The sequence below is a fragment of the Marinomonas spartinae genome (assembly GCF_016461715.1).
GTDB lineage: Bacteria > Pseudomonadota > Gammaproteobacteria > Pseudomonadales > Marinomonadaceae > Marinomonas > Marinomonas spartinae_A.
Genome location: NZ_JAEMUI010000011.1, coordinates 1 through 115343, shown reverse-complemented (window position 1 = coordinate 115343; position 115343 = coordinate 1). Strand labels below are relative to the sequence as shown.

Genomic DNA, 115343 nt, shown 5'->3' with positions numbered 1-115343 from the left:
TGATTAGTTCGGGTCAGGTATTTTGGAATGTGGTGTTTTTTCGTTGTGTGATTGGTGCAATGGTTTTAGGCGGATATGCCTATTTTTCAGGCTTGATTCGTGCCGAGTTTTTCCAGCCCAGGGTACTGTTATTGATTGTGTTAGGCGGTATTACCTTAGTAGGAAACTGGGTATTGCTATTTGCTTCGTTCAATTATATTCCGTTTTCTATTGCGACCGTTGCCTACCATATGCAACCTTTGTTTTTGGTGTTAGCGGGCACATTAATCACCCGAGAGAAGCCGCCAATCTCCCTACTTGTTTGGCTAGCCTTAGCATTTGTCGGCTTGGTGTTAATCGTAGAACTTAATCCTCATGAGATACATGAGCTTTTTATCGGTGACTTAAATCGAACCGATTCTTCTGCGTTATTCGGTTTATTACTCGCCTTGGGTGCTGCATTACTTTATACCGCGACGACACTCATTACAAAAAAAGTCAGTCAAGTGCCTTCCACTTTTGTGGCATTGGTACAGGTGATCGTTGGTATTCTCATGCTCTTGCCTTTTGCTGACTTCGACAACTTACCAACGCAAACTAGTCAATGGTTAGATTTATTGATTCTTGGGGCGATACTAACAGGGTTTATGTACATCATCATGTACGACAGCTTTCAAAAATTGCCGACTAGCCTGATTGCTTTGCTGTCGTTTATTTATCCGATTACGGCATTGTTTGTCGACCATTTTGCGTTTTCGACACATATCAGTGTAATGCAAATACTGGGGGTCATTATGATTTTGATTGCTGTCAGTGCTGTAAAGTTTCATTGGAGGTTGCCGTTGAGCGTCTCTAAGAAAAGTATGAGGGAGAAGAAGTTATGAGACAGATAAAGGAAGTATTCGAAGATCAAGCCGACGTGATCGCCTATATCATTCGTGAGGCGAATCGACCTGTTGCTAAACGTTTTGCAATAAACCAAGACAATTGCCCAAAGCATCCCTCTTTTTGCGAGGGCAGTTGGGTCGAGCAGGATTTTAAACGAGGTGAGCGCTATTTTGTCTGCATTGACAATCAACAGCCAGTTGCTTGTGTGGCGTATGACATTCCCACTCAGACCAATCGCGTTCGTAAAGCCTACTTGAACCGATTGTCAGTGTTACCTGAGTGGCAACACAAAGGCATCGGGGCGCAACTTGTCGAGCGCATTATCGAGCAGGCGAGAGCTGATGAGCTTGAATTGATCAGCATTGGCGTGATTGGCAAACACTCAGAGTTACAAGATTGGTATGAACAGTTTGGCTTTGTAAAAGGCGAAACTAAACAGTTCGATCACCTGCCTTTTTCTGTTACTTATATGGCATGTTATCTTGCTTCATTGCTAGATAAATAGGGAGCTTTGCACTATGGCAAAAATCATACTAAGTGGACATATAGAAGCACCCAATGACGATTTAGACTTGGTACTGGCTGAACTACAAAATCATATTGCTCTAACGAAGCAAGAGGCGGGTTGCATTACTTTTACCGTGACAAGAGCGTCTGAAAACTCACCGCGTTTTGATGTGTACGAGGAATTCACTGACAGAGCGGCGTTCGATGAACATCAAACGCGTGTCAAGGCTTCCCGTTGGGGGGAAGTGACCAAAAATGTAGAAAGATTTTATACCGTTACGGGTGGTTAAAAACCGTTTTTTGTCCAATCAAAATCCATTTGACGCGCGGTTTTTTCGGCGAGCTCAAGGCTATGAAACTGACTGACTAAGTGTAAACTCATGTCTATGCCTGCCGAAATCCCTGCCGAGGTAATGATATGGTCTTCTTCTACCCAGCGAACCCCTTCAATCACATTCAATTTGGGAAACTGCGCTTTTAAATCGGCGATGTCTTCCCAGTGTGTTGTCACTTTTTGCGTTGTTATCACGTGGGCTTTGGCGAGTAAAAATGCACCTGTGCAGACTGAGGCAATGAAATCAGCCTTGTGCGCTTGTTGATAAATCCAGTTAGTGACTCTAGGTTTATGGATCTCTTGGGTATGATCGCCACCGACAACGATGAGAACATCAATTGCTGGATGATTATGAAAGCCATAGTGTGGAATCACCTTATAACCCGCTCTGGCGACGACCATTTCGCCAGATTCACCAATTAAAAAAGCATTAAATGGTTCATCGTTTGGGCAAACACGTGACGCTGTTGAGAATACTTCAAACGGACCTGAAAAATCGAGCACTTCTGCTTTGTCGTAAAGGTAGATACCGATGTTCATAAGCTGTATTCCACTTTAGGGTAGGTCTCAGAGTAATAACCTTTTTTCGTCTCCACGACAAGCGCGATCAATTCGGATTAATTTAGCTTACCCGAAAATATAAAACCCCCAATAAATAGAATTTATTGGGGGTTTTATGGGTATTTTAATTTTTAATCCGTACCAAACAAATCACGTGTATAGACTTTATCGACTACATCTCGGAGGTCTTCTGTCATGCGATTTGCCATAATGACATTGGAACGGGCTTTGAAGTCCTCAAAGTCGCGGCAGACTTCTGATTTAAAGAAGGTGTCTTCTTCTAGTTCAGGCTCATATAAGATGACTTCGATGCCTTTGGCTTTTAGGCGCTTCATAACCCCTTGAATCGCGGAAGCTCGGAAGTTATCGGAACCTGTTTTCATCACCAGACGATAGATACCTACCACATCAGGATTACGTTTAAGAATCGATTCGGCGATGAAATCCTTGCGCGTTGTGTTGGAGTCGACAATGGCACGAATCAAGTTGTTTGGTACATCGTTGTAGTTTGCCAACAGTTGTTTGGTATCTTTTGGCAGACAGTAACCACCGTAGCCAAAGGATGGGTTGTTGTAATGGCTACCAATGCGTGGGTCTAGTCCGACGCCTTCTATTACTTGTTTGCTATTGAGGCCAAATGATTCACAGTAGGAGTCCAACTCGTTGAAGTAAGCTACGCGCATGGCCAGATAAGTGTTGGAAAAAAGCTTCACGGCTTCGGCTTCAGTTGAATCCGTAAATAAGGTCGGAATGTCTTGTTTAATGGCCCCTTCTTGTAGCAAGCGGGCGAAGAGCTCAGCGCGTTCAGAATGCTCACCGACAATAATACGTGATGGGTTTAAGTTATCGTAAAGAGCACGGCCTTCTCGTAAAAATTCGGGAGAAAACAAAATGTTATCAATATTGTATTTCTCTTTGACACTATTGATGTAGCCTACTGGGATGGTCGATTTAATGATCATCGTGGCGTTTTTATTAATGGCTAACACGTCTTCAATCACACTTTCAACGGAGCTGGTATTGAAATAGTTGGTGACGGGATCATAGTCTGTTGGCGTGGCGATGATGACAAAATCCGCGTCACGGTAAGCAAGGTTTTTATCCATTGTTGCGGTGAAATCGAGTGCTTTTGTAGTGAGAAAATCTTCGATTTCCGTGTCGCTGATAGGGGATTGACCTTGATTCAGCATTTCCACTCGACTAGGAACAATATCGACAGCAATGACTTTGTTGTGCTGAGCCAATAACATGGAAATAGACAGGCCAACATAGCCTGTACCAGCGACCGCAATATGGTATTTTTTAGTGTTCAAGGTATGTCCCTTAGTTTAAATATTCTGTTTGATAGGTGATGGGTACAGTGTTAGACGTTGATGCATTCTCGCCAGGTGTCGCCCACGTTGTTAGTGTTTCCAATATTATAAAAGGCTTGGTACCAATCCACAAATGTTTGCATGCCTTGTTCAATAGTCGTTTTGGGCATAAAACCTGTGGCTTGTGTCAGTTCATCAATATCGGCATAGGTGATGGGGGCATCGCCAGCTTGCATGGGCAATAAATTTTCCTTCGCTTTTTTACCACAAGCCTTTTCTATTGCGCTGATAAAACGCCGCAGTGTAATGGGATTGTGATTCCCTATGTTAAACAATTTGTAGGGAGCTTGTGCCTTAGTCCCTGTGTTTTCCGTGGGTTGCGGGATGGTGTCGACCACGCGAACGATTCCATCAACAATATCATCGATGTAGGTAAAGTCACGTTGCATGTCACCGTGGTTGTAGACATCGATAGGCGTGCCGTTCAAGATGGACTTGACGAACTTGTAGGCGGCCATATCAGGACGCCCCCAAGGGCCATAGACCGTAAAAAAACGCAGTCCTGTGGTCGGAATATTATATAGGTGGCTATAAGAGTGGGCCATTAATTCATTGGACTTTTTGGTTGCTGCGTAAAGACTGATGGGGTAGTCCACTCTGTCCTTGGTGTTAAAAGGTTGTTTGATATTCATGCCATAAACGGAACTTGAGGAGGCATAAACAAGGTGTTTAACCTCGTTATGTCGACACCCCTCTAAGATATTAGCAAACCCCAATAGATTAGAGTCAATATAGGCTTGAGGGTTCTCGATAGAGAAGCGGACACCCGCTTGTGCAGCAAGATTGATGACCACATCGAATTTTTCTTTTGAAAACAGTGTGGACATACTGTCTTTATCTGCGATATCCATACGAATAAAACGTAGAGGGTTTTTCAGTTTTTGGGCAGTTTGAAAATCATTAATGTCTTTTAAGCGTGCTTGCTTTAGTGTTGGATCGTAGTAATCATTAAGGTTATCAATACCAATGACCTCATCTCCTTTTAATAGAAGAGATTTAATTAACCCATGTCCAATGAAGCCTGCGGCTCCCGTCACTAAAGTTTTCACACACACTCTCTTTATTTTGTTAACAAAATACGCTGATAAACATAAAAAAGACAATATAAGGACAAAGAAGATATTACAAAAACTTGGGGCAAAATAGGGTGTAAGCAAGTAGGAAAGAATAGGTATTTTTAGACCACCCCAGAGCGATGAATGGGGTGGCGTTATTGTGTGGACGGAATCTATTTATATATTAGAGAGTATTTTTAGTGTGTTTAAAAAAGCGTTTACTGAATCAATCGAAGCAGATTCATGCATAGTGTGATATCCAGTCGTGGGTATCTGGATGGTCGTACCATCCACCAATCCGTTTGACGCTGAGATAATGCGTCCTAACTCGGTACTGCCGAGTGAGGAAGGTGGTTGTCCTAAGGCGGCGCGTTTAATATTTTCTGCTTCCACATAACGATTTTTGTAGAGATAGCTTATATTGTGCTGTTGGCAAAGGGCTTCCAGTGCTTGCGTGCTGTCTTTGTTAAATGAGGCGTTTGCGTCTTTTTCCCGTAGTACCAAAAGCTGTTCATTAGCCGCTTGGGTATCTGGAAAAGGGCTGGTATCAACCACAAATAAACGGTTAGTTGAGCCACCAAAGCGGCGAAACCATTCTAGGAGATAACGCCAACTTTTGCCGGCTTCTTCTTGAGCGGTAAAAAAGGCGGTGCCTTTAAAGCCGTGGGCAAATAAATGAACCAGTGCTGCGGCAGAGATGACATTATCCAGTTGTCCTTCTAAGCGTTGGTCTTTTATGGTGAGTTGATCTTTAAAGGCAATAGGGGTACCGGCTACTACCCCTTCAAGGCCATCGACTTCAAAAATCAGGTTGTTACGAAACTCACACACGTATGAGTGATTTATGATGCCTTTGCCTCGGTAAACACCTGACCAAGGTTCATAGGCGTAGATTTCTTCATGGTGGAAGCGCTCGGTCACCTTAGTCATTAATTCTTCCGATACAGAATTATTCAGCAAGTCTGTTTTATTGGCAGAAACAAAGGCCGCGTATTGAAATTCATTTGGTCCGGTGCATACCAGACCGTGGCGATCAATATGCGCAGAGAACATGGTACTCATGGGGTCACTGCCTTGGGCCACTAATAATCCCTCATACCAAGTGACTTTGGCCCCCCGTTCTTCCAGCTCTCGTTGTAATACGCGAAAGAACGAGTGCTCAGCACCAACAACGCTTGGCTGTCGAATGAGTAATTTAAGTAAGTCGATAAAATCGTTATCCAGCTCGCTGTTGTTGTTTTGCATCAGGCCATCTCTAGTGGGTAGGGGGAAATATTATCATAGGGCTTTTTCGTGGATTTTATAGCAGAAAATAGCCTTTTTTTAGGTTTTTATCGATGTAAAAGTAGCCATGATAAAATAGAAAAACGCTGTTAGAATGTAACTAGGAAAATTTCGTACAATGTTTTTGCATACTGTCTGCAATTAAGGAATGCGTGTAGACATCATCTTTCTTAATGTATTTTTCGTTTGGCTCCTTAGATAAGGATAATAATCGTGCGTTCGAAGCATTTGATAGTGATTTTGGGTGTTCTGTTTTTGTCAGGTTGTGCCAGTTGGTTTACGTCTCCGACCGATAGCAAACGTGTTACGTCTTTTTATGTAAAAAGTCTTCATGTTAATTTAAAAGAAGGGGATTGGGGTAAGCCAAACAATAAAGCCTTTTCATCAGAAGAGACTTTAAGTAAAGATTTTGCCTACTCAATTCAAAAGAGCTTAGTAGAACATGATGTGTATGCAGTGAAACCTGATAAACACAGTGCGGCATTAGTTATCACGATTGATTACACCCGTCGCTATAAATACGGTGGTGAGGCACTCAGTCGACCATTGGTCTCGCATATTATTCAGGTGTATCAGCATGGGCAATTGATTGCGACCTTAAAGCGTTCTAATTATTCGCCCATTAATGGTTTTTTTAGTGCCATTGTTATTAACTTTATGCAGGCAATGCACTTATGGGATAAGAGTGACGAACACATTGACGCCGATAACATCAGCGCCTCTATGATTGATCAGCTTGTTGATAAATTTGATCTGTAAATCGTCATCAATGACGAATGACTTCCTTGTCAGGTTGCTTACTTTCTAGGGCGTTTTCTAGCGCTCCCTTAGAAACTCTGTGCAATGCGTAATGCGATAGAGGTGCCTTGTGTACGGTTTCTTGAGTGATACTCTTTATAGACATGGAACCAAAGGGCAGGCAGTCCTGGTTTGAAGTAAGCAATAGCCGGGCCCACTGCAATAGTTTGTGCTCGGTTACCATCTGCCGGCACATTGGGTCCTTTATCATCGGTTAGCTGTTTGTAGTAGTAACCACCTAAACCAACGGTCCAAGCATCCATGATTTTCCCAATGCCAAATTCATGACGATATTCAATACCACTGGTGTAGTCTGTGTCTTTGTTTTTAGTATTGAAATCTAATTGGAAGCTAGATGAGAGTTCGATTTTATTGCTGGTGATGTAAGTGACGCCCAAGGCTGGGGAGTATGTCCAATGGTTCATACCGGCATTAATGGCCGCATTTTTATCAAAATGGCCTGTAGGTGCCTGTATTTGCAGTTGTGCATTCACTCCAAAGTTAGGGGCAATGTCCCACTGAATGATAATAGGTGCGACTTGCAAGTCTCCTAGTGTTTGTTGTGAGCCATGTACTTTACCGCCAGGAGGGGTCGTTAGGTCAAGGTTCATATCCAGATAGGGAATAACGGCGCTATAGCCGAAGTCCCCACCTAAAATTTTGTAGTTAGTACGTTTAATGTAGGCTAATGAGATACTCAGAACATCCAATGAAAACTTTGGTAGGGTGCTTTTGCCACTGTTGTTTCGTGTTGAATCGGCTGAGTAAGGTGCAATACGTAAGGAGAAACTTCCGATTGGCGTAACGGGTGGCATAAAGCCCGTCCCAAAATCGAAAACACCAGCCGCAGTGGTGGGTGACCCAAACTCAGTTGCTTGGCTTTGGGCTGCAAAAGAGGCAATCAAAACACTGCTTGCTGCAATCATAAAACGTTTTGTGTGTGTCATTAGTACGTTCCTTAGTTTTAGTTATGTCACTAAACAGTACTACTAACAAACTTTTTTCATTATCCGATATTGGTAAAGTTTTACACTTTTTTTGCTATGTTTTTTCAACTTGGAATGTATGCAACAACCTTATTTCTGTCATGTCTCTATGTTAGATAGGCCCCAGCATTATTGTCATCTGGGTTTAGAAAAGGAAAGGGCGGACAAGTGGATAGAATTATTCGGGATTTATTCATACCGTCGATCATGAGGGTCTTGCTTAAATGCAATGGCTTTGTTTTTGCCTGTTAATTGCTGGATTTGTATTGGCTTGCCTTCCTCATCTAGGGTGACTAAACCAATTCCTGCATGATTGAGTAGTCGTTCTCCACGAGAGGCGTTATCCGGTTTGCGTGGCGATATCCACATGCCTCGACGTTTGGTAAATATATTAAGAGGTGACCAAGGGGCGTAGAGCCATCGATTGAGTCGATCAAACCAATCTAATAAGCGTTTTGGAAATTCATTACGTAGTCCGCTACTGGTGATTTGCCAAATATGAGGACTGCTTTGAAGGCCTTTCACTTCGATGTCATAGACAAAAGAGTAATGGACATCCCCCGATAGAATCACAAAATGATGCGGTGTTTTTGGATGTCGAAATAGGTTCATTAAGGTGTGAGCCGAGCCAGAATGTGCCATCCAGTTCTCGGCGTCCACTATCAAAGGCTTACCTAAAAAAGTAAAGATTCTTTGTACTGTTTCAATTAACTTGACTCCAAAAATAGGGGCAGGTGACACCATAATGACGGCTTTATGATCAATCAACGTTTGTTGTAAATCGGTTAGGGTTTGCCAATCCATGAGCCCTGACGGGCGCTGCGGATGACGCTCAGAGCGCCAGCGGTGGGTGCGAGTGTCTAACACGATTAATGGGGGATAAGTCGGCCATTCGTAATGCCATTGCTCAAATGTTAATAGCTGGTCAATCAAGGCATCGTGCTGTTGGCTACCGATGGATTGTAGGGTCTGATCAAGCTGCGAGAGCATTGCATCATCGAACTGTTCTGGTGCGTTCCCCCATCCTTGGCATAATAAATAGGCCGTGAGTGCATTACCGATAATGCGCTTTGATAAAGGGTGACCATAAGCGCTATGTTCCCATGCGGCGGTCATATTCCAATCATCAGTCACATCATGATCATCAAAAATCATGGCGGTAGGTAAATGGGCTAAAGCTCTTCGGACGTGTTTGAGCGGTTGTTTAAATGCCTCAATGGCCTGTTTTTCCTTCTCATAACGCATACGCTTTGCGTTATCTTGGATGACATTTGGGCAGGTTAAGTCGATATTAGCCCAACAAGCAGGCGACCAGACAAGTAGATACATTGCCAGTACCTCACTGAGTGTAATGAGGTGGTTTTGCGCCGTGCTACTGGTAAAAATAGGTTTTTTGACACCGCCAAAGAACTGTTTATGTAGCTCCTTGGTTTCTTCCCTTTGAGGTAGGATGCGATCTCGCTCATAGTAATGGGGCGCTGAACTATGTAAGCTCTGATGCTTTTCTAATACCGTGTCGTCTATGTCTTCGTCGGCCAACCCTAATTGTTGAATCACTTGATGAATGGCATTTAGCATGGGACCTGCCACATCGTCAGCGTAGATTTGATCCCCTGTTAATAATAACACGGCGGGCCATTCTTTTACGGGCGTTCTCTCTAATAGACTGTCTACCAGAACGAGTCCATCGGTATTACTTTCTTCAGGTGACTCGTCTTGGCGACAATAATGGGGCTTACGACAAGAGCCGTGCAGTAATTGCTTGATGTGTTTCTGGATAATGAATCCTGGTGTCGTGTATCCCGGGTAGCAGAGATCCGTAGCCCAAGATTGGATAGGATGCTCTTGCTTTGAAACGGCGTCTATCAACACGATGTCATAACCAATCCATTCTGCGATTGGTAAGGCTGACTCAGGAACGGCATGAATCAGCTGAAAGTAGAGTTTATCGCCTGATTTGATTTGACGATGATTTACGGTGAGCACAGGCGAGGCGTCTAGTACATCGCAATGAAGCGAAAGCGTAACGTCAACGGGCCGACTTGTTGCTAACCATAGTGTCACTTCGTGTGGATTTGTCTTGCGTAAAATGGGGCCGGCCAACACCAAAGGTAATGTCTGCATAATATGCTTTCTTCCATCGCTTCTTATACTCCAACACTATAGCAATCATCTAAACGATGTTTTTATAAATATAAAGGTATTTCTGTCAGTGTTTGATAAAAATGAGGATGAGACGTATTATCATTATTTTGCATAGACTATGCATGTAAATTTACCTAAGGAAAGTGAGATGGATGCCATTCAAGCGCTGATGACGCGTCGTTCTTATCCACGGGGCAGCCTTATTCAGCCTGCCCCTAATAGAGCAGAAGTAGAGCAAATTTTACAAGCTGCGATGACCGTACCTGACCACGGTAATATTAAACCTTGGCGCTTTGTGGTGATTCAAGGGCAGGGGATGAAGGATCTAGAAGGTGTCCTACGCGCTATGTACGATGGACAAGTCGAGGATGAAGTGTACTTCAATCGATTTATTCAAGAGATTATTAACACTCCTATGATGATTTGCGTCTACAGTGTGCTCAACATGGAACACAAAGTCTCTGTATTAGATCAACAGTTGGCGGGTGGGGCGGCATGTGAGCATATATTGCTAGCAGCGCATGCCATGGGATTTGGTGGCATCTGGCATAGCCAAGAAACAACAGAGGCTCTAAGGGTCATGCTAAAAATGGGCAATGAAGACCATATTCTGGGAGTGATGTCATTAGGAACCCCTAAACGGACGTCTCTTGCTAAGCGGAAGTCCTTTGCCGATTACACCTTTGAATGGGATCAGGAAAGCGGCTTGCAACCATGGCAATAAGTGGAACATCGCCCTGATACTCCTTTATCGGGGCGATGTTTTGTTGCTAACAAAAGGTTATTAGGCGCTCATTTTCTCGTCATGAAGAGAAGACTTCTGCTTAAGCAGTGCATCCACAATTTCTTTAGAGCGAACCGCTAGTACCGATAACAGGGTATCACTTAAACCATGGGACGATTCACAGCAACCTTGTAGAAACACATTAACAGAGCACTGGTCTTTCATCGGCAAGCGATAACTGCGCTCTACTGGGGAGCTTGTCATCAAAGGTTGCATATGATTGAGCATCTGGTGAAATTCGTCATAGCGGTAGCCCGTTGCCAAAATAACCGCATCATAAGCTTGCCAGTTTTGCTGGTGGTTTACTCTATCGTTAAGGCGTAAGGCAATTTTCTGTTCTTTTTCGCCCGTTTCTTGGATGTCATGACAGCGCAGGTATTTGTGCTGCCCTTTCCCCGTCACTTTTTGCAAATAGAGTCTTTCATATATGGCATGAAGTTCTTCCATGTCCACGACAGAGTAATTGGTTGCGCTAAAGTGATTGAGGATGTCTTTGCGTTCTGCTTCCTCGCGGGAGTAGATGTGATCGGTAAACTCTGGATCAAATATTTCATTCACAAAAGGACTGTCATCGGCAGGATGAAGCGCAAAACGGCGATTGATCATATGCACTTCCCCGTCTTCATAGCGGTTGCACAAATCCACAAAAATTTCTGCGGCACTTTGACCTGCTCCCACTACGGCGATTTTAGGGTGTTCTGGAAGATCTTTGGTGGATTCACTCCAGGTTTTATAGCGGGAGGAGTGCAGTACGTTGGCGTGTTCGAGCCCTTGGAACTGCTCCGGTAGTTTGGGCATGCCTCCCATTCCCAAAATCAGATTTCTGGCAATGCGAACGGTTTTCTCACCATGGATATTGGTAGCAATCACTTTGACTTTGGTGATTTCCCCTTCCTCTTCTATTGGCTGAATATCGATGACGCGTTGACCATAATGCACGAGCGAATCAAATTGTTTAGCGACCCAAGCCAAATAATCGTTGAACTCGATACGTGATGGATGTTGGCTACCGAGATTAATAAAGGAATTAAGTCGATTATGGGTATGGAGATAATTCACAAAGGTATAAGGACTCATGGGATTGCGTAATGTCACCAGATCTTTTAAACAAGAGATCTGCATGCGAGTGCCATCAAGCAGCATGCCTCCGTGCCACTCAAACTGCGATTTTTGTTCTAAAAAACAGTATGAGAGTTGATTGTCTTGCGCTTGTTCTTCTAAAGCGATGGCGATGGACAGATTAGCCGGTCCTAGACCGATGCCAAGCACATCATATTCCCTTATTTTGTTTGTCATAGTCACCTCGTTGTTCGTATTGAATATTGGCTTTGTGGTTAGACACTGTTTTGGCGCTTAACTAAAAACAGTCAACAAAGAAGTTTTCCCTTAATTGGCACATTAAAGCAGAGCGTTTATGTGGAAAGTCGAACTCTTTGAGTTTGGCAAAACCATACGCTTGCAAATAACGGATCATCTTCTGATTGTCTGCTCTAGGCTCGCTGACAATCTTGTCGGTTCTGGGGTCCACCAAATATAGGTAATGGCAAACCGATGGCAGCCACGCCGCGACCTTATGGGCGCCTCGGTGGTGCTCTTCTCCCACCAACATATGTATGCCCCGGTCATAATCGCCGGCAGCATAGTAAGGTGCGATGCGATCTTCTTTGGTCCAATAGGCTTCAATGTAGGCAAAGGGTTCATCGTCCAGACAGGCAATTAGCAGCTGATTTTTATGGTTCGCGATTTGCTCTGCTAAGTAGGCTCGATGTTCACTTAGACTGCCTTTTTGATCCCAAAAAGCGGCCACGCGATCATTGTTTTGCCACTTATTAAAGAGTGCTAAATGTTCGTCTAGATTGAGCCCCAATAGGCTGATATGTTGTTGCAGTTCAGGCAGATAGCGACGATAAAGTTCACCCTGTTGAGGGGCTGGTCTCATAGGATGATAACCCGCTTTAGTGAGAACAGGTTTATGGGGAAACAAGGGGCGATCTTGAAGCAGCCAGCGGTGCGGGCGCTGCATGATGGCTTCTCTCCATAGAATATTTTGTCCTGATTCGTTGCGGTAAAGTATATGAGCCAAGTGATCAGATGACAGGTTGCGTAAATCAACGTCGCTTAAATCAATGCTGCTTAAATCAATACAACGCAGCTGTGGAACCTGCTCAAACAGTAAGGTAAATGCGTTAAGCAGCTCACTTTCAGGCAGTTCACAATGCACTAAGACACCTTGGCCATGCAGTTCCTCGTGAACACTGACACCGCCCGATGGCAGTGTCACGTGGTAGTGGCCAGCTTCAAAAGAAACACACTTCCCAACGGGCAGTGTGTGATGAACGTTCTGATTACCAGTCATATGTCACACTCGCAATGACGTTACGGCTGTCACCGTAGTAACAAATATTGGAGTCACAGGTGGCAACGTATTCCTTATTGAAGATATTTTTTGCCATGACTTGAAACTTGTAGTTGTTCCACTGATAGCTGGCCATCGCATCGAATAAGGTGTAAGACGGCACTTTATTGGTTTCCGTATTATCGGCATAAGTATCACCGATATAACGAACCCCAGCTCCCAGTTTTAAGCCCGCCAATTTGCCATCGAAAAAGCGGTAGTTACCCCAAAAGGAGGCCAATTTATTAGCAATTTGTGAGGGCGTTTTGCCAATATACTGAGTGTCAGAATCTTCTGTGACTTCCGAGTCTACGTAACTTAAATTACCCACCAAGGTGATAGCTTGGGTCAGGTTGGCAACCGCTTCAAACTCGATGCCACGGTTACGGACTTCCCCTAGCTGTCTAAAGGTGGCTGTATTACTGGAACCTCTGGTTAGGTTTTCCTTGGTCAGTTGGTAGGCGGCCACACCAAAATAGCCATCAAAGTTTTTGGGTTGATACTTCACACCGACTTCGTAGTTTTTGGCTTTTTCTGCTTTAGCAGGGTGGCCGTTCGCGTCCAATTTCACCACTGGGTTGAAAGACTGGGCAAAGTTGGCATAGGGAACCAGACCATCCGCTAGCTGGTATGAAGCGCCTAGGTTGCTGGTCCATTCATGGTGATCAACATCGGTTTTAGCATCCGTCGTGGTATTGTGGGTTTTGTCACTGGTGTCATCAAAGCGCACGCCAGCGATCACCGTGAATTTATCCGTGATGTTTGCCTTGTCTTGGATATAAAAACCTAACTGCCGATTTTTCGTTTTGGTAGTTTGCAGATCAGCATCGGTGACAGTGGCTAATGTACTTGAGTTTAATAAGACAATGTTATTGCTATAACTTGGGTGATAAATATTAAAATTAGGATTACCCGCAACGGTACCAACACCCGGTACGGCCATCGGCTTGTTGCCATCTGCGGCGATAGGGTCTGAGGCATAGTCTTTATTGTTAATATCAAGGCTTTGATAATCTACACCGGTTAGTAACGTATGTTTTGCGCCGCCAGTGTTAAACTTATAGATAAAGCGGTTATCAATGTTGAAAGCATTAGAATGGCCATCTGCCGTAGAGACTCCTCTAACAATGTCGCTTCTGGCACCAGTGGGATCCAGTAACGGACCAACGCGGGGCACGTCTGCAGAATAGGCCGCAAAGTACATTTGGCGTAGGTTGATATCCATATGGCTAAAACGAGCAGACTGCTTGAATGAAACGTTATCGTTAAAGGCATGCTCTAATTCATAGCCCACGGAGGTTTGCTCGCGTTGGAAGGTTTCCCAGTCAGGGTTTCCTAAGGCGGTATCGTAGCCGATTTTACCATTTGGGTTGCTGGTAAGTGTTCCTTCTTCAGGCAGGAACTGTAAGTAAGGTTTAGAATTGTCTTTTTGGTAGCTGGCTAATACGGTTAATTTGGTTGCATCGCTAATTTGCCACGCTAAAGATGGGGCTAGTAAGGTACGGTCAGCATCGACTTTATCTACTTTCGTATCATTCTTACGCTTTAGTGCCACCATACGAAAAGCTAGCTTATCGTTGATGGCCTTATTGACGTCCAAGTTGATTTCTTTGCGGTCATAAGACCCAACACTGGCGGAGACTGAACCAAAATCTTCGTTCAATTGGGCGCGTTTGCTAATCAGATTGATAACGCCGCCGGGAGGTGTTTGACCATCCAATGAAGACGCTGGGCCTCGTAAAACCTCTATACGTTCTAACATGAAAGGATCGATTTGCCAGCTATAAAAACCAAAGGAATAGAGTCGAGTTCCATCTTGGTATAGGCCATTATTCGCTTGTTTAAAGCCGCGAATAACGAACCAATCCTGCTTATTATCTTCACCGTAGAAATTGGTCTGAATACTAGGAGTGTATTGCAGCGCATCCGATACGCTGATGGTCGCACGATCATCCATTTGCTCCCGAGTAACAACGGAAACCGCACGAGGGATTTTTACGATCTTTTCATCTGTCTTGGTGGCCGTCTGTGCCACTTTACTGACATAAGAAAAATTATTGGTCGTGGAGCTTTGATGTGTATCGCCTTCTACAACGAGCGTGCCGAGATCCTCAGCGTGTCCGACACTTGACGTTAATGCAATGGCAACCGCAAGTGATAGAGGATTTAGACAGAATAATCGACTCATTTATAATATCCTTAAGTTGATGATGTTGATTATGATAATCATTATTATTTATGTTTGCGTATTTTAACCATATTCTTTAATAAATGAAAAGATTTAGTTGATTATCATTCTCAATTTAGTGTTCGATAAATTCGCTTATAGACGCTCTCACTGCTTTGTGATGACGACGCATCCTATCTGTCGTTTGGCTAAGTAATTGTTTTAAATCATTAATAACCGCTTGGTGCTGGACGATACCAAGGTGATCTGTGTCGTAAACACGGTGATCCGCAAGAGAGTTTATCTTGCTCAGCTCTGCGGTTAACCAAGAAGCACGTTTATCGGGCTGCCCCGCCCAGAAAGTATGCATAGGGGTTGTGATAGATGGCAGTTGGTACTCTGCGCATAATGCTCTCATATGCTGCTCTACCGCCCAGCTATATAAGACTTGCCGCGCATTATGCGCATCATGAAGTGAAAACTGATTCTCCGTTAGCCATTCGTCAAATAATGCTGGCCAGTGATTGGGAGGGGACTGGTCAAACTTGAGCAGACAAGAGGCTTGCTGTGTGTCTGATAGTGTCCCTAGTAGCAACTCTAGGTGAGAAATAAGCTTGTGTTTGGCATGGGGGGACTGCCATTGATCATCCGCTATTTCCGTGCCTGGAACATAGCAATCTAATAAGCCTATAAACTCTATGGACTCTCCTTCCTGTTCGAGTCGCATGGCGATTTCTTGGCATAAAGCTCCGCCCAGTGACCAACCGATTAAGCTGTAGGGGCCTTGGGGTTGCCGTGCTCTAATGGTCGCCACGTAAACATCTGCCATATGTGAAAAAGAGTGGTCAAAACGCCCAGGATAAGCAAAGCTCTGAGACTGGATACCATAGACAGTTCGATGTCCTTCCAGAGCAATAGCCAATTTCTGATAACCAACGACTCGTCCAGTAACCGGGTGAATGCAAAAAACAGGTGGCTTCGAGTCCGTATTAAGTCTTTCTATTAAGCTTTGATCAGCCTGCACTGGCACAGGGGATTGCGCCAACTGTTTTATGTGTTGGTGAAGTTGGTGACGCCACTGATTCGCGAATCGCTGAACATCGGACTCATGGTAATGGGTTGTTGCATATTCCCAAGTAGAGGACAGCCTGCCAGAGACAATCTGAGTGTTAATGACTAATGGGGTGAGCATGGTATTTTGCTCAGATTGAGCGGGTCCGCCGCCTTCAAATGGCTGGCACCAATGGGCAAAATCCTGATGAGAATATTGGCCCAAATAGTTGAACGTCAGCAAGGCATTGGGAGACGGTTGGTCAGGTTCTAGATAGCGTGCGCCAAAACTGATGCCGCCATCTTCGCGTATTGTGCTGAGTTGCTGTTCAATGGCTTCGCTGTCTTGATTAGCATGAAGAATCATCGGGTACAAACTGGTCATCCAGCCAACAAGGCGGCTTAAGTCTAACTCACCAAAGACCGACGCCTCTCGACCGTGGCCTTCTAAATAAAGCGGTAACGCCGTTTGGTTATTGGTGAGCGAGGCGACAGGTAAGGCGGCTAACAGGGTACTGATAATGTCTTTCGTTGAGGTGAGTAATGCCGCTGTATCTTGCTCGCTGAGTGTAATGGTGAGGCTGTGTTTGTCGGCATAACGCGCCGGTGGTGTCGTTGGCAGAAGGGCCTGAGATGCGTTGACAACCGTTTGCCAGTAGGCTTGTTTTTGCTGATAGTCGACGGAAGCCCGCCACTCACGAAGTCGGGCGACGGCCATGTCCAAGCTGGCATAATTAGTGGGTAAGACAACGGCTTGATCACTCACGATTTGTTGGTAAGCCGTCCATAAATCGTCGAGCAGAATACGCCAGGAAACCCCATCTACGGCCATATGATGAATGACCACAATAAGCCTTTTGCTCGTATCCGACAGAGTGATAAGCCCCGCTTGCAATAATTTTCCGGACGCTAAATTGAGGCTGGTTTGTAGACGGTGGGCGATGTCAGTAAATTCGGCTTCGTCGGCCGCTTGGGCTTGCCAGAGCAGATTGCTTGAAACAAAGGGCTGGTAGGCTTGTTGGTAGCCCCTTTCCGTCTTAGAAAAAGCCAAACGAAGGCTAGGGTGATGTTCGACTAAGGCATTGAGCGCGAGATTTAGGGCGTTTGTGTCCATTTCCTGTTTCAAGGTGACACAGACATGTTGATTCCAGTGGTTAGGTTGGGCAAAGTCTTGGGCTAAAAAATGGGCCTGTATGGGCATCAAATCAAAGGCATGCTGAGGTAGTGCTCTCTCTTGCGCTTGCTGAACGAGGGTCATTGTCTTGGCCAGATCACATAATACCGGGTTGGCAAAAATGTCTTTTGGCGTCAGGCTAAATCCGCTTAATTTCAGTTTGCTGACCAGTTGCAAGCAGAGGATAGAATCGCCCCCGAGGGCAAAAAAATGGCCGGTTCGACTGACCTTCTTGATGCCCAATAGCTCTTGCCAGAGAGTCGTCAGTAAGGTTTCTTGAGGTGTGATGGGGGCTGCATAGAATGTCTCTGGGGATATGTGGCTGGGAGCAGGCAGTGCTTGGCGGTCTATTTTTCCGGCCGGTGTGAGAGGCAGATGATCCAGCACCATGAGTTGTGCAGGCAGCATGTAATCTGGAACCTGTTGCGCCAGTTTTGCTAGCAGCGCCTGTTGGTCACATTGTGTGGCGTGTCGCCCATGAAGGTAACCAACAAGTTGGTTTTGCCATAGGGCAACCAAACAGGTTTCGACACCGGATAATTGCTGTAAGCGGCTCTCGATTTCGCCTAATTCAATTCTAAAACCACGAATTTTTACTTGCTGGTCGAGGCGTCCTAGGTATTCCATTACCCCATCATCACGCCAACGCACCAAATCCCCCGTGCGATACATTCGTTCCCCGTTAGCAGTAAATGGGTCCGGCAAGAAACGTTCACTGGTTTGTTCTGGTTGATGTAAATAACCGCGGGCTAACCCCGTTTCATCGCCAATATAGAGTTCACCAGCGTTGCCTAATGGTACAGGGTTTAACTGTTCATCCAGGACGTACAAACGGCGGGAGCCAACCGGTTCTCCGATGGGCGCATAGGCCGTGGGAAAGGAATCCCCTGGGTAGGCGCGCCAGATCAAAGGGGTGACCACGGTTTCCGTGGGCCCATAACCATTGATGATCCGCGGTGGGCGAACTAAGGTTTGCAGTCTCCCATAGGTTTCACGGGTAAACGCCTCTCCGCCTAATGTCCAAGAGCGCACGGCCAATGTAGGCTGGGTGGCTTCTATCCAATCCAATAATGGGGCCACATAGCTTGGTGGGAAGCAGGCGATGGTGACGCTTTCTTCTTGCAGCACACGACATGTTTTTTCCGCACTCCATAGGGCTTGATCGCGAATGATTAATTTGGCGCCAAAGGCCAGTGGAACCGTCCAGCGTTCTACTGCGCCATCAAAGCTGATGGAAGCAAAGTGCAGCTCGATATCATCTGGAGTCATCCCATATTGTTTGCCGATGGTTTGTACATGCATGCTTAAGCCATCATGGGCAATGGCAACACCTTTGGGTTTGCCCGTTGAGCCGGAGGTATAAATAATATACGCCAGTTGCTCAGGATAAAGTGTCAGGGTGGGAGCGGTGGTATTTTGTTGACTCAGGTCCAATTCATCAATCGCTAACAACTGGACCGTTTGCTGAGTAATAGCGCGGTTTATTTGGTGCCAACGAGTGGTGAGCGTTTGATGTGAAAGCAGGTACTTGGCACCTGAATCTTCGATCATGTAAGCCAGTCGTTCTGTGGGGTAGTCTGGATCTAGGGGTAAGAAAGCGCCGCCTGCTTTCATAATGGCGATCATGGTGATAATCATATTACCGCCACGCTCAAATAAAACCCCCACGGGTTCATCTTGGCGGATGCCCAGCCCGATTAAATAGTGAGCCAGTTGGTTGGACTGAGATTCCAGCTCGGCGAAGGTGTATTGTGTCCCCGATTGTTTTAGCGCAATCGCATTCGGGCGCACTGCTGCCTGTTTAGCGATCAAGCTTGTAATGGGGGCAAACTGCCATGAACCATTCGGTTGAGCCAGTGCATTGAGACGTTTGATGTCTCCCTCGCTCAGTAGATTGATTCGCGCCAAGGGGAGCGGTAGGTTCTCTTCTAGGGTGTCAGTGAGACGCTCTAGCATCTGGAATAGCTGTGTCATGGCTTGCTGGGCAATACGGTCTTTGGCATAGGTGAGAATGACACGGGTATGGTCAGCGTGTTCACGAATGTCTAAGGCCACATCGAACAAGGCAAAGAGACCCGGCTGGTGGATGGGGTTTATGGTCACCTCTGGTGACAGCTGTGCGTTGGTTTGGGCCACCATTTGATGGTTAAACAGTACCTGAAAGAAAGGGGTTTCCCCTGATGCGCGTTCGGTTAATAAAGACGCGACAATCTGATCGAACGGTACTAATTGATGGTCCTGTGCTTGTAGCACTTTTTGATGGGCAGTTTGAATGCTATCCATCAAGGGGTTGCTTGGGGCGATGGTTTGCTTAATGACCAAGGTGTTGACGAAAAAGCCAATGACATCAGCGACTTCGGCCCGTTGTCGATTCGCTAGAGGGATACCAATGGAGATAGTTTGCTGTTTTGAAGCCTTGGCTAGGGCACTTTGCCACAGCCCTAACCAGAGACTGGACGTGGTGACAGACAACTGGCGCGCTATCTGCTTAAGGGTCTGATGCTGTCGAGAAGAGACTGTCAACTGGAGACTGTCTGCCAAACGGCGTTGATTAGGTGCTACTTCTCCCTGCCAAGCAAACAACTTTTCTGGCTGATGGGTGCCGATCTCTTGACGCCAAAAGTCCAAATGTTCTTGATCTTTTCCTGCCTTTAACAGGGCCGTTTGCCAAATGGCATAATCTGCGTATTGGATATCCAGTGGGGTGAGCGCAATGGTCTGATAAGCCTTGATCAGGTCGCCCATAAAAATGTCTACAGACCAGCCATCGGACACAAGGTGGTGCATCACCAGATGTAATTGGTAGCGCTTTTCTTCGAGGCGGATGCTCTGAGCACGGATGGGTAAGCCGCGATAAAGGTCAAATGGCTTGCTTAAAAAGGCCTCGTTGGCTTGTTGTAAAGTGTGTTCATCTGCGCCTTGTTGATTCCAGCTTTCAATGCTGATGACCGGCTGGTTTTCAATAAATTGAAAGGTTTCTCCGGCTTCATTCTGAACAAATCGCGTTCGCAGAGTATGATGTTTTTCCATCACCTTTAGCAGCGCATTCTGCAGTTGCTTAAGATCCAGTGGCCCTGAAATCTCAAAACAGCCTCCCATATGGTAGGCGCTGTTGCCTGCATCTAACTGATAGATGTCCCACATCCGCTTTTGCGCGGGAGACAACGGGATCAGTTTGGGCCTCTCGCCCGCTACAATGGGCAGTGTTTCAAAGTTTAAGCCCTTGCTATCAAGAAGACGGATAAACTTGATTTGTTCTTGCTCACCAAGTTGTAAAAAGCGTTTCGCTAAGGCTGTTTTGTCATTTTTCGCAGTCATAAGTTATCCAAGTCGTCCATCAATGCCGCCATGACATCGAGTTCGTCCTGCTCCGATTGGTGTTGTGTTTGGTAGTGAGGCTCAAGGCTGTCGGTGAGTGCCTGTAAAGACGTGGCGGCAAAAAAGTCTTTTAAGGTCAGGGTGAGTCCCAGTTCTTGTTGCGTCAAAGCCACCACTTTGGTTGCCAATAGAGAGTGTCCGCCAAGGGCAAAGAAGTTGTCATCGAGCCCTACTTGCTCAACGCCCAGAATGGTTTGCCAGGTTTGGGCGAACCATTTTTCTAGTGCGGATTCTGGAGCGCGATAGCACACTTGATTCCACTCTGGAGAAGGCAATGCTTTACGATCACGTTTGCCGCTTGGGGATAACGGCATCGCATCGAGGCCAATAAAGATGGCAGGCACCATGTAATCGGGTAAATGCTCATAAAGATGACGTTTTACCTCCGCTTCCTGGTCTGTCGTCCAATCTTTGCACACCAAGTAAGCGACTAGTTGGGTATGGCCCTTATCCTGTTGCGAGCCAATTTGATAGTGGTAGGCGATTACGGCGGATTCATCGATTAGCCTATGTTGATTAAGTACCGCTTCTATTTCTTCCAATTCGATACGCAACCCGCGAATTTTGACTTGATGATCCAATCGATCAAGGTACTCCAAGCGACCGTCAGGCATGCGCAAGACTTTATCGCCAGTGCGGTACATGCGAGAACCGGCTGCTCCCCAAGGGTTAGGGACAAAGCGCTCGGCGGTTAAATCAGCTCGGCCAAGGTATTCTCGTGCTAATCCATCGCCAGCCAAATAGAGTTCCCCTGGAATGCCGATTGGAAGGGGATTCCAGCAGTCATCCAGCACATGCAGTTGCGTATTGCTGATCGGATAGCCAATGGGCGTGCGTCTGCCAAGCGGTTGCTGGCATTGCCAATAACTGACATCAATGGCGGCTTCGGTGGGGCCATATAAGTTGTGAAGTTGACAGGTGGGCAGAGTCGTCAGCACTTTATCGACAGACTCCACGGGCAATGCCTCCCCACTGCAAATAATGCGTTTTAGGCTGCGGCAAAGGGCCATGTCTGTTTCGTTGGCAAAGGCGTACAGCATGGATGGCACAAAGTGAATGGTGGTGACGTCTTGCTCAATGATGGTGTGATGCAAGCGCTCTGGCTGACGATGAGACTCAGGTGGGGCAATGGCAAGTCGGGCACCGACCATTAGGGGCCAGAAAAACTCCCAGACCGAGACATCAAAACTAAAAGGGGTTTTCTGTAAAACACAATCTTCTGCTGTCAGTGAGTATTCGCTTTGCATCCACTGTAGACGGTTTTGTAAGGCGGCTTGTGTGTTAACAACGCCTTTTGGTAACCCTGTGGAACCTGAGGTGAAAATGACATATAACGCCAGATCCTGTTGCCAGTGAACACGGGGTGGCGTCAGACTTTCGGACGACGTATCGAGGCTATCGATTGTGACATAACGGCAATGGGATGAGGCAGGCCACTGGCTGAGGGTTGGCTCATCTGTTAGCAGTAAGGAGACCTCGGCCGCGTCGAGAATATAGCTGAGGCGCTCCTTAGGGTAACTAGGATCCAGGGGAACATAGGCTCCCCCTGCGCGAGTAATGGCGTGTAGGCCGATGACTAAGTCAATAGAGCGTGGCAGGCCAAGTCCAACACGGGTTTCTTCTTTGACGCCTTGCTGGCGTAGCCAGTTGGCTAGTTGGGTAACTTGACGATCAAAGTCACGATAGTTGAGTGTTTGGTTACCCATCGACAACGCGGTCGCATCGGGTGTGCGCTGGGCTTGTTGAATAATACTTAACGGTGGGGGTAACAGTTCCCCCCAATCTTTGTCCGTTGCATTGAATTGCTTAATGTATTGGGCCTGTGAGGCATCTACCAAGGTTAGCTCGGCCAGCGTTTTTGGCTGATCATTGGCGACGCTTTCCAGTAGCAGGAACCAATGTTCAATTAAGGATTGAGCAAAGGCTTCATCAAAAATGGGTGAGGCGTAGTTAACAAAGCCTGTCCACTTCTCGTTGCCATCGATGGTATCCGTGAACTGTTGGATATCGAGGCTTAATTCAAGTTGAGCACCGACTACTCCAGGATCAAACAAGCTAATGTCTAAGCCATCGACATGCTGAAGAACGGCTAGATCCATTTGTTGGAAATTAAAGCTGGTCTGATAAAGGGGATGATGCTGTATATTACCCGCGACACCGAGCGCTTCCACAATGGCCTCAAAGGGAACATGCTGACGAGCCAGGGCCTGCTGGAAAAAACCAGTGACTTGCTTGACTAAGTCCGAGAAGGTATCGGTGGCTTTGATATTAGCGGGAATCGTGAGGCTGTTAATAAAGCAGCCTTGCATATCCAGTGTATCGGTATGGTGTCGTCCCGCGACAGGAACCCCCACGCGAATGTCATGCTGGCTTGTGTATTTGTGCATTAGTAAATGCCAAAGACTGAGCATCACGTTAAAGGTGGTTGTCTGATGAGTCGACGCAAGTGAGCGGATGTGTGCGACTTGTTGCTCACTCAATACAAAATGATAGCGTCTGCCATGGACTTGCTGCGGGTCTCTTGGCACTTCGCTGTGCAGGATGAGTGGTTCAATATCGGTTTTCAGTGCCTGCGTCCACCACAGAAGATCTTGTTTAGCTTGCGGTGTTTGCAGCCAATCCCGTTGCCAATAAGCGTAGTCAGCATAATCCAACGTCTTAAGGGAATCGATATTTGACTCAACACCTCTCGCTAGATCCTGATACAGGGTGAACCATTCCTTAATGAGCTGCTGTATGGAGAGGCCATCACTAATAATATGGTGGAGGACCAAAAACAGTTCGTGTTCGTTTGCATTGTGTTCGATAGCATACACTCGCATAAGGGGCGCTTGAGCAAAATCAAACGGTTCGCTTATCCAGTTTTCTCGTTGTGGTTCAAGGTCGGTAAACTCACTGGCTTGATGGTAAGTAATAGGGGCTTGCACCTCTTGGTGGATGGTCTGCATCAGCTCGCCTTCCACCTGAACAAAAGTGGTACGAAAAATTTCATGTTTGTTTACTAAGGACTGCAGCGCGCGAGCTAAACGTGCGCGATCAAGCTGGCCTGTCAGCTTGATGCCCAAAGGCATATGATAAGCAGAACTGTCTGGCATCAGCTCTTGAACAAACCATAAGCGCTTTTGTGCCGCACTGACTGGCATGTGGGATAACCGTGGGACTGCCTTCATAGCAAGGGCTTCGTTATGGGGCTGACACTGTTTGGCCATTTCACTCAATACGGGCGCATCGAACACCGCTTGCAGTGGCAAGTGTATCTGATGATTTTGTTGCAAACGGCCGACCAATTGAGTCGCGAGCAGTGATTGACCACCAAGGGTAAAAAAGTCGTCGTGTCGGCTAATTTTGTCGAGTGTTAGCAGGTGCTGCCATTCGCTGGCGAGTAAGGTTTCTATATCACCTTGGGGGGCAACAAAATCTTGGTGCGATGTCTCTATTTCCGGCTCTGGTAGGCGCTTTTTATCCACTTTACTGGCGGGGGTGAGTGGCAAGGCGTCCAACACCATCAGTTGAGAAGGCACCATATAATCCGGCAGCGCGTGCTTCATTTTCTGTAAAATGGCTTGGCTATCGAGAGAGATATCTTGGCTTTCGATATAGCCAACCAGCCTTTTTCCTGTCGGCCCATCAAAGGCCACAACGGCACTACGGCGACTGCCGCTAAGTTGCTGCAAGCGAGATTCAATTTCCCCTAATTCAATGCGGAACCCACGGATTTTGATTTGGTCGTCCGCTCTTCCTAAATATTCCATGACGCCGTCTTCGCGCCAGCGCACTAAGTCGCCAGTTCGATACATGCGTTCACCATATCGACTAAAGGGGTTGGGCATAAAACGCTCGGCGGTGAGCTCTGGGCGAGCGAGGTAGCCCCGCGCTAACCCTGTTTCGTCACCAATGTAGAGTTCCCCACAGACCCCAGAAGGCACGGGGCGTAAGTCTTTATCCAGCACGAACAGATCGCGGGCGCCGACGGCTGTCCCAATGGGGGCATAGGCACTGTCAAGTGGCGTATCCCTATAAGCTTGCCAGATTAACGGCGTAACAACGGTTTCTGTTGGACCGTAGCCATTAATAATACGTGGCGGTTGTAGAGTGCGTTGCAAAGCAAAATAGGTATCACGAGTAAACGCTTCGCCACCCAATGTCCATGAGCGAACATGGAGTTGGGGTTTTGGGTTAGCCGCTTGTATCCATTCCACTAAAGGGCCTACATAGCTAGGAGGGAAGCAGGCAATGGTGATGTGCTCTCTTTCTAATACCTCGCAGGTTTCTTGGGCACTCCAGAGGGATTGATCACGAATCACTAGAGTGGAACCAAATGCTAAAGGTGTGGCCCAACGCTCAATGGCACCGTCAAAGCTGATGGAGGCAAAATGCAGCTCTCTGTCTGAGGGTTGCATTCCATAGCGCTGTCCTATGGTTTGCACATGCATGCTTAACCCTAATTGGCTGATACAGACGCCTTTTGGTTTGCCTGTCGAGCCAGAGGTATAGATGACATAGGCCAACTGGTCGGGTAAAAGCACGGTGTTTTCACTTAAAGAAGCGGTCAAATCAATGTTATTGAAACTTATAAGAGGCGTTTTTTCACCTATACGCTGTGCTAATGATAAGGAAGATGGATCACTGATTAAGAGTGCAGACTCACTGTCTTCGACCATATAGCGTAAACGGTCTTCTGGATAAGAGGGGTCAAGTGGTAGGAAGGCGGCTCCCGCCTTTAAAATGCCGATCATCGCGACCAACATTTCATTACTCCGTTGGAATAAGGCGCCAACAATACTGTCTTGGTGAATACCTTGGGCAAGCAGTTCTGCCGCTACGGCGTCACTTTGTTGGTCTAGCGCTTGGTAGGTTAATACCGCGGCTTGTTTTCCACCCGCTAGTAACGGATTAGCGACTAATGCTTGTTGGTTTGGCCGTTGCTCGGCTTGTTTGCGAAACAGCTCAGTAAATGGGATATAGTGCCAAGGCTCAGAGGGTTTTATATGTTTTTGTAAGATGTCTTTTTGGGTGTTATCTAGCTCATTAATGCTGTTAAGTGGTTGTGCTAAACCATGTACTAGCTGCTCAAGATAATGATTTGTTGTCGCCTGTAATGACGCTATTTGTGTGGCACTAAAGCAAGCGGAATCATAAGCAAAGACAATGTCTAATTGTTCACTGGGCAACACGGCCAACGTAAGAGGGTAGTGGGTGAACTCATAGCTGTCTGGTTCACCGATAGTGAGCTCCCCTTGTTGAAAGAGGCTTTGATCCAGTGGGTAGTTTTCGAATACCACCAAGCTGTCGAAAAGCGGCTCTCCGGCGAGGGGAGAGTACTGTTGTACTTGGGACAAGGCTGTATGGCTAAATTCACGCTGACTGCTGGTTTGATTTTGTATGGCGTTTAGCCAGTCTTGAACGGTCTGTTGCCAACAAATCCTGTGGGTCACAGGGAGCGTATTAATAAAGAGCCCGACCATGGTATCGCTATGGGCGAGGGTGGTGGGGCGACCTGCTACTGTATTACCAAAAACGGGATTGTCTTGCCCTGTATAACGCTGCAGGGTCAGTAGCCAAGCGCCTTGAATTAAGGTGTTGAGCGTGAGCCCCGAGTGCTTGAGATCCTGTTGCCAGTTGGCCAGTGTGGTGGCGTCTATGCTGATGGTACTACGCACATGACCTTGTTGTGGCTGAGGCCGACCATACACATTCGCCAGCAAGGTGGGGGCCTCAATATGGCTTAAAAAATCACGCCAGTAAGGCTCAACTGACGCTGTGTTTTGTTGGCGGATCCAGCCGAGGTAGTCGGAAAAATCCTGTTGTACGGGGGGCAGAGTGTGACCGTGATACAGGCTAAAGAGTTCGGCTAATAGTACACCAGTACTCCAACCATCCATGAGTAGATGATGAATGGTAAACACGCATTGCAGTGTCTGATCTGTGGTTTGGATTAAATCGACCCGCCACAATGGTTGTGGTGCGCTAATGAGGTTTTGTTGTAAATCAAAACCCTGCTCAACAAGATGCTGTTGAATCTGTTTCAGGCGACATCCTTTTTGCTCTCGGGCATCTTGATAGGAACTTATCAGAGGCAGGTTTGACCAGACCAATAAGTGCGCTTGCCCCTCAACTTGGCTGATAGTAGAGCGCAGCATGGTGTGACGCTGCATAAGCTGTTGCCAGCAGGCTAATAACTTATTCGGTTCTGCGCCATGAATCGGCAAGGTGATTTGGTTTACATAGGTGTGCTTATCTTTAGCAAGTTGTGAATGGAAATAGAGCCCTTGCTGTAAAGTGGATAAGGGCAGAATCTTTTCCGGCAACTGACCATCGGGCTGTGACAGAATTGTTTGGCTGATGGCGGTGAGTGACGCTTGGTTTAGCGCTGTGCCCAGTGCATCCTGTTGGGTCAAAATAGCCGAGTGTTGCTGGCAATGCTGAGTAATGGCTTTGGTTGCCTGATCGAGATGTTGAATAAAACGTTCACTTTGTGACTCGCTAAATAACGGGTGATCCAGCTCAATATCAAACTCAATCCCTTGGTCTGTTTCTGAAATATTGACAGCGATGGCCGCATCGCTGATACCGTTGTCTGGTCGCCATAAACCAAACTCCTTGATAGGTAGGCTGGAGAGGTGATTTTGCGTTGCTCGACCAAGGTAGTTAAATAACACATCGATGCCGTCAGCATAGGACCATTCCCCTTGTAATATTCCAGCAGAATAACCAATGCCCCCCGCTGGTAGCGCTAAACTAAGGTCTTTAGTGTGGGCCAAGGTCGCGCTTAAATCGTCACTGATAAGGATTTTTAGCGGGAACAAAGCCGTATGCCAGTTAACGCTACGTGACAGATCAAGGTGAAAGGCATCCGCGAAACGGCCATGACTTTCTTTATGGATTAGGAATGTTTTCTGTTGTTGATAGTGACCTAACGCATGGGCGACGACGCACAGTAAACTGGTTTCCTTATCCAGTCTGGCGAACCGCTGAGTGCTGGCAAACAATCTTTGTGCCGAGCTGGAAGTGAGGTGCCATTGATGCTTGCGGATTGCTCCCCGCTGTGTCGGAAACACGGGGGGATGAACTTGTTCTGTCCAATAGCGGTGTTCTTGAGCGGACCATGAATAGTCGTACAGCGCTTGATACCAATCCCCTTGGTGGTGGGTTTTGGCGGGCAAATGGCTCGCTGTATTGTGTAAGCTCCCTTGATAGAGGCTCATCAAGTCTTCTAACAATATCGGCCACGACAACGCATCGATTACCAAATGATGGATCGCCAGTAGAGTATCACCACTTTCCAGGTGGACACCTAAGGAGAGCAGCAACCCTGTGCTTGGGTCAATGGCCTTTTGTATGGCGTCGCTATCGAGTGGCTGGTTTTGTATTTGTAAGGCGAATCTTCCTTTATCAAGATAGGTGGCGGTGAGGCTGTCGTTGAATCTCAGGCGCAAGGCATCATGGTGCTCTAGCAGTTTTGTTACTGCCGTATTCAGAGCTTCTTGATGAACGGGTGTCGGCAGTTGAAAACGCGCAAACTGATTGCACAATGTCAGAGAATACTGTTCGACAAAGCGCGACTGCATCGGCAGCAAGGCAATCTTCCCCATAAGAGGATGTTGTTGCGCTGCTTTAGTTTGGTTATCAACAAGGCAATCGGCCATGTCTGATAACACAGGATGATCAAACACCTGTTTGGGGCTTAACATCAGTTGGTGCTGACGTAACTTGCCGACCAATTGTAAGGCACTAATGGAATCGCCACCGCAAGAGAAAAAGTGGCTGTTAGCGCCAATAGCATGGGTATTTAATATGTCTCGCCATAGCTCAGCCAATAATGTTTGCCGAGGTGTGGTCAAGGGGCTGTTTGTGTCGTTCAGTTGTTCCCACTGGGGGGCGGGGAGCCAATTTCGATCAATTTTACCCGCTGGTGTGATGGGTAATTGCTTTGCCATCATAATGTGAGAAGGTACCATGTAATCCGGCAACCGCTGGGCGAGTGCCGTTAACCATGGTGCCGAGTCTTGTTGGGTGTCATGCGTTTGCACATAGCCCACCAGCTTTTTCCCATTTGGCGAGTCGTGGGCGACAACGGCACACCATTTGGCTTGGGATACGGTTTGTAGGCAGGACTCAATCTCCCCTAACTCAATACGAAAACCGCGAATTTTGACCTGTTGATCCGCTCGACCAAAGTATTCAACAACGCCATTTTCATTAAAACGAACCAAGTCACCAGTGCGGTACATACGTTCGCCATTCGCTGCAAATGGATCAGGTAAAAAGCGCTCAGCGGTCAGGTCTGCTCGCTTCAAGTAGCTACGAGCAAGGCCCACTTCCATGCCAATGTAGAGTTCACCAATGACCCCTGTGGGTAAGCGTTGTAATTGGGCATCCAACACATACAACTGACGAGCGCCAACAGCGGAACCAATGGGAGCGTAGGCACTGGTTAAGGTATCCTGTGGATAGGCTCGCCATATTAATGGGGTGACAATGGTTTCGGTTGGGCCATAGCCATTGATGATTCTAGGTGGGGCAATAACTCGTTGAATGCGTTCAAAGGTTTCCCGAGTGAAAGCTTCTCCACCTAAGGTAATCGAGCGTAATGTTAATGAGGGTTGAGTCTCTTCTATCCAGTCTAATAAGGGGCCGACATAACTTGGTGGAAAACAGGCGATGGTTACTTTTTCGTTACATAAAACCTGTGTGGTTTGCTCTGGTGTCCATAGCGCTTGATCACGAATGATGAGTCGAGCACCAAAGGCAAGGGGAACCGTCCAGCGCTCAAGGGCGCCATCAAAGCTGATTGAGGCAAAGTGCAACTCAGTGTCGTGTGGTGTCATACCATACTCTTGGCCAATGGTTTGCACATGCATGGTTAAGCCAATATGATCCACGGCCACCCCTTTGGGCATACCCGTTGAGCCGGAAGTATAAATGACATAGGCCAAATGCTGGGGGAGTAGGTTTGTGATGGGCGCTGTGTTGGCAAAGGCGTCTAAAGGGATGGACTCCAAGGCAATTACCGATTGCGTGGTAAGAGACCGAGCGCTTTCCATTAAAGACGTTTGTGTTAGCAGCAGCTGTGCGTCACTGTCTTCCAGCATAAAGCGCAAACGTTGTTCTGGGTAGTCAGGATCCAGCGGTAAAAAGGCGCCGCTCGCTTTGAGTATGCCGAGCAGGGTGACAAACAGAGCGAGGCCTCTTTCCATCATGACGCCAACCATGGTGTCGGGCACGACGCCTTCGCTGATTAAATAGTGGGCTAATTGATTGGCTTGTTCGTCAAGTTGACGGTAGGTCAAGGTTTGGTTGCCATGCTTCAAGGCAATATGATTGGGTTGAGTGGATGCCTGGCGGGCAAACAGCTCATGAAACAGCGCTTTTTCCCATGGTGTGTCTGCTGTCGCTTGGGCATCTAACCAACGGTTTTCTTGCTTGCCCAGCGGGTTGAGACTGGCTTTTGGGCGGTCTGGCTGGTGGCAGATTTGTTGAAGAATATGTTGGTAGCTGTCGATAAAGCGCTCAATAAATGCCCTAGAGAATTTTTCTTTGGCGTACACAAAGCGCAAGGTTAGATCAGTATTGCTGATGGCATCCAGTACCAGTTCAAAGGGCGTTTCAACTACCGGAAACTCTTCGAATAACAATTGATAATCCCTTTGTTTGACAACCATTCCTTCCCCGTGGGTGCGGAAGTTAAAGGCATAACTGGGCAGGGCGTGTTGGCCACAGAGCTGTTCGGCTGAAAAGCTTGAAAAACCAAGGGATTGGGCCAATTTCTCGCGTACCTTTTGCGTGATCTCTCCTAGTGTGCTGGTGGCTTCTAAGGGTAGGCCAAGCAAGGCGTTGCGAACGTAAAAGCCCACCGTACGTCGGTTTTGACTGTTCCGGTTTAGTGTGGGGATTACCAGCGAGGGATGGGGATGATTGCCATACACAGACAGGGTCAAAAGCAGGGCGCTTGATAGCAGTTCAAAGCGTGTGACACCAAGGGATTTGGCGGCGTCATTGATACTCCCTAGTTGCGCGTCGCTCAAACCTTGTGTTACATGGCCAGCACGATAACTGACATCGCTAAGAGGGGCGATGTTGGGTAAGGTAAGCGGATCATCCGATAACAGTCCTAATGACTGCCATGCCGTGCGGGTAGTGTCTATGTCATTGTGATGGCTATTCTTTTCCACGAAGGATAAATAATCCTCGCCATTGTGAGCAGGAGAGTGATCGCCAACAAGGTAGGACAAGATCGATTTACAACACAGAGGTAATGACCAAGCATCCATAATCAGATGGTGTGCGGCAATTAATACGGCAAACTTATCCTGACGTACCTGATAGATATGAAAACGAGTCAGTCGGCGGTGGGTGAGTTGATAAGGTTCAAGGTATCTTTGTTCGGCGTCTTGTTTTAGCCAATCAATTGGGTCGTCATGCTGTGTTAAGTCTGTTACGTCTATTGGTTGGGAAGTGATTAGACCGTCAGCGTTACTATAGCACTGGCGCGGGGTTCCCTTACTGTCATCCAGGATCATCGTCAGGGCTGGGTGGTCTTTTATCATCTGGTGTAAGGCGTGTTTCAGCTTATCAATACTCAGGCGAGGATCATCAAACCAAAGTAACCCACCAAGATTGTAAGCGGCGCTGTTTGGTTTTAATTGATGAAACATCCATAGGCGCTGTTGAGATGCGTAAAGAGAATGATATTGGCTGGATGTCGACGCGTTATAGAGATCGTCAGTTGGCATAATGACCACCTAATGGAGTAAAAAGAAAACACAATGGCATGGCGTTGGCTGTTTATTTATTTCTAGCTGGCTAAGGCATCTCTTAAACTTTTTGGTCGCATGTCTGTCCATGTTGCTTTGATATGCGCAAGGCAATGCTCTTTATTGCCGACCACGCCGACTTCTTTCCACCCCGCTGGTATCGCATGATAGGTTGGCCAAATGCTGTATTGTTCTTGGTCATTGATGACGACGGTGAATTCTGTGTTTGGGTTATCAATACTCATAAAGTCCTCTCTTTTGCTTTTGTCCAATTGATTAAGAAACGATGCTCGAAAGCGCTTCTTCTGTATGGCGTTGGTTGTTTGAGTTGAGCTCGCTAAGCTGACCTAAATCCATTTTGAAAACTCGGTCTGCCGCATCGAAATATTTGTCATCATGGGTAATGGCGATAATGGTCACACCACGCTCTTTTAAGAGGGGTAATAGTTCTCGGTAAAACGTTTTGCGGAATTTGGGATCTTGGTCGGCGGCCCATTCGTCCAGTAAGACACAGCCACGTTGTTCCAATACCGCCATCATTAAGGCGAGTCGCTTGCGTTGCCCTTGGGAGTATCGGGTGTCGGAAAGGTAACCATCCTGATGAGAGACCTTATGTGCCATTTCCAGACGCGTCATCCATTCATCAATCACTGTGTTGTCCACGTTGTCGCCATGTCCATCCGTGATCTGATGGAATAGATAGAAGTCGCTGTATACTGCGGAAAATTGCAAACGATATTCTGGCCATTTCTCCAGGGATACCGGCTGGTCGTTAAGGAAAACTTGCCCTGAGTGGGGCCGATATAAACCAGTCAATAAGTTGGCAAACGTGGATTTGCCACTGCCATTACCACCAATGATAAAGATGAGTTCACCTTGTTTAATGGTGAAGTCGATCGGACCAACCTGAAACGGCTTCTCATCACCGTCAGCTCGGTATTGATAAACCACTTGCTGTAAATGCAACTGCTCAAAAGGGGCAGAAACCGGTTGCTGACTGATCAAGGCGCTATTTTGGCTTAATGACAAGTCTTCCAATTTCTGCATTGAGATATTGGCTGTCACTAAAGTGGGTAGGGAGCCGACGGCCGACATCAGTGGTGTGCGCATAAATAAGATAATTAACGCAAACGATGAAGCAACTGGAAAGCTGGCCCAGCCAAGCCCTAACGCGAGATAGAAGTTTAAACCGATGAGTGCCAGAACAATGGTGTTGGCCATGTTGGCCGCAAAGCCGTTAAGAATGTCAGCACGGGTTACCTGATCGCGATACTGTTTGGCGTGTGGATCAAACTCATCATTGAAATAGCGTTTAGCGCGTCCCGGGTTTAACGATAGCTCTTTGCGACCTTCAATAAAGGACTGGTAGTCTTGATACAACTTGTCATCGTATTCTCGCACCTGTGTGATGTGGTAGGAGATTTTATTCACCAGACTAAAACCGAAGAGTCCTGTCAACGCTAACAGTAAGACGCTGACGCCAAACAAAGGAAGAGATAAAAAAGCGAGATAGGCGAGGGCGATTAAGCAAAGCACCACCCCATAAATCAGCTCAGGCAGATGGACAAAGGCAAAGGTGACATTACGAATGTCGGTATTGAGTGACGCAAGCAAACGAGCGCTGCCGATGCTTTCTATTTGTTCGATATCAGTATTGATCAGTTTTTTGATAAGCTGACAGCGTTTTTTATAGACAAACTGATGCCCCAGTTTATGCAGTGCCACTTGAGCGACTGTCGCCGTTGCCAGCAAGACCGCCAACAGAAGGACAAATTGCCACAGGACCGAGGGGGTTAGGTCGTGCTGACTGAGTAGTCGGTATTGAATAAAAGCAATTACCCCGACCGTCAGGAGTGCGCTGGCCATACTGAGTAAGATGACAAAAGCCAGAGGTTTACCTTGTTTGTCTGCAAGCTGCATCAGTAACTTCATGTTAGATCCATAAATAAACGGTTTTGATTTGTATTATCATTCTCATTAATTAGCTTTAACACATTCCATGTTTTACGAAGCAAGATACTAGTATGCTGGTAGAGCTATTCCCTAGAGCCGCCGTAAGCCCCACATCAGGTATAAGCCGCCGAGAATGGAGGCGACCATGCCTGCGGGTACTTCCTGTGGGTAGAGTAATTGTCGACCTAACCAGTCGGACAGTAACATCAGTAGTCCCCCTACCAATGATGAGGCGATCAGATGATCGCGGGCACGACTAAAACCAAATAGCCGTGCTAAATGAGGTGCCATCAGCCCAACAAAACTTAGTGGACCGACAACCAAGGTGGCAGCAACAGTTAGGCAAGCGGCTAACAGTAGCAGCAAGAGACGGGATCGGGAGACATTCATTCCCAATGATCGAGCTGTCGCTTGCCCTAGCGGTAAAACATCCAGCCATTTACTTAGAAAAAAGCCAATACTGACCAATAGCAACGTCGCTATCGCTAAAGGCAACAAGGTTTGGCTTTTAACGTAATAGGTGGAACCGGATAACCAAGCTAAAAAAGCATAGCTACGTGGGTCGCCACCGGCGAGAATAAGACTTTGCACGGCATTCATCAGGGCCGTAATAGCGACCCCTGTCAGCAATACCCGCTCCGGTTGAAATCCCGACTTATGATTGAGCAAGACGATTAACCCCATGACCATCAGGGCACCCACTAGACCACCTATATAGAGTCCAACAAGTCCTGATGCAAGACCACTATAGAGGGTGATAATCAGACCAATGGCGATGCCAGAACTGATACCAATCACCTCTGGGCTCGCCATTGGATTGCCGCTTAAGCGCTGAATGATGGTGCCTGCTACCGCGAGCATAATGCCAGCTAATAATGCCGCAACTAAGCGAGGTATCCGCCATTCCAACAAAGACCAATCGCCATTGAAGACTAGCCATTGCCAACCGTGGTTTTGAATAGACAAACTGGCAAACAAACAAAAACCTACCAGCAATGCCCCGCCGGTCCATACAATGGCGGATTTGCTGAGGTGATGTATTTGCTGATTATGTCGGGTTAATACGGTTTCCGCTTGGGCCTGATGACGAATGGCCAGTTTGGGTAGTAGCCATAACATAAGTGGTGCCCCCAGCGCTGCCGTGGCGGCTCCTGTCTGAACAACCATTGCCACCGTGTCTGGTAGTCGTTGAATCAATAAATCTGTCAGTGTTAGTAAGAGGGCGCCAAGTATCATGGACACTATTACTTTAGGTAGTAAACGACGGATGCCCATTAGCCGCGTAATAGCAGGGGCGGCGAGCCCAATAAAGCCAATCACACCAACACTGGCGACCACCCAAGACGTCAGTAGTACCGCTAGACCAAGACAGACAAAACGGAGTTTAGTTAATGACACCCCTAAGCTTTTGGCACCAGACTCGGTTAATTCTAATAAACTTAATGGCTTAAGGAATAAAAGCGCGACGAGCACCGCGGCAAGAATGCGAGGCCATAAATAGGTGACATTGCCCCAGCCCGTTTGCACTAGAGAACCCGCTCCCCAGATCATTAAACCAGAGAGTTTTTCTTGATTGAGCATCAGCAATACGGTGCTGAACGCGCTGAAATAGAGATTAAGCACCAGACCCGCAATCACGACCACTGTGGGCGATAGAGCCCGTCGCCAAGACAACAGAAAGACCAGCCCCATGGTAATGAGCCCTCCTGTTAAGGCAACCAAACTTTGAGAAAACGCCATCAGCCAAGGTGCATACAGTGTTGCCAGCATCAGGCTAAAGCTAGCGCCGCTAGCAATCCCCAAAGTAGAGGGCGAGGCAATGGGGTTTCTAAGTACCTGTTGCAACAACACCCCAGCCACCGCTAATGCAGCACCACACAATAATGTGGTAAACAGGCGTGGCCACCAGGTTAATGACAACTCGACCGAGCGGCTAGACTGCCAGTTTGTCTGAAATAAGCTAGCAAAAGCGTGGTTAAGTCCACCGACGCTGTTTAGGTGGGCGCCTATTAACAAAGCGACCAGAACGGAAAGGAGCGCCATCAGCGTGAAAGGAAGCGTCCGCATCATTTGCTCTCCTGATGAATAGCAGTGGTTAATAGACGAGCAAAGCGTACCGTGGAAGGGATGGCGCCAAAGCTCCAAACGGGCGGGATTTTTAGCATCGGATGCCCTGTTTGTTTGACCAAGTATTGCCAAAAGGCATCCTGTCGTAGGTTCGCTTCCACACCTGCTGGTAATGGCTCGATGACGACAATTTGCCCTTTTACGCCAAGCAGTTTGTCAATGCCAACCAGAGAAAAGCCCCACTTATTGGTCTGTCGGTGCCACGCACTTTGTAAACCGATTTGCTGAGCAGCAATGCCATACAGGCTATTAGTGCCAAAGACTCGCACATGACGAGCGTCCATAAACTGCATCATCAACAAGGGTGGAGTATGGGCGGGAACCTGTTTAGAAAGGGTCGCCAACGTCGCCTGAGCCGATTGAATCAGTGAGTTAGCGGCCGCTTCTCGGTGAGTGTCTTTCGCGAGGGTTTGCGTATAGGTTTTGAAGGCTTGCCATGAAACATCGCCTTTTTTATATAAGGCGATGTTTGTTACGGGGGCAATACGGGATAATTGTGGTGTCAGAGACTGAAACATCGGAGAGATAAAAATACGCTCTGGTTTTAGCTCCGCCAATCGTTCCAAATTGGGTTGAGTGCGCAAGCCAAGATCGACGGTACGACTGGGAATGGCCGGGGATTTTACCCATGCGTTGTAATCGGCTATCTGGGCCGCGCCAATGGGGTGAACGCCTAAGGCAAGCAGGGTTTCGATCTGCGTCCAATCTATGGCGGCCACTTTCATCTCACGCTCTTGTGCGACGGCGAAGTGGGTTGTAAACGTGATAGACAGCAGAAGCAAATAAGAAAAGGTACGTTTCATAACTTCCTACTTGGCTAGTAAGGCATGGCAACCGGATACCCTGCGGGGTGATCCGTAATGTGCATATTGATACCGTAGATGTCTTCTAGGGTTTGTGGTGTAAAGAGGCTCTCAATAGAGCCTGAGGCAATCATCTTTCCACTGTGCAGTGCGACGATATGATCGCAGAAGCGCGCTGCCATATTGATATCGTGGATAACAATAATCACACCAAGGGATAACTCGCGACTGAGCTTTTTGATCAGATTAAGCATGTCTACTTGATGGGCAATATCTAAAGCAGATAGCGGTTCATCAAGTAGCAAATATTGCGTGCGCTGAGCCAGTAACATGGCGAGCCAAAGGCGTTGGCGCTCACCACCGGATAAGGTGTCAACTAAACGGTCCTGATAAGAGAGGGTATCGGTTAGCGCCATGGCTTCGTCGATGTATGTTTGATCCTGACGATTTAAACGGCCCAGCAAACCGTGCCAAGGATAACGACCAAACCCAACTAGGTCTCTGCCCGATAGGCTGTCCGTTGCTGGGGTTTGCTGAGGAAGATAAGCCACTTGTTGGGCAAATTGTTTATGGGACCAAGAGTCGATAGCTTGACCATTTAGCAGAATATGACCACGGGTTGCTGTTTGTTGTTGGGCGAGCAGCTTAAGAAGAGTGGATTTTCCTGATCCATTATGACCGACCAAGGCGTAAATTTTTCCAGGCTCAAAGGCCATGGAAAAGTCGGCCAATAAGGCGCGGCCATTCACGTCAAATCCTAATGCTTTCGACTCTATCATTCCATTCACTCTCTGCATTACATGTGGTGTCGATGTCTGAGGGCAATATTTTTATATAATAATGACGTTAATGCAAATCATTTTCATTTAAAGTGTAAATATTTAGTACACTGAGACCTTTTCACGATGTCACGAGTGACGCCAAGACGCGGCAAAAACAGACGAGAAAGCGGATTTTATCGCTATAAATGAGCATTTTGAGTCTGTTTTTAACAAAGTATTGGCAAGCACAGTAATCGTGCAAAGGTCTCACACTTTATGCATGATTTGGCATAAGCAATAGCCCTATCTATTTGTTGGGCTATTGCTTGGTTCGCGGGGAAAAGCAGATTTATTGAAAGGTCGCGATGAGCTTATTGTCAGTATATTGCAGACGAACTGGTAGAGGGGAAGAAATGGTTTCAAATTGACCTTGTAACTGGCGTCCCTCAATTAGCACGTAGCCTTTGCCTGCTTGAGGATGAAAATGCGACAAATCTAAGGCCAATGTACCGCCAATGATAACCACGTTTCCTGAAGCTTGAATTTGGCTGGCGTCTTTATCCATGTCGATTTTAGTGGCCCCATTCAACTGAGTGTAGTTCGCGACCTTTAATGCACCTTTTGATGTCACATCCAAGATGCCATTTTTCAAATAGAGGTCGCCTTTACCCAATGCATGGACTGAGGCGGCTTCCAATACACCATTGTCGATAATCGTGCCACCATGATACTGATTGTTGCCCGTTAAAGTAAGAATGCCGCAGCCTTTCTTCGTTAGTTTTCCCTTGCCCGAAATAGGATTACGCCACCAATCGTGAGCATTAAAGGCGCCTTTATTGGCGTCCATATTGACCGTAACATCTCCATTAAAGGCACCATATCCATCAGCGGCGGTGACTAAATCTAAACGGCCCCAACCATTTGATTGATCCAGAATAGGATAGCCAGAGGGCACTTCTGTGGTTGCCAGAACCGCACGGCGTTGTGCTGGGCTTAAGTAAGGCTGTCTGGTGGCTAGTAAGAGTTCAGCCCCTGCTGGTACAACGGGCCCTTGGTGTAACTTTCCTGTCTGACTAAAACCATAGGTCAGTCGTGATCGATAAAGGGCTTTCATCGCTTCGTGATTGGCAAACTTATTGTTATCAAATACATGGGTATTGACCTTATCGCCAAGTATTAAACCTTGCGGGTGCAACACTTTGTTGTGAGCGAAATAATACAAGAATTGTCTGGCCGCGTAAGCTTGTTGACCAAAGTAGGATTGCGAGTCGTTATAGGCTCTTTGTGCATCCGCCTGAATGTGCCTTTGAGATAACGCGTAAGTTGCTACGGCTAAGGCGTGAATACGGCCACCGATCACATCTACGGGGGAATGCATACCCGCTTGAATGCGGCTCTCGCCTAATTGCGACGCCCGAGTAAGCATCTCTGAATAACGCTGTGGCAAGGCGTAAGCATAGGCCATGGCCGCTAAGTAACCAGCATTGGTGTGTCCACTTGGATAGGCGCCATCTTTACGGCGGTTTTCCTGGTTATTGGCAACAACGCTGCTCTCATGATGACGACGTGAGCACATCAGGCCAGGCACGACTTTTACATCGGATTGGTATTGATCAATCAGCCAGTCCGAATGCACGGTACCATTTTGCTGTACACAAGAATAAGGCGCGGTGCCTAGATAATGTATTCCGCCAGTTTTGTTCATACGCCATGGACGAGGGGTTGAATAAATATACTTTGAGGCACTCGTGGAAGCTGGGGCTACCTCGCGAAAATCGTAAACCAGTTGATACACACTACCTAATGGCGCGTTTCGTTTTCCGGCAAACTTGATGTCATCATTATTCTTGGCATAGTAATGGGCGTTGCTAACAATGTCTTTGACGGTCGGCTGATCAATGTCTGTGTAGGCGCCAGAAGCCGTTACATAGGCTTGTGTCAGAGGGCCATAGCCGTCAATCACACTGTAGTTTTTGCTGCGCTGATCATCCAAATAGGCGGCAATGGCTTGTTTCTCTGTGCGCTGCTGGGTGACCTTGATCACATAAGCAATGTTTTCTTGCCAGATTTTTGGATTCACAATGGCTTGGTTGGCAAAACTGCTTGGTCCATTGCTGTTGGCGTCGTTTTGCCACCCCTTCAGCCCATTCGTCCAAATTTGATTCATGCCGATTAGTAGCGTTGCGATGGGGTTTTGCTCAATATTGTATTTCAAATTCCCTTTACTGTTGTTCGCACCATTTTGAATCACGGGCAAAGGGTAATCTACTTGAGGAACTGGAACCGTTTGTTCAAAGCCCAACCCGATAGGCGGTAATGGTGTTGGTATTGTCGAGTTTGCCTGGGTGACGGAGCTGATGAAAAGTGTTAACCATAACGAGCTTTTAATAGGGGAGAGTGTAAAGGGTGTTTTCATTATAAGTGGCTTCCTTGGACATCGAGCGAGAGTCGCGTTACTGTGAAAAGGTTAAGCTAAATGGGCAAGATGAAAGCTTAATGACAGCAATTTAAAAAATTCTTCAACGGAGGCGTTATGACAGTACAAAAGCTCAATGACAACGACGTTCAACAAGCCCTACATTCTCTTAATGAAAAATCCGATTCTAAATGGACATTGGAAGACGACAAGCTCAGTAAAACCTTCAAATTTAAAGACTTTCAGCAAGCCTTTGGCTTTATGACCCTGTGCGCGATTTATGCGGAAAAGAAAGATCATCATCCTGAGTGGTTTAATGTCTACAACACCGTCAAAATACAACTGACAACTCATGATGTGGGCGGGCTTTCTGAGAAGGATTTTGATCTGGCAAGTAAAATGGAAGACAACGCGTCTTTCTTTACAAGGTAAAGTAGTTCAGACGACATCCTTGTCATAGGATAAGCTAACTATTTTTGGAAACCAGTAATCTTTCTAAGGTCTTGACGGAGTTGGGCAAGAGTCCAACTTTTAAGTCGAAGGGTTGGAACAGTTTGTTCACTATGTCCGCAGTGTAATTACCTTTATCGTTTTCGTTTTCAGAAAGGGTTTTGCGGGAAACGCCAACGAGATTAGCGAAGTCTTCTTGTTTTAAACCGAGCACTTGAATGCGTAATATTTTCAGCGCTTCTCCTTGACTAATATCACCCAGAATCAATTGTTTGATGATTCGCTGCATGGTCTTTTGTTTGTCATCGTCAACAAGAGGTTGTGAATTCTTAGAGGCTCGTGCAATGGGATTTTTTGTCTTGCCGTCGTCGGTTTCATCCAGCACGGCTGGGGTGTCATCAGTGACTGGAGTATGGCTTTTTTCTAGGGCTTGAATGGTTTCTTCGAGGGTTTCTTTCACGGCCTGTGTGGCTTCTTTTACAGGCGCAATGACCGATTCAACCTGTTCTAAAACTGTAGTGGGAGTAACGATGTCGGCCGATTTTTTTTTCTTACTCTTAGTTTTACCCTTTTGTTTGTCTTGGGCGGTTTTTTTAGACGCTTTTTTGCCCTTCTTTTTTGACTCTTTCGCTGGCGGGTAAACACTATCGATTTGGCCTTTCATTTTCATGCTACTACCTCATAAGTTCGCTAATGATGACATGTATTGCACTCTAATTTAGAGCATAGTACATTAATGTTACGTATGTGTTTCAAAATGATTATTTATACAGGCTTTGCCATGCTGCTTGTCTAAAATCATCAGTCCGAAGCCGTTAGGAAGTTACGTGTGGAGTGGCCTGTATCAATGACAAGGTCGTCATCCGAGCGATCTTTAAGTTTCACGCCAGATAGCTTCAATTGTTTGGCTTCTTTTAATAAATAAAATGCCTTGCGAGCGGCTTCCTGATAATTCAGTCCAGCAGGGCGAATGTTTGAGATGCAATTGCGATACGCATCGGTATAGCCGACTTTACCCCCCCAAGTAAGATACAAGCCTAAACTGTCTGGTGAGCTTAATCCAGGGCGTTCACCAATGAGCACCAACACGCATTTAGCGTTAAGGCGCTCACAAATATCATCGCCAATGGCGACGCGGCCTTGTTCTACTAGGCATAAAGGAGCGATCGTCCAAGAAGGCGACTGATTGCCTAATATGGAAAACAAGGCATTGAGAAAGGGCTGGGTATTTTGTTCAATGGCGAGAGAAGATAGTCCATCCACAACGGCAATCACTAGATCATACCCTTGTGGATAACTGGCTTGGTGTTCATCTAAAAGTCGGGCGGATTCATCATCCAGTCGTCGTCCATAATCAGGTCGCTGCAAGTAAATCGCACGATCCGCTGCTCGGCTGTGTAAAAACAAAGGCGCAGACTGAGGAGCCCAATCCTGTGCCATAAGTTGAGTCGCGAGTCCTTTGCTATCCAAATGGGTATGCACCGCGTCAATTGCCTGGGCATGAGCCAATTGAAAGGCTAATAAATGCTTTGTCGGTACGCTAATACCGGAACGTCCCAGACCCACACGAGCATCCGTAAAGGCATTGAGTTTGTGCCATATATTCTCTGTCACCGCTTCGCTTGATGGTGGCTCGGAAGACGGCGTTGAATCCATTAGGTTTTTCGCATCGTCTGTGCCCATTATTGGCCTCCAATCAGACGGTTTAAGGGCTTATAAAAAGCATCGGGTAATTGCTGATTTAAAACAAACTGTTCGTTGTTCTTAAAAATCCCCATCTTGGCGAGCCAAGCATCGAACTCGGGGGCGGGTTTTAGCCCCAGTGCTCTTCGAGCATATAGGGCGTCGTGGAAGGAAGTTGTCTGGTAGTTGAGCATGATGTCGTCTGAACCAGGAATCCCCATCACGAAAGTACAGCCAGCGACGCCGAGCAACGTTAGTAAGTTGTCCATGTCGTTTTGATCGGCTTGAGCATGGTTGGTATAACACACATCACATCCCATAGGTAAGCCAAGTAGCTTGCCACAGAAGTGGTCTTCGAGCCCAGCTCGGGTAATTTCTTTGCCATCGTATAAATATTCAGGACCGATAAAACCGACAACCGTGTTAACCAGTAGCGGACTGAATTTACGTGCCACAGCATAGGCTCGTGCCTCACAGGTCTGTTGATCCAAACCATGATTGGCGTTGGCCGATAACGCGCTGCCCTGTCCTGTTTCAAAATACATAACGTTGTTGCCGACGGTGCCCCGCTTGAGTGATAAGGCGGCTGCCTGTGCTTCAGCTAAATTGGCAAGGTTAAACCCAAAACTGTCATTCGTCGCTTGTGTACCACCAATAGATTGGAACACCAAGTCCACAGGGGCACCTTGCTCGATACATTCGAGGGTATTGGTAACATGGGTTAACACGCAGGATTGGGTGGGGATCTCATAATGCTGGATGACGTCGTCCATCATTTTGATTAAGCGCGTTGCTTGTTGCACATTGTCTGTCGCGGGATTAATGCCGATGACGGCATCTCCGTTAGCATATAACAGACCATCCAGCATGCTCGCCGCGATACCGGTTAAATCGTCCGTCGGATGGTTAGGTTGTAAGCGGGTAGATAAATGACCCGGTAAGCCAATGGTGTTACGAAATGCTGTTTTTACATGACATTTTTTCGCCACGATAATGAGGTCTTGGTTACGCATAATTTTACTGACCGCTGCTGCCATTTCTGGTGTGACACCAGGGCGAATTTGCGTGAGCATCTCGCTAGTGGCCAAATCACTTAATAGCCAATCCCGAAAACCACCGACCGTCAGGTGAGATATAGGGAAAAAGGCCTGTTTGTCATGATCATCAATGATTAACCGAGTAATTTCATCGACTTCATAGGGAACTAAAAGTTCTTCAAGGAAAAGCTTAAGTGGCACATCGGCTAATGTCATCTGCGCGACAGCGCGTTCTTCTGCGCTTTGTGCGGCGACCCCTGCTAGCCGATCTCCCGAGCGAGCGGGGGTGGCTTTGGCCATTAAATCAGCAAGGTCAACAAAGCCAAAGGTGCGTTCACCAAGGGTATAGCGAAAGGAAAACTTGGAGTCTGAATGGTTCATCAGTCAGTTACGCCTCTTATTATTTCGACGTTAAGTATAAAACGGTGACCTGTTAATGCATAAAAGGTAGTACGTTGTTGAACGTACCACCTCTATGCTGATATGCAAAGTAGTCGCCAGTTTAGATCGAGTTGGAACCACTTAACATGACATCACCCTGTGCGTTGTCACGTTGGTGTTTGGTAAGAGAGAAATAAATAAAACCGATGACCATAAAGCCTAAGAAAATCAGTGCAATAACAAGGTTAAACCATACCATCGCAATCAAGCAGACGACAGCTAGGGTCAACGCAATTGCTGGTACGATAGGGTACCCTGGGGCACTGAAAGCACGCTCTAGATTAGGTTCTGTTTTACGCAGCTTGAACAGGCTTAACATGCTGATGATGTACATCACGATAGCGCCAAATACCGCCATGGTAATCATGGCTGCGGTTAAACTCATACCTTGTAGATTGATAATGCCATCACTGTAAATGGCGGCAATACCAATGATTCCGCCGGCGATAATGGCACGGTGTGGTGTTTGAAAACGCGACAATTTAGCTAGACTCGCAGGTAAATAACCGGCGCGAGCTAACGCAAAACCTTGACGAGAATAACCCAGGATAATGCCGTGGAATGAGGCGACAAGGCCAAACAAGCCAATCCAGACCAACATATGTAACCAGCCAGAATGTTCACCGACAACCATTTTCATGGCCTGTGGAAGTGGATCGTTGATGCTGGAAAGTGCTTTCCAATCACCCGCGCCGCCAGCCATAATCATCACGCCCATGGCCAAGAAGACCAAGGTCAGAATGCCACTAACGTAGGCTTTTGGAATGGTACGTTTGGGGTCTTTCGCTTCTTCGGCAGCCATGGCAGCCCCTTCTATCGCTAAGAAAAACCAGATAGCAAAAGGAATGGCTGCAAAAATGCCAGACATGGATCCCAAGGAGAAGGTGTTAGAGCCGGCCCAGCCATTAATAACAAAGTTGCTGAAGCTAAAACCTGGGGCGACGACGCCCATGAAAACAAGCAGCTCGATGACCGCCAATACGGTGACAATCAGCTCAAAGGTGGCGGCAATTTTAACCCCCAGAATATTTAGCCCCATAAAAATAATATAGGCTCCAACGGCCGCTGTTTTCGGGTCTAATTCAGGGAATTGAACACTTAAATAAGCGCCAATGGCCAGCGCGATGGCGGGTGGTGCAAAGACAAATTCGATTAAGGTGGCAAGCCCCGCTATCAAACCACCTTTTTCGCCAAATGCCCGTCGACTATAGGCAAACGGTCCACCCGCATGGGGAATGGCAGTGGTTAATTCGGTAAAGCTGAAGATAAAACACGTGTACATAATGGCAACAACAACGGCGGAGATCAAAAAACCTAATGTACCGGCGACTCCCCAACCATAGCTCCAACCAAAATACTCTCCAGAGATAACGAGCCCAACGGCGATGGCCCATAAATGTATGGTACCTAACGTGGGTTTTAGTGTTTGTGTTGTCATTGTGACCTCTCAACATATGTTATTCGTCCTCTACAAACTCAGTTTGTAAAGATCCTGTTCCACTTGAGGGGGAGTTGCTCCCACTCACACAAAGTTCCGTTTACTTGAATACATGACTTATGCGACTAAAAAGCCTTTTGATCGGCATAAGTTTTGCTGGTTACACAATAATAATTATGTTCGTCATTCTGTTAACGAATAATGGCAAAATTATTAATATCTAATAATTTCAGTAGGTTATGGTTTTAAAGAGCCATTTTGGCAAGATAAATAACCATGCTACAGGAAGAGTATATGCTGTTTGAATCCACTTTTGCACCGAATAAGGGCGTTCCGCTTCATGTATCCGACGCATATGATGCCGACTTGCATGCCAGCAACCTCACCAATTGGCAACAAGAATACGACCAAATTAGTCGAGGGCGTTTCTATGGGCGCATTATTGAGCTGCCATTAAGCGGTCTACAAGTTTTCCGCGAACATACTAGTCAGGCATTGCAGCAAAAATGTGTGGTCTGGCCGGATTCCATTTGGTTGGGAATTCCTTTAGTGGGTCAAGAGGAAAGCCGCATTAACGGTTTGACGATTCGGCCAGACACCATTATGTGTCGACCTGGTGATTGTGAGTTTCAGCTAACGACACCTCAGAATTACGACCTTTATGGGTTAGTAGTGGATCGTGAGGCTTTGGTAAACATGGCAAATATCCATGGGGTTGATCTGAATTGGCGAGAACTGACTGCCTACGGACGCCTTGGCGTCCCCAATAAAACCTTGGCCGATGTACGTTTTTTACTGGCTCGCTTATTATCTACTCACAATACCGCAACCCCGCCGCGTTTGCAGCACGACATTATCATGATGGCCTTGCTGGAAGTGCTGAAGCTGGAAACGCCTAAGCCCGCGAAAACGCAAAGTTATTTCCATCGAAAACGAGTGGTTGATGTGGCGCGTCAATTTTTAGATAACCATTTGGACGAGCCCGTTACCATCACGCAACTGTGTGAAGTCTGCAGCGTGAGCCGCCGAACCTTACAGTACAGTTTTGAAAGTATTTTAGGTGTGAGTCCAATTCAATATTTACGTGCTAGTCGACTTAATGGTGTACGACGTTCATTACTTCATGCAACAAGCGGACAAACCGTCAGTGATATTGCCACCCAATGGGGCTTTTGGCACCTAAGTCAATTCGCCAAAGATTACAAACAATTGTTTGGCGAGCCGCCTTCTAAAACTCTCTCTTGCCACGTAGCAGGAGGAGCCGAGGTTTTCTAATTTTGATGTTGCTAGGTCACTTCCATCGAGCATGGGATTTGTCATAAGTGTATTTGTTATGTTATAACATAATTATCTTGGCGTATTGAATTCCATCAAATCGTTAATCTTAGACCTATCAATCACTTTTCTTCATGTAGGGTATTATATGAATGAACATCCAATGAGTCGCTTCACGAATAAAAAACTGCCAGTCACTGTGTTGTCTGGTTTTCTTGGTGCAGGTAAAACCACCTTACTCAACCACATTTTAACGAATCGAGAAGGTCGACGGGTTGCCGTGATTGTGAATGACATGAGTGAGATCAATATTGATGCTGCGTTGATTCGAGAAGGAGGAGCAGAGCTTTCTCGTACCGATGAAAAAATGGTTGAAATGAGCAATGGCTGCATCTGCTGTACGTTAAGGGAAGACTTGCTTATTGAGGTAGAGCGACTTGCCAAGGAAGGAAAATTTAATCAGCTGGTGATTGAATCAACCGGTATTTCAGAGCCGTTACCCGTTGCGGAAACCTTTACTTTTGAAGGGGAAGATGGCCGTTGTCTGAATGAGGTGGCACAACTGGATACCATGGTGACCGTGGTAGACGCGTTTAATTTTCTTCGTGATTATAGCTCACAAGATGATTTACAGACTCGTGGGGAATCGTTAGGGGAGGAAGACGACCGAACAGTCGTTGATCTACTCATTGAACAAATCGAGTTTTGCGATGTGATGGTCATTAATAAAGTGGATTTGGTGAGCGAAGAAGATCGAGACCGACTGATAGCGATTCTACGTAGCTTGAATCCAAGGGCGAAAATTGAAATTGCTCAGTTTGGTAAGGTGCCATTAGACCGTGTTTTAAATACAGGACTGTTTGATTTTGAACAAGCCTCTTTAGCGCCCGCTTGGCTGAAAGAAATTCGTGGTACCCATGTACCAGAAACCGAAGAATATGGCATTAGTAGCTTTGTTTACAGCGCACGTAGGCCATTCCATCCAAGCCGTTTTTATCACCTTGTTAACCAAGATTGGCCGGGAGTCGTGCGTTCAAAAGGGTATTTTTGGTTAGCGTCAGATCCAACCAAAGCGGGGTCTTGGTCGCAAGCGGGAGCAGCAGCACGACACGGCCCTGCGGGATATTGGTGGGTCTCTGTGCCAAAAGATCGCTGGCCACAGGATGAAGAGTCAGTTGCTTGGATCCATGAAAAATGGCATGACGAGGTGGGCGATGCCCGTCAGGAGTTGGTTTTAATCGGCATGGATATGGATGAAGATGCCTTGCGAGCCAATTTGGACGCTTGCTTGCTAACCGATGAAGAAATGGCACAAGGGCCAAAAGTATGGGTGGGTTGGGAAAACCCTTTTTCAGAATGGGAGTAAGCCTGTGGAGCGCCTTATTTTTATAAGGCGTTCTTTCTAAGGCATTGAAAATACCAATGATACGCTTCCGATGTCACGGTTGGCGAACTTACAGCAGATCAAATTGTTTACTACAGCAATGTAAAGCGTGGTAAAACAGGAGAATCGCTTCAGCCTAAGAGTATTGTCATTGGAGAGCAAAATGAGTGTGCAAATTCGCCCCGCTGTTATTGAGGATTTAGCGGCCTTAACCGATCTTTATAATCATTACATTGTAAATACCCCCACGACCTTTGATATAGAGCCATACACATTGGAAAGCAGAGCCGTTTGGTTTTCTCAGTTTGACACAACGGGTCGATACCGATTACTGGTCGTGGAGCAGGACGATGAAGTGATTGGCTACGCTTGCAGTAGCCGATTCAAGCCCAAACGCGCTTATGAAACGTCTGTGGAAGTGAGTATTTATCTCGATCCCAATACCAAAGGTCGAGGGTTGGGAACCGCGTTATACCTTGAATTATTTGAGTTGTTGGAAGCAGAAGACGTGCATCGTGCGTACGCTGGCATCACCTTACCGAATGAAGCATCACAAATTATCCATGAAAAGTTTGGTTTTGAATCCGTTGGCGTTTACCGGGAAGTAGGGCGAAAGTTTGGACAATACTGGGATGTGGAGTGGTTTGAGAAAACGATAGGTTGAGCTGGTAGAAAGCCTAGCCTTTTCGTGCCAGTTAGGCAAAGGTCTCTAGTTATTTGCTTGAATGGGGAGATGCAACATGTGTTGTTCTTTTGCGCAGTAAAAACTTGTCACCGGTTTCTGCCAAAATCACGCCTGCTAGAATGCTGAGCGCACCGATAGCACCTGATAGACCAAGCTTTTCACTCAGAATCAGCCAAGCTGTTAGGTAAGCAAATATGGGCTCTAGAGTGAATACTAAAGCGACTTTATAATCAGGTAATAATTTCTGACAGGCTGATTGTGCCCAGTAGGCGTAAGCGGTCCCAAGTAAGCTCGCTATCAAAATAGTGGTTAAAACAATGGGAGAAAAAATGCATTCTTGCCAACTAAGTGGTGGATTCCCAGCTAAGTAAAACGCAGGGTTGGGGGAAACAAACGCGCTAATGGCACTGTAAACCCCCACCGCGAACAATTGAATGATAGTAAGTGGGATGACCGGCAGAGAGACGACAAAGCGTCCCGTTAAAAGCATATGAACGGCAAACGCAAATGCACAGATTAGGACGATATAGTCCCCTTTATTAAACGCTAATTTGTCCCCGACTGTGAGTAAATAGAGACCTATCGTTGCCAGTACAATCCCTAACCAAACAAAGCGATTCGCGCGAGTTTTAAAAAGTAAAAAGCCTAATATGGGCACTAATGGTGTCGCTAAGCTGGTGATAAAACCAGCATTCGATACGCTGGTGTATTTGAGCCCTTCTGTTTGTGTATAAAAGGCAATAAATAGCACAAAACCAAGCGTGGCTCCTTTGCCAAGTAAAGGGCGTATTTGTGCTTTTAAGACTTTCTCTTTTGAGAGTAAAAGCAAAGGGATAAGTGATAAACCTGCTAATGTAAAACGTACTGCATTAAAGGTATTAACCGGAATAACCTTCATTGCTAAATCAATTAAAGTGAATTCAGACCCCCATACGAAGGTCACAAATATAAGTGTGACCAGCGCTGTTTGTGGGGTTTTGATGACCATAACTACCTCATTCTTCCTATCGGCTTATCAGCGTCTATGCGAATTTTCCCTAGTGAAAAACGAGGAATTATTTCAGGTGCACGCCTATCATAGGGGGGTAGCATACGATAGTTCCTTCTCGAACAATATACCTATTATTGGTAAGGCTTCCATCGTTAGGGCCTCGAAACATAATGACAGTCAAGGTAGGGTTTTATCCTTTCAAAAAGGAGGGAGGTGGCGTCTAGATTATTCGTGCCTTTTTAGTATATGCTCAGGTCACATGCCATATTGAACGGAAGCGAATGACGATGTAGATCGATTCTTAAAATATTTTTAAATGTTATGAAATTAAAAAATTTTTTAAGGGTTTGCTATGTCTAAAATTTTTCACTTAAGGCGAGTGGCGTCGCTGTATTTTAATCAATTTTCTGTTTTTACCTTTCTTTCTATTCTAGTGCACCAATCATTCATTGCGCTATCCGTCTATGCGTCTATAAAATTAATCCGCTCTATTAATGGATTTAAGATAGATGAGAATAATTTCAATTTTTGGTTAGTGGTCTATGTGGTATCAATGGTTCTTCCTCATGTTGCTGCTAGTTTATCCGATGTCTTTAATCAAAAATGGATTTGTGGCGTATTCAAGGTGTTTTGGCTCTCTTCTGTTGATCGATACAAAGCATCCACATCGCCCTTTGTAAAAGGTGAACCACTTGGAGTGTTAAGCTCTCAAGGAAAAGAAATTATTTCTGACTTTATAGGTTATATTTCTTTTGGAACATCTGCTTTTCTGAATTTCTTTCTGAGTCTGATCGTTATATCGGTCTTTGTTGACGCTCGTTTTATAATCAGTATCGCGATCAGCGCGGTGCTTGTTGTTTTGATCAAGTACCTTGTTTCAAGAAAGCTTGAAGCATTCGCTTTGAGGGTATCCGAGTCTGGTTCAGGGCTTGTGTCTTTACTGTCGTTGACTCATGACAACACACATCATGGATCGCGGGTGAGTTACGCCTATTTTATTAAAAAACTAAAGAATAAAATTGATGTTTATCTGGCGAGCAGAGTAAAAGAAGAAGTCTTTCAATCCTCTGTGATGCTCATTATTGCTTTTGCCTCATTGATGCCAACGACCTTATTGGTTTTGTATATTTTGCTGAAAACAGGGGTTGGTGTTGGTATAAAATTAGCGATTGTTATTAATCTGACAAGAATCTATCAACTGCTCAATTCTGCAACAGAGATAGTGTCGATTGTTATTTCGTTTTCTTCTGTCAAAGGTCGATTAAAAATGCTCTCGTGCTTTGCTAAAGAGATTGAAAAGCCTGCTTTTAGCTTTAATGACAATGTGCGTCTATATAAAGGTGAGAAGCTTTTTGACCAAAATGAGCTTACCCCTAAAGAGTCGGGGCGATTTTCTCTAAAAGGGAAAAACGGCTCGGGTAAATCCACTTTCTTGAAAGCGTTTCGCGATAAGTACGATGCTATTTATTTCAATCCTTCTTTTAAGGTCATGTACCCTTGGGAAGAGGTATCGTCTTCAAGCTTGTCCGATGGACAATACTCTAAGAAATGCATCTTATGGTTGTTATCCCATACGAAGGGGCCATTACTGCTGGATGAATGGGATGCTTTCCTTGATCAGGAAAACACCAAAACGGTCAATGCAGAAATCGAGAAAGCTGCAAAATCGAGACTAGTTATGGAAGTAAGACAGTAAAACTTTTTCGCTAGGAGAATTGATACCTTGAGGAGCAAGTATCAATTCTCGTTGTTTTTACTAAGCCTCAAACAAAAGCGGCACAATTGTCGCGATGGTGAGAAAGCTGAGCCCATAGTTAAACAGGCGAATTTTGCTGGGGGTATTGAATAAGCGGTTGGCGGCTTTGCCCATGCCAACCCAGCAGAAATTGGCGATCAATCCGCAGCCAGTAAAGGCCATGATGATCCATAACACCGATAGCCAATAGTCTGATACCAAAGAGTAGATAGCGACTAAAGACAAGCTGGCGGCCCATGCTTTGACATTGACCATTTGAAAGAGCGCCGCTTGTCGCCAATGAATAGGTTGATGAGCGTTTCCTTGCTGTAACACACTGTTTTTAAAGACCAGTTTTAAGGCCAAATAGCTCATATAGACAATGCCAATATATTTCAGGCCGTCATGGAGGATGGGGTAACGTTCAATTAATGCCCCAATGCCGATGGCGCTTAACAACAGCAGACCAATAATCCCGAGACGAATACCCGCCACATGGCCAAGGGTTCGACGAAAGCCAAATTGGGAGCCAGAACTGGCAAGCAGAAAGTTATTGGGGCCTGGTGTGACGGCCGCAACGAAACTGAAGAGACACAGCGAAGGCAACAAACTCCATAACATAATGAATCCTTATCGTTTAGTGGTTTTATAGATGAGCGCTCTTATGTGCGAGTCGTCATACAATAGCCATTCTAAACAGAGGCTTATTCCTTTTAGTAAGACTTAAGTGTCACCATGACATTTAAATGATTTACCTGTCTCCCATCCTTGAATATGCTGGTTATTTTAACAAAGTGTCTCTATGACAAAGGTGACAATGTTTGTTCCAGATATAGTCGGTCGAGTTGGGCCTAAGTACAAAGTGCTTGCAGATGTGTTTGAAGAAGCGGTGATTCGTGGGGAACTCAAGACAAATACCAAGCTGCCATCGCAACGAATTTTGTCTTATCAGCTGGGTGTAACCGTAGGAACGATTACGCGCGCTTATCAAGAGTTAGAACGACGCGGTGTAACGGTTCCTGTTGTTGGTAGTGGTACTTATGTCAAAGATAAGGTGAAGACTCAAGAGGAGTATTATCACCCCATCGCCAGCCGAGGGGGGATGGATTTGTGTTTGTGCCGACCTTTGATTTTGGGGCAGCAAAAGCGTTTGAGCGAGTCGTTAGAAGCCTTAGTTAGTGAGCCTAATGCTCAACGGGCGGTGTTGGATTATTTTATCTCAGATGGTTTGCAAGGTCATAGTACAACATTGCAAACCTGGTTGAACGAGCGCTGGCAATGGGATCTGGATGCGTCACGGTTGCTATGGACCTATGGTGGGCAACATGCGTTAAGTGTGGTGCTACAAGCCTTGACGCGAAGCGGTGACAGTATTTTATTGGAAGGTTTATGTTACGGCGAGTTAATTAACACCTGTGCCCAACAGGAGCGTAAAGCGGTCCCCGTCGCGATGGATGAAGAGGGCTTGATTCCCGATGATTTAGCTCTGCAGTGTCAACGGCATCGTCCTCGACTTTTGTACCTCACGCCTTCTATTCAAAACCCAACGGGTGTCAGGTTAAGTGATTCGAGGCGGTTAAAAATTATTGAAATTTGCCGCCGTTTTGATGTGTTGATTATCGAAGACGATGTGATGTACTGCCAGCCTGATGAACGCTGCTCTCCTTTGGTTAGCATCGCACCGGATATCACCTTGTATATTGGCAGTTTTTCTAAGTATTTTGCTGGCGGTGTTCGAGTGGGGTATATGGTGCTGCCGAGTACTTTGCAACCTGCGATGAAGCAGGCGCTGCGAACCTCTTGTATGCATGTCAGTCCACTCTTGTTGGATTTAGTCTGTCGTTGGTTGAGCAATGGGGCAATGGAACAAGTAGAAGAGGAGATCGCCCGTGAACTGAAGGCGCGTTATCGGATTTTTTATAAAATGTTTCCTACGCACAAAAAATTGGCTGTCTCTGGGTTTAATGTTTGGCTCTATTTACCAGAAAACTGTGATAGTCGGACCTTCAAAAACGAGCTGGCTGAGACGGGCGTGTTTGTCCGAGATGCGTATTTTTTCCGAGTAGGCTCTTACCCAGTGCCGAATGCGATTCGACTGTCTTTAACCGGGCCTGTTTCTCGCGATGAATTGAAAACAGGCTTGCAGTTTATTAAAGATAAAATCGCGGCTTGGCGTCGCTCGTGACATTATGCAAAGGTCTCTTAAGATAAAAAAGTTGGATTTCTTAACCTAGGTTAATTTCTTGGCGGCGGGGGTTCGATAGTGTTAACACACTAACAATGAATGATTCTTAAGGGAAAAGACCATGCCAAGAAAATACACCTTTTTTGTTCATATGAATGCCACCGCTGCGTGGCTGTCTTTGAGCCGTGAAGAGCGGAACCGTTATTTTACCGAAACAATAGGGGATATTTTTGCCCGTTACCCAGATGTGTCTGTCCGCTTGTATGACTGCGAAGCCTTTACCACTCGATGCAGTGATATAGCAGTCTATGAAACCGAGAATTTACAACACTATTATTTCTTAATCGAAGCCCTAAGAGACAGTCAAATTTTTACTGTGCCGTATTTTGAGGTGGTGGATATTTTTCCCGCTCTAGAAAATGGCTTTGAAGAATACGAAGCAAGCCAGTTATCAAACATTAAATAGCGACCTTGGCACGATTAACAACAAGACGAACCATTAGGGAGAAAAGTCATGTCATTTCCTTTAGCGTTAAATCAATATCTAGTCCGTCTTGATCTGACGGTGCCAGATTCGCTCAGTCTGGATTTTGTTCGCGAGCTACAGCGTCGACATGTGGCTGAGTTTAGTTTTAATAACTTGGCGGTTGTATTAGGGGACGATATTTCTCTGGATTTGGACGACGTCAGCGAGAAAATTGTCACTCGAGGTTTGGGCGGTTATTGCTTTGAGCATAACAAACTGACGTTTGAGCTCTTAAAAGCGTTAGGTTATGACGTGCAACTGAAGTTGGCACGTGTCCTTAATAATAATCTAGAAAGGGCGGCGGGAAGAACCCATCGGGTCACCTTGCTAACGCTGCACAATGAGATGTATTTGATCGACACTGGCTTTGGTGGCAATGGCCCTTTGTCGCCACTGAGTTTAAGCACTCAACAAGAACAGCAGTCTGGCTTTGAGCACTACCGAATGGTTCCTCTTGAAGGGGGGGAATGGGATTTACAGATCGTCAAAGACGGTGACTATTTCACATTGTATCGTTTTGATTTTGCTCACTATTCTGAAGCGGATTGCGCGGTAGGGCATTTTTATTCCCATCGACACCCTAACGCAGTGTTTGTGAATAACTTAATGGTCACGAATAAAGAGTTGGATAAAACCCGTTCGCTACTCAACTCGACGTTCAACATTAAGACCGAATCGGGCGAACAGAGTCGTAAGGTGGATTCACCGCATGTATTGCAAAGCATTTTAACGGAGCATTTTCAGATCAAACTGGAGCTGGTTGTCGCAGAACATCTGTTTGAGCGCTTTGTTCAGTCTGAGTTGGATAATAGCCAGACAAGGAGCTAAGGATGAATGCCTTGTTACTGCTTTTGCTGTGGGCATGGCTGATGGCATCGTCGTTTATTGTGTCTGGTCATATGGTGCAGTATGCCAGTCCGTTAGCGACCTCTGCTGTTCGCTTTCTCTTATCTTTACTGATGATGCTGCCAGCTTTGATGGTCAGTTGGCATCGGTCAGGACTCAATATTCTTGATCAGTTCCATGCTTTGTTTCAGTCAAAAAGACGTTTACTCCATTACCTGATGATCAGTGGTGCGCTGGTTGGCTTCTTTGTTGGGTTGTTTACCTCGTTGGAATTTACCACGCCTTTGCATACCTCCGTGCTTTATACCCTGATTCCATTAATGGGTGTATTGATTGCTTTTGTCTGGTTAAGAGAACTGCCCTCTTGGTGGCGAGTATTAGGCTTTGTCTTAGGGTCAATGGGGGCGATGATTGTGCTGCTTGCCACTCATTCATCGGGGACGTTTGGTTGGAATAAAGGCGACAGCCTTTTCCTTGGCGCGTGTTTGTTATTGGCCTTCCATGTGGTTTCGGTACAAAAATGGGGACACACCTTGGGAGCATTGCCTGGGGCCTTTATGATTATGTTATTTGGCACTGTGTGGTTATTGCCCATTGCCTTGATATGGGGAAATATTGAGCAAGTGCAGTGGCTATCGTTTGGTTTTTGGTCCACTATTTTGTACCTTACTATTTTTACTACCTTACTGACCTTTGTGCTACAGCAGCGCTTGGTGACAACGGTTGGCGCAAGTCGATTGTTGGCGTTCTCTTATACGGTGCCGATTTGGGTGGCGGTTTATACCGCGTTTTCTCAAGCAAGATGGTCAGATTTATTCGATTTTGGCTTTGTAACGGGTGTATCCATTGTTTTGCTGGCCTTGATATTGATTCGTGATAAGAGAGGCGTTGGCGTTATCGCAGCAAAACAGGTGTAAGCCGAGTCATCATGTTTGGAGAACAGTTATGGATCAAGCGGTACTAGAAGCAAGTTTTCGAGCTTACTTTCTTGGTTTGGGTCATGATATTGATTGGCAGTATTTGTCTCTATCCATGATGCTGCATCCGGTGCGCAAGGGGGACTATCTTTTTCATCAAGGTGAGCTAGCGAATCGGTTGTATTTTTTGCACTCTGGTTTGGTGCGTTATGTTGGGGTATCTGACGCTGGCAAAGAGTTCACTCAAACCTTTGTAAAAGGGCCGAGAGTCATCGGTTCGACACGCGCCATGGTGACAGGTATGCCAGTACTTTTTGGTATTCAAGCGCTCAGCGATACCATGGTGATTTCTTATCCGTGGGCAGAGTTTTTCCAGCAAATGTCACAAGATAAAGGCTTTCTAGCGTCTTATATGGCGTTTTTAGAGCAGATTTTTATTGCCAAAGAAGAGCGCGAAAGTGCGTTTGTGAAGCACTCCGCTGAGCGTCGCTATCTGGACTTTTGTGCCGACTACCCTGAGCTGAAAGAGCAAGTACCTTTGCAGTATATCGCCTCTTATATAGGCATTACGCCAATAGCGTTGAGCCGAATCAGACAAAAATTAAAACTGAGCAATGGGTGATGTTATCTATTTTGGCGGTTTACCTGGATCTGTTTTTAATAGAATGCGGCAACGGCTTTAAATAATAAAACAGGGTGTGGCTATTCTTGTAGAAGCCTTAGGTTATGTGAATAGCTAAGCATTGTGTTTTAGTTTGAGACTTTTGCACGACTACTGCGCTTGCCAATACTTTGTTAAAAACAGACTCAAAATGCTCATTTATCGCTATAAACTCCGCTTTTTCTTGTGTTTTTGCCGCGTCTTGGCGTCGCTCGTGACATCGTGCAAAGGTCTCAGTTTATTTAGAATTGTTAATTTCAGCTCTTCAATAAAAGCTTTGATAATGTCGGATTGCCGTTCGCGGTGTAATGTTATGCCAATGGTGCACTCAGGTTTGGGGAGCGCTATGGCGAGTTGTTTGAGACGGGGATTAAGCTGTTTTATGTTCCAGTCGTCATAAAACAGTAGGGCAATGGCGTCACTGTGAATGACGAGTTCTTCTGAAGAGGCAAAGGTCAGCATTTCTAATGCCTGAATGGGGGGCATGTTATTGATATTGCGGAACAAACTGTCGAAATAGTCCCGAATAGGGGTACCGTGGCGTGCCACAATCCAGCGTTCATTGGTTAGGTCATTGAGTGTTTTAGCCTCCTTGTGTATAGGATGGTCGGAACGAGCGATTAAGGCGTATTGGGCGTTTAATAATGGCAGTTCAACGAGCTCTGGATGAATCGGACCTTTTCTCATGAGCCCTAGAAAGCAATCTATTTCGCCTTGTCGTAAAGCATTGGCCAACATGTGATAGGGGCCTTGCATGGCTTGTAGGCGTATCCCTGCGTGTTGTTTCAAGATTGAGGCAAAGGCAATGGGCACAATATCTTGGCAGGAAAAGGACAGCATGCCGACGGACAATCTCCCCGTTAATGCATGGGGCAGCGATTGCAGTCGATGAAGAAGAGACTGAGCGACCGGTGATATTCTCAGATAGAGCGAAGCAAGTTGCTTGGCGGCGGGTTGTGTTATCAAACCACGGCGGGCTCTTGAGAAAACTGGCTGCTGTACCATGTTTTCGACTTCCTTTAGGGTCTTACTGACGGCGGGTTGTGTGATGCCAAGTGTTTGCGCCGCCACAGAGGCGCTGCCTGCTTTTACGACCGCTTCAATGATCATCAAATGCCGCCACTCCACATAGTGCGTTAACTTAAGCGGACTGCTTACATGGTTTTGTAATTGGCGTTCTGTCTCTGCAATCGCTTGTAACATGTTATTACAGGTTGAGATCACGACTTCCCCAGCGGACGTCGGTTCCACGCCACTCCAGCCTCGCGTAAAGACCGTTACCTGCAAGGCTTGTTCTGCCTGGGAGAGCGCACGAGACACACTGGGTTGGCTAAGGTTTAACGCCACACTGGCGTCTTTTTCTGTGCCCTTTTTCATGATTTCTGAAATGACACGACACTGTTTGAGCGTCAGAGGAAAGTGTGTATGGGCAATGTCCATCTTATGGTCCTGTCAAAAAATACCTTGTCGAAAAAGCGCCTTGTCATGTCCTGTGGTTACAAAGTTATCATGATATAACCAAATTTTAAGCTGTATTTTTAATTATGCATATGACACTTCTGTGTTTTCTGTTTACTTTGGGTAGAACAAGTTAATGTCTCTCATTGAGAGAAGGCAGGATGTGAATGAACAATCAACAAAAGCCCTACGATAATATCCCCGGTACAACCGTATTTGACGGTGATATGGCCAGAATAGGCTTCCATCTGAATCAATTTTGTATGTCGTTAATGCAAGAGTCTAATCGTGTTGCGTTTAAGCAAAATGAACGGGCATATCTTGATCAATGGCCCATGACGGAAGCGCAAAAAACCGCAGTACTTGAACGGAATTTTAGCCAGCTTATCGCTTTGGGTGGCAACATTTATTACCTTGTCAAAATCAGTTCGACGGATGGTTTGAGTGTGGCGGCAGCGGTTTCCACCATGACCGATTTATCTGTTGATGAATATATCGACATGATGCGTCGTGGTGGGCGTTCACCAGAGGGGAATCGTTTTACTGATCAGGGCGAGAATAAACCGTCTGAGGAGTCGTTATGGCAAAAATAACCTCTGGATTAGGGACATCCCATATCCCGTTATTAGGGTATCTGATGGACAAAGGGGAAAGTCACTTAGAAAAATGGGCCCCCATTTTTAAAGGGTATGAGTTCACTAAAAAGTGGATTCGTGAACAGAAACCCGATGTAGTCATTTTGGTTTACAACGACCATGCGACGACATTTGATATGAAACTTATCCCAACATTTGCTATTGGCTGCGGAGAAAGTTATCGCCCGGCGGATGAGGGCTATGGTGCGCGCCCAGTGCCCCTTGTAAAAGGGGCGCCCAAGCTGGCGTGGCATGTTGCCGAGTCCGTCATATTGCAAGGATTTGATTTAACGATTGTCAATGAGATGACCGTCGACCATGGGCTGACGGTTCCCTTGTCGATGGTGTTTGGTGAGGTAGAGGAGTGGCCCTGTCAAGTGATCCCTTTAGCGGTTAACACGGTGGTTTATCCCGCCCCAACGGGTGAGCGCTGTTTAGCGTTAGGCAAGGCCATTCGTGCCGCAGTAGAGCAATTCCCCGACGATCTGACGGTTCAGGTGTGGGGCACAGGTGGTATGAGTCACCAATTGCTGGGAGAGCGAGCAGGCTTGATTAACCGTGAGTGGGATCTTGCTTTTATGGACGATCTAAAGAACGACTATGAGAAGTTAGCGAAAATTTCTCAAGTCGAATACATCCGCGAATCGGGCACCGAAGGGAGTGAAATGGTGATGTGGTTGATCATGCGTGGCGCACTGAATCATGAGGTGCAAGAAGTTCATCGACATTATCATGTGCCGGTTTCTAATACAGCATTAGGCCATTTGATTTATGAAAATGCCAGCCAAGAGAGTGAGGAGGAGAAAGCATTATGACGTTATCCCCCACAAAGCCAACATTGGTTTGTTTATCTGGTTTATTGTGTGATCGACGGGTTTGGCAAAAGGTCGCGTCCTACTTAGAGCCAGAGGCCGACGTGCATATTATGAGCTTCGCCGGCTTTGATGATCTGACGGAGATGGCTAGGCATGTATTGTCTACCATCAAGGGTGAGTTTGCTGTGGCAGGCCACTCTATGGGAGGGCGAGTGGCATTGGAAATTTACCGTCTTGCGCCGCAGAGAGTGACTCATCTGGCGCTGTTAAACACAGGTGTTCATCCGAAGTCAGACAAAGAAATACCTGGACGTATGCGGTTGATTGAGGTGGCGAAACAGCAAGGTATGTCAGCCTTACCAACACAGTGGCTTGTTCCCATGATGTCTCCCAAAGGATTAAGCAATGAGCATTTAATGGCGGATTTGACGAAGATGGTGGAGTCTTATTCCGTTGAGAACTTTGAGAAACAAATCCATGCGCTGATCCATCGTCCTAATGCGGAAGAGATGCTTGCGCAGATCTCGGTGCCCACCTTGCTACTTTCCGGTACGCAAGATACCTGGAGTCCTGTGTCTCAACATCAAGCAATGCAAGAAAAAATAGTAGGTAGTGAGCTGGTGGTGATCGAGGAGGCTGGGCACATGGCCCCAGCGGAAGCTCCTGATGAGATTGCACTGGCGCTGCAAAACTGGCTGAAGAGAGCGTAGAACCATTATGAATAATCAATCAATGGACAACTTATTAATTGAATGGCAATGCCAGAAGCTGGTTACTCGCTCGATTAATTTGCTCGATCAAGGGCGTTGGCAAGAGTTAGCAAACTGTTATACCGAAGAGGGTGAATTATATCGGCCAAGTGCCCCTACCGTAAAAATTGCAGGGCGCGATGCTATTCTCGCTTCTTTTACCGCACGCCCAGCGAAAGAAACCTGCCATGCACTGACCAATATGGAAGCCAATATTATCAATGACCACTCGGTTATTGTGACATCGCGAGTGGTGCTCTTCTCTGCTGATAAAAAGTCTTCGGATAAAAAGACTACGAATAAAAAAGTCGACGACATCGAAAGTATGGTACAGGCGAATGGCGATATCTTTATTGGTCGCTTTGTCGATGAGCTTAAAAAAATAAAGGGTGAGTGGCTAATCGCCAAGAGAAAGGGGTCAATCGAACTGCATTACACGGGCTCTTCAGATAAAACAGGCTAACCTTATCAAGCTTCATCCACCAATGGCCGTTACCGACATATTCCACCACGCTTGCTGTTGATATCATTAGGAAGCATGGTGGGTGAAGGCGATTAAGCGGCTTTATTACTGCTGCGTTTTTTCTTTTTCAAGAATGTCTTCAATAGCCTGTTTAAAGTTCTCGGCGGGTTGGCCACCGGTAATGGCGTATTTATTATTAATGATAATAGTCGGCACTGAGGTAATGCCGTGTTGTTGCCAAAAAGCTTCTTTTTGACGAACGTCGTCTGCGTATTGATCGTTCTCTAAAATGCCTTTTGCCGCAGCGGAATTTAGACCGACTGCAGCGGCAAGTTTGGCAAGCACATCATAATCACTCACATCCAGATTGTTGGTAAAGTGCGCCTTAAACAGGGCCATTTTTAGCTCAGCTTGTTTGCCTTCGTGCTCCGCCCAATGTAATAGGCGGTGAGCGTCAAAGGAGTTTCTCATGCGACTTTCATCATTAAAATTAAAATCAAAGTCGACTTCTTCTCCTCGTGCTTTTATTTGCAAACGGTTTTGATCTGATTGCTCTTTGGTAATGCCATATTTCTCCGTGATATGTTCTTGAAAAGCTTGTCCTTCGGCTGGCATATCAGGGTTTAGCTCAAAGGGCTGGAACGTTATCTCGGCATCAACGGTGTCCTCCAGTTGCGCCAAGGCGTTGTTTAAATTCCCCAGACCGACTACGCACCAAGGGCACATGATATCGGAGATAAATTGAATATTGAGTGAGTCTTTCATGGTCTGCTCGCTGTTAACAGAGTAAATGTTTAAGTGTATTGCATAGATTTATTGGGCTTGAGGGCGTAATAAAAAGGATGGCAGACAACAAAGTGGGAATATTGCTGTTAATTTGCACAATAAGTGTGATTTAATTCGTTTAGGTATGACATTATACAAGATCATTTGTAGTCACTGGTCGATGTACTTCGCCCAGTAAAAAGGAATCTGTGAAATGACCAATGCAATCAATAAAGCAGCCTATGTGTATGTTTCGAATGCAAAAGACGGTACGGTGTCGCGTTATTCTTTAGATAAAACCTCGTTGACGATGGTGCCATTGGGGGAGACGCCAGCAGGGCCGAATGTGATGCCGTTGACTGTTAGTCCTGATAAAACGTATTTATATGCAGCCATTCGCTCAGAGCCCTATCGCGTTGTCTCGTATCGCATTGATCCTGAGTCGGGGGCGTTAACGGAAGAGGCCGTTGCGCCTTTACCAGACAGTATGGCGAATATCGACCTAGATTTAACCGGGCGTTTTCTATTCGCGGCCTCGTATGGTGGTCATAAAGTCAGTGTGAGTGCGGTCAATAAGTTGGGTCATGTTGGTGATGTCATACAAGTGCTAGCAACGGGGCGCAATGCTCACGCCATCCATCCGTCCCCCGATAATGATTTTGTTTTTGCCACTAGCTTGGGGGATGATCATATTGGGCAGTATCGCTTCGACGAAGTGACAGGCAAACTGTCTAAAAACGTTGTGGCTATGGTTGCCTCAGAAAAAGGCGATGGACCACGTCATTTTGTCTTTTCCCCTAACGGTCAGTATGTGTATTGTTTAGGTGAGTTATCTGGTGTGGTGATTACCTATCAATACGATGAATCGACAGGGTTACTGTCTTATAAAAGCGCTGTACAAGCAGTGCCTTCCGATAAGCTAGGTTTGGTGAATGGTGTTCCGCCGTCTAAAAGCGTACAAAGCGATCATCCGCCAGTCTGGGCGGCCGATATTCATGTTACCTCCAATGGACAATTTTTATATGTGTCCGAGCGAACTTGCAGTATTATTTGTTGTTTGCAGGTGGAGCCGAAAACAGGCCGTGTGCAATACCAAGGGCATGTTGAAGTAGAGAAGCAACCCCGTGGTTTTGCGTTGACCGAAGATGGCCAGTATATGGTGGTGTCTGGTGAAGCGGCGGATCACCTTGGTGTGTATCAGTTAAATGATCAAACTGGCATGCCCGTGAAGGTGAGCGAAGTGCCAAGTGGACAAGGTGCGAACTGGGTTGAGATAGTCGAGTTTTAATGGCTATTTAAATAACGGTTTGGCTTATGATGTTGCGCAAAGCTCTCTAAGAGGCTCCTCCATATAAGGTATTCCCTTTTTTCCTAACCGAGAGTGGCTGATAAGGATGCATTCTTGTGCATGACATTTCCTATCTATTGCTGATTGTTTTTATTGTTGCCAGCTATGTGCAAAGTCTCACTGGCTTTGCCTATGGCTTGATTGTCATGTGTGTTGCCGGATTATTCTCTCTTGCGCCAATCGATGTGGTGGCTTTCTCGGTGAGCTCATTAAGCTTGGTGAATGCGGCGACAGGGCTTTATGGCGGTGTCTGGCGACAGGTGAATGGGAAAAACTTAATTGTCTATTTTATTGCTTGTACTCCAGCCATTGCGCTTGGCGTGTATCTACTGAGCTATCTAGGTAACGGTGCGCTGCATTGGTTGCAACTTCTGCTGGGCCTAACCATTGTGGTGGCGTGTTTGATGAGTTTGATCAAACCTAAAGTCGGCGCTGAACCTTCACGCCCTTGGGTATACTTTGTGTTCGGTGGTATTTCCGGTGTACTTGGTGGGTTGTTTGCCACCTCGGGACCACCAATTTCTTATTTGATGTACCGCCAGCCTGTGACGATCAGTGTGATTCGTGCCACCTTGTTGAGTGTCTTCTTTGTCTCCTCTCTGTTACGTATTGGCATTATGGGCGTTAGCGGACAGATTACCGCACCGATGATTTGGTTGAGCATCGTTGGCTTTCCCTGTGTATTTATAACGTCGCTATTGGCAAAACGCTATCCGCCTACCATTTCACCACACATTATTAAACGCATTGCGCTGATTTTATTGCTGATGTCGGGGGTGAGCTTGTCCCTTAAAGCCTTGCTTTAATAATTAAGGGCCTTGGTGCGACGCTGCGAGCGAAGCTCTCACAATAAAAAAGCACCAGACTCGGTGCTTTTTTGGGTAGATTCGTGGTATCGAGAAGCAGATATTATTCTGCTGGGATAACGCCCAGTTCAATAAGACGCTCGCGCAAATAGCTTTTTGCTGTATGACGATCGGACAACACGACTTCTGGTTTTGGGTGTAAGAACAGTGGCAAGGAGATGCGCGACTTCGTTTTGTCGGCACCTTCAGGGTTAATCACACGGTGTGATGTGGAAGGGAAGTAGCCACCAGACGCTTCTTGTAACATATCGCCGATATTCACCACCAATGTGCCGAAATCACAAGGTACATCCATCCAAGAGCCATCTTTGGCCTTGACTTGTAAACCTGGCTCATTAGCGGACGGTAGAATGGTCAATAAGTTAATGTCTTCGTGAGCGCCTGCGCGGATCGCTCCAAGCTCTTCGTCCCCTTTCAATGGCGGGTAATGTAAAATACGCAGTAACGTTTGTTGGCTGCCCTCAACCATGCTGGAAAGGGGTTGGGAGTAATGCTTCGCTACGTCGTCTGGGGAATATTTTTCAACCCAAGCTAACAACTCTTCCGCCAAGGTGGTGGCTTCGCCATAGTATTGGGCTAATAATGGCTTTTGCTTTTCAGGACACTGACCCCAAGGGTAGTAATGGAAGTACTCTTTAATATCTCGTTTAGTATGACCTTTGGCTGTCTCTGCCACTTTAGGAGAGAAGTAACCATCCTGTGGGCCAACGTTATAGCGATAATCATGTTTACTTTCGCTTGAGAAAAAGGCCAGCCAATCTTCATAAATAGCACTGACCAGTTCTTTTTTGATGGGGTGATTTTTCAGTACGCCAAACCCTGTTTCACGAAGAGATCTGACAAAGTCTTCAGCAGCGGTTGGGCTAGTGTAATCTACGGCTTTTAGTTGCATTGTGTGTGTCCTATTAAGTCTCTGTTTTGATATTTTGATCGTCAGTCCGCATCACCGCGGGCCTATAACATGCAGCAAACAAGAGTGACCTAAGAAGACCAACCGCTATGAAAAAACATTTTCAAGTCAATGGCTTCGCCTAAGTAATGAGTGCAACTGTTCGAGCTTGTCGTCTGACAAGCAGCCCTACTCCCAACGGAGGCCGTTGTAGAGGTAGTGAACAGAGTTGGCAAGGATCTAACAGACATTTCAATGCTCTCTTACTATGTCGCAAACTTCATGTGTAGAAAAGAAAGTGTAACAATGACTAGGAATGGGTTGAGTTCCTGTCACAATATGTAGTTTACTGTGTGAAACCTTTGTTTTGAAGTGAAACACGTATTAATTGTGTAGTTTGACTGGGTAAATCAAATACTTAACCTATAATATCCTGATCGGCGTCAATTTTTTACCGATACGAATACCGTAAGGCAACAAAAAGTTCTACACACCTTGAGTTTTACGAGGTCACATCCGACGCGAGATCCCTGCGTCTTCACAAAGAAGAGGGCAAGTTAATATGAATACATTTTTCGATTCGTTCAAAAATCATTTTCTCATTTCTATGCCACATCTTGATGATCCACATTTTGAACACACTGTGGTTTATCTTTGCGAGCACACACCAGAAGGGGCCATAGGTCTTGTCATTAATCGCCCTTCTAATATTGATTTCAGCGAGCTTGCAGAGCATTTGAAAATGACCATTACCGCCCCGACGTTAGCCTCTGACCCCATTTATCATGGTGGGCCAGTGGAACCCGAAAAGGGCTTTATTCTCCATACCTCTGAAAAAGCTTGGAGCAATACACTCAAAGTGAACGATGAGGTCTCTTTATCCGCCTCCCTAGAAGCACTAGAAGACATTGCGCGTGGCCAAGGTCCAGAGGCTTATCGTATTACACTTGGCTGTGCTGGTTGGGATGCGGGGCAGCTAGAAAAAGAAATTGCGAATAACGATTGGCTGGTGTGCGAGGCGGATTTAGACGTATTATTCCATACTCCAAGCGATATGCAATTCACCGCCGCCACTAAGGTGCTGGGAATTGATATGACAAGATTATCACCGGATATAGGACATGCTTAGTGACGGTTACCTCGTCTGAAAATGTTAACGATAAGCCCAATACTGAGCAATCAGTATTGGGCTTTGATTTTGGTACGACACGAATGGGTGTGGCGTTTGGTCAACGAATGTTGGGTACGGCACGTCCTCTCGCGCCTTTAAAAGCCAAAGAGGGCATCCCTAATTGGGATGAGATCGCAAAATTGGTAGAAGAGTGGCAACCGGATGCTTTTGTGGTGGGGCTGCCGTTGGATATGGATGGTGCTGAAAATGAGATGTGTCAACGGGCACGTAAATTTGCGAAACGTTTGCATGGACGTTTCAATCGTCCTTACCATATGATGGACGAACGGTTATCCTCTTTTGAGGCCAAAGGGCAGGTGATTGCCCGTGGTGGAAATCGCAATTTTAAAGAAAACTCAGTGGATGGGTTAGCCGCGCAAATGATTGTAGAAACTTGGTTCACTGAAACGAGCTAATTGCTTAGGACATTTGAACCATAAGAGCATTTTAACCATAAGTGCATTCAAACCATACATATATTCGAGCCAGTTGATGGTAAGGCAAACAAAGGTTTAGACAGCGATGAAGTTAGATTTAGAGCGTTCTTTAGCGTCCATGAAAACGCAGTTAACGGCCTATTGTGCGAAAAAGAACATAGAAAGCCCCATAGTGGTCGGTATTCACACTGGTGGCGTTTGGGTCGCCGAGCAGTTAATGAGTGCAGTGATGACGGATGAGCCATTAGCGACGCTGGATATCACTTTTTATCGTGATGATTTCACTCGTGCAGGACTAAATCCGAAAGTGAACCAAACGTTGCTTCCCGCTCTTGAAGATCGTCATGTGATTCTGGTCGACGACGTACTCATGTCTGGCCGTACGATTCGTGCCGCGATGAATGAAATTTTTGATTTTGGCCGTCCTGCTAGTATTACCTTGGCCATCTTATACGATTTAGGTCAGCATGAATTACCGATTCAGGCGGATATCGTGGGAGAGCAGCTGACGCTTAATCCTGACCAAAGAGTTAAGTTGTCTGGTCCTAATCCTTTGACGGTTTCTGTGCTGGATGCGCATTAAAGTGCGTTTCTGGCTTTATTTTTGCGTTAACAAATACGACAATTAGCAGATGGATATGAATGACGTTAATTCAGTTGAAAGTATGACAGACATCTCGACATCGGATGGTGTCCAGTGGGATGTCGATGAAAAGTATCGAAACAGTCTAAGCCGTGACTGCCTGTGTGCTTTGATTATTCAATCCCTTGATTTTGTTAACGTTATGAATGCCCGGTTGTAGCCAGTCTGCACCGGGCATTTTTCCATCTATACCCTATTTAGAACAGAGAAAGGCGATACCGTCTTTGCAGTTTGAGGAAAGCAAACCATGATGCGATCCGAACCTCGGGCATTACAGTTAAACGAACACGGACAGCTTAAGCACTTTTTGACATTGGATGGTCTAGATAAAACCATTTTGACAGAAATTCTTGATCGAGCTGATTCCTTTCTATCCATGGGTGAGCAGTCGGTAAAGAAAGTTCCTCTGCTGCGCGGTAAAACCGTGGTAAACCTATTTTTTGAGAACTCTACTCGAACCCGAACGACCTTTGAATTGGCGGCTAAGCGTCTCTCTGCGGACGTGATTAACCTCAATATTGAAACCTCTGCCACTTCCAAAGGCGAGTCGCTTCTTGATACGTTAAAAAACCTTGAAGCCATGCAGAGCGATATGTTTATTGTACGTCACTCTGACAGTGGGGCCGCTCATTTTATTGCCGAGCACTGTACACCTAATGTTGCCATTATCAATGCTGGGGATGGTCGTCATGCTCATCCTACTCAAGCCATGCTCGACATGTTGACAATCCGTCGTCATAAAGGGCGGTTTGATGGCCTGAAAGTCGCCATTGTGGGAGACATTCTGCACTCGCGCGTCGCACGCTCTCAATTACAGGCGTTTACCACTCTTGGAGTAGAAGAGGTGCGTTTAGTCGGTCCGAAAACTTTAGTGCCTAAGTTTTTCGAGGAAATGGGGGCCACCATTTGTCATGACTTAGAAGCAGGCTTAAAAGATGTGGATGTGATTGTTATGTTGCGTCTACAAAAAGAGCGTATGAAGGGGGCGTTGCTACCAAGTGAAGGGGAATTCTACCGCTTATATGGTTTAACAGAAGAGACCTTGGCGTGGGCTAAACCAGATGCCATTGTCATGCACCCGGGGCCAATTAATCGTGGCGTTGAAATATCCTCTGAGGTCGCCGATGGTGCACACTCTGTGATTTTAAATCAAGTAACAAACGGCATTGCTGTGCGTATGGCCGTGTTATCCATGGCGATGAGTGGGCAGTTACAACGGGATAGTGGCGAGGATGAGAAATAATATGAAACTACGCATTCAAAATGGTCGAGTGATTGACCCAAGCCAAGACCTTGATGCAGTGACCGATTTGTTTATCGAAAATGAAAAAGTTGTGGCCATTGGTGAGGTGCCTGATGGCTTTGAAAACGCTGAAATCGTTGATGCCACAGGCAAATGGGTGCTACCAGGTTTGGTGGATCTTGCCGTGGCATTGCGTGAACCAGGGCAAACCCAAAAAGGCAATATCGCGACGGAAGGCCGAGCGGCTGTTTCTGGCGGGGTGACAACACTGGTGTGTCCACCGGATACGAATCCTATTGTCGATACGTCTTCTGTGGCTGCGTTGATTCAAGATAAAGCAGACGAAGCGGGCATGGCCAATGTTTTTCCCATTGGTGCGCTAACAAAAGGGCTTGCTGGGGAACAACTGAGCAACATGATGGCATTGACGGACGCAGGCTGTGTCGCCGTTTCTAATCATCGTTACCCAATTGCGAACACCAAAGTGTTATCCCGAGCGCTAGAATATGCGGCAACTCATGATTTACTTGTTGTGTTTCATCCCGATGAAGAGAGTTTATCGGAAGGCGGTTGTGCCCATGAAGGTCTGATGTCCACCATGCACGGTTTAGCCGGTATCCCAGAAGAAGCGGAAACCATTGCTTTAATGCGAGCTTTGTTATTGGTCGAAAAAACAGGGGTTCGGGCGCATTTTGCGCGTCTATCTTGTGCAAAATCTGTTGAAATGTTGGCGGATGCCAAAGCGTCAGGTTTGGATGTAACCGCTGACGTCGCCGTACATAACTTATTGTTAACCGATCAAATACTCAGCCGTTTTGATGGTCAGTATCATGTGTTGCCACCGTTACGCGGTGATGAAGATCGTTTGACCCTGATTGAAGGTATCAAAGCTGGCGTGATTACGGCAATTTGTTCGGATCACCAACCACACGAAAAAATGGCTAAAATTGCTCCGTTTGCGGCCACGGAACCGGGGATGGCCAACGTTGAAGTGTTGCTTCCATTGGCGATGCAGTTAATGGATGAGGGCGACTTGGATTTATCGACTTTATTGTCTTGCCTAACGTGTGGCCCTGCTAATTGTTTTGGCTTAGAAGCGGGCAGTTTGAGTGTGGGAAGCTTTGCTGACCTAATTATTTTTGACAGTACGGCGCGTTGGCAATGGACGCATCATAATCGTAAAACCAAAGGGCATAACTCGCCATACTTTGGTGATACGCTGACAGGTCAAGTTATCGCCACCTTTATTTCCGGTCAGCAAGTATATCGATTGGCATGAGGCACTTTCCAGAAGTAAAGTTTTAAAGTTTGCGGGGATTATGTGTCATTTAGTCGGTAAAATTACTTACAGTAGATTGTAAACTTATAACAGTATAGGTTAGTCTGTTAAATCTGGTTGTTAATATTAAACATTTTGGTAGTTTAAATGGTGCTCGATTCTTTTCAGTCCGATGATGTTCAAGCTCTTCATGCTCGCCTGCTTAAGGCGGAGAAGGAGCGTGATTTATTGAAATCATTCAATGTGAGCAATGCTCAGCGCTTACTGTCTGTGGCAAGTGGTAAGCCTGTGTCTTTCTTTTGGAAAGATATTCAAGCAAATCTACAAAAAATACTGCCAGATTGCTATGGTCTTTTGTTGGTCCGAAGTAAAGGAAGTCAGGGCTGGGTATTAGTCACTCGAGATGAAAAAAACGCGACTTTGCTTAATTCTGAAGGGCAATTAGGAACGCTACCAAGAGCCTTGATGACCTTTTCAGAAAGCCCATCCTGTCCAAAACGGCGAGAGGCAAATATTCAGCTCTCTGTGGATTGGGGACTATGGAAAGGCTTTTTAGAACTAAATGGCTTTTCTGATGTGGTTATGTTGAATGTGCCAACCAAACAGCATGATGATTATTTGATGGTCTTTTTCCAGTGTCATTCCGCTGATATCAGTGATGAGGTCATTGATCTATTATTTGATGAAAGTGCGAACTGTATGAAAGCAGTGTCGCTGCGTGAATACTCTGATCGCTGTCTATTTGAAGACGGTCACCGTGATCCCCAAACAGCATTGTTGCGTCGTTACAGTTTTGAAAATAATTTTGCCATGGTGTTAAAAGATTCACGCCGTCATTTTCAGCGAGTCGCATTGATGTCTTTAAGACTGCATGCTCGCATCACTCAAGACGACGCAGCGGACCTCAAGGCATTAGCCGCATTGATTCAGCGTACGGTGCGCGATAACGACCTAGTGGCTTATTACGATGACGGTGAGTTTGTCATGGGCATTCGCATTCGTCATATGGAAGACGCGGAAGTTGTCGCTAACAAATTGATGAAGGCATTGCGAGACCCTGAATTGGCCGCTAAAAAGCTTGTATCGGATGGGGTTTCTATCGGCATTTCCTTTTACCCCGAACATTCTAGTTTGGATGATCTTTATCGTGCGGCTTCTTTTGCCGAGAACTCTGTGAGCGAGTCGTTTGGGCATCGTCTGGAGTTTCATGGTCGAGTTTATTCATCAAGTAATGACTTTTATGTTTTCTAAGTGCTTTGCACTCTCCTGTTTATCGGCTCTGTTATAAATCGCGCTAGTAATAGTAAACTATAGATGGTGCAAAGGAGATCTGTTTCGCGCTGCGTGAATACTTCACATCGTTACCTGATTTCCCTTCATTGCTTTTCTTCCTAGCTTTTTTTTCACCTCTAAAAAAGTGCTAACATGCTGTTATGCGCTTTATTTTATGGAGAATGTTGAGCTGTTTTCTCTATTGTATTTCGTCTAATGCCAGTTTATAAGCTTGTTGTTTGATGCGAGCTGCAGTGCAGAAGTCCAAAAGAAACTAGGGTTTTGTTATGAATATAGAAACGAATCTTTCTCTTGTCGGCGCACAAATTGCGCAACTAGAGCAACAATATCAACGGGATACTGGCAGTGTGCGTCTATTGGCGGTGAGTAAAACTAAGCCGTTTGAGGCGATCAGAGAGGCGTATCAGGCTGGTCAGCGTTTATTTGGTGAAAACTACGTTCAAGAAGCCGTAGAGAAACACAGTGCGTTGGCAGACCTTGTTGATATTGAGTGGCATTTTATTGGACCAATACAGTCCAATAAATCTCGCTTAATTGCACAAACTATGAATTGGGTGCATACCATTGATCGTGAAAAAATTGCTCGTCGGTTAAGTGAGCAACGTCCAGATGATATGCCCAAACTAAATGTATGCATACAAGTGAATATTAGTGGCGAAGAGAGCAAATCAGGGATTTCCTTAGAGTGCTTGCCAGAGATGGTGGCCTTGGTGAAAAGCCTGCCAAACTTACAGCTTCGGGGACTTATGGCGATTCCTGCGCCGCAAGAGGATGAAGCAAAACAAATGGCTGTTTATCGTCCATTATCTCAGGCTTACCTTGAATTGGCGTCATCAGATCGCATGATAGATACGTTATCCATTGGTATGTCTGGCGATTTACCGGCGGCCATTGCATCGGGCAGTACCCTAGTGCGGGTTGGCACGGCGATTTTTGGCGCCCGCGACTATACCTCGTCATGAGAGGAATGTAGACAGGAGAATGCTGTTGTCTAACAGACAATAATGGCTCTATTTTACTGGACACTGATATAAAAATTAGGAATATAAATGAAACCAACAATTGCCTTTATCGGTATTGGAAACATGGCTGGTGCGATCATTGGCGGCCTTATTGCGAGTGGATACCCTGCAAAGAAGATTCTTGGTACCTCTCGCACGCAAGCTAAGCGCGAGCACTTTGAGCAACAGTACGCAATGATAACGCTAGCGGATAATCGCGAGGCTGTTAGTAAAGCTGACGTGGTAGTGCTTTGCGTAAAACCTGCGCAAATGCAAGAGGTGGTTAGCGCCTTTGCAGATCAGGTGCGTGACGAGCAGATGTTTATTTCAGTGGCCGCTGGCATAGAACTCAGCGCTTTAGCTCGCTGGTTGGGCAAAGACGTTTCTGTGGTGCGTTGCATGCCGAATACGCCGTCTCAATTAGGTGCGGGCGTATCCGGTTTAATTGCAAATGCTCATACTAGTGAGGATCAGAAAGCGTGGGTATCTAGTGTATTTGAAAGTATCGGCGTCTCTATCTGGGTGGAAGATGAATCGCAAATGCATGCTGTGACTGCCCTGTCTGGTAGCTCTCCTGCTTATTTTTTTCAGTTCTTGGAAGCAATGATTAAAACGGGTAAAGAGCAAGGTTTAAGCGAAGAAACGTGCCGTCGTTTGGCCGCGAATGCTATGCTAGGTGCAGCGCGTATGGCAACAGAGCTTGAGCAGCCAATTGACCAATTACGTAAAAATATTACCTCGCCAAAGGGCACTACCGAACAAGCCCTGTTGTCTTTTGAGGCGTCAGGTATTGATAATATAGTAAGAACGGCCATGCTTGCCTGTATGGATCGTTCCAAAGAAATGGCGCAACTATTTTCTGGTAACGCAGACTCATAAAGAAGGACTATCTGATGACTTCAGATCCATTGATTTTTTTATTTAAGACCATTGCCAATTTGTATCTGTTTATTGTGTTGCTACGTTTAGTACTGCAATTGACGCGTGCGGATTTTTATAACCCTATTAGCCAAGGCATCGTCAGAGCAACCAGCCCTATTCTATTGCCTTTGCGTAAGGTGATTCCTTCCATTGGCCGTGTTGATATGGCCTGTGTGGTGTTTGCCTTGTTAGTGCAGTTTTTAACCGTTTTCGGCGTGATATTTTTCCAAGGCGCTGCCTCCATGACACCTGTCTCCCTATACGTGGTTTTGACGGTGGTCGGTACTTTATATCATTTGCTGGATTTGTATTTTTGGGCGCTATTGATTTCGGTCATTTTAAGTTGGGTAGCACCAGCGGCGAGTCACCCGGGTGCTATGTTGGTCGCGCAGATCACTGAGCCCTTATATCGTATGTGTCACCGTGTGATTCCAACATTGGGGGGATTAGATCTATCACCGATTTTCTTGTTTTTAGCAATTTCCATCATTCAGCAGTTCTTAAGGGGATATTTTCCTGTTATTTAGACATGACACTAAATTGGTGGCTTTTTAAGCATTATTGGTGACGAATGACGGCGTAGAATTGAGAACAGGGGCGTATTCCTATATGATTCGACCCCTGAATGGGAATCTAAGGGGGCGGCTGTGTCTTTTATTGGTTCTCCCTTCTCCTTATAATCATTTTTTGGATGAAAGCTATGAGTACGATTGCGGTTTATCCGGGTACCTTTGACCCCATTACGAACGGCCATACTGATTTGGTCGAGCGCGCGTCAAAACTGTTTCAGAAGGTTATCGTTGCCGTTGCAGCGAGCCCTAAAAAACGTCCGGTACTGTCGCACGAAGTACGTATTGCTTTGGCGGAAAAGGTATTGGGCCATTTACCAAATGTAGAGATTGTCGGCTTCGATAATTTGTTGACAGAGTTTACTCGCTCGGTCAATGGCAAAGTGGTGGTGCGAGGTTTGCGTGCGGTATCGGACTTTGAATACGAGTTTCAGTTAGCCAACATGAATCGTGCCATTGCTCCCGATGTGGAAAGTATCTTCCTCACGCCATCGGAAAAACACTCTTATATTTCGTCAACCCTAGTGCGCGAAATTGCTTCACTAGACGGGGATTTCGGTCAGTTTGTTAATCCTGAAGTTGAGCGTGTTCTTAAGGAACATTATTTAACGATGAAGCGATAGGTTGCCGCTTTACTCATTGCTTTAGATCGGCAATAAGTTAGCTACTCTATAGTGTGGAAAGTGATGTATTTCTCTTTCTTGGACTTTTTGCCTTGTTTGGATTTATGGCTGGTTTATATCGGCTGATAGTTAGGAGAGAATCATGTCTCTGATCATTACTGATGAATGCATTAACTGTGATGTCTGTGAGCCTGAATGCCCAAATGAGGCTATTTCGCAAGGCGATGAGATCTATGTTATTGATCCCCAAAAATGCACGGAATGCGTGGGTCACTACGATGAACCTCAGTGTCAACAAGTGTGTCCAGTGGACTGCATTCCATTAGACCCTAATAACAAAGAATCAGAAGAAAAGTTGATGGAAAAGTATTTAGTACTGACCGGACAACTCTAATCTGTTCTTTATTGCTCTTTAATAAAAAAGCTCGATCATCTAGGACGAGCTTTTTTATGCTTGTTTGACAGCAACTGCTTGTCATTAACATCAAAAGCGTTTAGCTGTTGTTCAGGCCCTCTACACAACGTTTTCAAAAAAAGTCAGTACTTGCTCAGGGGTAGGGGAGTTTAGCTCGTCTCCGACTAACAGAATTAACGAGCGAGCGTGAATACTTTCCGTTGTACTTGGATGAGTGATGATTTGGCCGTGCTGATTTTCATAGCCAAGCGCAGTCCCAATGTTATTCTGAATTAAACAAGTGACTATTTGCGCCCAGGTAAAGCCCTCTAAATTAATGTCCAAACGAATCGTATGGTCACCTTCATAGCGGAATAGGTTTTCAAGTACTTGTTCTGTACCTGGGGCAATCAAAGAGCGAACCAGCATCTCTGGGTAGGCACGTATAGGGCGAATCACCGCGTTGGCTCCTGCGTTCCTAAAGCGCTGACGATTAGCATCATCGATGGCCTCAGCAAGGATAAACGCCGAACAGCCTATTTCTTTTAAGCGGTGCAATATATCAAAGGTCTGGCTGTCACAGCTGCTATCATGGGGATCAGAACAAAGCACAATAATGTATTTGGCTTTATCGGCTCCAGCGGATAGTAACTTGCCCTCTTTGGTCGCCTCGCCCGTATGGTGTACCACCCCCCGAGATCGTAAACTCATAGGTAACCCATCTGGGTACGCTTTAGTGAGGATCTGGATAGGAACTTCGCTCAGCTCTGGCGTGTTACAGACTTGCGAAACAAGTAGTTTTAGATAGCGAGATGCATCGCTGCTGGGGGTGTTGATAATCAACAAATGATCCTGCATTGTATTCCACTCCATATGACCTTTGATGCGCATTTCTTTTTTAGCGATTCTTAGCTCCACATAATCACTCGCGATTTGCGCCAATAGCGTAATGCCGATTCCGTATATCAGTACAATCGTAGAGAACTGTCCCCAGAAAGTAGCCGGAGACAAATCGCCATAGCCTGTCGTGCTGGCAGAGGTCATGGTCAGCCAAAACGCTTGCCACCAATTCAGGTGTTCAAAATGGTTCATAGCTAAGCTATGCAAGCCAATCACACAAGCGAATAGAATCAGCCTTTTTTGCATGTCCTTAGTGGCATGCAAATGAACCTTTTTGCGATACTGCCGTCGTGTGTTGTTACGTCTAAGAAGTAGACCTAAGGTATTCATACTATCCTTTTATAATGAATTGGGACCTTTTTGTAGAGGTTGTGCTTGCGACTTGATTATGGGGCTTATTCATCCGTTGACATGGCATAATCTAATTGCCGCCAAGATTCATAGACCATTACTGCAACCGTATTGGACAGATTAAGGCTGCGTGAGTTGGCTTGCATTGGCAAGCGTAAACGCTGCGTTGGTGGCAGGGCTTCAATGAACGCCGCTGGCAAACCTCTGGTTTCTGGGCCAAAGACCAAAACATCATTGGCTTTGAACTTGGCTTCACTATGAGTATGGCTGCCTTTTGTGGTCAATGCGTAGATTGTGCCTATGGTATTTTGTGCCAGAAAGTCATCAAAATTTGCGTAACGCTTTAGGTTAGCAAACTCATGATAATCCAACCCAGCCCGGCGGAGCTTTTTGTCTTCAAGATCAAACCCTAGGGGCTCGATTAAATGAAGCTGATACCCCGTATTGGCGCAAAGACGAATCACATTGCCAGTGTTAGGTGGAATCTCTGGTTGATAGAGTACGATATGTAGCATGGTATTATCTCCTTGATATACCGAGATAATACCAGACCAACAGGGAAAACTAAGTTTTTTTAATTTTTTTAGGAAAAACTATTGACCCTAAAGAAGGTTTCTCTATAATACGCCCCACTTGCCCAGATAGCTCAGTCGGTAGAGCAGAGGATTGAAAATCCTCGTGTCGGTGGTTCGATTCCGCCTCTGGGCACCACGATAAAGAAGGCCAGCTAAATTAGCTGGCTTTTTTTCGTCTTGGAGCCTTATTTTCTAGATCAGTAGTTCCTGTTTGTTAAGCCCAGATAGCTCAGTCGGTAGAGCAGAGGATTGAAAATCCTCGTGTCGGTGGTTCGATTCCGCCTCTGGGCACCATTTCTAGTCATTCCTTAGTTATTCTTCTTTATATAAGCATCCATTTTGCTTAACACATACATCTATTTTTAGGTATAAAAATAGAGCAACGAGGTTACATCGTTTCTCTTTCCAGTGGATAATCTTTTACAAGCGCGTCTAAAGGAATATTCAAGCCTTTATGAAGGTTACGAATCATTCTTAGATTAAGTGCCCGTTGTTTTTTCAAAACTTCTGTCACTCGGCTACGCTGGCCAACAAAAGGTGTTAAGTCTGCATCTTTTAGTCCCATCTGATCCATTCTGAATTTAATCGCTTCAATCGGATCTGGAGCATCTATAGCGTGATGTTTCTCTTCATAAGCCTCAACAAGAGTCGCTAATATTTCAATCTCGTCACCTTCAGGTGAACCAAGCTCTGCACCTCGAAGGCTGCGCATCCGAAGCACTGCTAGAGTTAAATCATCGTCATTTTTAATAGGTTTAATGTTCATCTCATCATCTCCCTTAAAGTGAATCGATATCCACTTTGTCGTATTGCGTGTGAGTGCCAACAAACAGGACGAAACACAGCGAATACGTATAATCAATTTCTACAGCAAGACGGTATTTGTTACCGTGTATATTAAACACGACCTTGCCATTTTTAAGGATGCTGGCATTTGCGTAATGCTTTTTTATGTCGTGTGGTGTTTTCCAATCCGCATTCCTAGCTTCATAATGCCATGCCTTCAAAGGCTGTTCCGCATCCTGATAATCCGTTTGTTCCCAAAACTCCCGTAGAGCTTTCTTGCTAATAACCCTCATAGAGTAATCTTCTTTATTCCATGAATTATTTAATAAGAATTTCCCATTATGGGAAAATTGTAATATTAATACAATTCTTTTTATTAATTGAAATGAGAGAAATATATTAAAATTACTATAAAGCTTGAATTTTATTTATATATCAAAAACTTATGCTGCTTAATGGGAGTTACTTGCTCACATCGTGACAACAAAGCCTTGATCATATCCACCACTCTAATAAAAAGCCTGCCTAGTCAAGAAAGGCAGGCTCTGCAGTGGGATATATTTGGTAATTAGTGGAAATCGTAACCTTTGCCTTCCAATGCGGCGACGATCTTTCGTTGAGTCGTCAATAGGCTAAATTCTATGCATTAAGCATCTTTTGAACTTCCTCAGCGCCTTATATATCAAGCCTTTCAGCACTTTCAAATCCATTTTTAAAATATTTTAGTCTATCTGTCTGTATTATGGATGTTCAAGGGTTTCCTCAAAAAGCATAAAGTCGCGATAATGCCTGTAATAAATTGTATTTTTGAGGCGTGCTAAAGAATGTAGTGACGGTTAATATTGTTGTTGTTTCATTCTTGTTATGTTTGTCATCTTGTTATGTTTGTCATCTTGTTAGTTTTTCATAGCTAAGTCGATATTTTTTATTAAATTTTTCTATGTAAGAATTGTTATCTTCCGCGAATGTCGATGCTATTCGTCTATGGTTTTTCACTAAAACGTTATTCAATGTTGATACGCGCTACTTTGACAAATCTGCTGCCAACCCTAGCTCTTAGACTTCCCGTTTTTGAGGAAGGTTATTCAGCAAAATCTTTTTTGGCTAATATCGTGCCGTGTCCGTTTTGGAATTCGACAAAAGCGTGGATGAACTTTTCTGTATTGGGTTCTTGGATGATTGGAGTTAACGGGATAAGAGCGTTAGCAATCTTCCCAAAGGTCTGTAGATCAATACCGAAGCGTTCTTTAAGCGGGGTGTCGTAATCTTCGCCTCTATCGACCAGTGCGTCTGTTTGCTCTGGAGTGAGTCCGAGAATCTTTTCTGCGAGCAGCTGTATTTGAATATGTTCCATATGGTTTTCCTTTTCTAGTCGGCAGGTTAGAGCAAATAAAAAAGCCCCTCGTAAAGAGGAGCTTTTTGGGTAGGTTCTTGCAATTCGACAGCTAGGCTTTCTTGGGAGTCTTCCGTGCTTTCAACAGTACATTTTGACAGTGTACCTAACGCCTTAATATCCGATGATATTCTAATCAACTGGTAATGGGCTAAATCATGCTCGTTGCGACTCATTAGGTTCCATCCTTTTTTAGCCTTTTGTCTGATTCCCCTATATTGAACGATTTTAGATTCTTGTCAATTATTGTAACTTTTTGTACACTTTAGTATACAAAATAATGGGCTTAGAAGTTGCTAACCACGTATTTGATACCAAAGTGGTTTGCGAGCTTATTCATATTGGTGATACAGATGGCTCGCTTTTCACTGTGAAATTGATGAATGTATGCTTGGCTAATACCTGTATATTCCGCTAATAGACGATAGCTTCCTTTTCGTTTTCTGCCGTTAATGATGCAACTGCTCGAGGTGAATTCAGTGATTTTTGCTCTGAGCTGCTCTTCAAGCGCATCTACACCGATAGCGTGGTACTCTGTAGTAATGTTTAAATCAAATGAGGATTCTGTATTTTTCTTTTTTTGGGGTTCCATGATGTTCTCTCCTATTGGTCTAATCTAAATATTGACATGCTTTGTTTGAGTTTTTAAATCCTAGTTTCTGGAAAATATTAGACATGGACACTCAAGAAGAGATCATCTTAGCGAAAGAGCAACTTTCCTTACCTTGCAGCGGCTTTTGGATCTGGCTTAGAGCTAGGAGAAAAGCAAAGCCGTGGGGTGAGTACCATCATCTCACGAATCGAGAAAGACCTGCCCGCTGAAAAGAAGCGACCGATCGCAGCCAGCCACGCAGCTTAGAAAAAAGCCCTCACTCGAGAGCTTTTTTACTGGTGATAGCCCCCCAAATCTTTGGCTTCCAGTACACGGATTAGCTTCCCATCCTTGTGAATCCCTACGCCAAGACTGATTTGTTCAGGCCAAAGACCCTGTTGAGAATACTGCCTAGTACGTTGTTCTAAGTTGCCTAAAGTTCCTTTGTATCCACGAAGGGGGTGATCAAACTCAATTTCCCAATCGCCACCTTCGTGCTTGATCATCATGTATAAAGTGCAAAGAAATTTTTCTTCGGGGCCAGTTACTCTATACAGTTCTTTTAGGTCATCGCTGGACAGCAATTTAATTTTATAACTCATCATTCTTTCGGCATCATTACTTTATCTGGCATTGTTCCAGTTTTAATTTTCAACTTAATTTGGCGTAATTTGTTAACAAATTCAATCTTGTTAGCTCCCTCTGTGTCAGCTCTTTGTTTAAGTTCATTTCTGGTTAAATGATAACGCTCTAGAGTAGCCTAAATATCGCTCACTGCTACCTTGAAAAACGCCGATAGCAAGAGGCTAGAGTCATCTTCCCTAAAATGGATTGAACCACCTAAACGCATTGCTTATGAGCCGTCAAAGCATAAAGTCACGATAATGCCTGTAATAAATTGTATTTATGGGAGTGATAGGGAAGCTGATCACTGCAGGTTTTACAGCTATACCATGCTTGTTATGTTGATGATTTCGTTGATCATTTTATAGCTAAGTCTATATTTTTATTTATGTTTTCTTTTTTTGATGTGTGTTATGAAATGTCGTGTTTCTTCGTGATCTTTGCTGCTTTGTTACAAAAGCGTCATATACATTTTGTAACATGCTTCTGAAAAAAAGAGGGGTGATTTTTCATCTCTCTATGTTGATCAATTGGAGAAGCATGTGAACATTAACAAAAAGATGTGGGTTCTTTCTGGTGTGACGGCCATCAGTATTATTTTGGTTGGCGTCTTCGCAGCTTATATTCTCTCTTCTTTGAGGACAGACTTTGATCATTACAAATTGCAAATCGCGACGTCTCAGCATTTGTTTGAGATGAAGGCGACTGGTCTGTCTGTGGCAAAAGGGGATCCTATTCTGCCTTCAACCAAAACGGCCCTTGATGCAGCGAATGTTAAGATCAATGCATTGTTGAAGACGATAGAAGCCTCTCATGTGGTTGATGAGAAGAAAGCGAAGCTTTTAAAGCAGATTAAGCCCCTGTGGGCGGAGTATTTTAAGCAGTTCAATAGTGCCATTAATATGGCTCAAGATAGCCCGCAGGATGCACTGCAAATACCGGATTCTATTTACGGTTTGTATTTGGTACCGATGATTCATAATATCGACCAATTGGTTAAGGAAAATCAAGGGCTTGAGTCTTCGTCGGACAGCGTCATCTCAAAACAGATGGCGATGATTTTGTGGTTGATTTTGACACCTCTGGTTGCGGGCGGTTTGTTTGTTATTGCCAGTCAGCGTTTGTTGGCACGAGACCTGAGAAAGCGTGTGTTTCGTGTGTTGGATGTGGTGACGTTTTTAGAGCGCGGCGATTTAACGAAGCGCTTACCAGTAGAAGGACGGGATGAGTTGTCTTCAATTGCCTCGTCTGTAAATGGCTTTGTCGACAAGACCCACTCGATTTTATGTCAGGTACGAGAGAGTACAAGTGATGTGTCGCGTGCAGCTGCTGAATTGTTTGATGCGTCGGCTCATGTGGCGAACAGTGCCAGTTCTCAGAATGAGGCGGCGTCTTCTGTGGCGGCGACGGTTCAGCAACTTGCAGTGAGTATTGGTCAGGTAACGGAGCATGCTAAGAGTGCGCAGTCTTTTTCTGTGCAATCTGGTGAGCTGTCAACCCAGGCGGGTGGGGTTGTGTTATCTGCAACGAATGAAATGAATAAAATCTCTGAGTATTCCCGTGGTTCATCCGCGTTGATTAAAGAGTTAGAAGACCGATCCAGTGATATTTCTAATATCATGCAGGTAATCAAGGACGTAGCGGATCAAACCAATCTGTTGGCTCTTAATGCGGCGATAGAGGCGGCGAGAGCGGGTGAGCAAGGGCGCGGTTTTTCCGTGGTAGCAGATGAAATTCGTAATTTGGCGATGCGAACCACTCAGTCGACTAGCGAAATTGCGCAGATTGTCGGGCAGATACAAGAGGCAACAGAGGCGGTATCGCTTAGCATGGAATCAGGGCTTCAGCGGGTTGAGCAAGGTGTGTTGCTTGCACAGCAGGCTGGTCAATCTATGAATGATGTGACAAACAGTACCGAAAAGGTAGAAGAGTCCATTGATTATATTTGTAATGCTTTGACTGAGCAGAATCACGCCAGTGATGATATTGCCAGAAAAATTGATCGTATCGCGATGATTATCCGTGAAGACGCTGAGTCTGCCAAGAATACGGTTGCAACAGCCAAAAAGTTAGACGGGTTATCAGGTACTTTGAATACCGCAGTGAGTCAGTTCCAGTTGTAACGATTCCTGCTTGATCTCTTTTGCGACAGCCTCTTCGTAAGAGAGCCTTCCTTCAGCAAATGCTTATCTTGCTCTATCGGCGGGTAAGCATTTCGTGTTTTTATGATTCAATGTGTTTGCAGTTATAGCTCATTATTTTCATTACATAATGTAACGATTATCAAGGTCATGAGTAAGATTCTTTGGCTATTCTTAGCATAAAGACAGCCGATCCGTTTGACCCGGAGATAACCTATCTACGCTTTTTAGTTTAAAGACCTCCTCTTGATAAATTGGTGCATTATGTTTAAAGGAATAGTCATTGTTGTTGTCACTGCGCTAATGTACTGGGCTCTGGGGATATTGGGCTTAATGGCTGCCATTCCACCTGGCTATGCAACCATTATCTGGCCCGCTTCGGGTTTGGCTTTAGTTGCTGCGATGTTCTTTCCGCGAGCAGGCCTATGCGGCGTGTTTCTCGGTTCATTTCTCGTAAATGTGTCCGCCACTTGGTACAACCTCCATCTATTTGCTGTGTTGTTGCCTGCTGTCATCGCATGTGGGGCGGCTCTTCAGGCGGCAGTTGGTGCTTGGTTAGTACGTCGTTATGTGGGGATTCCGTTCGCTTTCCACCGAGTGGATTTGGTGTTGCGCTTTGTCTTTTTAGCTTGTGTTTTGTCCACTCTGATTGGCGCTACGGTCGGTTCTTCCGCCCTATTGTATTTTAATATCATCACCTGGGACGGTTTTTGGCTTAACTGGTTTGGTTGGTGGGTGGGGGACTCCATTGGAGCGCTGGTCATCGTGCCTTGGTTTGCTGTGCTATTTCCCCGTTATTTTGGTAATCATTTTCAGCATCAGTTCAGTTTGATGGGAGGGCTGATTTTTATTCTCATTTTGACGTTTGGGGTGTCGTTTGGGGTGAGTGAGTTTGAAGAGAATAAGCAGGCTAAGGAGTTTCGGGTAAATGCTGAATTATTAGAAATCTCTTTAAATAACCGGATAAAAAACAGTGTCGATTTGCTTTATGGGGTAGCGGGATTTGTACGAGGCAGTGAAGAAGTGTCGTCTAAAGAGTTCGACAAATATGCATTGAGTGCGATGTCCCGAGATAACTCTTTTTTAGGGGTTTCTGTCAACTATGTGGTGGATGGCCTGTCGATACCTGCCTTTGAACGTAATATTCAAAAGAGTTACCCCCATTTAGAATTTCGAGTTAAAGAAAGGGATTCATCGGGGAAGTTGGTGAATGTTACTCCTCGAAAACGCCATATTGTGGTCACGTTTGTGGTGCCCAGAGAGAAAAATAAAGCCGCGATTGGCTATGATGTTTATTCCCAAGAAAGTAGGCGAAAGGCGATTGATAAGGCCATTGAGCTAAAACAAGCCTACCCAACTGATCCGATCAATCTGGTTCAAGGGAGTAAGGGGGTCTTACTGTTTTTACCATTTTTTAACGATGAGACCGGGAAGGTTTTAGGTATGGCGACGGCAGTCATAGGGCTAGATATGTTAACTAAGGAGATAGTTAATAGAGGGTTGTTGCCAAATACCCAGTTATATCTAGTGGATATGCATGGGGCTGGCGATTCACCTGTTTTGGTGACGCAAAGCGAATCGGCCGATTTGTCTGTTGCCACTTTAATATCGCGTTTTAACAAGGGGGACTTTGGGCAGGCGGTTGCCTATGATGTGAAAGTCGGCGAAAAGCGTTGGCGTTTATTTCAGGTGAGTGAGAGCCGTTTTTATAAGCAGCCTTGGGGTGTGCAGTTTGTGTTGGTATGTGGTTTCTTGGTGGCGGGTATTCTGGTTTGGTTTTTGCTGATGGTCAGTAGTCAGATGTCTGAAATTGAGAGCCTGGTACGTCGTCGCACACAGGATCTTTTAGAAGCAAACCGCTCACTTAGGGCGTCAGAGTTAGCGCATAGTAAAGCGAAGCATGAGGCTGAAGAAGCCAATCAGGCAAAGAGCCTGTTTTTAGCGAATATGAGTCATGAAATTCGTACGCCGCTCAATGGCGTCATTGGTTGTCTCTCTTTAATGATGAGCACGGATTTGCGCCCTGAACAAAAAAATCTGGCGAATTTGTCGCGCCAAAGTGCGGAAGCATTATTGGAATTGATCAATGATATATTGGATTTATCTAAGATCGAAAGTGGCAGTATTGTGTTGGATGAGGAGTTATTCAACCTAAGAGAGCTAGTGGAAGAAGTGAGTCAGCTGTTGGTCTTCAGGGCGCAGGAGAAAAACATCGAATTTAATGTGCCAGCGGTTTTTATTCCTCAAGTGTCTATCTTGGCGGATCGATTACGGATCAAGCAAGTGCTTATGAATTTATTGGGTAATGCCATTAAATTTACCTCGCAGGGTGAGGTGAATTTGTTTATCCATGTTGATCCTCTAAACAGTGGTTCCTGTGAGTTAAGCGTTAAAGTGTCTGATACTGGTATAGGTATCAATCAAGCCCTGAAAAAGAATTTATTCCAACGCTTTAAACAGGCAGATAATTCGACCACTCGAAAATTTGGTGGGACGGGCTTAGGCTTAGCCATCAGTAAAAGTATTGTTGAATTAATGGGCGGAAGCATTGGTGTCGACTCGGAAGAAGGTAAAGGCTCTACGTTTTGGTTTAAAGTGACCGTGCCGTTTGAGTGTCAAGAAAAGGAGAATGACACGGCTTTCCATGAGTATTCGGCGGTATTGGTGTATCACAATGACGTGGGGCGTGATTACGTTGCTTCATTAGTTCAGAACATGGGATTAGATGTGACAGTGTTTAATTCCCTCGTGTCATGGTTAGACGATGAGGTAGCTGAGACTGGGCAGACTGTGTACACGGAAAATAGGATTCTTTTGTTGGATGACTCTCTCTATGGACAAGCTTCTCAAGAGGATCAGGAAAAACTTAAGCAAGTATGTGCACAGAAAAAGTTGACCTGTGTTTTGTTGCTGAATTATTCCAAAGAAAGTCTCGAGTCTGATATGAAAGTGTTGCATAAGCCCGTATTTAACCACGAAATGCATCAAGTGCTGACACAAATACTGACTTCGCCATTGAAAGAGGAGGCGTCACATGGGCTATTAAGCTCGCCTCAAGAAGGCCCGACTAATGGCTGGCTTGATCAACCCCCAGAATTTAATGCCAAAATATTAGTAGTGGAAGATAATTTTACTAATCAAGTTGTTGCTCGTGGCTTGCTGGGTCGGTTAGGGATTGAGGTTGATATTGCCAATAATGGCGAAGAAGCGCTGACGATGTTGCAGTCTACTCATTACGATTTGATTTTTATGGATTGTCAGATGCCTATTATGGATGGGTATCAGGCGACGGGACGAATCCGTCAGTTAGATACAGGCAAAACAGCCAAAAATGTCCCCATTGTTGCCTTAAGTGCCAATGCGATGAAAGGGGATAAGTTAGTCTGCCTTGAGGCTGGGATGGATGATCATATTGCTAAGCCTATTGATAAAGATGAGTTGTTGGCTGTATTGGAAAAGTGGTTGCCACATGCAAAGATAAAAAAATAGGAGAGTCTAAGTCATGGTAGAAGCAAGGGTGTTTGATCTCGAAGATTTTAAAAATCGCATGGCGAGAAGTGATGAACTGATGGCGCTTGTCGCGGCTGAGTTTTTAAGAGAGGCGGCTTATTTGGTTTCCCAATTGGAAACGAGCATTCAAGCCGAAGATTGGCTGCAGGTGGCGCAAACTGCCCATCGTTTGAAAGGCGCCTGTGCTGAAGTGTCTGGGCAGGCGATGACGCAAGATGCCAGAGCGATTGAGTTTGCCGCTAAGGAAGATAATACTTCTGCGATCCCAGAGTTTTACTTGACGTTAGAATCTCATTATGGCGCTTTAAGAGAGGAATTATCGACAATTTTATTGTTGAAGTGAAACAAGCTTGTTACTGCTTTTTGTGAGCTTTTTTATTGAATATGTTTGTTTTTTTGTGATTTTTCATTGTTTTTTTAAAAATTTGGTTTGTGAAATAAAAGTGTTTGTCATATAACGGAAATAATTAGCCTCTATTTTGTTTGCAAACTTTAAACAAACCAATGGTGTGAGGAATCATGAAATGCGTAAATTAACGCTAGCAATGGCCGTTTTAGGCCTGTCTCTTTCTGGTTCGAGCTTTGCGACTACGGAGATCCAATGGTGGCATGCGATGGGTGGTGCTAACGGGGAAGAACTCAATAAGATTGTTAAAGAATTTAACGATTCTCAAGATAAGTACAAAGTCGACCCAGTGTTTAAAGGGAATTACACGGAAACCATGACTTCTGCTATCGCGGCATTTCGTGCCCATAAGCAACCTGCCATTGTGCAAGTTTTTGAAGTGGGCACGGCCAGTATGATGGCGGCGAAAGGCGCTATTTACCCTGTCTATAAATTGATGAAAGACACCCACGAGCCGTTCAATCCGAAAGATTACCTCAGTTCTGTCACTGGCTATTACTCCGACTTACAAGGCAATATGTTGTCGATGCCGTTTAACAGTTCAACACCTGTTCTTTACTACAATAAAGACATGTTTAAAAAAGCAGGCATTAGTTCACCACCAAAAACTTGGGAAGAAGTGGCTGCTGACTCTAAAAAGCTGTTAGCAAGCGGGGCTAAATGTGGTTTCACCACTGGCTGGCAATCTTGGGTGCAACTAGAAAACCTCAGTGCTCGACATAATGTTCCTTTTGCCTCAAACGACGATGGTTTTTCAGGCATAAAAGGCACCAAGTTATTGTTCAATGGTCCTCTTCAAGTGATGCACATCACCAAAATGCACGAATGGCAAAAGAGCGGTATTTTTAGCTATGGTGGCCGTCGTAGTGACAGTGTTCCTATGTTTTATAGCCAACAGTGTGCTATGTATACAGGCTCCTCTTCTGCTTATGGTGGCATGGTGAAAAATGCGAAGTTTGACTTCGGTGTTTCGTCTTTGCCGTACTGGGCGAGTGAAGTGAAAAAGCCTAATAATACCATTATCGGCGGGGCGTCATTATGGGTTCTTAGAGGCAAATCTAAAGAGCAGTACAAAGCGGTTGCTGCGTTTCTACATTTCTTGTCGACGCCAAAAATTCAAGCAGAATGGCACCAGTTTACGGGTTACTTGCCCATTACCCATGCTGCTTATGAGCTGACCAAGAAAGAAGGTTTCTACAAAACTCATCCTGGTACAGACGTAGCGGTACTTCAGATGACGGCGAGTAAGCCAACGGTGAATTCTCGTGGGTTGCGCTTGGGTAATTTTGTGCAAATTCGTGATGTGATTAACAGCGCTCTGGAAAGTGTCTGGAGTGGTCAAGCAACACCGCAAGCAGCTCTGAATACTGCAGTAGAGCGTGGTGATGTCTTGCTACGTAAATTCGCGAGAGCGCATCAGTAAAGTAAATCTTACTCTACTGGGTGTTTGTCATCCCCATCGGCAAAAGTCGGTGGGGATGTTGATGTTTGAATTTGCCGAGCGATGCTATGTCTGTTTATTTTCCGCAAAAAAAGTTGCCCTACCTGCTGGTTTTACCCCAGCTCATCATTACTGCTATTTTCTTTCTGTGGCCAGCAGGTCAAGCGTTTAAACAAGCGTTTTATCGAGAAGATGCGTTTGGTTTAAGTCAGACCTTTATTGGTTTTGGAAACTTTATCGACCTTTTTCAAGACCCGCTTTATTACAAATCCATGGGTGTGACCATGGTATTTAGTTTTTCTGTTGCTTTTTTCGGTATTGCTATCGCTCTATGGTTAGCGGTGATGGCAGACCGTGTGATTCGCGGAAAAATGGTCTATCAAACCTTGTTGGTTTGGCCCTATGCCGTGGCCCCCGCCCTTGCTGGGGTACTCTGGTGGATTTTATTTGACCCCAATATTGGACCTATTGCGTTGTTTTTGGATCGTATTGGCATCCATTGGAATCACTTTTTAAATGGCGATCAGGCCATGATATTGGTGGTGATTGCGGCGACTTGGAAACAAATCAGTTATAACTTCTTATTTTTCTTAGCCGGTTTACAAGCCATTCCGCGCTCTTTAATTGAAGCAGCCGCCATTGATGGAGCCAGTCCGTTTAAGCGGTTCTGGGATATCGTGTTTCCCTTGCTCTCACCCACTACTTTCTTTTTGTTAGTCGTGAATCTGGTTTATGCCTTTTTTGATACGTTTGGTGTGATTGATACCACGACTCAAGGTGGGCCAGATGGAAGTACCAATACCTTGGTGTATAAAGTGTTTAAAGACGGCTTTATCGGTTTGGACAGTGGTGGCTCGGCGGCTCAATCGATTGTGTTAATGGCTATTGTCGGCTTGATGACCGTGGTTCAGTTCCGTTTTATTGAGCGTAAGGTGCAATACTAATGATCGAAAATCGTCCTTGGCTCAAATTGTTTAGCCATTTTATTCTTATTGCTGGTGTGCTGATTGTAGCCTTGCCTGTATGGGTGGCGTTGGTCGGTTCGACGCAATCGGCAAGCAGCTTTGCTGACAGTGTGCCTTTGTGGTTTGGTGACCAAGGGGTTCAGAACTGGAGCCATGTGCTGTTTCATGCGGCAGGCAGTACCCTACAGATCCCTGTTTGGCACTTGTTGTTAAACTCGATGATTATGGCGTTGGGTATTACCTTTGGCAAAATCGCCATCTCGATGATTTCGGCCTATGCCATTGTGTTTTTTCGCTTTCCGTTTCGCTCGCTGATTTTCTGGGTGATCTTTATTACCTTGATGTTACCTGTGGAAGTGCGGATTGTGCCGACCTATCAAGTCATTGCCAATCTTAATATGTTGAATTCATACAGTGGTTTGATTCTCCCCATGATTGCCAGTGCTACAGCGACATTCCTGTTTCGTCAATGTTTTATGTCCATGCCTGGTGAGTTAGTGGAAGCGGCTCGTATTGATGGGGCTGGTCCGATTCGCTTCTTTTTCGATATTTTATTGCCCATGTCCCGAACCAATATCGCGGCCATGTTTGTGATTATGTTTATTTATGGGTGGAACCAATATCTATGGCCGTTGATCATTACCACAGACGATACTTATTACACCTTGGTGATGAGTATTAAGAATATGTTGTCTGTCCCAGATGGGGACATTGAGTGGAATAATGTAATGGTAACCACCCTATTGGCGATGATTCCCCCTGTGGCCGTGGTGGTTGGTATGCAGAAATTGTTTGTAAAAGGCTTGGTTGACGCGGAGAAGTAAGCAATGACCGATTTAGTATTAAAGAACATTGGTAAAACCTACCCAAATGGTTACCAAGCGATTCCAAGTATCGATTTAAGCATTGAAGAAGGGGAATTCATCGTATTGGTTGGGCCATCGGGTTGTGGTAAGTCTACCTTGCTGCGCATGGTAGCGGGGCTTGAAACCATCACTCAGGGGGATTTGCTGATCAAGGGAAACCGCGTCAATGAGAAAGAGCCTGCAGACCGTGATATCGCCATGGTGTTCCAAAATTATGCTTTGTACCCTCATATGACCGTTCGGGCGAACATGGCCTATGGTCTTAAAAATCGAGGTGTCCCAAAAGAAGAGCGCGATACTAAGGTAAACAGTGTGGCGACTATGTTGGGGTTGGAAGAATTACTGGATCGTAAGCCGAATCAGCTGTCTGGTGGCCAGCGTCAGCGTGTAGCGATGGGGCGCGCTATGGTGCGAGATCCTAAAGTCTTTTTATTCGATGAGCCCTTATCTAACTTGGATGCGAAGCTTCGCGTACAAATGCGTGTTGAGATTCGTCAGTTACAACGCAAGCTGGCAACCACCACCTTGTATGTAACCCATGATCAGGTCGAGGCGATGACCTTGGCGGACCGTCTTGTCGTGTTAAATAAAGGGAAAGCTGAACAAATTGGCACGCCAATGGAGTTGTATAATAAGCCCGCGTCGACCTTTGTTGCCGCTTTTATTGGGTCTCCAGCGATGAATTTATTAGACGCTGAGATGACTGAGGTTGGCATTAAACTGAATGAGTCGTTGGTGTTGCCACTCTCTCACGACTATCGCGGTAAAATGATTTGGGGCATTCGACCTGAGCATTTAGTAGCGAGTGACGAGCAAAATGGTGATTTCGCTTTGCAAGTGCAGGCGGTAGAATCTCTCGGCGCAGAAACCTTGATTCACGGGGTGCTTGTGGGGAGTCAGCAAACTGATGGCTCAGCCGTGCCTTTGGTGGTGCGTTTGTCTGGCCCTCATTTGCCCGATATTGGGAGCCATCTTTGGTTCACTGCGCCAAGAGAAGATTGGCATCTATTTGATGCCAATACACAGCAACGATTATGATGCTTTCAGCGTGTCTTTAAGCGTCGTGCAATGAAGCCATTTTATCAGAGAGGGTCCAATGACAAGCCCAAAAAAAGATATCATTAACGCGAAAGTAATGGGGCACCGTGGTGCGGCTCTATTGGCGCCAGAAAATACCTTGGCGTCTATCCGTGCTGCTGCAGAGACAGGAGTCACTTGGGTAGAAATCGATGTGTATTTGATTGGTGAGGGTGGTTTGATCATCTTTCATGATGATGAGTTGAGTCGTTGTACGAATGGTGCAGGAGTGACTCGTCAAGCATTGCCTGAATATGTCGCTGGATTGGATGCGGGTGGTTATTTCTCAGCGGAATTTGCCGGTGAAAAAGTGCCTACTCTGGTCGAAGCGTTAGAATGTATTCAGTCCCTTGGTTTAGGGTTGAACCTAGAGATCAAACACGATGAGTCCGATGTTGAGAACATTGTACCACCGGTCTTGGCCGCTTTAGATGCACATTGGAAAGATAACGATAAGTTATTGATTTCCAGTTTTAATCACGGGGCTTTGCTGCTATGTCATCAACTGGATAAGACACGCCATCTTGGTCAGTTGTATGGGCCGATCCCAGAGGATTGGCAGGCACAGCTTGAAGCCATACAGGCCTACAGCTTGAACTGTGACTATCGGGCGTTAACACAAGAGAAGGCTCAGGCCATTAAAGGGGCTGGCTATCAATTGCTGTGTTATACCGCGAACGATATGGCATTGGTTGCCCAGCATTGGGAATGGGGAATGGATACCATTATTACGGATGATCCAACCCGTTTTGCGCCTTTGATGTGATTATGGAGAAGGTTTTGATCAAACCATTAGAAGCGCTGACGAAGAGCGATTGCCAAGCTGTCCGTTATATTCTCACCGATGTAGATGATACCTTGACTTGGGAAGGGCGATTGCCAACAGACAGTTTGGTTGCATTAGAGCAGTTAGCCTCTAGAGGTTTGACGGTTATTCCTGTTACAGGGGGGTGTGCGGGTTGGTCCGATATGATGGCGCGAACTTGGCCTGTGGCTGGGGTGATTAGTGAGGGCGGTGGTGTCTTTATTCGCAAAAAGAATCATGGCTCCCTTAGCTACCAGTTCTGGCAAGATGAAACGGTGATGGTGGCGCAGAAAACAGAAATACTTGCCATCGTGACATCGGTTCTAGACAGTTTTCCAGCGCTGCGTCTGGCTCGTGACCAAGCCTATCGCTTAACGGATGTGGCTATCGACTTTGCGCAAGAAGTAAGGCCGCCTGCTATCGAAGCGAAAGAGGCGTGTTTATTGGCATTGAAAGAGCTTGGACTAAATGCAAAAGCGAGTTCTATTCATATCAATGTCAGTGGCGAAGGGTATGATAAGTTTGCGATGGCAAAACGTGTTCTTAATCAGGAGTACAATGTCAGTGATGAGCGATTCGCTGCACAAGTGATGTATGTAGGAGATGCTCCCAATGATGAAAGTATGTTTGCACGTTTTCCCCTAAGTGTCGGGGTATCGAACATTGCAGAACACCTTCCTAGTATGACGCATGTCCCGCGTTTTCAAACGAATTTCCCTGGAGGGCTTGGTTTTGCTGAGCTGACTCAGCATTTATTATCCTTGCGTTAGGGCTGTCTTTTTCACTTTTTTTTAAGGTGAATAGTCAGTTTAATGTATGGATTTTCAGTTTGTTGAAAGGAAAAATCAAACATATGCACTTCCTATATCTTAGTGTGATTCTTCATGTTATATAGTCGCCGCGTTTAGCGCATTTACAAAGAATCATTTATGTGTATAGGGAGTTGCCATGCGTTTATGTCTACCTGTTGTTTTGGCTACATGTTGTCTTGTTATTCCACAAGTTTACGCACAAGATGCGCAACCTGCTGGAACAAAATCGACTCCTGAAGTCAAAAAAGAAGTTACTCACAAAGCGGTTAGTTCTACATCAAAAGAGAAAACTGCTCATAAGTTGGTCGCTAAGAAACATCATAGCAAAGAAGTGCTAGCTGCTCAAAAAGATCTGTTGACTTTGGGTTATAAAGAAGTCGGTCATGCAGATGGACTAATGGGACGCAAAACAATGGCTGCTGTAAAACAGTTCCAAAAAGACCATCATTTAAAAGTGACAGGTCATGTTAGCAAAGCACTTGTTCATGAGTTGGCGAATGCTGTTCATCTTAAAGCGAAAAAAGCAAGCTGATAAACGGATGCTCTAGTCTGATGTTTGTCAATGTGCTTCCTTCTTGCTAAAGAGGGAAGCCATGGCAATAGCTATTCCTCCTAATCCCAAGCCAATGAGAATATTAAACAAGACGGTTAGAGTGCTTGTTAACAAAGGCATGGAGAATAAGTCAATAGAATCGATCGTTTGTTCAATACCATGCAATAGAGGTAATCCGTGAACAAATATTCCCCCTCCAACCAAAAACATCGCCACAGTTCCTACCACCGTTAATAATCTAATAAGCCAAGGGGCACTTTGTAAAATCACACTCCCTGTCTTTTTAATAAGAGTGTGTTTGGATTTAAACAATGCGAGACCCATATCATCTAACCGCACAATTAGGCCCACTAACGCGTAGACTCCAACCGTCACTAAAAACGCAATGACACTCACCACGAGAGCCTGAATTAAAATACTCTGATTTTCTACCGTGCCCAGCGCGATCACAATGATTTCAGCTGACAAGACGAAGTCTGTGCGAATAGCGCCCTTGACTTTGATTTTTTCTTGTTTCCTCAGTGCTTCTTCGTCTAGCCTGGCATCGGTTTGCTTGAGTTGTGCTGTAAGGCGACTCAAGACGATTTGCTGGTGGTTTTTCTTGTCGCGGCGTTGTTTGATGCTATGCAGTACTTTTTCAGCGCCTTCATAACACAGATATAGACCACCCAGCATCAGTATGGGTTGAATCAGCCAAGGTAGAAAGGCACTGACTGCTATTGCTAGGGGCACCAAAATGGCTTTGTTAACCAAGGAGCCTTTTGCGACGGCCCACACCACGGGCAGCTCTCTGTCTGCGCTAAAGCCTGATACCTGCTCTGCATTGAGGGCGAGATCATCTCCTAATACCCCCACGGTTTTCTTCGCAGCCACTTTCGATAGCACGGCGATGTCGTCAAGTAACGTGGTGATGTCATCCAGTAAAGCCAGTAATCCTATCGACATAATATGTCATCCATCTGGTTTCGAAGGTTGGCGTATTGTGCGTGAAAGCGCGACTAAAGCCAAACCTAGTATGTACTGTTCTTATCCTGTTTTTTTAGATACTTACTCTTTCGGTAAGTTTCACTCCTCTTTACTGTTTAATAGGAACTGCGGTTAATAACTTGTGTATTTTAGGTTGAAGGTGGTCTATTCCTATGATGGCGCTGTGAAAGGCGGGCTTTGCAGGGTAAACTTTGCGCAGTTTCTGTCGTTATGAAGATAGGTAATGTTTCTAAAGACTGTTTAGCAAAGGGGATGTTATGTCCAGTACTTGTCGTATCTGGCGTCGTTTGCAGGTGCCAGATCCGGTTCGCATACACCGTTATGAAAGCTTGCCGGAACAGGGACCAAAAGTCTTGTTCTTTAGTGGTGGCTCAGCGTTTAACAAAGCCAGTCGAGAGTTAAAGAAGTTCACCCATCACTCTATTCACTTGGTGACGCCCTTTGACTCGGGAGGAAGCTCTGCTCGTTTGCGTGCCGAATTTGATATGCCTGCTGTGGGCGATTTGCGCAGCCGTTTGATGGCGTTAGCGGACGAAACGGTGATGGGGCAGCCGGATGTGTATGCATTATTTACCCATCGTTTTGCGCAAACGGACAGTCTTGACGTTCTGGCTGAGCAGCTACAACAATTGGTGGATGGTCATCATCCTTTGATTGAGCCGATTCCCAATCCCATGCGCGCCCTAATTCAGACACAGCTAGCGGTCACGCAAGCGAAAATTAGCCCTGAGTTCGATCTGCGTGGAGCAAGTATTGGCAATCTTATTATGGCGGGGGGGTATCTGAATAATCAGCAACAGCTCGACCCGATTGTCTTTTTATTCTCGCGTATTGTCAAAACCTTAGGGGAAGTGAAAACCATCTTGGATTCGCCCTTTCATCTTGGTGTTGAGTTGGAAGATGGTAGTGTCATTTTAGGCCAGCACCGAATCACAGGTAAAGAACATGCCCATCTGAAGAGTCCGATTAAACATATTTGGTTAAATAAAGGGTTGCGAGGTGTGGTGCCGATTAATCGTCAGATTGCCGATGATCGACGTGATATGATCGCCACAGCCGATCTGATTTGTTATCCGCCGGGTAGTTTTTACAGTAGCTTGTTGGCCAACTTATTGCCAAAAGGTGTTGGGCTTTCCATTTGTGATAATCCCAATCCTAAGGTATATATTCCCAATTTGGGCGTTGATCCAGAGCAAATTGGCTTGTCCTTAATGGGGCAAGTAGCGCGTTTGCTTTCTGTTATCCAGCGCGATCTTGATGGCCAGTCTGTCAGTAACACGTTTTCTGCATTAGATTATCTTTTGTTGGATGATTCCTATGATTATGGGGTGCTTGATATTGAGGAATTGTCTCGGTTTGGTGTTCAGGTAATCAAAACCCCTTTGATTCGACATAAGGTGGATCGCTATGACGAGGCGCTCATCGTGAAGGCGCTCCTGTCATTAACTTGATCTTATTAACATAACTCCACTATATTCACGAGTCGATTGAGTTAAAATTACAATTTATGTATTGAAAAGTCGTTAATTTAATATCAAACAAGTATGGATTGTCTTAGTGATGACGCTCGTTTTTGAAAATTGCTTTTATACTTGAATGGTATGGACTTCCAGGAAGAATGTATTAATGAGTACCCGTGTACTGATATGTGATGATTCTAGCATCGCAAGACGACAACTCGCTAAGGCCTTGCCAGCTGATTGGGATATCCAAGTAGATTACGCAGCGAATGGGCAGGAGGCGTTAGATATTATCACCTCAAAGCCGATTGATGTGTTGTTTCTCGATTTGAATATGCCTGTCAAAGATGGCTATCAAACCCTTGAGGCGCTACAGCATGTGCCTCAAGCCCCTCATGTCTTTGTTGTGTCGGGTGACGTGCAGCCAAAAGCCGTTCAGAGAGTCAAAGACTTAGGGGCAAGTGAATTTCATAAAAAGCCCATTAGACCGGAAGTGATGCGTCAGTCTTTATTGGCGCTGAACTTAATGGTTAGTGACGAAACGGCTGCGCCGCATTCTATCCCTAGCGACTTTGATTTAGATAAGTTTTCTGTTTCGGACTGTCTGCAAGAGGTGTCAAATGTAGCAATGGGGCGCGCCGCGAGTGTGCTAGCGGATATGCTTAATGTTTTTATCAAGCTGCCCGTTCCTTCTGTTCACATTCTCGAAGTCAGCGAGTTGCAGATGGCGCTTGATTATACTAACCGAGGCGCGAGCTTTTCAGCGGTATCACAAGGGTTTGTTGGGGCTGGTGTGGCGCTGGAAGCCTTGTTGATTTTTAATGATGCCAGTTTTTCGGACATGGCAAAATTGCTGGGTGCCTCTGGAAGCGTTGGGAATACAAAAGAAATTGAGCTTTTAATGGATGTGGCGTCGGTGCTTGTTGGACCTTATATGGACGCGCTGGGTAAACAGATGGATATTGATTTTAGTTATGGGCATCCAGCTTTGCTCGGTCAGCATGTTAAAATGGACAGTTTAATTAGCGCAAAGAAAGCCCAGTGGAAGCGTACACTAACGGTAGAAATTGTTTATGAAGTGGAGAATTACGATATTTGCTGTGACTTGTTGCTGTTATTTACCGAAGATTCGGTGCCGGTTTTAGAGAAACGTTTGTCTTATTTGGTTGAGGATTGAGTGAGTATGCAACGTCATACAGAAGAGATAATGGAGTTGCACTGGCTATTTGATATGCTCAACCATATTGACCTTGGTCTTGTTGTGATCAATAAGCATTATCAAATTACACTGTGGAACAGCTTTATGGAAAACCATAGTGGTAAAAGTTCAACTTCCGCTAAGGGACAGGATTTCTTTGAGCTCTTTCCTTCCATCGATAAAGCATGGTTGAAGCGTAAAATCGATAATGTATTTGGCTTGCGCACGTCTGTTTTTATCTCTTGGGAGCAATGTCCGCATTTATTTCCCTTTAAAAGTTATCGCCCTATTACTGGGCTTGCCGAAAAAATGTACCAGAATATAACGTTACGTCCGTTAACGAATGCAGATGGGACATTAGAATATGCGTGTATTGCAGTTTATGATGTGACGGATGTGGCGAGTAATAGAATGGCGTTGTCCTCTGCCAATCGTCAGCTGGAGCAGCTTAGTAAGATTGATCCATTAACTGAGCTAAACAATCGCAGTGGTTTGGAAAAGGCGCTGGAGTTGACCTTTAATTCTTTTTTGAAAAAAGGCACAGGACCACACTCTTTGGTAATGATTGATTTGGATCACTTTAAGGATATTAATGACCAATACGGACATCTGGTAGGTGATCAAATTCTCAAAGATATTGCCGTCGAAATGATCGCCTCTACGCGACGGGGGGATTTTGTGGCGCGCTATGGCGGGGAGGAGTTTGTCATGCTGCTGCCAAACACTGATCAACAAAGTGCCAAATCTTTTTGTGAAAAGTTCCGTGAAAAAATTGCTACACGAGTTTTTAAAACCAAATCGGCGGGCATCAATGTCACGATTAGTTTAGGAATCGCTGAGCTTAACGAGAAAGATAGCAGTGCTTCTGCTTGGTTAAATCGGGCGGATCAAGCGTTGTATAAATCGAAACAAGCGGGTCGAAACCAATCCACGATATCCGCATGATACGTGCTTTGACTTGTTTAAAGCTTCTATTTGCCTAAAACAAAATCCCAACCTCGTTTTCAGTCTACAAAAAATATTGTGCCCATCGCGTTTGATGGGCACGGTGTTTACTCGCTAGGTATGCACAGTTGCTTTTCGATTGCCATGATCATCTTGACGGCAATGTCTTCGTTGGTGGCTGTTTCGATACCTTGCAGGCCAGGTGAAGAATTGACCTCCAGGAGCAAGGGGCCTTTGTTTGAACGAATAAGGTCGACTCCCGCGACTTTTAAATCCATGGCTTTGGCTGCTTTGATTGCCAGTCGCTTTTCTTCCGCTGTGATTTTTACCAGCTCGGCCCGTCCTCCAAGATGAATGTTGGCACGAAACTCTCCGACAGCGGCGACCCGTTGAATGGAAGCCACCACTTTGCCGTCAATCACAAAGCAGCGTAAGTCTTTTCCGCTGGCCTCCTTAATAAATTCCTGAACCAAAATATTGGCATTGAGGCTCTTAAAGGCATTGATGACGCTGTCGGCGGCTTTACGGGTTTCAGCTAGTACAACGCCTTTACCCTGTGTTCCCTCTAATAATTTGACGATCAGAGGCGCGCCGCCAACCATATCGATTAGGTCATCGGTATCGAGTGGTGAGTTCGCAAAGCCCGTAGTGGGGATTTGTAAGCCATTATCCAGCAATAACTGTAGGGAACGTAACTTGTCACGGGATTTTGCAATCGCCATGGAGGTATTTAAGCAATACACGCCGAGTGATTCGAATTGGCGTAATAAGGTACAAGCGTAGAAGGTTTTGCTAGGGCGAATGCGTGGAATAATGGCATCCAAATCATTCAACAGACGACCACCACGGTAGTGAATTTCTGGCGTGGTCGCATCTAACTTCATATAACAATTTTTAATGTTTAAAAATTGAATTTCGTGACCACGAGATTCAGCGGCTTCCATAATGCGGCGATTGCTGTACAAATCTGGATTGCTTGCCAGTAAGCCAATTTTTAATCCCCCAGTGCGCATTTCAGGGGCTTTATATAAGTTTGCTAAATCGTTTTGACAGCGGTCTCCCAATAAGCAAGAACCTTCTGGGTCGACTAAAATACGACCATTCATTGCCTCGCGGCCCAGTAGCATACGATAGCCCATGCTGTCACGATCGGTGAGTGTGACTTCTATTGCCCAAGATTTTTCGCCAATGGCTAGAGGAACTCGAATAACAGGGCGTTTTTCCTTATCGCCACTGGAACTTTTGATAACGCGATGGTCGATAACCGGGGCTTCACAGTGTACGGTGATTTTACGGTTTTCCTGTATAGGATGCACTTCAAAGCCTGCCCATTGGACACCGTCGCGAGTGAAAAAATGAATGTTGATCGCGTGAAGAGACGAGGTTTTTGCTCCAGAATCGATGCGAGCTTTTACCGCAGGGATATTGATGGATGGAAAGGCGCACCATTCCTCACTACCGATGACCATTTTTGGTTCATTAAATTGATTCATTGGCAAAACTCTTCATAGATTAACCTATTAGTATAAAAATTAGGCGTTTTTCCGTTATGAAAAAACGCCTATCGTTAGGCTGGTTTATAGCTTAAAAATGCTTTGAGGTTAAGTTTTAATTCCTTAAACTTTTACAAGCTAAATAGTCACCATAAGTGTAGGCTATTGTAATCGTCTACTGTCAGGATACTATGTGCATACCGGATTATCTAATGGAGTCATGAATGAATGGCCAACTAATACAAGAGTTGGAAGCGCTGGGTGGGGATTTATTACCTGCAAGCCTTAGAGAGTGTGATGAGATTGTCATTGATCAGCCAGAGTACCATGCTCGAATTGCATTGTGGGGCGGTCATTTAGTGAGCTTTGTGCCGGCAGGTCAGAAGGACTTGTTGTTCCAGTCTGCTAACCAAGGAAATCAAACGCGTTTTGGTCGCCGTCATTTTGGTGTGCCTGTTTGTTGGCCATGGTTTGGGGCCAATGAAAAACAATTGGATTACCCTGCTCATGGTTTGGCTCGTTATTTTCGTTGGCAATTTTCCGAAGCTGGACGCTTCAAAAATGGCGATGTGAAAATTGTACTGCGCCTTGCTTCTGAAGATCATCCTTTGTTAGAAGAAATGTGGCCTCAAGCGTTCGAATTACGTCAGGTATTTCGTTTTACAGGAGACGGTTTTAGTATCAATTTTTCTGCGGCTAATTTATCGGATAAGCCGATGGAGGTGACAGAAGCGTTGCATACCTATTTCCATGTGGGAGACAACCAGCAAGTTCAGGTTCGGGGGTTAGACGGCGTGTCATTTATCGATAAGCTTGATAATGGCGCTCGTAAAAAGCAAAGTGGTGTTGTGACACCATTCGAATGTTTAGACAGCGTGTATATTGATTCGCCTGACGAGTGTGTGATCGAGGATGCCAGCTTGGCGCGTAAGATTACCCTTCGTACCGAAGGTAGTCAAAGTACCGTGTTGTGGAACCCGGGCCCTGAATTGGCTAAAAAGCGCGCGGACATGGAAGACGAGGATTATCGACACTTTGTCTGTGTGGAAACCGCCAATGCGTTAGATAATGGCTATCAGATTGCCTCAGGTGATATGCATCAACTTAGGTTATCGGTTACCGTGGAGACACTCAGCTAAGCTCAATCTAATGGGGCAGAGAGCAACATAGCTGACTTAATGTGGCTCTTGTCATGCCATTAAAACGTGTTATCCCATTAAAGCTCGCAGTCACCTTGTACTGCGGGCTTTTTGCTTATTTAGGGACTGGTTTTATGGAAGTAAAAACGAGTCAGATCAGTCGATATCGTATTCCATAATTAATGGCGCGTGATCGGAGAAACGTTGTCCTTTGTAGACGCTGCCTCCTTGGATGATGTTGCGTAGCCCTGGTGTGGTGATCTGATAGTCGAGTCGACCACCTTCATCCAGTTTCCAAGCTCGCTCATAATCAGGCCACCAAGTGTACTGCTTATCTTGTTTGTTCACTTGACGGAAGGCATCAATGTATTCAAGTTCATTGAATATTTCGTTGATCCATTTGCGTTCTTCCGGCAAAAAACCTGAGTTGCGCTGGTTGACGAACCAACTGCTGACATCAATCGGGGAGCGTGCAACATTGGCTGTCCCGCAAAAAATAAATTCGCGGCGCTTGCGGCGTGTTTTGATCAAGTGGTTTTTAAAGCCTTCCATAAAGCGATATTTGTGTTCTTGTAGTGCATCTTCATGATTTGAACCATGAGGAGTTAAGAACGTACCAATGCTCACTTTATCAAAGTCTGCTTGAATAAAGCGGCCTTCAAAGTCACATTCAGGAAAGCCCATGCCGGTCATAATGGCCTTAGGCATGGTTTTGCAATAAATAGCAACACCTGCTTGCTCTGGATTCTCGATGGAATCGAAGAAGTAGGTATTGAATTCTGGAGGAAAGAAAACGCTGTCATTGAGACTGCGTTCATCTGCTTGTATATCCTGTAGACATACAACGTCAGGGTTCTGACGAACCATCCATTCAAAAAAGCCGCGGTCGGCTGCTTGTTTTATACCGTTTACATTAAGGCTGATGACCTTCATTTCTGGTCCCTACAATTCCTAGCCGTGTGTTATATTAGCACCTATCCAAAGTTGGCATGGCTTCGCTCGTTCTTGGCGGCGCTTTGTTACATATTCAATCAATCTGGAGTCGGCATGAAACCTTACCAAAAAGACTTTATTGAGTTCGCCATTGAGCAAAACGTTTTGCGCTTTGGCGAGTTTACCCTTAAATCTGGCCGTGTTAGCCCTTACTTCTTTAATGCAGGCTTGTTTGCTTCTGGTCAAGCGCTGGCTAAGTTAGGACGCTTCTATGCTGCCGCGTTAATGGAAGCTAATGTCCCATTTGATGTTCTATTCGGCCCCGCTTACAAAGGGATTCCCCTAGCGACAACCACGGCAGTGGCTCTGTATGACCATCATAATGTGGACACACCATACGTCTTCAACCGTAAAGAAGCAAAAGATCACGGTGAAGGTGGTTCACTTGTTGGCGCTGAACTGGCTGGTAATGTCATGATTATCGATGACGTTATTACTGCCGGAACGGCTATTCGCGAAGTGATGACCATCATTAAAGAAGCCAATGCAACGCCTGCCGGTGTTCTGATTGCTTTAGATCGTCAAGAGCGTGGTCAAGGCGAGCTATCCGCAATCCAAGAAGTCGAACGGGACTTCCAAATGCCTGTTATCAGTATCGTGTCGCTTAATGACATCATGACGTATCTAGCAGAGCAGGATTCCCCAAGCTTTACTAAACACCTAGATGCCGTCAAAGCATACCGAGATCAATACGGTATCTAACCATCGATGAGGATCTTATTTGTGAGATCCTCACCTTTTATTTTAGCGATACCCTTTAGTTTAGCGATTTAGCATCAAATTTTGTGCCAATGTGGACCACTGTTCCGTCCACACACTGGTTGGTTTGACTTTAAAGTCGCTACGTACATAGTGGCGAATCTTCCCTTCTATAATGGCGATCAAAAGATCGGCACAGGGGGCGACGCCCATAGCCGGGCGTAGGCCTTGTTTCAAATCCGCTTCACGCATGATTTGTTTTAGCTGCGTTTCGATTCGCTCAAATAATTGTGCGATGCGAATGCGCAGACGATCCGTTTCACCAGCAAGTACGTCTGCCGTTAACAGGCGACACATGCCTGGGTTATGTTCTGCAAAACCAAGTGTCAACGTCAGTATCATCTCAATACGAGTTAATACATCGGCTTCTCCTTGAACAATGCGATGGATACGAGTAAACAATGATTCTTCAATGAACTCGATCAAACCCTCAAACATTTTGGCTTTACTAGGGAAGTGGCGATAGAGCGCTGCTTCCGAGACACCAACTTGTTTTGCCAAGGCTGCCGTTGTTATGCGGGCTCCTGGGCTACTTTCAAGCATTTGTGCCAAAGCTTGTAATATTTGTGTGCGTCGATCACTTTTTTTTGTGCTCATTTGACCGTCCAGTATCAAACCCATTATTGTCGTTGAGTGCCTCTAATTGGGCAGGGTTGAGTGTGTACGTTGCTTATTCTTCGTCTTTCTTTGCGTTCGAGATCAGTGTACCTACGCCTCTGTCTGTAAGTATTTCTAACAGTACAGCATGGGGCACGCGACCATCATTAATAATCGCGCTGGTGACGCCAGCATTGACCGCAGACAAAGCACAGCTGATCTTAGGCAACATACCACCGTAGATTGTTCCATCGGCAATGAGTGCATCAACTTGAGCAGTACTTAGCCCTGTGAGTACATTACCGTTTTTGTCCTGTACGCCAGAAATGTTGGTCAGCAGCATAAGTTTCTCCGCACCAACCGCTTCGGCCACTTTTCCAGCCACTAAATCGGCATTGATGTTGTAAGAATTGCCTTCAGCATCCACACCAATCGGTGCAATAACCGGAATCAAATCACTGTTTTCCAACACCTTTAAGACGCTGATGTCTATGCTAGCAACTTCACCAACATGGCCAATGTCTACCGGTTCTGGTGCACTCATACCTTCTGCTTGATGTTTTACAAACAGTTTTTTAGCTTGAATAAAGTGGCTGTCTTTACCTGTTAAGCCAATGGCTTTTCCGCCGGCTTGAGAGATCATACTGACAATGTCTTTATTGACTTGTCCACCTAATACCATTTCAACCACATCCATGGTGGCCGAATCGGTGACACGCATGCCATTGATGAATTTTGATTCGATATTCAGCTTTTGCAGCATTTCACCGATTTGTGGGCCACCACCATGCACTACAATAGGGTTAATGCCAATGGCTTTCATCAATACAATATCGCGAGCGAAGCCAGCTTTGAGCTTTTCATCTGTCATAGCATTGCCGCCGTATTTTATAACGAGGGTTTTGCCTGCAAAACGCTGAATATAGGGCAGTGATTCACTTAATATATTAGCGACGTCTAAAGCGGATTCTCGCGAAAAAGCCACGTTCAACTTACTCCTGTCAGAAAAAGAGCCTATTGCTCCTGTGATCATCAAAATAGGGCGTGTATTTGTAAAGTGATTTGCCTTTTAAGGCTCTAGGCGAGTGTAAGCAACCACTTATGTATAAAATAATAACGTGAAGTTGACAGATTAACTATAGATTTTATCGGAAAATAATCCACTAAATGACTTATGAAACTAATTTTCACAATAGGGCAGGGAGATAGGTGAAGGAAAGTGGCCAGATAAGACATATAGATGAATTTTGTTCACCCATATGTCTCTTTTCGATTAACAGGACTGATGTTGTATTGGCTTATTTTGTACCTGTATGGCCAAAGCCCCCTTCGCCTCGTTCGGTTTTTTCGAACTCAGTGACAATGTTAAATTCCGCCTGAACGACAGGTAATAACACCATCTGGGCAACGCGTTCGCCGGGTTCAATCGTAAAGGTGGTATTGCCTCGATTCCAGCAAGAGACCATCAGTTCACCTTGGTAGTCAGAGTCGATCAAGCCAACCAAATTACCCAGCACAATGCCATGTTTATGGCCGAGGCCTGAGCGGGGTAAAATGGTTGCGGCAAGGTTTGGATCCTGAATATAAATAGATAATCCCGTTGGCAGCAATGTTGTTTCACCAGGAGCAAGCTCGATTGCTTGGTCTAGGCAAGCGCGAAGGTCAAGACCAGCAGAGCCTTCTGTGGCGTAGGTTGGCATAGGGATGTCTTTGCCGATTTTGTCGCTCAGAATTTTTAATTGGATAGGGTGTTTCATAAAAGTTCACTTACTGTTTAAAAGAATGGTTAACGAGTTTTACGGTAATGACTGCTAATGCAATCCACCAGTGAGACGGCTAAATTTGCTTTTGCAGCCTTTTCTGGCTGCCATGTTGCGTCTTTGGTAATCACGGTGACTTGGTTTTCGTTGCTGTTAAAACCTATGTCGTCGCGAGACACATCATTGGCAATGATCATGTCTAATCCCTTGCGAGCTAGTTTGTCTTTGGCGTAATCAATGACATTTTGTGTTTCTGCCGCAAAGCCGATAATGCAGCGGGCAAGACGCTTACTGGCGAGAGTGGCAATGATGTCTGGATTTTTAACCAGCGTGAGGGTTAATTCATCACTGTTGGTTTGCTTTTTCATTTTCTGATCACAGACGGCTTTCATTTTAAAGTCGGCTACGGCGGCAGCGCCAATAAAGACATCGGCTTGTTGGGTCATGGTATTCTCACAGGCTGTAAGCATCTCATCAGCGCTTTTAACCGCTACTAGGTGAACGCCATTAGGTACTGCGATTTGTACGGGGCCGCTTATCAAAGTGACTTTTGCACCACGGGCTTGTGCGGCGGCGGCCAGAGTATACCCCATTTTTCCTGAACTGTGGTTGCTGATATAGCGAACAGGGTCAATAGCTTCCATGGTGGGGCCAGCCGTAATCACCCAATGTTGCCCGACTAAGTCTTGAGCTATATTTGTGTTTTCAAAATGACTGATAACGGCCTGAGTAATATCCTGCGGCTCATTCATGCGACCAGGGCCAATATCGCCACATGCCTGTGCCCCTTCGGCTGGGCCAATACTGAGTACACCGCGCTCAGCTAATAAGGAGGCGTTGGCTTGAGTGGCAGGATGACGCCACATAGCTTGATTCATGGCTGGGGCTAATAAAACAGGCGCTTGCGTTGCTAAACAGAGTGTGGTCAGTAAATCGTTTGCCATACCTTGTGCGTAGCGAGCCATAAAGTCGGCTGATGCTGGGGCAATGATAATAAGGTCAGCCCATTTTGCGAGCTCAATATGTCCCATGCCTGCTTCGGCATTGGGATCTAATAGGGTGCTACGAACAGGGTTTCCCGATACCGCTTGTAATGTCATCTCAGTAACAAAGGCTTTAGCGCCATCGGTCAGCACAACTTGAACATCTGCTCCCGCTTTGCTGAGTAAACGTATGAGTTCGATGCTTTTGTAAGCAGCAATACCGCCAGTAATACCGAGTAGAATGCGTTTCTGATGGATAGACGACATAAAAAAACTTCTCAATTCAAGCCATGACCGATAAGGTAATAATAAGGCGAGGTAGCATAATGAAGGTTGGTTATTTGACTTGACCAACCTGTCGCAGATTAAACCTCAGCCTCTCTAATATAATCGCAGTAGCGCAAGATTATCATGGATCAAGGAGGAGATCATGAGTATTAAGCATTGGCCTGAACAAGAAAGACCCAGAGAAAAGCTGATTCATCAAGGCGCAGGCGCATTGAGTGATTCCGAGTTGTTGGCGATTTTTCTGCGTACAGGTACGCAAGGTTTGAGCGCCGTGGAGTTGGCTCGGCAAGTGTTGAGTCACTTTGGTGGGTTGCGTTCATTGATGTCGGCCAGTCGCGAGGAATTCTGCAAAGGGCTAGGATTGGGGGATGCGAAATTCACTCAGTTACAAGCGGTGCTAGAAATGTCGAAGCGACATTTGCACGAGCAGCTTGTGCGTGAAACGGTATTTACCAGTGCTGAGCATGTTCGTACCTACTTGTCTTCCCAGCTTCGTCATTCCCAACGGGAAGTCTTCGCGGTGCTTTTTTTAGACTCACAGCATCGTTTAATTCGTTATCAAGAGCTTTTTATGGGCACCATTGATGCTGCTGCCGTGTACCCACGGGAAGTGGTTAAAGCCGCTCTGCAATATAACGCTGCTGCCGTTATCCTCGCCCATAACCATCCAAGTGGTGTGGCAGAACCTAGTCAAGCTGATATTACTATAACGGGTCGCATCAAACAGGCGTTAGAGCTTGTTGATGTGCGTATGTTGGATCATTTTGTGGTGGGGGATGGCGCGCCTGTATCACTGGCTGAGCGTGGATTGGTATAGATTTTTCGTGGTTTTTTGCCGAGGCTTGCTTCTTTTCTCGACTAAGTTTATTTAATTGATCATTTTTTTAACAAAAGAATTGCTCAATGATGCTGCTTATGGGAAAATGCGCGCCGCTATATCCTCGGTACGGGATTTTTTTGATTCATAAGGAATCATGCTCCGCCTGAGGAAGTGAAGCACACTTCCAATAATTTTCTGGATAGCAAAAGGTATTTAATTATGTCTCGCGTATGTCAAGTTACTGGGAAACGTCCTGTTACAGGTAATAACGTTTCTCACTCAAAGCGTCGTACTAAGCGTCGTTTTCTTCCAAACCTTCATTGGCACCGTTTTTGGGTCGAAGGTGAGAACCGCTACATCCGTTTACGTGTCTCTTCTAAAGGTATGCGTATTATCGATAAAAAAGGCATCGAATCAGTTCTTGCTGACCTTCGTGCTAACGGCGAAAAAGTATAAGGATCTGAATCATGGCTTCTAAAGGCGCTCGCGATCTTATTCGCATGGTATCTTCCGCTGGTACTGGTCACTTTTACACAACTGACAAGAACAAGCGTAATACTCCAGACAAACTAGAAATGAAAAAGTTTGATCCTGTTGTACGTAAGCATGTTATGTACAAAGAAGCGAAAATTAAATAATTTTCGATCTTTGTCAAAAGGAACCGACTCACTGAGTCGGTTTTTTTGTATTCGATGTTCGGTATTGAAAATTTCTTTTTCTAAAATAAAGAGTTTTGTCTAAAGGGTTAGTATAATCGCTTCTTTTTAATCGTTTGTGGGGTTTTAGTCATGCCTGAGTTGCCAGAGGTAGAGACAACACTGCGAGGCATCGAACCGCATCTTGTTAATCAGACTGTTACTAAGATTGATATCCGTCAGCCAAAGTTGCGTTGGCCAATCACGCCTGAGTTAACAGATCAAATGCAAGGGCAAGTCATTACACACTTGTCTAGGCGAGGAAAATACATTGGCATTCATACGGCCAAGGGAACCTTAATTATTCATTTAGGCATGTCAGGCAGCTTGTATTTTGTGCCGCCCAATACCCCGCCTTTGTTTCACGATCACGTGGATTTTTGTTTTGCAGGGGAGGCGAATTGGTTGCGTTATACGGATCCTCGACGTTTCGGTGCGATTTTATGGACAACAAATGACTGGCTCCAGCATGAGCTGTTGAGTCATTTGGGGCCAGAACCTCTGTCACCAGACTTTCACGTAGATTATCTACATGAAAAGGCAAAGGGCCGTAAAGTCGCCATTAAAACCTTTATTATGGACAGCAAAGTGGTAGTAGGGGTTGGCAATATCTACGCTAACGAAGCTTTGTTTATGGCGGGTATTCGTCCTACTCGTATGGCGAGTAATATTAGTAAAGCCCGTTTAGCTTATTTTGTTGAGTGCATTAAAATGGTGCTTGCCTCAGCAATTAAGCAAGGTGGTACCACGTTACGAGATTTTGTCGGGGGGGATGGTAAGCCTGGCTACTTTAAGCAGGAGTTAGCCGTGTACGGTCGAGCCGGTAAGCCTTGTCGACAATGTGGTGGTGAGTTGAAAGAAATTCGTCAAGGGCAACGTAGTACCGTATATTGTCCCGACTGCCAAACCTGACTAAATAGATAAGATCGGCATGCTTATTGCTCGACTATAGTCGATTTTATTCGTCTATAGTTCTTAAGTAGAGAATAAAAAATGTATTGCTAAGAATTGTCGCTCAAAAAACAACCTGTTTTGATGTTTTTTGATTGCGATATGAGGTGAATAAGTTTATTTTTGACCGGCTAGACAACTTAAATGTCGATGCCACAATTAAAAAACCATAAGAGGAATTGGAATGAAAGGTGTCTTTCTTGCGTCTGTAACCGCATTGGCAATGTCTGCAACGTTAGCCCATGCCGCAACTGATAAGCCGGCGGTTGTTTACGATCAAGCTGGTAAATACGATAAGTCTTTCAATGAAGGTGTTTACAACGGTGTCCTAAAATACGAGAAAGACACGGGGCAGCAAATTCGTGAATTTGAACCAAAAAATGAAGCGCAAGTTGAACAAGGTCTTCGTCGTTTGGCACAGCGTGGTTACTCGCCGATCATTGCTGTAGGCTACAGTATGTCTGCTGCGACAGAAAAAGTGGCGAAAGATTTCCCTAATATCCATTTTAGTATCATTGATAGTGTAATCAATCTGCCAAACGTGCAGTCGATCGTCTTTAAAGAACAAGAAGGGTCTTTCTTGGTGGGCGCACTGGCTGCGATGAAGTCTAAAACCAATACGGTTGGTTTTATTGGGGCAATCGATGTTCCGCTGATTCGTAAGTTTAGCTGTGGTTACCGACAAGGTGTGAAATACATTGCGCCAAACGATAAAGTGATTGTTAACTTTGTTGGTTCTACTGGTGCAGCTTTTAGTAACCCAACTCAAGGTTCTGAGTTAGCCAAAAGCCAATTTTCCCAAGGGGCTGATGTTATCTTTGCGGCCGCTGGTGGAACGGGTATTGGTGTTTACCAAGCCGCAGCCGATGCTGGCAAGTACGCAATTGGCGTGGATTCAGACCAAAACTACCTTCATCCAGGTGTGATGCTGACTTCTATGGTTAAGCGTGTTGACCAAGCGGCTTACAATGTATACAAAAGTGCGGCTGCTGGAGACTGGAAACCTGGCGTAGTGACCCTTGGTCTGGCAGATAATGGTGTTACTTGGGCGCTGGACAAATACAACGAAAAACTGATTACCCCAGAGATGAAAGCGAAAATGGATACGATTCGTAAAGACATCATCGATGGTAAGATTAAAGTACATGATTACTCTGTAGACAACAGCTGTAATATGTAAGAGACAAACAATCAAGCAGCGACTTATTGGTATGAGTCGCTGTTTTTTTGTCTTTGACGTTTTTTGTTTTTGCTCTTTTGATCAATAGATTTACCTACGATCTGTTGCACGAACGGCCACTCCGTTCGATTCCTCGTATTCGGTATGAGAGGGAGGGCAGGAACACGTTTTCTTGTCTTGATCATGGTTCCTGCATTGCCCTTATAACCTACGCTTATGCAGGATCCGCGTGTGAATAAAACATGCTTCCTAATCCGCTGGGTTAGGTGGGTTGATGTATTTGATTTTGCCCGTTTTGACGGAAAATGAAATGCATTTGCTGCCCCAATACAACATAGACGAATCATTATTTAGTTATGATAAATACAACTATTCCATACGCAATAGAATTGCGTGACATAAGCAAGCGTTTTGGTACGGTTCAGGCCAATAAAGACATTTGCTTGCAAGTACCTAAGGGAAGTATTCACGGTATCATCGGTGAAAATGGGGCAGGAAAATCCACTTTGATGAGTATCATTTATGGCTTTTATGCGGCGGATACAGGCCATATTGAAGTGGATGGCGAGATCGTCGACATTCGTACTTCGCAAGATGCTATAAACGCTGGTATCGGCATGGTTCACCAGCATTTTATGTTGGTGGAAAACTTTACCGTGCTGGAAAACGTGATGTTAGGGGCCGAAGGTGGCGCCTTATTACGAAAAGGTGTCAGCAAAGCGCGTGCTGAGTTAAAGCGGTTGGCCTCTCAGTACAGCTTAGAAATTGATGTTGATGCGGTAGTGGAAGAGCTTCCCGTTGGTCTACAGCAGCGCGTGGAAATTTTAAAAGCCTTATATCGCGGCGCGCGAATTTTGATTCTCGACGAGCCTACGGGAGTACTAACACCGCAGGAGGCTGATCATTTATTCCGTATTCTTCACTCGCTAAAAGAAAAGGGAGTGACAGTTTTATTGATTACCCATAAATTACGCGAGATTTTAGCTTCGACGGATAATGTTTCGGTGATGCGTCAAGGCGAAATGGTAGCTCACCGAGAGACATCGAAAACCAACAAAGAAGAACTGGCTGAATTAATGGTCGGTAAAAAAGTTCGCTTGACGGTTAATAAAGAAGAAGCAAAGCCTGGCAAGGTTGTTCTATCGGCGAAGCATCTTTCTCAGCTTGACAGCCAAGGTGTAAAGCGCTTGAAAGATGTTAGTCTAGAGTTGCGTGCGGGTGAAATTTTGGGGGTTGCCGGGGTCTCCGGAAACGGCCAGAGTGAGCTGTTGAATGTGCTGTCTGGTATTACGGTCATGAGCGAAGGTGAAATCCATTTCGCCGGTGAAGTGATTTCTGCCAGTGCGCCAAAAAATGCGGCACAAATGCGTGATATGGGAATGGCCCATGTACCAGAAGACCGTCATAAAATGGGCTTGGTAACAGGGTTTGAGGCCTATGAGTCAGCGATATTAGGCTACCATAACTCGCCAGTTTATAACGGCAAGTTTCTTATGAATCGTAAAGTCATGTTAGATGAATGCAGTGAGCGCATGGCCGCATGGGATGTTCGACCACCTAATCCATACCTGAAAACGGCCAATTTTTCTGGCGGTAATCAGCAAAAGATTGTGATTGCCCGCGAAGTAGAACAAAACCCTGATGTGTTACTGATTGGTCAGCCAACACGTGGCGTTGACATCGGTGCAATCGAAAATATTCATGAGCAAATTGTTAGTTTACGAGACGCTGGCAAAGCAATTTTGTTGGTCTCGGTAGAGTTGGATGAAATTATGGCATTGAGTGATCGCATCCTCGTGATGTTTGATGGTGCGGTGGTTGGCGAGCTGGAGGCAAAAGACGCTAACGAGCGCGTTCTTGGTTTGATGATGGCGAATTCTTACAGTGATGACCCTCAAGGAGAGCCAGCATGAATCAGGCAAAAGTCCCAGTTTGGGTTAATATCGCATTGATCCCACTGTTAAACATCACTTTGGCATTTGTTATTTCTGGTTTGGTGATTTATGCCATTGGTCAAAACCCCATTGAGGCTGCTGGCTATATGATCTACGGCGCCTTTGGTTACAGTGAAGGGGTTGGTTACACACTATATTATGCGACCAACTTTATTTTCACCGGGCTGGCTGTGTGCGTGGCCTTTAAGGCGGGTTTGTTTAATATTGGTGGTGAAGGGCAAGCCTATATTGGTGGCTTAGGCGTTGGCTTAGTGTGTCTCGCATTGGATCATTCAATGCCATTTATTGTGATTGCCCCCTTGGCGATTATTGGGGCGGCGGTATTTGGGGCCGCTTGGGCCTACGTGCCAGCTTATCTTCAAGCGCGTCGTGGTAGCCACATTGTAATTACCACGATCATGTTCAACTTTATTGCATCGTCTTTAATGGTTTATCTGATGGTGAACTGGTTAAAAGGGACGCAAAACATGTCTTTAAACAGCCGTACGTTTGAGCAAAATGCTTGGATGCCTTATTTGCATACTTTGCTGACACCCTTGGGGATTGATATCGGCGATTCTCCGGTAAACCTCTCTTTCTTTTGGGCCTTGTTGTGCTGTTTTGGGGTGTGGCTATTAATTTGGCATACTCGTTGGGGATATCAGCTACGAACCTTAGGAACCAATCCTACTGCTGCAAAATACGCTGGCATTGATACCGCAAAAGTGACCATTTGGGTGATGTTGGTATCGGGCGCACTAGCGGGGTTTGTGGGGCTAAATGAAATCATGGGGGTCAACCACAGCCTGTTGCTGAATTTTGCAGCGGGTTATGGCTTTACTGGGATTGCGGTGGCGTTGATGGGGCGCAATCACCCTGTTGGTATTTTCCTTGCGGCGATTTTGTTCGGTGCTTTATATCAGGGTGGTGCGGAAGTGTCATTTGATATGCCGCAAATTACACCGGACATTGTTGTGGTGGTTCAAGGTTTGGTTATTTTGTTTTCTGGCGCTTTAGAGCACATGTTTAAAGATCGTATAGAAGGCTTCTTTATTCGCAGAGCCGCGGCAGCACAGGAGAAATAAAATGTACGATACGCTTATTCAAATGTTGGACGCGACCGTGCGTGTCTCTGCGCCATTGATTTTGGCGGCCTTGGCTGGGCTTTTTTCCGAGCGAGCAGGTATTGTTGATATCAGCTTGGAAGGGAAAATCCTAGGTAGTGCATTCGCAGCGGCAGCGGCTTCTGCGGTGTTTGGTTCTGCTTGGATTGGTTTGATCTTTGGCATCATCGCCTCCGTTGCTTTGGCCTTGATACACGGCTTTGCCTGTATTACTCATCGTGGTGATCATATTGTCTCGGGGGTGGCGATTAATACCATTGTTGCAGGATTGACAGTAACCCTTGGTTTGCATTGGTTCAATATGGGAGGGCAAACACCGGCGTTATCTGGTGATCAGCGCTTCTTGGACATTACCTTGCCGTTCGCTCATGCGATGCAGAATGTGCCCGTTATCGGGCAGATATATTCGAACCTGATCAGCGGTCATAATATTTTAGTGTATCTGGCTTTCGTTATGGTGCCAGTGACGTACTGGATTGTCTATAAAACTCGATTTGGACTACGTCTTCGTGCGGTGGGAGAAAATCCCCACGCTGTTGATACGGCAGGGATTTCGGTGACTTGGTTACGTTATCGAGCGGTAATGATGTGTGGTATTTTGTGTGGCGTTGCTGGCGCGTATTTGTCGACGGCGCACAACGCAGGTTTCTTGAAAAATATGAGTGCGGGTCAGGGATATATGGCTCTGGCTGCGTTGATATTTGGTAAATGGCGACCTGTGCCTGTGATGTTTGCTTGTCTGCTATTTGGCTTTTTGAATGCTGTTGCTGTACGTTTGCAAGGTGTGATTATTCCAGGGGTTGGTGAAGTGCCAGTACAGGCAATTGAATCGTTACCTTATGTGTTAACCATATTGCTATTGGCGGGTTTTATCGGTAAAGCCGTTGGGCCAAAAGCGGTTGGCCGTCCTTATGTGAAAGAACGAGCCTAACAGCAGGATAAAAACAATGGAAAACTCAGAGCTTTTTAAGCTAGCAAAAGAAGCGATGGATAAGGCTTATGTGCCTTATTCTCACTTTCATGTTGGTGCTGCAATTTTGACGGTTGGCGGCAAGTATTACTCCGGCTGTAATGTCGAAAATGCGGCCTACCCAGAGGGAACCTGTGCCGAGGCAGGAGCCATTGCGGCCATGGTGCTGGGTGGTGATGCTCAAATTCAAGACATTTATGTTATGGGAAAAGGAGACTTGTTGGTAACCCCTTGTGGTGGTTGTCGTCAGAAAATTCGTGAGTTTGCTACTGAGCAAACGAGAATTCATATTTGCAGCCCAACGCAGATACAGAAAACCCTAACCATGGATGAATTGCTGCCTTTGTCATTTGGCCCTGAGAATCTTGCCAAATAATAAAGGTGACTGATTCGGTCTTTAGTTTGTCTCTGTTAAATAAAAAAACCACGCTTAAAAACGTGGTTTTTTTATGCTCTGAATACGTTTATAACGCGGTTTCATTTGGGCGCTTGGCGGACAACCAGCGAGCAAGCAAAGGTCCAATAATCAATACTAAGAGAAAGCGTAAAATTTGCATTGTCATGACGAAGGCGACATCGGCATTGGTGGCAGCGGCGATAATGGCGACGGAATCGGCTCCACCTGGGCTAGTAGCCAGAAAAGCTGTGAGTGGATCAATATCGGCAAAATACACCAATAAAATAGCAAAGCAGCCATTGAGAAATAATAACGCTAATATAGAGCCTAATACATAGGGAAAGACTTTAACGGCGTGGCGCACGACTTCTGGCGAAAATCGAAAGCCAATCCCCCAGCCCAATATGGCATAGCTGATAGTGAGATACCAAGTGGGTAATACGATGGTTAGTAGTCCTGTGGCCTTCAGTAATACACCTAAAGCAATCGAAATAAGCAAAGGGCCACCAGGCAAGCGCAGCTTCACTCCGATATAAGAGGCAATGCCGATGAGTAACAAGGTGAGCCCAAAACCTTGCCATGAGCTGACTAAGAGCCAATTGCTGACAACATGATTGGACGTTGAGCTGACATTATAGATATGCGCGACGACGGATGCTGCCACCACACAACAGGCCACTCGTAAATATTGCATCATGGCAACCAATCGAATATCGGCACCATAGGCCTCACACATGAGCGTCATCGCTCCGGCGGCACCGGGAGAAGAGCCCCAGATAGCCGTGGTGCCTGGCAGTAATCCGGTGCGACTTAGTAGCCAGCCGAGGAAACTTGATGCTACGACAGTGGATAAGGTGCCAAGTAAAAAAACAGGCCAGTCTTTGGCAACTTCAGTATAGAGGTTTAAAGGTAGATGAGAGGCAATCATGACACCCAGTGAACCTTGCGCCAATAGGAAGAAAGGCTTATAGAGTCTTAACCTTGCCCCTCTTATAGTGATGATGATTGCGGCGATCATTGGGCCAAGTAACAACGCGGCAGGTAAGTGGAACCATTCTAAAAAGCCACCGATGAGGCTAGAAAGGACAAATAACAGAATAAAAGACTGATATTTGGGTCTGTTTTCTGGCTCGCAGTGTGGTTTGTTGGTCGTCATGGGGCTGATTTTTCGATCAATGAATAAGATGGTTTGCAGAGAATTCACACCGGAGCATACCTGAAATATTGGCGGAAAATGATATTAAAAAGTAAACTGTCTTAAAATATTCGCATTTGATAATTGCTCATATTAAGTCTTCATTAAATGGAACCTCTATGTTAAAAATTACTGTCGTTAGTTGGATTGTGTTGCCTTTGTTGCTATCTGCTTGTGCTAGTGCCCCAATGACACATTCTGAGTCGCGAGGCTTTGTAGAGTATGGTAAAGCCAGCTACTATGCGGATAAATATCAAGGTCGAAAAACCGCCAACGGAGAGCGCTTTAATCAACATGCCTTAACCGCTGCCCATAAACGTTTAGCATTTGGTTCTAGAGTTAAAGTAATTAATCTAGCGAACGGTAAGAGTGTTGTTGTGAGAATAAATGATAGAGGTCCTTACACCAGTGATCGTATTATCGATTTGAGTAAGGCGGCTTTTAAACGCATTGCGAACATTCATAAAGGGGTTATTAATGTGAAAATCATCGTTCTGTCTTCAAAATAGAGCGAATGCTTTAATTACTTAGTCGTGTCGTACTTAAGGAGCCTTTTGCTATTCTTTCTGAATGACATTTGTTTTTTGCCTTTTTTGTTTGTAGATAGTTTTCTAGTTGGTTTGTTTTCATTGGCCGGGCAAAAAGCCAGCCTTGTCCCATCGCTTCGCTTGACAAAGACGTGAGATAGTCTAATTGTTCTTGCGTTTCTATGCCTTCAAAAACGACTGTTGCATCGAGCTTTTGTAGCATAAGAAAAATGGCGTTGAGCATGTTTTGATTGATGGATTCTGTGCCGATGGACTGGGTGAATATCTTGTCTACTTTGATTTCATGGGGTTGTATCTTACTTAACCAAGACAAGTTGGCATAGCCTGTACCAAAGTCATCTAATGAGATTTTATAGCCAGTTTTGGTGAATTCCGCCACAGGTCCTTCAATCAAATCAACACCATCATTTGTTCGTTCAGTGACTTCGAAAATAACCCTATCATGGGCAATTTGATGCCGTTCAGCTTGTTCATTAATAAAACATAAAATTTGACCTTGCGAGATATCCTTCATAGATAGGTTAATGCTTAGGCTTATGTCTGGGTATTTCTTCATGATAGGTGACATGTCTTGAAGGGCACGATGAACCACAAGATGGCTTAATTTTTCCATGAGGTCATGTTTTTCGGCCAAACCGATAAAAACATCAGGAGAGACTTTTCCGAAGGTTTTGTCGTGCCAGCGGGCGAGTGCTTCCACCCCAGTTACCTGGAATGTTCTAAGACAGAGTTTAGGTTGATATTCTAGATAAATATCACCATTAGTAATAGCTCGTTTTAAATGTTGTAATAGAGATTTATGTCTTGTTCTAGATAAAAATAGAATATAACTTAGGGTTAGTCCAGAGATAATACTTACTATCATCGCGATTAATAAGTTGCTATCGGATAGACCTAGCAATCCCATTTTATTATTTTGAATAATAATGCATTGGTTGTTATCTGAACATTCTTTTTCGGTCATGGATGTTAAAGTCATACCGGTTTTTGCTTCAATTAATACGTTTGGTGACGTACTGCCATAATGTCTAAAAATATAATTAAATGTTTTGAGTTCAAAAGCGATATTATTGTTATGGTCTATTTTGTAATAATATTTATTCACTAAATTTTTTTTAATTGAAATTAAAGTGTGATCAATGCTGATCATGTTGATGTTTGTTTTTTTAGTGAATGGATCTGGTATGTTTTTCCAGTGCTTGAAGTTTTTTGTTAATTTTTTTGCTTCTTTTGGAAGAGATATTGGGTCTTTTAGTATGCCCCAACTGGCAGAACAAATAATTTGATTATTTTTAATATGAGCAATATCTTTAATATATTTGTCTTTCCATAAGGCAGTCCTCATTTTTTTAAGGTTATCTGATGAGCAAAGTTGGTTGTCATCTAACTTTGCGCTGGATAAAGCCGACATTACCTCATTATATAGCGCTTGGCTTTCTAAGTTCATTTTATCTAAATCAGAGTAGAGATTTTTTTTATCTTCGTTGAATAAAAAAAAATGAATGAGGGCCAGTGTAATTACAAACCCCAAAATGGTTGGAATCACCAAGAACAATAGTTGACAGATTTTTTTTCGCTTTATACCAAGTGAGAGGAAGTGGGGCTGGGTCATCCGTTTCTAGGCCTATGAGACGCATCTATT

101 protein-coding genes, 2 tRNA genes and 1 pseudogene (1 of these 104 running past the window's edge) are annotated in these 115343 nt (G+C 45.4%); 60 read left to right on the top strand and 44 right to left on the bottom strand.

What is annotated here, in order from left to right; genetic code table 11:
- The 3 genes in view from JHD45_RS11770 to JHD45_RS11760 are tightly spaced (at most 13 nt apart) and all read left to right on the top strand, a layout consistent with a single transcriptional unit that may run on beyond the window.
- Positions 1–863: the 3' portion of a DMT family transporter gene (locus tag JHD45_RS11770; RefSeq protein WP_199476710.1), read on the top strand. 79 nt of this gene lie to the left of the window's left edge; 863 of the gene's 942 nt are visible here — the last part of the coding sequence; its start codon lies off the left edge, out of view; its stop codon occupies positions 861–863.
- On the top strand, positions 860–1372 hold the full coding sequence (locus JHD45_RS11765; RefSeq protein WP_199476709.1) for a GNAT family N-acetyltransferase: 513 nt from the start codon (positions 860–862) through the stop codon (positions 1370–1372). The genes JHD45_RS11770 and JHD45_RS11765 overlap by 4 nt, the downstream gene beginning before the upstream one ends.
- A 13-nt stretch (positions 1373–1385) precedes the next feature.
- Complete coding sequence (locus JHD45_RS11760; RefSeq protein ID WP_199476708.1) at positions 1386–1664, top strand: putative quinol monooxygenase; 279 nt, start codon at positions 1386–1388, stop codon at positions 1662–1664.
- Here JHD45_RS11760 and JHD45_RS11755 read toward each other — a convergent pair.
- From JHD45_RS11755 to JHD45_RS11740, 4 genes are all read right to left on the bottom strand, one after another.
- Positions 1661–2248, bottom strand: coding sequence for a DJ-1/PfpI family protein (locus JHD45_RS11755; protein ID WP_199476707.1), 588 nt, complete (start codon positions 2246–2248; stop codon positions 1661–1663). The two genes, JHD45_RS11760 and JHD45_RS11755, sit on opposite strands and share 4 nt — an antisense overlap.
- Before the next feature lie 152 nt (positions 2249–2400).
- On the bottom strand, positions 2401–3582 hold the full coding sequence (locus tag JHD45_RS11750) for a nucleotide sugar dehydrogenase (RefSeq protein WP_267905970.1): 1182 nt from the start codon (positions 3580–3582) through the stop codon (positions 2401–2403).
- Positions 3583–3632: 50 nt separating this feature from the next.
- Positions 3633–4691: an NAD-dependent epimerase gene (locus JHD45_RS11745; RefSeq protein ID WP_325097289.1), complete on the bottom strand. Its 1059-nt coding sequence runs from the start codon at positions 4689–4691 to the stop codon at positions 3633–3635.
- Positions 4692–4874: 183 nt separating this feature from the next.
- The gene (locus JHD45_RS11740) at positions 4875–5942 is read right to left on the bottom strand and encodes a peptidase M42 (protein WP_199476705.1); all 1068 of its coding nucleotides are present in this window, start codon (positions 5940–5942) and stop codon (positions 4875–4877) included.
- A 252-nt stretch (positions 5943–6194) separates the two neighbouring features.
- Between JHD45_RS11740 and JHD45_RS11735 the strand changes: the two genes are divergently transcribed.
- Positions 6195–6740, top strand: a complete 546-nt coding sequence (locus tag JHD45_RS11735) for a hypothetical protein (RefSeq protein ID WP_199476704.1) — start codon at positions 6195–6197, stop codon at positions 6738–6740.
- Positions 6741–6808: 68 nt separating this feature from the next.
- Here the strand turns inward: JHD45_RS11735 and JHD45_RS11730 are convergent, their stop codons facing one another.
- Positions 6809–7726, bottom strand: a complete 918-nt coding sequence (locus JHD45_RS11730) for a SphA family protein (RefSeq protein WP_199476703.1) — start codon at positions 7724–7726, stop codon at positions 6809–6811.
- Between the two features lie 228 nt (positions 7727–7954).
- Entirely contained in the window at positions 7955–9889 is a 1935-nt protein-coding gene (locus tag JHD45_RS11725; RefSeq protein WP_199476702.1) for an alkaline phosphatase D family protein, read from the bottom strand.
- A 169-nt stretch (positions 9890–10058) separates the two neighbouring features.
- On the opposite strand from JHD45_RS11725, the gene JHD45_RS11720 reads away from it, so the two are divergent.
- The gene (locus JHD45_RS11720) at positions 10059–10634 is read left to right on the top strand and encodes a nitroreductase family protein (RefSeq protein ID WP_199476701.1); all 576 of its coding nucleotides are present in this window, start codon (positions 10059–10061) and stop codon (positions 10632–10634) included.
- 60 nt (positions 10635–10694) lie between these two features.
- On the opposite strand, the gene JHD45_RS11715 is transcribed toward JHD45_RS11720, so the two are convergent.
- The 11 genes from JHD45_RS11715 to JHD45_RS11665 all read right to left on the bottom strand — a co-directional run bounded on the left by JHD45_RS11715 (position 10695) and on the right by JHD45_RS11665 (position 39672).
- Positions 10695–11990, bottom strand: a complete 1296-nt coding sequence (locus tag JHD45_RS11715) for a lysine N(6)-hydroxylase/L-ornithine N(5)-oxygenase family protein (protein ID WP_199476700.1) — start codon at positions 11988–11990, stop codon at positions 10695–10697.
- 61 nt (positions 11991–12051) lie between these two features.
- Positions 12052–13050 (bottom strand): GNAT family N-acetyltransferase, encoded by a 999-nt coding sequence (locus tag JHD45_RS11710; protein WP_233407777.1) that lies wholly within the window; start codon positions 13048–13050, stop codon positions 12052–12054.
- Complete coding sequence (locus tag JHD45_RS11705) at positions 13040–15277, bottom strand: TonB-dependent siderophore receptor (protein ID WP_199476699.1); 2238 nt, start codon at positions 15275–15277, stop codon at positions 13040–13042. Before JHD45_RS11705 ends, JHD45_RS11710 begins: the two co-directional genes overlap by 11 nt.
- 115 nt (positions 15278–15392) lie before the next feature.
- A complete protein-coding gene (locus JHD45_RS11700; RefSeq protein ID WP_199476698.1) occupies positions 15393–20798 on the bottom strand; it encodes a non-ribosomal peptide synthetase in 5406 nt (1801 codons plus the stop codon).
- Positions 20795–31591 (bottom strand): non-ribosomal peptide synthetase, encoded by a 10797-nt coding sequence (locus JHD45_RS11695; protein WP_199476697.1) that lies wholly within the window; start codon positions 31589–31591, stop codon positions 20795–20797. Before JHD45_RS11695 ends, JHD45_RS11700 begins: the two co-directional genes overlap by 4 nt.
- Before the next feature lie 62 nt (positions 31592–31653).
- Positions 31654–31857, bottom strand: coding sequence for an MbtH family protein (locus tag JHD45_RS11690; protein WP_199476696.1), 204 nt, complete (start codon positions 31855–31857; stop codon positions 31654–31656).
- Positions 31858–31888: 31 nt separating this feature from the next.
- Positions 31889–33544, bottom strand: a complete 1656-nt coding sequence (locus JHD45_RS11685; protein ID WP_199476695.1) for a multidrug ABC transporter permease/ATP-binding protein — start codon at positions 33542–33544, stop codon at positions 31889–31891.
- 111 nt (positions 33545–33655) lie between these two features.
- Positions 33656–35635, bottom strand: coding sequence for a Fe(3+)-hydroxamate ABC transporter permease FhuB (fhuB, locus tag JHD45_RS11680; protein ID WP_233407776.1), 1980 nt, complete (start codon positions 35633–35635; stop codon positions 33656–33658).
- The gene (locus tag JHD45_RS11675) at positions 35632–36495 is read right to left on the bottom strand and encodes an ABC transporter substrate-binding protein (RefSeq protein WP_199476694.1); all 864 of its coding nucleotides are present in this window, start codon (positions 36493–36495) and stop codon (positions 35632–35634) included. Before JHD45_RS11675 ends, fhuB begins: the two co-directional genes overlap by 4 nt.
- 14 nt (positions 36496–36509) lie before the next feature.
- Positions 36510–37274, bottom strand: a complete 765-nt coding sequence (locus JHD45_RS11670) for an ABC transporter ATP-binding protein (RefSeq protein WP_199476693.1) — start codon at positions 37272–37274, stop codon at positions 36510–36512.
- A gap of 331 nt (positions 37275–37605) precedes the next feature.
- The gene (locus tag JHD45_RS11665) at positions 37606–39672 is read right to left on the bottom strand and encodes a phosphatase PAP2 family protein (RefSeq protein WP_199476692.1); all 2067 of its coding nucleotides are present in this window, start codon (positions 39670–39672) and stop codon (positions 37606–37608) included.
- 117 nt (positions 39673–39789) lie between these two features.
- Here JHD45_RS11665 and JHD45_RS11660 point away from each other — a divergent pair, with 117 nt between their 5' ends.
- A complete protein-coding gene (locus JHD45_RS11660) occupies positions 39790–40104 on the top strand; it encodes a 4a-hydroxytetrahydrobiopterin dehydratase (RefSeq protein WP_199476691.1) in 315 nt (104 codons plus the stop codon).
- 34 nt (positions 40105–40138) lie between these two features.
- On the opposite strand, the gene JHD45_RS11655 is transcribed toward JHD45_RS11660, so the two are convergent.
- From JHD45_RS11655 to eat, 4 genes are all read right to left on the bottom strand, one after another.
- Positions 40139–40792 carry a helix-turn-helix transcriptional regulator gene (locus JHD45_RS11655; protein WP_199476690.1) on the bottom strand — a complete coding sequence of 218 codons (654 nt, stop codon included), beginning with the start codon at positions 40790–40792 and terminating at the stop codon, positions 40139–40141.
- Positions 40793–40923: 131 nt separating this feature from the next.
- Complete coding sequence (gene eutC / locus JHD45_RS11650; protein ID WP_418903780.1) at positions 40924–41805, bottom strand: ethanolamine ammonia-lyase subunit EutC; 882 nt, start codon at positions 41803–41805, stop codon at positions 40924–40926.
- Complete coding sequence (locus JHD45_RS11645) at positions 41805–43223, bottom strand: ethanolamine ammonia-lyase subunit EutB (protein ID WP_199476689.1); 1419 nt, start codon at positions 43221–43223, stop codon at positions 41805–41807. Before JHD45_RS11645 ends, eutC begins: the two co-directional genes overlap by 1 nt.
- A 121-nt stretch (positions 43224–43344) precedes the next feature.
- Positions 43345–44721, bottom strand: coding sequence for an ethanolamine permease (gene eat, locus JHD45_RS11640; RefSeq protein ID WP_199476688.1), 1377 nt, complete (start codon positions 44719–44721; stop codon positions 43345–43347).
- Between the two features lie 294 nt (positions 44722–45015).
- Between eat and JHD45_RS11635 the strand changes: the two genes are divergently transcribed.
- The 3 genes from JHD45_RS11635 to JHD45_RS11625 all read left to right on the top strand — a co-directional run bounded on the left by JHD45_RS11635 (position 45016) and on the right by JHD45_RS11625 (position 48044).
- Positions 45016–45996 carry a helix-turn-helix domain-containing protein gene (locus JHD45_RS11635; protein WP_199476687.1) on the top strand — a complete coding sequence of 327 codons (981 nt, stop codon included), beginning with the start codon at positions 45016–45018 and terminating at the stop codon, positions 45994–45996.
- 148 nt (positions 45997–46144) lie between these two features.
- Positions 46145–47362 (top strand): zinc metallochaperone GTPase ZigA, encoded by a 1218-nt coding sequence (gene zigA / locus JHD45_RS11630; RefSeq protein WP_418903779.1) that lies wholly within the window; start codon positions 46145–46147, stop codon positions 47360–47362.
- 181 nt (positions 47363–47543) lie between these two features.
- Complete coding sequence (locus JHD45_RS11625; protein WP_067012471.1) at positions 47544–48044, top strand: GNAT family N-acetyltransferase; 501 nt, start codon at positions 47544–47546, stop codon at positions 48042–48044.
- Between the two features lie 49 nt (positions 48045–48093).
- Here the strand turns inward: JHD45_RS11625 and JHD45_RS11620 are convergent, their stop codons facing one another.
- Positions 48094–49053 (bottom strand): DMT family transporter, encoded by a 960-nt coding sequence (locus JHD45_RS11620; protein WP_199476686.1) that lies wholly within the window; start codon positions 49051–49053, stop codon positions 48094–48096.
- Between the two features lie 355 nt (positions 49054–49408).
- On the opposite strand from JHD45_RS11620, the gene JHD45_RS11615 reads away from it, so the two are divergent.
- On the top strand, positions 49409–50752 hold the full coding sequence (locus JHD45_RS11615; protein WP_199476685.1) for an ABC transporter ATP-binding protein: 1344 nt from the start codon (positions 49409–49411) through the stop codon (positions 50750–50752).
- Positions 50753–50812: 60 nt separating this feature from the next.
- Here JHD45_RS11615 and JHD45_RS11610 read toward each other — a convergent pair whose 3' ends face one another.
- On the bottom strand, positions 50813–51412 hold the full coding sequence (locus tag JHD45_RS11610; protein ID WP_199476684.1) for a LysE family translocator: 600 nt from the start codon (positions 51410–51412) through the stop codon (positions 50813–50815).
- Positions 51413–51593: 181 nt separating this feature from the next.
- Between JHD45_RS11610 and JHD45_RS11605 the strand changes: the two genes are divergently transcribed.
- The 5 genes from JHD45_RS11605 to JHD45_RS11585 all read left to right on the top strand — a co-directional run bounded on the left by JHD45_RS11605 (position 51594) and on the right by JHD45_RS11585 (position 55887).
- Positions 51594–52976: a PLP-dependent aminotransferase family protein gene (locus JHD45_RS11605; RefSeq protein ID WP_199476683.1), complete on the top strand. Its 1383-nt coding sequence runs from the start codon at positions 51594–51596 to the stop codon at positions 52974–52976.
- 121 nt (positions 52977–53097) lie between these two features.
- Positions 53098–53442, top strand: a complete 345-nt coding sequence (locus JHD45_RS11600; RefSeq protein ID WP_199476682.1) for a darcynin family protein — start codon at positions 53098–53100, stop codon at positions 53440–53442.
- A 48-nt stretch (positions 53443–53490) separates the two neighbouring features.
- On the top strand, positions 53491–54330 hold the full coding sequence (locus JHD45_RS11595; RefSeq protein ID WP_199476681.1) for an arylamine N-acetyltransferase family protein: 840 nt from the start codon (positions 53491–53493) through the stop codon (positions 54328–54330).
- 2 nt (positions 54331–54332) lie between these two features.
- Positions 54333–55265, top strand: a complete 933-nt coding sequence (locus JHD45_RS11590) for a DMT family transporter (RefSeq protein WP_199476680.1) — start codon at positions 54333–54335, stop codon at positions 55263–55265.
- Positions 55266–55293: 28 nt separating this feature from the next.
- Positions 55294–55887, top strand: a complete 594-nt coding sequence (locus JHD45_RS11585) for a Crp/Fnr family transcriptional regulator (RefSeq protein WP_199476679.1) — start codon at positions 55294–55296, stop codon at positions 55885–55887.
- Between the two features lie 204 nt (positions 55888–56091).
- Here JHD45_RS11585 and JHD45_RS11580 read toward each other — a convergent pair whose 3' ends face one another.
- Positions 56092–57366 (bottom strand): LysR family transcriptional regulator, encoded by a 1275-nt coding sequence (locus JHD45_RS11580; protein ID WP_199476678.1) that lies wholly within the window; start codon positions 57364–57366, stop codon positions 56092–56094.
- Between the two features lie 185 nt (positions 57367–57551).
- On the opposite strand from JHD45_RS11580, the gene ligA reads away from it, so the two are divergent.
- The 4 genes from ligA to JHD45_RS11560 are packed head-to-tail and all read left to right on the top strand — an operon-like array spanning position 57552 to position 60046.
- Positions 57552–57977 carry a protocatechuate 4,5-dioxygenase subunit alpha gene (gene ligA / locus JHD45_RS11575; protein WP_199476677.1) on the top strand — a complete coding sequence of 142 codons (426 nt, stop codon included), beginning with the start codon at positions 57552–57554 and terminating at the stop codon, positions 57975–57977.
- Positions 57965–58834, top strand: a complete 870-nt coding sequence (locus tag JHD45_RS11570; protein ID WP_199476676.1) for a class III extradiol dioxygenase subunit beta — start codon at positions 57965–57967, stop codon at positions 58832–58834. The genes ligA and JHD45_RS11570 overlap by 13 nt, the downstream gene beginning before the upstream one ends.
- Positions 58831–59544, top strand: coding sequence for an alpha/beta fold hydrolase (locus JHD45_RS11565; RefSeq protein WP_199476675.1), 714 nt, complete (start codon positions 58831–58833; stop codon positions 59542–59544). Before JHD45_RS11570 ends, JHD45_RS11565 begins: the two co-directional genes overlap by 4 nt.
- Positions 59545–59551: 7 nt before the next feature.
- Positions 59552–60046, top strand: a complete 495-nt coding sequence (locus JHD45_RS11560) for a nuclear transport factor 2 family protein (protein ID WP_199476674.1) — start codon at positions 59552–59554, stop codon at positions 60044–60046.
- A gap of 105 nt (positions 60047–60151) precedes the next feature.
- Here JHD45_RS11560 and JHD45_RS11555 read toward each other — a convergent pair whose 3' ends face one another.
- The gene (locus tag JHD45_RS11555; RefSeq protein WP_199476673.1) at positions 60152–60811 is read right to left on the bottom strand and encodes a DsbA family oxidoreductase; all 660 of its coding nucleotides are present in this window, start codon (positions 60809–60811) and stop codon (positions 60152–60154) included.
- 214 nt (positions 60812–61025) lie between these two features.
- Between JHD45_RS11555 and JHD45_RS11550 the strand changes: the two genes are divergently transcribed.
- On the top strand, positions 61026–62099 hold the full coding sequence (locus tag JHD45_RS11550) for a lactonase family protein (RefSeq protein WP_199476672.1): 1074 nt from the start codon (positions 61026–61028) through the stop codon (positions 62097–62099).
- Positions 62100–62215: 116 nt separating this feature from the next.
- Positions 62216–62965 (top strand): sulfite exporter TauE/SafE family protein, encoded by a 750-nt coding sequence (locus JHD45_RS11545; RefSeq protein WP_199476671.1) that lies wholly within the window; start codon positions 62216–62218, stop codon positions 62963–62965.
- Positions 62966–63068: 103 nt separating this feature from the next.
- On the opposite strand, the gene JHD45_RS11540 is transcribed toward JHD45_RS11545, so the two are convergent.
- The gene (locus JHD45_RS11540) at positions 63069–63917 is read right to left on the bottom strand and encodes an isopenicillin N synthase family oxygenase (RefSeq protein ID WP_199476670.1); all 849 of its coding nucleotides are present in this window, start codon (positions 63915–63917) and stop codon (positions 63069–63071) included.
- A 559-nt stretch (positions 63918–64476) separates the two neighbouring features.
- Here JHD45_RS11540 and JHD45_RS11535 point away from each other — a divergent pair.
- The 12 genes from JHD45_RS11535 (at position 64477) to JHD45_RS11480 (ending at position 73488) form a co-directional block, all read left to right on the top strand.
- Positions 64477–65043 (top strand): YqgE/AlgH family protein, encoded by a 567-nt coding sequence (locus JHD45_RS11535; protein ID WP_199476669.1) that lies wholly within the window; start codon positions 64477–64479, stop codon positions 65041–65043.
- Complete coding sequence (ruvX, locus tag JHD45_RS11530; RefSeq protein WP_199476668.1) at positions 65043–65501, top strand: Holliday junction resolvase RuvX; 459 nt, start codon at positions 65043–65045, stop codon at positions 65499–65501. Before JHD45_RS11535 ends, ruvX begins: the two co-directional genes overlap by 1 nt.
- Before the next feature lie 106 nt (positions 65502–65607).
- The gene (pyrR, locus tag JHD45_RS11525) at positions 65608–66105 is read left to right on the top strand and encodes a bifunctional pyr operon transcriptional regulator/uracil phosphoribosyltransferase PyrR (RefSeq protein WP_199476667.1); all 498 of its coding nucleotides are present in this window, start codon (positions 65608–65610) and stop codon (positions 66103–66105) included.
- A 55-nt stretch (positions 66106–66160) separates the two neighbouring features.
- Complete coding sequence (locus tag JHD45_RS11520) at positions 66161–66325, top strand: hypothetical protein (protein WP_199476666.1); 165 nt, start codon at positions 66161–66163, stop codon at positions 66323–66325.
- A gap of 87 nt (positions 66326–66412) precedes the next feature.
- Positions 66413–67408: an aspartate carbamoyltransferase catalytic subunit gene (locus JHD45_RS11515; RefSeq protein WP_199476665.1), complete on the top strand. Its 996-nt coding sequence runs from the start codon at positions 66413–66415 to the stop codon at positions 67406–67408.
- 1 nt (position 67409) lies between these two features.
- Positions 67410–68687 (top strand): dihydroorotase, encoded by a 1278-nt coding sequence (locus tag JHD45_RS11510; protein ID WP_199476664.1) that lies wholly within the window; start codon positions 67410–67412, stop codon positions 68685–68687.
- 147 nt (positions 68688–68834) lie between these two features.
- Entirely contained in the window at positions 68835–69938 is a 1104-nt protein-coding gene (locus tag JHD45_RS11505; protein ID WP_199476663.1) for a diguanylate cyclase domain-containing protein, read from the top strand.
- A 308-nt stretch (positions 69939–70246) separates the two neighbouring features.
- On the top strand, positions 70247–70942 hold the full coding sequence (locus tag JHD45_RS11500; protein ID WP_199476662.1) for a YggS family pyridoxal phosphate-dependent enzyme: 696 nt from the start codon (positions 70247–70249) through the stop codon (positions 70940–70942).
- 87 nt (positions 70943–71029) lie between these two features.
- Positions 71030–71860, top strand: a complete 831-nt coding sequence (proC, locus tag JHD45_RS11495) for a pyrroline-5-carboxylate reductase (protein ID WP_199476661.1) — start codon at positions 71030–71032, stop codon at positions 71858–71860.
- Between the two features lie 14 nt (positions 71861–71874).
- Entirely contained in the window at positions 71875–72429 is a 555-nt protein-coding gene (locus JHD45_RS11490) for a YggT family protein (protein ID WP_199476660.1), read from the top strand.
- Between the two features lie 173 nt (positions 72430–72602).
- Complete coding sequence (coaD, locus tag JHD45_RS11485; protein WP_199476659.1) at positions 72603–73094, top strand: pantetheine-phosphate adenylyltransferase; 492 nt, start codon at positions 72603–72605, stop codon at positions 73092–73094.
- A 142-nt stretch (positions 73095–73236) separates the two neighbouring features.
- A complete protein-coding gene (locus JHD45_RS11480; protein WP_199476658.1) occupies positions 73237–73488 on the top strand; it encodes a YfhL family 4Fe-4S dicluster ferredoxin in 252 nt (83 codons plus the stop codon).
- 120 nt (positions 73489–73608) lie between these two features.
- On the opposite strand, the gene JHD45_RS11475 is transcribed toward JHD45_RS11480, so the two are convergent.
- Both JHD45_RS11475 and trmL read right to left on the bottom strand, forming a co-directional pair.
- A complete protein-coding gene (locus tag JHD45_RS11475; RefSeq protein WP_199476657.1) occupies positions 73609–74718 on the bottom strand; it encodes a potassium channel family protein in 1110 nt (369 codons plus the stop codon).
- A 65-nt stretch (positions 74719–74783) separates the two neighbouring features.
- Positions 74784–75254, bottom strand: a complete 471-nt coding sequence (trmL, locus tag JHD45_RS11470) for a tRNA (uridine(34)/cytosine(34)/5-carboxymethylaminomethyluridine(34)-2'-O)-methyltransferase TrmL (protein WP_199476656.1) — start codon at positions 75252–75254, stop codon at positions 74784–74786.
- A gap of 120 nt (positions 75255–75374) precedes the next feature.
- Here trmL and JHD45_RS11465 point away from each other — a divergent pair.
- Both JHD45_RS11465 and JHD45_RS11460 read left to right on the top strand, forming a co-directional pair.
- Positions 75375–75450: transfer RNA gene (locus JHD45_RS11465), tRNA-Phe, on the top strand.
- A gap of 82 nt (positions 75451–75532) precedes the next feature.
- Positions 75533–75608, top strand: a tRNA-Phe gene (locus tag JHD45_RS11460).
- Between the two features lie 94 nt (positions 75609–75702).
- On the opposite strand, the gene JHD45_RS11455 is transcribed toward JHD45_RS11460, so the two are convergent.
- From JHD45_RS11455 to JHD45_RS11430, 6 genes are all read right to left on the bottom strand, one after another.
- Positions 75703–76080, bottom strand: coding sequence for a helix-turn-helix domain-containing protein (locus JHD45_RS11455; RefSeq protein ID WP_199476655.1), 378 nt, complete (start codon positions 76078–76080; stop codon positions 75703–75705).
- A 13-nt stretch (positions 76081–76093) separates the two neighbouring features.
- Complete coding sequence (locus JHD45_RS11450; protein ID WP_199476654.1) at positions 76094–76393, bottom strand: type II toxin-antitoxin system HigB family toxin; 300 nt, start codon at positions 76391–76393, stop codon at positions 76094–76096.
- Positions 76394–77181: 788 nt separating this feature from the next.
- Positions 77182–77454 carry a hypothetical protein gene (locus tag JHD45_RS11445; protein ID WP_199476653.1) on the bottom strand — a complete coding sequence of 91 codons (273 nt, stop codon included), beginning with the start codon at positions 77452–77454 and terminating at the stop codon, positions 77182–77184.
- 26 nt (positions 77455–77480) lie between these two features.
- Positions 77481–77669, bottom strand: a complete 189-nt coding sequence (locus tag JHD45_RS11440; RefSeq protein WP_199476652.1) for a hypothetical protein — start codon at positions 77667–77669, stop codon at positions 77481–77483.
- Between the two features lie 110 nt (positions 77670–77779).
- Positions 77780–78085, bottom strand: a complete 306-nt coding sequence (locus JHD45_RS11435; protein ID WP_199476651.1) for a helix-turn-helix domain-containing protein — start codon at positions 78083–78085, stop codon at positions 77780–77782.
- Between the two features lie 293 nt (positions 78086–78378).
- Positions 78379–78690 carry a hypothetical protein gene (locus JHD45_RS11430; protein WP_199476650.1) on the bottom strand — a complete coding sequence of 104 codons (312 nt, stop codon included), beginning with the start codon at positions 78688–78690 and terminating at the stop codon, positions 78379–78381.
- Between the two features lie 561 nt (positions 78691–79251).
- Between JHD45_RS11430 and JHD45_RS11425 the strand changes: the two genes are divergently transcribed.
- The 10 genes from JHD45_RS11425 (at position 79252) to JHD45_RS11380 (ending at position 91264) form a co-directional block, all read left to right on the top strand.
- Entirely contained in the window at positions 79252–80832 is a 1581-nt protein-coding gene (locus JHD45_RS11425) for a methyl-accepting chemotaxis protein (RefSeq protein WP_199476649.1), read from the top strand.
- 282 nt (positions 80833–81114) lie between these two features.
- On the top strand, positions 81115–84339 hold the full coding sequence (locus JHD45_RS11420) for an ATP-binding protein (RefSeq protein WP_199476648.1): 3225 nt from the start codon (positions 81115–81117) through the stop codon (positions 84337–84339).
- Positions 84340–84352: 13 nt separating this feature from the next.
- Positions 84353–84703 (top strand): Hpt domain-containing protein, encoded by a 351-nt coding sequence (locus JHD45_RS11415; RefSeq protein ID WP_199476647.1) that lies wholly within the window; start codon positions 84353–84355, stop codon positions 84701–84703.
- Positions 84704–84884: 181 nt separating this feature from the next.
- Positions 84885–86189, top strand: coding sequence for a sn-glycerol-3-phosphate ABC transporter substrate-binding protein UgpB (gene ugpB / locus JHD45_RS11410; RefSeq protein ID WP_199476646.1), 1305 nt, complete (start codon positions 84885–84887; stop codon positions 86187–86189).
- Between the two features lie 86 nt (positions 86190–86275).
- Positions 86276–87151: a sn-glycerol-3-phosphate ABC transporter permease UgpA gene (gene ugpA / locus JHD45_RS11405; protein WP_199476645.1), complete on the top strand. Its 876-nt coding sequence runs from the start codon at positions 86276–86278 to the stop codon at positions 87149–87151.
- Positions 87151–87996, top strand: coding sequence for a sn-glycerol-3-phosphate ABC transporter permease UgpE (ugpE, locus tag JHD45_RS11400; RefSeq protein ID WP_199476644.1), 846 nt, complete (start codon positions 87151–87153; stop codon positions 87994–87996). The genes ugpA and ugpE overlap by 1 nt, the downstream gene beginning before the upstream one ends.
- Before the next feature lie 3 nt (positions 87997–87999).
- Positions 88000–89076 (top strand): sn-glycerol-3-phosphate import ATP-binding protein UgpC, encoded by a 1077-nt coding sequence (locus tag JHD45_RS11395; protein WP_199476643.1) that lies wholly within the window; start codon positions 88000–88002, stop codon positions 89074–89076.
- Positions 89077–89134: 58 nt separating this feature from the next.
- Positions 89135–89881, top strand: coding sequence for a glycerophosphoryl diester phosphodiesterase (locus tag JHD45_RS11390; protein WP_199476642.1), 747 nt, complete (start codon positions 89135–89137; stop codon positions 89879–89881).
- 14 nt (positions 89882–89895) lie between these two features.
- A complete protein-coding gene (locus JHD45_RS11385; RefSeq protein WP_233407775.1) occupies positions 89896–90690 on the top strand; it encodes an HAD-IIB family hydrolase in 795 nt (264 codons plus the stop codon).
- Positions 90691–90868: 178 nt separating this feature from the next.
- Complete coding sequence (locus tag JHD45_RS11380; protein ID WP_199476640.1) at positions 90869–91264, top strand: peptidoglycan-binding domain-containing protein; 396 nt, start codon at positions 90869–90871, stop codon at positions 91262–91264.
- Positions 91265–91291: 27 nt separating this feature from the next.
- Here JHD45_RS11380 and JHD45_RS11375 read toward each other — a convergent pair whose 3' ends face one another.
- Positions 91292–92233 (bottom strand): DUF808 domain-containing protein, encoded by a 942-nt coding sequence (locus JHD45_RS11375; protein ID WP_418903781.1) that lies wholly within the window; start codon positions 92231–92233, stop codon positions 91292–91294.
- Between the two features lie 296 nt (positions 92234–92529).
- Between JHD45_RS11375 and JHD45_RS11370 the strand changes: the two genes are divergently transcribed.
- The 3 genes from JHD45_RS11370 to JHD45_RS11360 all read left to right on the top strand — a co-directional run bounded on the left by JHD45_RS11370 (position 92530) and on the right by JHD45_RS11360 (position 95875).
- Positions 92530–93723, top strand: a complete 1194-nt coding sequence (locus tag JHD45_RS11370; protein ID WP_199476638.1) for a GAK system CofD-like protein — start codon at positions 92530–92532, stop codon at positions 93721–93723.
- Positions 93724–93898: 175 nt separating this feature from the next.
- Positions 93899–94909, top strand: coding sequence for a response regulator (locus tag JHD45_RS11365; protein ID WP_199476637.1), 1011 nt, complete (start codon positions 93899–93901; stop codon positions 94907–94909).
- 6 nt (positions 94910–94915) lie between these two features.
- Positions 94916–95875 carry a GGDEF domain-containing protein gene (locus tag JHD45_RS11360; protein WP_199476636.1) on the top strand — a complete coding sequence of 320 codons (960 nt, stop codon included), beginning with the start codon at positions 94916–94918 and terminating at the stop codon, positions 95873–95875.
- Positions 95876–95982: 107 nt separating this feature from the next.
- Here the strand turns inward: JHD45_RS11360 and rimK are convergent, their stop codons facing one another.
- Both rimK and JHD45_RS11350 read right to left on the bottom strand, forming a co-directional pair.
- The gene (gene rimK / locus JHD45_RS11355; RefSeq protein ID WP_199476741.1) at positions 95983–96888 is read right to left on the bottom strand and encodes a 30S ribosomal protein S6--L-glutamate ligase; all 906 of its coding nucleotides are present in this window, start codon (positions 96886–96888) and stop codon (positions 95983–95985) included.
- A gap of 75 nt (positions 96889–96963) precedes the next feature.
- A pseudogene (locus JHD45_RS11350) lies at positions 96964–97344 on the bottom strand (ATP-dependent zinc protease); the annotation flags it as partial.
- A 248-nt stretch (positions 97345–97592) separates the two neighbouring features.
- Between JHD45_RS11350 and JHD45_RS11345 the strand changes: the two are divergent.
- On the top strand, positions 97593–98507 hold the full coding sequence (locus JHD45_RS11345; protein ID WP_199476635.1) for a D-hexose-6-phosphate mutarotase: 915 nt from the start codon (positions 97593–97595) through the stop codon (positions 98505–98507).
- A 156-nt stretch (positions 98508–98663) separates the two neighbouring features.
- On the opposite strand, the gene JHD45_RS11340 is transcribed toward JHD45_RS11345, so the two are convergent.
- The gene (locus tag JHD45_RS11340) at positions 98664–99440 is read right to left on the bottom strand and encodes an exodeoxyribonuclease III (protein WP_199476634.1); all 777 of its coding nucleotides are present in this window, start codon (positions 99438–99440) and stop codon (positions 98664–98666) included.
- Between the two features lie 114 nt (positions 99441–99554).
- Here JHD45_RS11340 and pyrE point away from each other — a divergent pair, with 114 nt between their 5' ends.
- Positions 99555–100202 (top strand): orotate phosphoribosyltransferase, encoded by a 648-nt coding sequence (gene pyrE / locus JHD45_RS11335; protein WP_199476633.1) that lies wholly within the window; start codon positions 99555–99557, stop codon positions 100200–100202.
- A 60-nt stretch (positions 100203–100262) separates the two neighbouring features.
- Here pyrE and slmA read toward each other — a convergent pair whose 3' ends face one another.
- From slmA to coaBC, 4 genes are all read right to left on the bottom strand, one after another.
- On the bottom strand, positions 100263–100856 hold the full coding sequence (gene slmA, locus JHD45_RS11330; protein WP_199476632.1) for a nucleoid occlusion factor SlmA: 594 nt from the start codon (positions 100854–100856) through the stop codon (positions 100263–100265).
- A gap of 73 nt (positions 100857–100929) precedes the next feature.
- A complete protein-coding gene (gene argB / locus JHD45_RS11325; protein ID WP_199476631.1) occupies positions 100930–101841 on the bottom strand; it encodes an acetylglutamate kinase in 912 nt (303 codons plus the stop codon).
- Between the two features lie 313 nt (positions 101842–102154).
- Positions 102155–102613, bottom strand: coding sequence for a dUTP diphosphatase (gene dut / locus JHD45_RS11320; protein ID WP_199476630.1), 459 nt, complete (start codon positions 102611–102613; stop codon positions 102155–102157).
- 29 nt (positions 102614–102642) lie between these two features.
- Entirely contained in the window at positions 102643–103866 is a 1224-nt protein-coding gene (coaBC, locus tag JHD45_RS11315) for a bifunctional phosphopantothenoylcysteine decarboxylase/phosphopantothenate--cysteine ligase CoaBC (RefSeq protein ID WP_199476629.1), read from the bottom strand.
- 163 nt (positions 103867–104029) lie between these two features.
- Between coaBC and radC the strand changes: the two genes are divergently transcribed.
- From radC to JHD45_RS11270, 9 genes are all read left to right on the top strand, one after another.
- Complete coding sequence (radC, locus tag JHD45_RS11310) at positions 104030–104704, top strand: RadC family protein (protein ID WP_199476628.1); 675 nt, start codon at positions 104030–104032, stop codon at positions 104702–104704.
- A gap of 222 nt (positions 104705–104926) precedes the next feature.
- Positions 104927–105163: a 50S ribosomal protein L28 gene (gene rpmB / locus JHD45_RS11305; protein ID WP_067012586.1), complete on the top strand. Its 237-nt coding sequence runs from the start codon at positions 104927–104929 to the stop codon at positions 105161–105163.
- Positions 105164–105174: 11 nt separating this feature from the next.
- Positions 105175–105345: a 50S ribosomal protein L33 gene (gene rpmG / locus JHD45_RS11300; protein WP_011978459.1), complete on the top strand. Its 171-nt coding sequence runs from the start codon at positions 105175–105177 to the stop codon at positions 105343–105345.
- A 150-nt stretch (positions 105346–105495) separates the two neighbouring features.
- Positions 105496–106314 carry a bifunctional DNA-formamidopyrimidine glycosylase/DNA-(apurinic or apyrimidinic site) lyase gene (gene mutM / locus JHD45_RS11295; RefSeq protein ID WP_199476627.1) on the top strand — a complete coding sequence of 273 codons (819 nt, stop codon included), beginning with the start codon at positions 105496–105498 and terminating at the stop codon, positions 106312–106314.
- 223 nt (positions 106315–106537) lie between these two features.
- Entirely contained in the window at positions 106538–107533 is a 996-nt protein-coding gene (locus JHD45_RS11290) for a BMP family lipoprotein (RefSeq protein WP_199476626.1), read from the top strand.
- Between the two features lie 356 nt (positions 107534–107889).
- Positions 107890–109446: an ABC transporter ATP-binding protein gene (locus JHD45_RS11285; RefSeq protein WP_199476625.1), complete on the top strand. Its 1557-nt coding sequence runs from the start codon at positions 107890–107892 to the stop codon at positions 109444–109446.
- Positions 109443–110552 (top strand): ABC transporter permease, encoded by a 1110-nt coding sequence (locus tag JHD45_RS11280; RefSeq protein ID WP_199476624.1) that lies wholly within the window; start codon positions 109443–109445, stop codon positions 110550–110552. Before JHD45_RS11285 ends, JHD45_RS11280 begins: the two co-directional genes overlap by 4 nt.
- Position 110553: 1 nt before the next feature.
- On the top strand, positions 110554–111522 hold the full coding sequence (locus tag JHD45_RS11275; RefSeq protein ID WP_199476623.1) for an ABC transporter permease: 969 nt from the start codon (positions 110554–110556) through the stop codon (positions 111520–111522).
- A 16-nt stretch (positions 111523–111538) separates the two neighbouring features.
- Positions 111539–111937 (top strand): cytidine deaminase, encoded by a 399-nt coding sequence (locus tag JHD45_RS11270; RefSeq protein WP_199476622.1) that lies wholly within the window; start codon positions 111539–111541, stop codon positions 111935–111937.
- Between the two features lie 88 nt (positions 111938–112025).
- On the opposite strand, the gene JHD45_RS11265 is transcribed toward JHD45_RS11270, so the two are convergent.
- Positions 112026–113162 (bottom strand): AbrB family transcriptional regulator, encoded by a 1137-nt coding sequence (locus JHD45_RS11265; protein WP_325097288.1) that lies wholly within the window; start codon positions 113160–113162, stop codon positions 112026–112028.
- Between the two features lie 110 nt (positions 113163–113272).
- Between JHD45_RS11265 and JHD45_RS11260 the strand changes: the two genes are divergently transcribed.
- Complete coding sequence (locus tag JHD45_RS11260; RefSeq protein WP_199476621.1) at positions 113273–113662, top strand: septal ring lytic transglycosylase RlpA family protein; 390 nt, start codon at positions 113273–113275, stop codon at positions 113660–113662.
- 10 nt (positions 113663–113672) lie between these two features.
- Here the strand turns inward: JHD45_RS11260 and JHD45_RS11255 are convergent, their stop codons facing one another.
- The gene (locus JHD45_RS11255) at positions 113673–115313 is read right to left on the bottom strand and encodes an EAL domain-containing protein (RefSeq protein WP_199476620.1); all 1641 of its coding nucleotides are present in this window, start codon (positions 115311–115313) and stop codon (positions 113673–113675) included.
- Positions 115314–115343: the final 30 nt, after the last annotated feature.

Bases quoted from the DNA above. Each gene is read 5' to 3' on its own strand.
- JHD45_RS11765 (WP_199476709.1), top strand. From the start codon at position 860: ATGAGACAGATAAAGGAAGTATTCGAAGATCAAGCCGACGTGATCGCC.
- JHD45_RS11760 (WP_199476708.1), top strand. From the start codon at position 1,386: ATGGCAAAAATCATACTAAGTGGACATATAGAAGCACCCAATGACGAT.
- JHD45_RS11755 (WP_199476707.1), bottom strand. From the start codon at position 2,248: ATGAACATCGGTATCTACCTTTACGACAAAGCAGAAGTGCTCGATTTT.
- JHD45_RS11740 (WP_199476705.1), bottom strand. From the start codon at position 5,942: ATGCAAAACAACAACAGCGAGCTGGATAACGATTTTATCGACTTACTT.
- JHD45_RS11730 (WP_199476703.1), bottom strand. From the start codon at position 7,726: ATGACACACACAAAACGTTTTATGATTGCAGCAAGCAGTGTTTTGATT.
- JHD45_RS11725 (WP_199476702.1), bottom strand. From the start codon at position 9,889: ATGCAGACATTACCTTTGGTGTTGGCCGGCCCCATTTTACGCAAGACA.
- JHD45_RS11720 (WP_199476701.1), top strand. From the start codon at position 10,059: ATGGATGCCATTCAAGCGCTGATGACGCGTCGTTCTTATCCACGGGGC.
- JHD45_RS11715 (WP_199476700.1), bottom strand. From the start codon at position 11,990: ATGACAAACAAAATAAGGGAATATGATGTGCTTGGCATCGGTCTAGGA.
- JHD45_RS11710 (WP_233407777.1), bottom strand. From the start codon at position 13,050: ATGACTGGTAATCAGAACGTTCATCACACACTGCCCGTTGGGAAGTGT.
- JHD45_RS11705 (WP_199476699.1), bottom strand. From the start codon at position 15,277: ATGAGTCGATTATTCTGTCTAAATCCTCTATCACTTGCGGTTGCCATT.
- JHD45_RS11700 (WP_199476698.1), bottom strand. From the start codon at position 20,798: ATGACTGCGAAAAATGACAAAACAGCCTTAGCGAAACGCTTTTTACAA.
- JHD45_RS11695 (WP_199476697.1), bottom strand. From the start codon at position 31,591: ATGCCAACTGACGATCTCTATAACGCGTCGACATCCAGCCAATATCAT.
- JHD45_RS11690 (WP_199476696.1), bottom strand. From the start codon at position 31,857: ATGAGTATTGATAACCCAAACACAGAATTCACCGTCGTCATCAATGAC.
- JHD45_RS11685 (WP_199476695.1), bottom strand. From the start codon at position 33,544: ATGAAGTTACTGATGCAGCTTGCAGACAAACAAGGTAAACCTCTGGCT.
- fhuB (WP_233407776.1), bottom strand. From the start codon at position 35,635: ATGATGCGGACGCTTCCTTTCACGCTGATGGCGCTCCTTTCCGTTCTG.
- JHD45_RS11675 (WP_199476694.1), bottom strand. From the start codon at position 36,495: ATGAAACGTACCTTTTCTTATTTGCTTCTGCTGTCTATCACGTTTACA.
- JHD45_RS11670 (WP_199476693.1), bottom strand. From the start codon at position 37,274: ATGATAGAGTCGAAAGCATTAGGATTTGACGTGAATGGCCGCGCCTTA.
- JHD45_RS11665 (WP_199476692.1), bottom strand. From the start codon at position 39,672: ATGAAAACACCCTTTACACTCTCCCCTATTAAAAGCTCGTTATGGTTA.
- JHD45_RS11660 (WP_199476691.1), top strand. From the start codon at position 39,790: ATGACAGTACAAAAGCTCAATGACAACGACGTTCAACAAGCCCTACAT.
- JHD45_RS11655 (WP_199476690.1), bottom strand. From the start codon at position 40,792: ATGAAAATGAAAGGCCAAATCGATAGTGTTTACCCGCCAGCGAAAGAG.
- eutC (WP_418903780.1), bottom strand. From the start codon at position 41,805: ATGGGCACAGACGATGCGAAAAACCTAATGGATTCAACGCCGTCTTCC.
- JHD45_RS11645 (WP_199476689.1), bottom strand. From the start codon at position 43,223: ATGAACCATTCAGACTCCAAGTTTTCCTTTCGCTATACCCTTGGTGAA.
- eat (WP_199476688.1), bottom strand. From the start codon at position 44,721: ATGACAACACAAACACTAAAACCCACGTTAGGTACCATACATTTATGG.
- JHD45_RS11635 (WP_199476687.1), top strand. From the start codon at position 45,016: ATGCTGTTTGAATCCACTTTTGCACCGAATAAGGGCGTTCCGCTTCAT.
- zigA (WP_418903779.1), top strand. From the start codon at position 46,145: ATGAATGAACATCCAATGAGTCGCTTCACGAATAAAAAACTGCCAGTC.
- JHD45_RS11625 (WP_067012471.1), top strand. From the start codon at position 47,544: ATGAGTGTGCAAATTCGCCCCGCTGTTATTGAGGATTTAGCGGCCTTA.
- JHD45_RS11620 (WP_199476686.1), bottom strand. From the start codon at position 49,053: ATGGTCATCAAAACCCCACAAACAGCGCTGGTCACACTTATATTTGTG.
- JHD45_RS11615 (WP_199476685.1), top strand. From the start codon at position 49,409: ATGTCTAAAATTTTTCACTTAAGGCGAGTGGCGTCGCTGTATTTTAAT.
- JHD45_RS11610 (WP_199476684.1), bottom strand. From the start codon at position 51,412: ATGTTATGGAGTTTGTTGCCTTCGCTGTGTCTCTTCAGTTTCGTTGCG.
- JHD45_RS11605 (WP_199476683.1), top strand. From the start codon at position 51,594: ATGACAAAGGTGACAATGTTTGTTCCAGATATAGTCGGTCGAGTTGGG.
- JHD45_RS11600 (WP_199476682.1), top strand. From the start codon at position 53,098: ATGCCAAGAAAATACACCTTTTTTGTTCATATGAATGCCACCGCTGCG.
- JHD45_RS11595 (WP_199476681.1), top strand. From the start codon at position 53,491: ATGTCATTTCCTTTAGCGTTAAATCAATATCTAGTCCGTCTTGATCTG.
- JHD45_RS11590 (WP_199476680.1), top strand. From the start codon at position 54,333: ATGAATGCCTTGTTACTGCTTTTGCTGTGGGCATGGCTGATGGCATCG.
- JHD45_RS11585 (WP_199476679.1), top strand. From the start codon at position 55,294: ATGGATCAAGCGGTACTAGAAGCAAGTTTTCGAGCTTACTTTCTTGGT.
- JHD45_RS11580 (WP_199476678.1), bottom strand. From the start codon at position 57,366: ATGGACATTGCCCATACACACTTTCCTCTGACGCTCAAACAGTGTCGT.
- ligA (WP_199476677.1), top strand. From the start codon at position 57,552: ATGAACAATCAACAAAAGCCCTACGATAATATCCCCGGTACAACCGTA.
- JHD45_RS11570 (WP_199476676.1), top strand. From the start codon at position 57,965: ATGGCAAAAATAACCTCTGGATTAGGGACATCCCATATCCCGTTATTA.
- JHD45_RS11565 (WP_199476675.1), top strand. From the start codon at position 58,831: ATGACGTTATCCCCCACAAAGCCAACATTGGTTTGTTTATCTGGTTTA.
- JHD45_RS11560 (WP_199476674.1), top strand. From the start codon at position 59,552: ATGAATAATCAATCAATGGACAACTTATTAATTGAATGGCAATGCCAG.
- JHD45_RS11555 (WP_199476673.1), bottom strand. From the start codon at position 60,811: ATGAAAGACTCACTCAATATTCAATTTATCTCCGATATCATGTGCCCT.
- JHD45_RS11550 (WP_199476672.1), top strand. From the start codon at position 61,026: ATGACCAATGCAATCAATAAAGCAGCCTATGTGTATGTTTCGAATGCA.
- JHD45_RS11540 (WP_199476670.1), bottom strand. From the start codon at position 63,917: ATGCAACTAAAAGCCGTAGATTACACTAGCCCAACCGCTGCTGAAGAC.
- JHD45_RS11535 (WP_199476669.1), top strand. From the start codon at position 64,477: ATGAATACATTTTTCGATTCGTTCAAAAATCATTTTCTCATTTCTATG.
- pyrR (WP_199476667.1), top strand. From the start codon at position 65,608: ATGAAGTTAGATTTAGAGCGTTCTTTAGCGTCCATGAAAACGCAGTTA.
- JHD45_RS11520 (WP_199476666.1), top strand. From the start codon at position 66,161: ATGAATGACGTTAATTCAGTTGAAAGTATGACAGACATCTCGACATCG.
- JHD45_RS11515 (WP_199476665.1), top strand. From the start codon at position 66,413: ATGATGCGATCCGAACCTCGGGCATTACAGTTAAACGAACACGGACAG.
- JHD45_RS11510 (WP_199476664.1), top strand. From the start codon at position 67,410: ATGAAACTACGCATTCAAAATGGTCGAGTGATTGACCCAAGCCAAGAC.
- JHD45_RS11505 (WP_199476663.1), top strand. From the start codon at position 68,835: ATGGTGCTCGATTCTTTTCAGTCCGATGATGTTCAAGCTCTTCATGCT.
- JHD45_RS11500 (WP_199476662.1), top strand. From the start codon at position 70,247: ATGAATATAGAAACGAATCTTTCTCTTGTCGGCGCACAAATTGCGCAA.
- proC (WP_199476661.1), top strand. From the start codon at position 71,030: ATGAAACCAACAATTGCCTTTATCGGTATTGGAAACATGGCTGGTGCG.
- JHD45_RS11490 (WP_199476660.1), top strand. From the start codon at position 71,875: ATGACTTCAGATCCATTGATTTTTTTATTTAAGACCATTGCCAATTTG.
- coaD (WP_199476659.1), top strand. From the start codon at position 72,603: ATGAGTACGATTGCGGTTTATCCGGGTACCTTTGACCCCATTACGAAC.
- JHD45_RS11480 (WP_199476658.1), top strand. From the start codon at position 73,237: ATGTCTCTGATCATTACTGATGAATGCATTAACTGTGATGTCTGTGAG.
- JHD45_RS11475 (WP_199476657.1), bottom strand. From the start codon at position 74,718: ATGAATACCTTAGGTCTACTTCTTAGACGTAACAACACACGACGGCAG.
- trmL (WP_199476656.1), bottom strand. From the start codon at position 75,254: ATGCTACATATCGTACTCTATCAACCAGAGATTCCACCTAACACTGGC.
- JHD45_RS11455 (WP_199476655.1), bottom strand. From the start codon at position 76,080: ATGAACATTAAACCTATTAAAAATGACGATGATTTAACTCTAGCAGTG.
- JHD45_RS11450 (WP_199476654.1), bottom strand. From the start codon at position 76,393: ATGAGGGTTATTAGCAAGAAAGCTCTACGGGAGTTTTGGGAACAAACG.
- JHD45_RS11445 (WP_199476653.1), bottom strand. From the start codon at position 77,454: ATGGAACATATTCAAATACAGCTGCTCGCAGAAAAGATTCTCGGACTC.
- JHD45_RS11440 (WP_199476652.1), bottom strand. From the start codon at position 77,669: ATGAGTCGCAACGAGCATGATTTAGCCCATTACCAGTTGATTAGAATA.
- JHD45_RS11435 (WP_199476651.1), bottom strand. From the start codon at position 78,085: ATGGAACCCCAAAAAAAGAAAAATACAGAATCCTCATTTGATTTAAAC.
- JHD45_RS11430 (WP_199476650.1), bottom strand. From the start codon at position 78,690: ATGATGAGTTATAAAATTAAATTGCTGTCCAGCGATGACCTAAAAGAA.
- JHD45_RS11420 (WP_199476648.1), top strand. From the start codon at position 81,115: ATGTTTAAAGGAATAGTCATTGTTGTTGTCACTGCGCTAATGTACTGG.
- JHD45_RS11415 (WP_199476647.1), top strand. From the start codon at position 84,353: ATGGTAGAAGCAAGGGTGTTTGATCTCGAAGATTTTAAAAATCGCATG.
- ugpB (WP_199476646.1), top strand. From the start codon at position 84,885: ATGCGTAAATTAACGCTAGCAATGGCCGTTTTAGGCCTGTCTCTTTCT.
- ugpA (WP_199476645.1), top strand. From the start codon at position 86,276: ATGTCTGTTTATTTTCCGCAAAAAAAGTTGCCCTACCTGCTGGTTTTA.
- ugpE (WP_199476644.1), top strand. From the start codon at position 87,151: ATGATCGAAAATCGTCCTTGGCTCAAATTGTTTAGCCATTTTATTCTT.
- JHD45_RS11395 (WP_199476643.1), top strand. From the start codon at position 88,000: ATGACCGATTTAGTATTAAAGAACATTGGTAAAACCTACCCAAATGGT.
- JHD45_RS11390 (WP_199476642.1), top strand. From the start codon at position 89,135: ATGACAAGCCCAAAAAAAGATATCATTAACGCGAAAGTAATGGGGCAC.
- JHD45_RS11380 (WP_199476640.1), top strand. From the start codon at position 90,869: ATGCGTTTATGTCTACCTGTTGTTTTGGCTACATGTTGTCTTGTTATT.
- JHD45_RS11370 (WP_199476638.1), top strand. From the start codon at position 92,530: ATGTCCAGTACTTGTCGTATCTGGCGTCGTTTGCAGGTGCCAGATCCG.
- JHD45_RS11365 (WP_199476637.1), top strand. From the start codon at position 93,899: ATGAGTACCCGTGTACTGATATGTGATGATTCTAGCATCGCAAGACGA.
- JHD45_RS11360 (WP_199476636.1), top strand. From the start codon at position 94,916: ATGCAACGTCATACAGAAGAGATAATGGAGTTGCACTGGCTATTTGAT.
- rimK (WP_199476741.1), bottom strand. From the start codon at position 96,888: ATGCGCACTGGGGGATTAAAAATTGGCTTACTGGCAAGCAATCCAGAT.
- JHD45_RS11345 (WP_199476635.1), top strand. From the start codon at position 97,593: ATGAATGGCCAACTAATACAAGAGTTGGAAGCGCTGGGTGGGGATTTA.
- JHD45_RS11340 (WP_199476634.1), bottom strand. From the start codon at position 99,440: ATGAAGGTCATCAGCCTTAATGTAAACGGTATAAAACAAGCAGCCGAC.
- pyrE (WP_199476633.1), top strand. From the start codon at position 99,555: ATGAAACCTTACCAAAAAGACTTTATTGAGTTCGCCATTGAGCAAAAC.
- slmA (WP_199476632.1), bottom strand. From the start codon at position 100,856: ATGAGCACAAAAAAAAGTGATCGACGCACACAAATATTACAAGCTTTG.
- dut (WP_199476630.1), bottom strand. From the start codon at position 102,613: ATGAAACACCCTATCCAATTAAAAATTCTGAGCGACAAAATCGGCAAA.
- coaBC (WP_199476629.1), bottom strand. From the start codon at position 103,866: ATGTCGTCTATCCATCAGAAACGCATTCTACTCGGTATTACTGGCGGT.
- radC (WP_199476628.1), top strand. From the start codon at position 104,030: ATGAGTATTAAGCATTGGCCTGAACAAGAAAGACCCAGAGAAAAGCTG.
- rpmB (WP_067012586.1), top strand. From the start codon at position 104,927: ATGTCTCGCGTATGTCAAGTTACTGGGAAACGTCCTGTTACAGGTAAT.
- rpmG (WP_011978459.1), top strand. From the start codon at position 105,175: ATGGCTTCTAAAGGCGCTCGCGATCTTATTCGCATGGTATCTTCCGCT.
- mutM (WP_199476627.1), top strand. From the start codon at position 105,496: ATGCCTGAGTTGCCAGAGGTAGAGACAACACTGCGAGGCATCGAACCG.
- JHD45_RS11290 (WP_199476626.1), top strand. From the start codon at position 106,538: ATGAAAGGTGTCTTTCTTGCGTCTGTAACCGCATTGGCAATGTCTGCA.
- JHD45_RS11285 (WP_199476625.1), top strand. From the start codon at position 107,890: ATGATAAATACAACTATTCCATACGCAATAGAATTGCGTGACATAAGC.
- JHD45_RS11280 (WP_199476624.1), top strand. From the start codon at position 109,443: ATGAATCAGGCAAAAGTCCCAGTTTGGGTTAATATCGCATTGATCCCA.
- JHD45_RS11275 (WP_199476623.1), top strand. From the start codon at position 110,554: ATGTACGATACGCTTATTCAAATGTTGGACGCGACCGTGCGTGTCTCT.
- JHD45_RS11270 (WP_199476622.1), top strand. From the start codon at position 111,539: ATGGAAAACTCAGAGCTTTTTAAGCTAGCAAAAGAAGCGATGGATAAG.
- JHD45_RS11260 (WP_199476621.1), top strand. From the start codon at position 113,273: ATGTTAAAAATTACTGTCGTTAGTTGGATTGTGTTGCCTTTGTTGCTA.
- JHD45_RS11255 (WP_199476620.1), bottom strand. From the start codon at position 115,313: ATGACCCAGCCCCACTTCCTCTCACTTGGTATAAAGCGAAAAAAAATC.